The following is a 115,343-nucleotide window of genomic DNA, read 5'->3' on the forward strand; positions in this document are numbered from 1 at the left end:
CACTCAGCAACGCACCGAACGCCACCGCGGACTTGATCGTCCCCTGGAACGCCGGCCCCGCCTCCGTCACCCCCAGATGCAACGGGTAATCACACTGAGCCGCCAGCTGACGGTACGCATTCACCATCACCACCGGATCGTTGTGCTTCACCGAGATCTTGATGTCCCGGAACCCGTGCTCCTCGAACAGCGACGCCTCCCACAACGCCGACTCCACCAGAGCCTCAGGCGTCGCCTTCCCGTACTTCCTCAACAACCGCGCATCCAGCGAACCCGCATTCACACCGATCCGGATCGGCGTCCCCGCATCGTTCGCCGCCCGCGCGATCTCCTTCACCTTGTCATCGAACTGCTTGATGTTCCCCGGATTCACCCGCACCGCAGCACAGCCCGCATCAATCGCCGCGAACACATACTTCGGCTGAAAATGAATATCCGCGATCACCGGAATCTGCGACTTACGCGCAATCGTCGCAAGCGCGTCCGCATCATCCTGCGTCGGACACGCAACCCGCACGATCTGACAGCCCGACGCCGTCAGCTCCGCGATCTGCTGCAACGTCGCACCGACATCCGACGTCCGCGTCGTGGTCATCGACTGCACCGACACCGGCGCATCCCCACCGACCGCCACCGGCCCGACCTGGATGCGCCGCGAGGGACGGCGCATCGCGAGCGGCCGGGCCGGCAGCTCGGGGAGACCCAGCGCGACTGGTTCTCCAGTGGTCATGACGTCACCGGCTCCCGGAGACGGTCTCGCGCGCGGCACGCAGGGACTCCTTGAGCGAGCCCATCGTGGCGAGGACCGCAGTGGGCTCGTAGCCGCAGTGCGCCATGCAGTTGGCGCAGCGCGGATCCTTGCCGCGGCCGTACTTGTCCCAGTCGGTCTCCTCGATGAGTTCCCGGTACGTGGGGACGTACCCGTCGCTCATCAGATAGCAGGGCCGCTGCCAGCCGAAGAGCGAGTAGTTGGGGATCGCCCACGCCGTGCACGGGAAGTCCGCCTTGCCCTCGAGGAAGTCCAGGAAGAGCGGTGAGTGGTTCAGCCGCCAGCGGGCCCGGTTACCGCCCGCGAAGGACTTCTTGAAGAGCTCGCGGGTCTGCTCGACGCCGAGGAAGTGCTCCTGGTCGGGAGCCTTCTCGTACGCGTAGGCGGGCGAGATCATCATCTCGTCGACCTTCAGGTCGTCATTGAGGTAGTTCAGGACCTCGATGACGGTCTGCGGGGTGTCGGTGTTGAAGAAGGTGGAGTTCGTGGTGACCCGGAAGCCGCGCCGCTTGGCCTCCTTGATCGCCGCCACCGCCTCGTCGAACACGCCTTCCTTGGCGACCGATTCGTCGTGCCGTTCGCGCAGACCGTCGATGTGCACGGCGAAGGCGAAAAACGGGGACGGGGCGAATTTCTCCATCTTCTTGCGGAGCAGCATCGCGTTGGTGCAGAGGAAGACGTACTTCTTGCGCGCCACCAGCTGTCGCACGATTTCGTCGATCTGCGGGTGCATCAGGGGCTCACCGCCCGCGATGGACACCATGGGGGCACCCGATTCCAGCACCGCGCCGACGGCCTGGGCCACCGGCATCCGCTGCTTGAGCACTCCGGCCGGATGCTGGATCTTTCCGCAGCCCTCGCACGCCAGATTGCAGGCGAACAAAGGCTCCAGCTCGACAATGAGCGGGAATTTGTCCCGCTTGCGGAGCTTCTGTTCAATGAGGTACGTCGCAACCTTGATGGTCTGACGGAGCGGCATGGCCATCTAGCTCACCTCCTGGGGAGCAGCAAAGATCGGTGCCATTCATAGAAAGCAGGCAGGACAGCACGGAGAACACGGAAAGCCGATATTCCACCGCGTACCGTGCCGATGCGGACGAGCTCGTGCTCCGGAGCGTCCACGACCACCCGTACGGCCGCAACGGGGCGTACCCCGGTGCGCAGGGCGGTGCGGAGGGTGGCGGCGGACTCCATGTCCACAGCGATCGCTCCGGTGGCCCGCAGCTCGGCCCGCTCATGTCCGCGCACGACATGGCCGGAGCCGGTCAGCGGGCCGGTGTGGACGGTGCGTCCCGGCACCGTCCTGGCGAGTGCCTCGGCGAGCAGACCCGCGCCGGCGCAGGTCGTCGAGTCGCCGGCCTCCCGGGTCTCGTCGGCGACCACCAGGTCTCCCGGGTGCATGCCGGGCGCGAGCCCGGCACAGAATCCGGAGGCGATGACCGCGGCGCCGAGCGCCCGGTCCTGGCCGAGCGCGTGCGCCACGGCCGTCTCGGCGGCTTTCGGGCCCATGCCCGTGCGGAGCACGGTCACCTGGCCCGGGGCGTCGCCCGCCTTTCCTCTGCCACTGCGCAGGGCGAGTTGTTCGATACCGAGCGCGCAGGCGATCAGCAGCGGCGCCGCGGGGCCGGACGGCCCCGGTGCATCGCCCATCAGGCCCCCTCCCGGACGGCCGTGCGGGCGGCGAACGGGTCGCCGTACACGTACCGCCCGAGTGCGGTGAGCGGGAAGACCTGCCGGTAGAGGTGGTAGTTGATGGAGAAGTCCCAGGGGAACCCGGTGCCGGTGAAGTACGGTTCGTCCCAGGATCCGTCAGCCTGCTGGGCCTCGGTCAGCCAGGCGACACCCCGGGTCACCGCCGTGCTCTCACGCCGGCCGGCAGCGAGGAGGGCGAGGAGCGCCCAGGCGGTCTGGGACGCGGTCGACGAACCGTTCCCGATCCACTTCTCCTCCTGGTACGAGCGCAGGTCCTCGCCCCAGCCGCCGTCGTCGTTCTGCACGGACTCCAGCCAGCCAACCGCCCGGCGGATCGCCGGATGGGCTGCGGGCAGCCCGGCGGCGACCAGGGCGGGCACCACCGACCCTGTTCCGTATACGTAGTTGACGCCCCAGCGGCCGAACCAGGCACCGCTCGCCTCCTGTTCGGCGAGCAGCCACTCGATGCCGCGCCGGGTGGCCGGGTGATCGGACCGCCCCTCCATGGCCAGCATCTCCACCACGTGTCCGGTGACATCGGCGGACGGCGGATCGATGACCTCTCCGAAGTCGCAGAAGGGCAGCCGGTTGGGGAACGGACTGGTGTTGTCGGCGTCGAATGCGCCCCAGGCCCCGTTGCGGGACTGCATCCCAAGGTTCCAGCGCACCCCGCGTTCGATGGCGGCCTCGACACCGGCCGGATTCGGGTGCCGGACCCGGCGCAGGGCGAGGACCACCTCGGCGGTGTCGTCGATGTCCGGGTAGTTGTCGTTGTGGAACTCGAACGCCCAACCGCCCGGGTCAAGTTGAGGTCGGCGCACGGACCAGTCGCCGGGCCTGACGATCTCCTCGCCGAGCATCCAGTCCGCCGCTTTCACGAGCGCGGGATGGTCGGGCCTGAGTCCGGCATCGGCGAGCGCGATGGTGGCGAGGCAGGTGTCCCAGACCGGTGACTGGCAGGCCTCGATCATGCGGGCGCCGTCCTCGCGCCAGATGGCGAACCGGTTCAGCGAGTCCAGGCCGGCCCGCATCACCGGGTGGTCGAGGTCGTATCCGAGGAGATGCAGGGCGATGACGGAGTACACGGCGGGCGGCTGGATGCCGCCCCAGCACCCGTCGTTCTCCTGGCGTTCGATGATCCAGCGGGCTGCCGCGTTCATGGCGATCCGGCGCAGCCGGCGCGGGGCCACCTTGTGGTAGACGTGCAGGGCCTTGTCGAGTCGCTGGAAGACGCCGTCCCAACTGGCTGCCGGGGCACGGCGCTTGGGCGGGTTGGGGACGAGCGGGTCGGTGTGCAGCTCGTCGAGGGCGAAGGGCGCGGGCCGTACCGGACGCTTCGCCGAGACGACGGTCAGCGGCACAATCGTCTGCCGGGCCCAGCAGCCGAAGTCGTAGATGTTGAGCGGGACCCACTTCGGGAAGAACATCAGCTCAGGTGGGAGCTCGGGCAGGTCGTCCCACTTCCACCAGCCGAACAGGGCCAGCCAGATCCGGGTGAAGACGCGGCTCTCGGCGATACCGCCCTGTTCCCTGATCCACCTCGAGGCGCGGGCCATGTGCGGATCGTCCGGCCGGTCTCCCGCCAGCCGCAGCGCGACGTACGCCTCGATGGTGGTGGAGAGCTCGCCCGGCCCTCCGTGGAAGGTGGCCCAGGTGCCGTCGCCGAGCTGCTCGCCGCGGATGAAGCGGGCGGCCGACTCGACGGTGGCCGGGTCCTGAATGCCGAGGAACTGGCGGAGCAGCAGATCCTCGGCGTCCATGGTGACGTTGGTGGCGAGGTCGCCCTTCCACCAGCCCTGGTCGTCCTGTCTGCCGAGGAGATGCTCCACCGAGCGTTCCGCGGCCCGCCGCGCGGCGGCGAGTACGTCGTCCGCGACGATGGTTGATTCGGTCGGTTCGCTGGCCGAGGCTGCCCGGGGGTCAACAGCCCCGGTGCTTCCGTCGGTCGTCGCTGTCATGGCTTCCCCTTCGTGCAGTTGGTCCTCTGCTGTGCTGGGGTCTCCGTCGGTCGGCGCCCTTCGAGGGCGCCGACCGGCGACTGCGAGTCATATGCGAATGGTGATCATCTCTTTCGTACGACGACGAAGTCCGCGAGCGCCGTGAGCTGCGCACGCACGGTTTCCGGCATGTCGACAACGTGCAGCGCCTCGATGGCGATCGCATGCTGCCGACGGGCCTCCTGGGCGGTCCACTCGCGGCCGCCCGCCTCCTCGATGAGCGCCGCCCGGGCGGCGAACTCCTCCTCGGAGAAGCTGTCGAAGTCGGTGCTCTTGGCGTCCGCGGCAAGCAGCTCACCGAGGCGCTCCGAGGCCGGTCCGCCCGCGGCGAGCGCGGCGACGACCGGCAGGGACTTCTTGCGCTGACGCAGATCGCTCCAGGTCTGCTTGCCGGTGGACTCCGGGTCGCCCCAGATACCGAGCAGATCGTCGACGGCCTGGAAGGCGAGGCCGAGGTGGTAGCCGTACGCCTCCAGGGTGTCGGCGGTACGGTCGTCGGCCCCGCCGAGCACCGCACCGATGGAGACGGCGCAGGCGAGCAGGGCACCCGTCTTGTTGCCCTCCATCTCCAGGCACTCCTCGACGGTGACCCGCTCGCGGTGCTCGTAGGAGATGTCCTGGGCCTGCCCGTCGATGAGCTTGCGGGTGGCGGTGGTCAGCCGACGGGCCGCGCGGCCCGCCTCGACCGTGCCGAGCTCCAGCAGGATCTCGTTGGCCAGCGCGAACAGCGCGTCGCCGACCAGGATCGCCTGCGCCGGGCCGTGCACCTTCCATACGGTGTCCCGGTGGCGGCGCTGCTCGTCACCGTCCATCAGGTCGTCGTGCAACAGCGAGAAATTGTGCACGAGTTCGACGGCTACCGCGCCGGGGATGCCGGCCTCGGCCGCAGCCCCCGCCGCCTCGGCGGACAGCAGGGCGAGCGCCGGGCGGACGGCCTTGCCTCCGTCGCCGTCGGAGGGCCGGCCCTGGGCGTCGATCCAGCCGAAGTGGTAGGCGGCGACGGTGTCCATGGGCGGTGCGAGCCGGTCAACGGCGGCCCGGAGCACCGGAGCGGACAGGGCCCGTCCGCGCTCCAGAAGCACGGTGACGTCCGCGGTGTCTACCACGGTGTCGAAAGCCGGATTCGCCGGGGTCACTGACTCTCCTCTTGTTCCGGTGGTACTGCTCATGCCGCCTCCTGCAGCGGAAGTTCATGGGTGCGGCCGAGCGCACCGAGCGCGGCGTCCGCGGCGCTGCACCCGCTGCGCACCGCGCCCTCCATAGTCGCGGGCCAGCCGGTGGCGGTCCATGCTCCGGCCAGATAGAGGCCGGGGGCACGGGTGCGCGTCCCGGGGCGCAGCCGGCCGACACCGGGGGCGGGGGCAAAGGTCGCTGCGCGTTCCCGGGTGACGAAGAAGTCCCTGATGCCGGCTCCGCGGGCGGCCGGCAGGAGCCGTTCCAGCTCGGGCAGGTAGCGAGTGCGCAGCTCGGCGACGGGCAGGTCGATCTCCTCGTCGGCCGCTGACTGGGAGAGCGCGAGGTACTGTCCGGGGCCGGTCAGGCCCGAGGCGTCCGTACGGTCGAAGACCCACTGGACCGGGGAGCCGAGCGCGGCGAAGAACGGGCGGCGCAGCACCTTGCGGTCGTAGACGACGTGCACGTTGAGAATCGGCGAGGTACCGATGGAGAGCAGCCTGTCCGGCTCGTCGAGTGCGCCTTCGGGCAGCAGGTCGTGCGTCTCGCGGTGCGGGACGGCGAGGACGACGGTGTCCGCCTCGATCCGTTCGGCGCCCGTGTCGACGATCCAGCGTCCGTCGCCGGTGCGGGTGACGGTGTCGGCCTTGGTACGCAGCTCGGTCCGCACGCCGACGGAGTCGAGCGCCTTGCGGGTCAGCGTGTCGTGCACCTCGCCGAGCGGCACGCTCGCCCAGCCGATGTCGGCGGCGCCGGGCTCGGAGAGGAGTCCGGTCTTGAAGACCTTCGCGGCGAGGGCCAGCGAGGAGTTCGGGGCGGTGGCGTTGAGTGTGGCGACGCCGACGAGGTCCCAGAGTGCCTCGATGGTGCGCGGGGACTGCCCGTGGCGGGTCAGCCAGCTGCCGAAGTCGATGGCGTCGAGCGCCGGGTCGTCCGGGTCGAGCCGGCCGAGTGCCAGTGCGGCGCGCCCGACACCTGCCCGCTCGGCGAGCGAGAGATGCGGGTAGCCCGCCAGCCCGGCGGCGAGGTGGAACGGCACCGGCAGGGCGTTGCGGCGCAGCCGTCCGAGCCGGGGCCCCGAGGGACGTCCGACATCGAGAACGGGCACGTCCAAACGGTTTTGCAGGGGTGCCAGACGTGCGCCGCCGACCCGGTCGAGGAACCAGCGGTAGGCGGTGCAGCAGCGAAGGTAGACATGCTGACCGTTGTCCACCGTCAGTTCGCCGCGTTTGAAGGAGAAGGCGAGTCCGCCGAGCCTCGGCCGTCCTTCGAGCAGGGTCACGTCAAGCCCGGCGTCGGCGAGACGGAGGGCCGCGGTGATGCCGGCCAGTCCGCCGCCGATCACGACCGCGCGGGAGGAACGCAGGGCCTCGTCGGTCACGCGTCCCCCTTTCGCCAGGTCGCTCCGGTCGGACTCGTCTTTTCGGTCAGGCGCGCTGCTTCAGTCAGGGACGCGCCGGACCGTCGCAGGGTTGCCCCAGGTCTGGACAGAGTGTCCGTGATGCACATGGTGCGCGAGATATCTGCATTACGCATCAGACACGCCCCCGGGCCGTCCGGCGCGAGATGTACCGCGCGTCCAGACCCGACAGGCCGCGCACCGCGACGTACGCCTTCTCGTGGCCCGGCAGCGAAACCCGGCCGCGCAGCACCGCCTCGGGGTCGCGCTCGATCCGGTCGAGCAGGCGGCGGTAGATACCGGCCATGGCGGCCACACAGGCGCCGCTGCGGCGGTCCAGCATCGGCAGCAGCCGGTAGCCCTCGGCGAAGAGGGCGCGGGCGCGCCGCACCTCGAAGTGGACCAGGCCCGCGAAGTCGGAGCCGGGCGGCGGGGTGGCCCGGTGGAAGCCGGCGGAACAGCCGAACTTGGCGAGGTCGTCGGCGGGCAGATACGTACGCCCGTTGCCCGCGTCCTCGCGGACGTCGCGCAGGATGTTGGTCAGCTGCAGGGCGAGGCCGAGCGTGTCGGCGTACTCCGCGGCGCGGTCGGCTCCGGGTGCACCCGGTTCCGTACCGAAAACGCCCAGGCTGAGCCGGCCGATGGCCCCTGCGACACACCGGCAGTAGACCTTGAGGTCGTCCCACGTCTCGTACGTCGTGCCGCGCACGTCCATGAGCACGCCGTCGATCAGTTCGTCGAGCCCGCCGAGCGGCAGCGGGAAGCGGTTCGCGGCGTCGGCGAGCGCGACGGCCACCGGGTCGGTGTCGTCCTCGTCGATCGCGCCGTCCCGGATCCGGTCCAGCAGCGTGCGGGTGCTTTCCAGCCGGAGCCGCTTGGTCTCCGGCTCCAGCTCGCCGTCGCCGATGTCGTCGACCCGGCGGGAGAACGCGTACAACGCCGACATGGCCTGGCGCTTCTCGGTCGGCAGCAGCCTGATTCCGTACGCGAAGTTACGCGCCTGCTGTCCGGTGACGGCCTCGCAGTAACTGTATGCGGCCTGTACCGGCGCCGACATGTACGTCGTCTGTCCCTCCACGGTCCGGCTCACCCCTCTCTACGCGCTCTTCGCAAGACAACTCCCACCTCGCGCAGCAAGCTGGGCTTGGTGGGCTTGGGCGGTCCGGGCAGTACGTCGAACCCGGCGGCCGCGATCGCGGTGAGGGCGGCACGCCCCCCTCCCACAAATCCGGCGAGAAGCAGCTTGAGCCTGCCGTGGACGCTACCCACCAAGGGGGTGCCTTCATTCAGCAGGTTCCGGGCGCGTTCTGCTTCGTATGCAACCAGTGCACGCACCGATGCGCCCCCGGAGGGGGTTGCCAGGTCGGCCTCGGTGACATGGAACCTGGCCATGTCGTCGGCCGGCAGATAGATCCGGTCGCGCCCGAGGTCCTCGGTGACGTCCTGGAGGTGCTCGACGATCTGCAGGGCGGTACAGACGGCGTCGGAGCGGCGGATCCGCTCGGGGCTCGCGGTGCCGGTGATCTGAAGGACCAGACGGCCGACCGGGTTGGCGGAGAGTTCGCAGTAGGCGAGCAGCTCCTCGTACGTCCCGTAGCGCCGGACCTTCTGGTCCTGCCGGTTGGCCTCGATGAGCCCGAGGAACGGCTCGGGCGTGAGGGCGCAGCGCCGCACGGTGGGGCGCAGCGCGCGCAGCAGCGGGTGGCGCGGACCGTCGCCCGCGGTGTCGAAGACCCGGTGCAGGTCCGCCTCGAACGCGTCGAGCATCGCGAGCCGGTCATCGGTCTGCGCGGGATCCAGTCCGAGGTGGCGGGCGTCGGCGCCGCCGGGTGCGAGATCGCCGTCACCGATGTCGTCGACCAGGCGGGCGTAGCCGTACACCGCCATCAGATCGTTACGCCAGGCGCGTGGCAGGAAGAAAGGGGCCACGGGGAAGTTCTCGTCCGCGGCCTTGTCGAGCGTGGCGGGCACGGCGGCGTCATGGCGCGCCTGCCGGGTACGGGTCACCACTGACCGTCCGGCGCGGGGACGGCATATACACCTCGGAGCTGGAGATTTTCCGTCATTGCCGTCACATCTCCCGTTCTACACTGCTGACCCAAAACATCCCATTCCGGACACGCCGCCCGCTCTCCCGAGTGCGGAGGACCACCTACGGGCGGTACACCCAGGCGGTATCGCCCCACTTGCCACGAATCAGCACCGGTACAGCTTACGTTGTACAACGCCCAGGCATACGCCGGGGTGTAGCGCGCATTACAACAACACTGCGTTCTCCGCCAACCTTCCCCGCGTGCAAGGAAATTGACGTCATCCGGCGGGAGGAGATCTTCCCCGGGCGTGCGTCGGCGCGGCGCACGCCCCCAAGGCGTCCACGATCCGGACACGCAGCGGCCTCTGCCGGAGTGCTCCGGCAGAGGCCGCTGCGGTGTCGGAGAGCGGTTGGGGCGGGGGTGTTACTTCCCGGTCTCCCGCTCGTACGCCTTGAGGACCTCCTCGGTGGGACCGTCCATCAGCAGCTCGCCCTTCTCCAGCCAGAGCACCCGGTCGCAGGTGTCCCTGATGGACTTGTTGCTGTGGCTGACCAGGAAGACCGTGCCCGCTTCCTTGCGCAGCTCACGGATGCGCTTCTCGGAGCGGATCTGGAACTTGCGGTCCCCGGTGGCCAGCGCCTCGTCGATCATGAGGACGTCGTGCTTCTTGGCGGCGGCGATGGAGAAACGCAGCCGGGCGGCCATGCCGGAGGAGTACGTCCGCATCGGCAGGGTGATGAAGTCGCCCTTCTCGTTGATGCCCGAGAAGTCGACGATCCCCTGGTAGCGCTCGCGGATCTCCTCGCGCGTCATGCCCATCGCGAGCCCGCCGAGCACCACGTTCCGCTCGCCGGTCAGGTCGCTCATCAGCGCCGCGTTCACACCGAGCAGCGACGGCTGGCCGTCCGTGTACACCTTGCCGTGCTCGGTCGGCAGCAGACCGGCGATGGCCCGCAGCAGGGTCGACTTGCCGGAGCCGTTGGAGCCGATGAGACCGATGGCCTCGCCCCGGTAGGCGGTGAAGGAGACGCCGCGTACGGCGTGCACCTTACGGACTCCGCGCGCCTCGCCCTTGCCGCGGCGCAGTATCCGGCTCAGCGCCGCGGTGGCACTGCCCTTGCCTCCGCCGCCGGCGTTGACCCGGTACACGATGTGCACATCGTCGGCGATGACGGTGGGGACACGCCCCGAAGTGTTGTCCTCAGCCACGGCCGTACCGTTCCTCTGCCTTCCAGAAGTACAAAAAGCCCGCGACGCCGATGAAAGCCGCCCACGCGAGCCCGACGATCCACACGTGCGGCGGCAGGTTCTCGGAGCCATACCCATCGATCAGCGCGAAGCGGATCAGGTCCATGTAGATGGCCGCCGGGTTGTACTGCAGCACCCTGCCGATCCACTCCGGCTTGTCCTGGAGCATCACCGGGATGGAGAACATGACACCGGACGCGTACATCCAGGTACGCATGACGAACGGCATCAGCTGGGCCAGGTCCGGGGTCTTGCTGCCGAGCCTGGCCATGATCAGGGCGAGACCGGTGTTGAAGACGAACTGCAGGACCAGCGCGGGGACGATCAGCAGCCAGGAGAGCGACGGATAGCTTCCGAAGCCGACCACCACGACCGCCATCACGATCATCGAGTACAACAACTGCTGGAGCTGTTGCAGCGAGAACGAGATGGGCAGCGAGGCGCGCGGGAAGTGCAGCGCGCGGACCAGTCCGAGGTTTCCGGAGATCGCCCGTACGCCCGCCATCACCGAGCTCTGCGTAAAGGTGAAGACAAACACGCCCGTCACGAGGAAGGGGATGAATACCTCCTGGGGCATTCCCTTCCTGGTGCCCAGAATCAGCCCGAAGATCAAGAAATAGACCAGGGCATTGAGCAGCGGCGTGGCCACCTGCCACAGCTGGCCGAGCTTGGCCTGGCTGTACTGGGCAGTCAGCTTCGCCCGGGAGAACGCCATGATGAAGTGGCGGCGCCCCCAGAGCTGCTGCACGTACTCGAACAGCCCGGGCCGGGCTCCGCTCACCGTCAGGCCGTACTTTCCGGCCCGCTCGGCGGCGCTCAGGCCGTCGTCGGCGGATGGCGGGGTGCTCAGCGCGACCGCACCATCATGGGTTGTGTCACTCACCAGATGAAACTCTCGTATTCAAGATGCGCAGCCAGTCGCGGGCGCGGTTCAAGCGGACAGGTCCCGTAAAAAAAATACGCCTCATGCTCTCAGGGGAGAGCTTCTCAGATAACGGGAGGTCGGCCGAGTCTGGTCAGCCGCCATACCGTACGCCACTTCATCGGACGGCGCGGTCCGCAGGGTTTCGCCCAGCCTTCCCGGAATCCGCCGAACCACGCCTTCAGGGCGGGGCCCGAGGGCTTGCGGAGCAGGGTCAGCAGCAACCAGACGCCGAGGTAGACCGGCACCAACGGCGCCGGCAGATTACGACGGGCCAACCAGACCCGGTTACGGGCCACCATGCGATGGTAAACCGCGTGCCGCGACGGGGCAGTGGTCGGATGGTTGAGCACCATGTCGGCGCGATAGTCGATCATCCAGCCGGCGTCCAGCGCTCGCCAGGCGAGATCGGTCTCCTCGTGCGCGTAGAAGAAATCGCCAGGCAGCCCGCCGACCTCGGCGAGGACCTGGGTCCGGACGGCATTGGCGCCGCCGAGGAAGGTCGTCACCCGCGACGAGCGCATCGGGTCGGCGGCGCGCAGCCGCGGCACGTGACGGCGCTGGGTGACACCGGTGTCCGGGTCGGCGATCCGGAAGCTGATTATCCCCAGCTTCGGGTCCTCCTCGAACGCCTGCCGGCACAGCTCGGCGGTGTCGGTCAGCGGCAGCAGTCCGTCGTCGTCGAGGAAGAGCAGGGCGTCGACGTCGGCGCCGGACGGGCCGAAGGCCTCGATACCGACGTTGCGGCCGCCGGGGATGCCCAGGTTCTCGGGGAGCTCGACCGTCCGGACGCCCGGGGGGACGTCCGGGACGGGGGCGCCGTTGCCGACGACCACCGTCTCGATCCGGTCGCCGTCCTGCTTGGCGACCGAATCGAGGAGGGCACGCAGCTCGTCAGGACGGTTTCCCATCGTGATGATGACCGCGCCGAGCTTCATCGGCGTGCTCACTTCAGCCTGCTCGAGGCCAGGACCGACACGAGGTGCAGAAGGGTCTGCAGAAGGGCGACACCGGCCAGGACCGCGACCGCGAGTCGGCTGAAGAAGAGATCGTCCCGGACCGAGTCCAGGACGGCGGCGACCAGAATCACCAGTGACGCCTCGACGCACAGGATCAGCCGGTGGAACTTGAGCGCACCGGCGGCCCGGCGGGCGAGCGCCATGCCGGACGAGCGCGGCTCGGACGCGGCCTCCTTGACCGGCGGCAGCCCGCCCTGGTGACGTGCGACCCCGACGAGGTCGGTCTCCGCCTTGATCAGGATGGCGCCCAGGGCCGCCAGGGTACCCAGGAAGGCCCAGAGCCAGTCGATCCGTCCGCTGCCCCACAGGTCGGCGGCGCGCAGACCGAAGCCGACCAGCACGGCCGCGTCGCAGAGATACGCGCCGACACGGTCCAGGTAGACGCCGCCCAGGGAGAACTGCTGCTTCCAGCGCGCCAGCTCGCCGTCGACGCAGTCGAGCAGCAGGTAGAGCTGGACCATGAGAACCCCGAGCAGCGCGCCGGGGATACCCGGGACGAGCAGGGACGGAGCGGCGAGCACGCCGGCGACGGTCATCAGGTAGGTCAGCTGGTTGGGCGTCACCCTGGTGTTCACCAGATACCGGTCCACACGCAGGGAGAGCTCACGCATGTAGAGCCGGCCCGCCCAGTGCTCACCGCTGCGCCGGTCCTTGACGCCCGGAGGGTGAACGACCGGACGGAGTTCAGCTACGGATGGTCTTGGCATAGTCGGCGTACGCGTCCCTGATCTGGTCGGTGGACAGGTTGAGGTGTTCCAGGATCGTGAAGCGTCCCGGGCGCGTCTGCGGGGCGTAGTCGACGGCCTGGACGAACTCGTCGGCGGTGAAGCCGATCTCGTCGGGCAGGACCGGCAGCCCGTGGCGACGCAGCGCGGCCGCCATGAGCAGCGACTCCTCCCGCGCGCCCCGCAGGTGCATGGCGAAGCAGGCGCCGAGGCCGACCTGTTCGCCGTGGCTGGCGGCGCGCTTGGGATACAGCAGATCGAAGGCGTGGTTGATCTCGTGGCAGGCACCGGAGGCCGGCCGGGAGTCCCCGGCGACCGACATGGAGATACCGGTCAGCACCAGGCCCTCGGCCAGCACCTTCAGGAAGGAGTCGTCGCCGACCCCGCCCGGGTGGCGCAGCACGGCCTCGCCGGCCTGCCGGGCCATGGCCGCGGCGAGTCCGTCGATCTCCTCGCCGTTGACCTGGTGGGCGAGTTCCCAGTCGGCCACGCACGAGATGTTGGAGACCGCGTCGCCGATGCCGGAGCGCACGTAGCGGGTGGGCGCCTCACGGATGATGTCCAGGTCGATGACGACGGCGATCGGGGTGGGGACGCCGTACGAGCCGCGTCCGTTGTCGTTGTCCAGGGTCGCGACCGGCGAGCAGAGACCGTCGTGCGAGAGGTTCGTCGCGACCGCCACCATCGGCATGCCGACGCGCGCCGCGGCGTACTTCGCCACGTCGATGATCTTGCCACCGCCGAGCCCGACCACCGCGTCGTACCGGTCGCCCTTGATGTCGTCGGCGAGCTTGACGGCCGAGTCGATCGTGCCGTCGGCGACCTGGTACCAGTGGGCGCCGGGCAGCGCCGGGGCGAGCCGCTCGCGCAGGGCCAGGCCGGAGCCGCCGCTGATCGCGACGGCGAGCTTGCCGGAGGCGGAGATCCGCTGGTCGGCGAGGAGGGACGCCAGATCGTCCAGGGCGCGGCGCCGGATGTCGACGACGACCGGCGACGGAATGAGCCGGCTCAGTACTGGCATGCGATCTCCCGACCCTTGGCGAGGTCGTCGTGGTTGTCGATCTCGACCCACGTCACTTCGCCGATGGAGGCCACGTCGACGGTGAAGCCCCGGTCGACGAGCTCCTGGTAGCCGTCCTCGTAGTACAGGTCGGGGTCGCGCTCGAACGTCGCCTTCAGGGCGTCGGCCAGCTCCGCGGCGGCCTCGGGCTCGATGAGGGTGACGCCGATGTACTCGCCGGTCGCGGTGGCCGGGTCCATCAGCTTGGTGATGCGCCGCACGCCCTTGTCACCGTCGGTGATGACCTTCATCTCCTCGTCGGCGAGGTTCTTCACCGTGTCGAGGGCGAGGATGATCTTCTGGCCGTTGCCGCGGGCGGCGAGGAGCGTCTTCTCGACGGAGACCGGGTGCACGGTGTCGCCGTTGGCGAGGATCACACCTCGCGCGAGCACGTCACGGGCGCACCACAGCGAGTAGGCGTTGTTCCACTCCTCGGCCTTGTCGTTGTCGACGAGGGTGAGCGTCAGGCCGTACTTCGCCTCGAGCGCGGCCTTGCGCTCGTAGACGGCCTCCTTGCGGTAGCCGACGACGATCGCGACCTCGGTGAGGCCGATCTCCGCGAAGTTGGCCAGCGTGAGGTCGAGCACGGTCTTCTCACCGTCGACCGGCACGAGGGCCTTCGGAAGCGTGTCGGTGTAGGGACGCAGACGCCGTCCGGCACCGGCTGCGAGTACGAGGCCGATCATGCGGGTTCTCCTTCGTCGTGAACGGCAGGTGCTCCGGAGGAGACCCAGAAACGGATGGACTCGACGAGCACCACCAGTGCCACGGCCACTGCGAAAGTGGTGAGGGCCACGGTGAAGCCCGAATGCTGAGTGAATACGGCGGCGAGTACGGCCACCACCAAGGTCCGGCCCTCGTGCCCACCGATCGTCCGCACCAGCCACCGGGGCGGCGCGCCGGTGCCCCCGCGAATGCGGTACACCGTGTCGTAGTGATGGTAGGCGACGGCCGAAACCAGCCCGAAAGCCGCTGGAAGGGCTTGATCGACATCGCTGCGGGCGGCCAGAGCGAGGATCGTGCAGTACTCCGCCGCCCTGAATATCGGCGGTACGAGCCAGTCGAGTGCGCCCTTGAGCGGGCGGGCCACGGCGACGCCCGAGCAGACCGCGTAGAAGACCGCGGCGACGATCATCTGCCGGCCGCCGAACGGCTGCGTCAGCGCGGCGGCGACCAGGGCGAGCGCGCCGACGAGGGCTGCCGACGGCGCGGCCCAGCCGCTCCCGATACGGGGTCCCCGCGCCGCCACCAACTGGGCCAGTGGCCCGGAGTCGGCGAGGTCGGCGAGTGCCAGGGCGGCCCGGTCGGTGCGCTGCGCCTTGCGGGTCAGCGAACGCAGCAGGCGGCCGGCGGTGGTGTAGCAGGCAGCGACCGCGCAGCCGATCAGCAGGGCGTAGAAGACGATCCGCGGCGTGGTCACCGCGGTCAGTACGGCGATCATCGCCCACCGCTCACCGATCGGCAGCACTATCATCCGGCGCAGCCAGACCGTCCACCCGACGCTGTCGAGCTTGTCGGAGAGCGCCGCCGTCGGGCTGGAGTTGGCGACCGCGTCGTGGTTGGCCTCGTTGAACGAGAAGTCGACGACATGGCGGCAGGTCTGCAGCACCATCGCGCCGAGCGCGAGCGCCCATACGTCGTCGCCGTTTCGGGCGGCGCCGAGGGCGAGTCCCGCGTAGTACGCGTACTCCTTGGCCCGGTCGAACGTGGCGTCCAGCCAGGCACCCATCGTCGAGTACTGCAGCGAGTAGCGGGCGAGCTGCCCGTCGGTGCAGTCCAGGACGAACGAGAAGAGCAGCAGCAGCCCTGCGGCGATGTAGCCGCCGCGGCTGCCGGTGGCCGCGCAGCCCGCCGCAATCAATGCGGTGAGCAGGGAGGCGGTGGTGACCTGGTTCGGGGTGAGGCCGCGGCGCGCGCACCAGCGCGCGATGTAGCGCGAGTACGGGCTGATGAAGAACGTGGTGAAGAAGCCGTCGCGGGCCTTCACGGCGCTGCGCAGCCGCACCGCCTCGTCGTCGACCGCGGCCACGGCGGACTGCGCGGTGGCGCGGGCGGCCTGGTCGGCGGGCACGGCGGCGACGAGCGAGCCGAGCTCGGGGCGCTGCACGGTGGTGCCCTCGGCCTCCAGCGCGACGGCGATGCGTCCGGGCACGGTGCGGTCGGTGACGGGCACGGTGTCCGCGCCGCCGGCCCGTCCCACAGGGACGCCCGCGCCGACTGCCGCGGTGGTGCTGCGCAGGGCCTGGACGAGCGCGGCACGCGCTTCCGGCTGCGCGGTGAGCGCACCGGGCACGGTGACGGCGGGGAAGCGGGGGTCGGTCAGCCCGAGCCGGAGGGCGTGGACATGCCCGACGAAGCGGGGGTCGACCAGGGCGACGCGGACGTCGGCGGGAGCCGCGGCGAGCAGCTCCGCGGCTTCGATGACATCAGCGGCGGCCTGTACGTCGAAGCCCAGCGACCTCAGATCGTCCTCGAGCGACGACCCGGGTACCGGCGCACCGGTGAGGATGGCGGTCGACAGACGAACTCACTCCTTGGTGCTGACAGGGTCGGCGCGCGACAGTGCGGCCCGGATGCGGGCCGAAGGCACGTCGGCAGAGGCTATCTGATGAACGGAAGCGGGAGTTCACCGCCCGTTTATGTTCCGTTCGGGGTGGGTCGCCATCATGCGGCGCCGCCCGCGATCATCATCGTCGATCCCTGCCTCGCCCGACAAACCGCGGTGGCCACGGCCCCGGCCTGGGCCGATGGACCACGGTGGCATGGACCTACGCTGACAGACATGACGTGGCTGATCACAGGTGGAGCGGGATATATCGGGGCACATGTGGTGCGTGCCATGACGGGCGCCGGAGAGCGGGTGGTCGTCCTGGACGACCTCTCCACCGGCATTCCCGACCGGCTCCCGGCCGGTGTACCGCTGGTCCGCGGCTCGGCCGCCGACCGCGCACTGCTCGACCGGGTGCTCGCCGAGCACGCCGTGACCGGTGTGGTGCATCTCGCAGCGAAGAAACAGGTCGGAGAGTCCGTCGAGAAGCCCCTGCACTACTACCGGGAAAACGTCTCGGGGCTCGCGGTTCTGCTCGAGGCCGTCGTCGCGGCCGGTGTGCAGCGCTTCGTCTTCTCCTCCTCGGCCGCGGTGTACGGCGTACCGGACGCGGAACTCATCACCGAGGAGACGCCCTGCTCCCCGATCAACCCGTACGGCGAGACGAAGCTCGCCGGGGAGTGGCTGGTCCGAGCGGCCGGGAAGGCGCACTCCCTGTCCACCGGCTGTCTGCGCTACTTCAATGTGGCGGGAGCGGCCGAACCGGAACTTTCGGACATCGGCGTCTTCAATGTCATCCCGATGTTCTTCGACCGGCTGACCCGCGGCGAGGCCCCACGGATCTTCGGCGACGACTATCCGACGCCGGACGGGACCTGCATCCGCGACTACATCCATGTCGCCGACCTCGCCGACGCGCATCTCGCGGTGGCCCGCAGGCTGAGCGAGCAGGGCGCCCCCGCGGACCTGACGGTGAACATCGGCCGCGGCGAGGGCGTCTCGGTGCGTGAGCTCGCCGATCTGGTGGGCGAGATCACCGGCCGCCACATCGAGCCGGAGACCGAGCCGTGCCGGCCCGGCGACGCGGCCAGGGCGGTCGCCTCCGCCGCGCGGATGTCCGAGGAGCTGGGCTGGACGGCCCGGCGCGGGGTGCGGGAGATGGTCCGGTCGGCCTGGGAGGGCTGGTGCCAGCGCCACCCCCAGGCGCTCGGCGCATGACCCGCACGCAATCACCCAGCCGCTCTGACCTGCGACCATTTCCGCAGGTCAGAGCAGTTGACAACGGTGTTCAGTGCCGTGTTGCCCGATACCCCCCACCCGTAGTTCACTGGCCTTCTCGGGCCGATACGGGCCCGGGTCCGCGAGACGACCGGAGGCGTCCCCATGGGGGCTGGGCACGATCACGGACACTCACACGGCGGGCCGCCGCCGACCGGTACCGCGGCCGCCGCGTACAAGGGACGGCTGCGGGTCGCGCTCTGCATCACGCTCACCGTGATGGTCCTGCAGATCGTCGGCGGTCTGCTCTCGGATTCGCTGGCTCTGATCGCCGACGCCGCGCACATGGCGACCGACGCGCTGGGGCTCGGCATGGCGCTGATGGCGATCCACTTCGCCAACAGGCCGGCCGGACTCCACCTCACCTTCGGCTACGCCCGGGCGGAGATCCTCGCCGCTCTGGCCAACTGTCTGCTGCTGCTCGGGGTCGGCGGCTATCTGCTGTTCGAGGCGGTCGAGCGCTTCATCACACCGACCGAGACCCGGGGTGGCCTGACGATCGTCTTCGCACTGGTCGGTCTCGTCGCCAACATGATCTCCCTGTCACTGCTGATGCGTGGGCAGAAGGAGAGCCTCAATGTGCGCGGCGCCTACCTGGAGGTGCTGGCGGACACACTCGGCTCGGTCACCGTGCTCATCTCGGCGAGCATCATCCTGGCGACCGGCTGGCAGGCCGCCGACCCGGTCGCCTCGCTGCTGATCGGCCTGATGATCGTCCCCCGCACGGTGAAGCTGCTCCGGGAGACGCTCAGTGTGCTGCTGGAGTCGGCCCCGAAGGGGGTCGACATGGGAGAGGTGCGGGCCCACATCACCGCCCTGCCCGGCGTGCTGGACGTCCACGACCTGCACGCCTGGACCATCACCTCGGGCATGCCGGTGCTCTCCGCCCACGTCGTGGTGCAGCGGGAACTGCTCGACTCGGTGGGGCACGAGAAACTGCTGCACGAACTGCAGGGCTGCCTCGGTGTCCACTTCGATGTCGAGCACTGCACATTCCAGCTCGAGCCCATCGGTCATGCGGAGCACGAAGCGAAGCTCTGTCACTGAACGGCCCCTCGGGGTACGGGTGTAGGGTCCCCGCAGAGGCATGTGAGCCTCGCCCGTGTCTGAGAGAGGAGCTGAGGTTGATGACCGTCACGACGGCGCCTGCCCGGCGCAGCATTCGGTCCTTCTTCAGCCTCCGGGTTTCCGGCTAGCACCTCGACTCCCGCCGAGTCGCGACGTTGGCCGAAGCCCTCTCACTCAAGGGTTTCCCACGTTGACCGACAACGACCACGCCGTTCGTGACGATCACGCCGTTCGTCACGAGGCGTTCTTCTCACTGCACCACGACCTGCCGCGGCAGAGCCCCGGCTCCGACGCCACCACCCGGCAACTGCTCGCCCTCACCGGCCCGCTGCCGCACCGTCCGCGCGTCCTCGATCTGGGCTGCGGCCCGGGCAGGGCCGCACTGCTGCTCGCCGCCGAGGCGGGTGCCGAAGTGACAGCCGTCGACACCCACCAGCCGTTCCTCGACGAGCTGCGCGTGGCTGCCGAGGCACGCGGACTCGGCGACCGGATCCGTACCGTCCGGGCCGATATGGGCAAGCTCTCCGGCCCGGGCACACCGGACCTCCCGGACGGGTCGTTCGATCTCGTCTGGGCCGAGGGGTCCGCGTACATCATCGGCTTCGACACCGCGCTGCGGGACTGGAAGCGGCTGCTCGCGCCGGGCGGCTCCCTGGTCGTCAGCCACTGCGTCTGGACGACTGACGAGCCGTCGGACGAGGCGCGCGCCTTCTGGGACCAGGACGGCCCGATGCTCCCGGTGGCCGCCCAGACCGCGGCGGCCACCGCGGCCGGCTACCACGTCCTCGGAGTGCGGGTGCAGCCCGAAAGCGACTGGGACGAGTACTACGTCCCGCTCGCCCGGCATGTCGAGGCCGCGGATCCTTCGGTTCCCGGCATGGCGTGGGCGCTCGCGTCCACCCGTGCGGAACTGGCCATGCGCCGCGACCACGGCGGCGAGTACGGCTACGCCGCGTACGCCCTTCGTCCCGCCGACCCCCGCTGGACCACCCGGCCGGAGACGGCGGCGGACATCGAGGCGGTGCACGCGGTCAACGCGGCCGCCTTCCCGACACCGGACGAGGCCGGTCTGGTCGACGCGCTGCGGGCCGATCCGTCGGCCTGGCTGCCCGGCCTGGCGTACGTGGCACAGGACGGGCCGGACGGTGACATCGTCGCGTACGCGCTGCTGACCCGGTGCCGGGTCGGTGACACACCGGCGCTGGCACTGGCGCCTGTGGCGACCGTCCCCGACCGGCAGCGCGAGGGGGCCGGTCAGGCGGTGGTACGGGCCGTGCTGGATGCGGCCCGGCTGCGGGGCGAACGGCTCGTGCTGGTGCTCGGGCATCCCGGGTACTACCCGAGGTTCGGCTTCGCACCGGCTTCCCGGTACGGGATCCGTCCGGGCTTCGACGTACCGGACGACGCGATGATGGCTCTACCGCTCGACGATTCCACGCCGGTGCCGCAGGGCATGATCCAGTATCCGGCGGCATTCGGGGTCTGAGTCGTGGTCCGGTCCCACCGCATCCGTACAGTGCGGTGGGACCGGACATGCCAGGACCCGAAGTACGGACAAGCCGCTTTTGTACGGCAGACTTGAGCAGACTCGAGGGGACCGGCGCACGGTGCCGGGGACCATAGCGAAGGATGGGTATGCCGACCACACCAGCCACCGCGGCGAACAGCTCGTCGAACGGCACAGCAGAAGCGATCATGCTCGAACTGGTCGACGAGAACGGCACCACCATCGGCACCGCGGAGAAGCTCGCCGCCCACCAGGCGCCCGGTCAACTGCACCGCGCGTTCTCCGTGTTCCTCTTCGACGAGCAGGGCCGGCTGCTGCTGCAGCGCCGTGCGCTCGGCAAGTACCACTCCCCCGGTGTCTGGTCGAACACCTGCTGCGGTCACCCGTATCCGGGCGAGGCGCCCTTCGCCGCTGCCGCCCGACGCACGTACGAGGAGCTCGGGATCTCGCCCTCGTTGCTCGCCGAGGCCGGGACCGTCCGCTACAACCACCCCGACCCGGCATCCGGACTGGTGGAGCAGGAGTTCAACCACCTCTTCGTCGGGCTGGCGCAGGCACAACTGCGGCCGGACCCCGAAGAGATCGGCGAGACGGCGTTCGTGGCCTCGGACGAGCTGGCGAAGCGGCATGCCGAGGCGCCCTTCTCGGCCTGGTTCATGACGGTACTGGATGCGGCACGCCCGGCGATCCGGGAGCTGACCGGCCCGTCCGCGGGCTGGTGACAGCGGACCGGCGGATCGGGGCCGGCGGCAAGGACCGACGGATCGGCGACGGCGCGGGCCGGCGGGGACGGGCCGTCAGAGCTTCACGGTCAGTGGCAGCGCCGCCCAGATGATCTTGCCGCCGGCGGCGGTGTGCTCGACGTCGCAGGTGCCGCCCGCTTCCAGGGTGATCTCCCGGACCAGCAGCAGGCCGCGCCCACCGGTCTGCGCGTAGTCCGTCTCCAGGGCCGTCGGCCGGTACGGATGGTTGTCCTCCACGGACACTCTGACCCATTCGGCGCCGACGGCCACCTCCACGGCAAGCTCCGGGGAGAGCAGCGCCGCGTGCTTCACCGCGTTGGTGACCAGCTCGGAGACGATGAGCAGCAGACCCTGGGCGATGTCCTCGTCCATCGGCACGCCCTGGCGGTTCAACAGATCGCGTACGGCGTGCCGGGCCTGCGGTACGGAGACGTCTACGGCAGGCGCGGTGAAGCGCCAGACCCCTTCGTACGAAACGGGCCGGGCCGGGACACTCCCGCGGCTCTCCATAGTTCCGGCACCCGCTCTCGACTCGTTGGTCACTGCACGTCGAGTACAGAGTGCGGGGAGTGGTTGGTCCGGACCGTACTACTGAACAAAAGTCGACCCTTATCGACAGAATTTGATCGATCGAGTAGGACGGCGTCACTTCTCGGACTGTTTCTGATCTTCTTCTACGGCTTGTCCGGTAGCTCCTCGGTCACCGTCTGCTGATCCGAGACCAACGAGACGATGCGGCGGCCGCCCACCCCGATCGCGATCAGGCCGAGACCGTCGAAGAGCAGCGCGAGCGAGAAGAACAGACCGAGCACATAGAGGCTGCTGTGCGGCCAGTCGAAGAGCACGAGCAGGCCGAGCAGCAGACCGAAGGCGCCCTGCAGCAGCGTCCAGCCGAACTGCGGCCCGCGCGCCACGACGCTCCCCACCAGCCGGAACACCCCACCGGTGAGGAAGAGCAGTGCCGCGAACATGGTGAGCGCCTCGGCCGTGCCGTGCGGATGGTGGATGACGACCACTCCGGCGGCGATGTTCAGCGCGGCGACCACGACACCCAGCCAGAAGTAGTTGGTACCGCGGGACTGGATCGCGTGGAGCAGGCCGACCAGGCCGCCGATCAGCAGCAGCCAGCCGAAGAGGATCATCGAGGCGATGGTCGCGACTCCGGTGTAGACGAGGCCGACCAGGCCCGCGACGACGAGAAGCGTGCCGAGCAGGGCGAGCAGGCCGAAACTGCGACTCAGCTTCCTGCCCCGGACTGCGGGATCGGTCATCCGACAGCTCCTCACGGTGCGTGCCTGCTTCGCGACCCCCTCTTGATCATAGGTTCGAACAGCACGGATAGCATCCGGCCCATGGAACGTGAGGAAGCGCAGCTGAGGCACGCCGTCGCGGACGGCGTCGCCACCGTCGTGATCAGCCACCCGGCCAAGCGCAACGCGATGACGGCCGCGATGTGGCAGGCGCTGCCCGCGCTGCTGGAGCGGCTGGCCGCCGACCCCGCCGTGCGCGCCCTGGTACTGACCGGCTCCGGGGACACTTTCTGTGCGGGTGCGGACATCTCCTCGCTCCGGGACCGGGTGGGCGATCCGGACTACGATCCGCAGGCTCTCGCCGTGGCGGCCGAGGAGGCTCTGGCCGCCTTCCCCAGGCCGACGCTCGCCGCGGTGCGCGGCTTCTGCGTGGGCGGCGGCAGCCAGCTGGCGGCCGCCTGCGATCTGCGGTTCGCCGAGGAGGGCGCGTCCTTCGGCATCACTCCGGCCAAGCTGGGGATCGTCTATGCCGCGTCGTCGACCCGGCGGCTGGTCGCGCTCATCGGCCCGGCAGCGGCGAAGCATCTGCTGTTCTCCGGCGAGCTGATCGGGACGGAGCGCGCGCTGCGGACCGGTCTGGTGGACGAGGTGTTGCCGGCCGGTGAGCTGGACAAGCGCGTGGAGTCGTACGTGCGGATCCTGGCCTCGCGCTCGCAGCTGACGCAGGCGGCGGCGAAGGAGTTCGCCGCGGGACGTGAGGACCGGGACGCGTACTGGGCGGAGCAGGCGCGCCGCAGCGGCGACACCGCGGAGGGTGTCGCCGCCTTTCTGGAGCGGCGGGCGCCGCACTTCACCTGGACGACCTGAGCGTCGGCCGGGACAGCCCTCAGCGGAGGATGAAGCGGCTCTTGGCGCGGAACTCCTCGACGAGCGCGGCGGGCGCCTTCTCCGGTGACCCCGCGTCGTACGGCGGCTGGGGGTCGTACTCCGTCAGCAGCTGTACGGCCTGGGCGTGCTCGTCGCCGGCGATCCGGCCGAGCAGGGTGAGCCCCATGTCGATGCCGGACGATACGCCGGCGGCCGTGACGTACTTGCCGTCGATGACGACGCGCTCGCCGGTCGGCTCGGCGCCGTACGTCTTCAGGACGTCCAGGGCCAGCCAGTGCGAGGTGGCGCGCCGCCCCTCCAGCAGACCGGCCGCGGCGAGCAGCAGCGAACCGGTGCAGACGGATGTCGTCCAGGTGCTCGTGGCATCGGCGGCGCGCAGCCAGCCGAGCAGCGTCTCGTTCTCCATCTGGGCGCTCTGGCCGGGGCCGCCGGGGACGATCACCAGATCCGGGGCGGGCACGTCGGCGAGGGTCCGCTCGGCGACCAGCTCGAGGCTGCCGCTGTCGTTGCGCACGGGGCCGGTCCGCTCGGCGACGAAGACGGTCTCGGCGCCGGGGGTGCGGCAGAGGATTTCGTAGGGGCCGACGGCGTCGAGTGCCGTGAAGCGGTCGAAGAGGACGATGGCGATCTGCATGGCATGCCTTTCAGCTGCTGCTGGTCATGGGCTGGGGGCGGAACCGCCGCCGGTACTCGGCGGGCGCGGTGCCGAGGGTCTTGATGAAGGCGCGGCGCATCGACTCCGGAGTGCCGTACCCGCAGGCGTGCGCGATGTGGGCGACCCCGTGGGTGGTGTCTTCCAGAAGCCGCCGGGCGTGTTCGAGCCGGACACGGTCGACGTACCGGCCCGGCGTCTGGCCCGTCTCGGCCTGGAAGGCGCGGGCGAAGTGGCGGGGCGAGAGGCGGGCGCGGGCGGCGAGAGCCTCGACGGAGAGGTCGTCACCGGGGTGCGCGGTGATCCAGTGCTGGACCTCTCGCAGTGGTTCGCGGCGGGCGATCTGCGAGGTGAGCTGCGCGCTGAACTGGGCCTGGTTGCCCGGCCGTCGCAGAAAGACGACGAGGTGTCGGGCGACGGTGAGCGCGATCTGCCTGCCGAAGTCCTCCTCGACGAGAGCGAGGGAGAGATCGATGCCCGCGGTGACACCGGCGGACGTGGCCAGCCTCCCGTCCCGTACGAAGATCGGGTCCGGGTCCACCTCGACGGCCGGATAGGTGCGGGCGAGGTGCTCCGCGACAGCCCAGTGCGTGGTCGCCCGGAGCCCGTCCAGCAGTCCCGCCTCCGCGAGCAGCAGGGCTCCGGTGCAGACCGAGACCAGCCGTTCGGCGTGCGGGGCGTGTACGCGCAGCCAGTCGACGAGTGCCGGGTCGGGAGTACGGGTGCCCTGGCCACCGGGGACGAGGAGGGTGTGGGGCGTTTCGGCGTCGGCGAGGCTGCCGTCCGGTACGAGAGTGAGTCCGACGCTGGTGCGGACCGGCGCGCCGTCGAGTGAGGCGGTACGGAGTTCGTACGTGACGTCCGGGAAGCGGGCGGCCCCCGCGAAGACCTCCATGGGCCCGGTCACATCCAGGCTCTGGACACCGTCGAAGAGGACGACGAGTACGGATCGCTGCGTCATGTCCTCCATCCTTAGGGGCCGCGTAGATGGCCGCAATGACGAAGAACCCACCTTTCCTGCCATCGGGAAGCCGGTGCGGACCGGACGTGGCCCCGGGGTTCCGTCACGTACCGACCAGTCGGTAACGTGCGCGCATGAGTACTCTGCCGCCGCTCGCCGGACGCCGCTGCCACAACGCCATCAACCCGCTGCACTCGACGGTCTACTTCTCGCCCGACCTCGGCAAGGAGCTCGGGGAGCTCGGCATAGACGACGCGAACGCCGCCTACTTCGCCGCACGCGGGGCGGCACTGGGCACTGTCGGACCGGGCACCGTCACCGCGACGTTCTACAACTTCAATCACGACCTCGTCGCCCGGCACCTGCCCGCGGTGTGGTCCGTCGCCTCGCCGGAGGCGGTCCTGGAGGCCCGGCTGCGCGCCGTCGACACGACGCTGCGCCGGCTGCTCGGCCCGGAGACCATCGACTCCCCCGAGCTGGCCGAGGCGGCGGAGCTGGCGCTGCGCGCCGCCGAGGCGTGCACCCGACACGCCCGGCCGCTGTACGCGGCCCACGCCGATCTGCCCGTGCCCGAGCAGCCGCACCTGGCGTACTGGCACGCCGCGACACTGCTGCGCGAACACCGCGGCGACGGCCATCTCGCCGCGCTCCTCGCCGCCGGTCTCGACCCGGTCGAGGCCCTGGCCAGCCACACCGCAACCGGCAAGGGCATGTCGCCTCGCTGGATTCTCGCCACCCGCGGCTGGCGCCGCAGCGACTGGGAGGACGCGACCGAGCGGCTGCGCGGGCGTGGACTGCTCGACGACGAGGGCGAGTTGACGGAGGCCGGCGTGGCTCTCCGCGCGGAGCTGGAGGACGCCACCGACCGGATGGACGCGGCACCGTACGAGCATCTCGGCGCGGAGGGCGTGGCGCGGCTGACCGAGCTGGCGCGCGGCTTCCTGTTCACGGCAGCTTCGGCGGGTGCCTTCCCGGCCGATCTGATCGGCAAGGGCTGAGTCGCCGACCGGTCGACAAACGGGGTGGCCGGGCGACACGGCGCCCGACCACGCGGCACAATGCTGGCGAAGGAGCCACGGCGTGCCCTGGCCCCCGGTAAGCACAGCCAGTACGAGAAGGCGAGTCGGTAGAAACCGTGACGACGTCCATCGAAGGCAGGATCGCCGAGGAGCTCGGCGTACGCGAGCGGCAGGTGAAGGCGGCCGTCGAGCTGCTCGACGGCGGGTCGACCGTGCCGTTCATCGCGCGCTACCGCAAGGAAGCGACCGAGATGCTCGACGACGCGCAGCTGCGCACGCTCGAGGAGCGGTTGCGGTATCTGCGGGAACTGGAGGACCGGCGTACCGCGATCCTCGACTCCGTCCGCGAGCAGGGCAAGCTGGACGAGGCCCTGGAGGCGCAGATCCGGGCGGCCGACACCAAGGCCCGTCTTGAGGACATTTATCTGCCTTTCAAGCCGAAGCGGCGGACGAAGGCGCAGATCGCCAGGGAGGCGGGACTCGAACCGCTTGCCGACGGGCTGCTGGGCAACCCGTCGGTCGAGCCGTCCGCCGCTGCGGCTCCCTTCGTCGACGCCGACAAGGGCGTCGCGGACGCGGCGGCGGCGCTGGAGGGCGCCCGCGCGATCCTGGCCGAGCGTTTCTCGGAGGACGCGGATCTGATCGGCGAGCTGCGCGAGCGCATGTGGTCGCGCGGGCGACTGGCGGCGAAGGTACGGGACGGCATGGAGGAGGCCGGCGCGAAGTTCGCCGACTACTTCGACTTCGCCGAACCGTTCACCGCGCTGCCCTCGCACCGGGTGCTCGCGATGCTCCGGGGCGAGAAGGAGGACGTTCTCGACCTGGTCCTGGAGCCGGAGGAGCCGTCGGACCAGCCGGGCCCGTCGACGTACGAGAACATGGTCGCCCGCCGCTTCGGCGTGGCCGATCGCGGCCGCCCCGGCGACAAATGGCTGGGCGACACCGTGCGCTGGGCGTGGCGGACCCGGATCCTCGTCCACCTCGGGATCGATCTGCGGCTGCGGCTGCGTACGGCGGCTGAGGACGAGGCGGTACGGGTCTTCGCGTCGAACCTGCGCGATCTGCTGCTCGCCGCGCCGGCCGGGACACGGGCCACGCTGGGGCTCGACCCCGGCTTCCGTACCGGGGTGAAGGTAGCCGTCGTCGACGCGACCGGCAAGGTCGTGGCGACGGACGTCATCTACCCGCACGTCCCGGCGAACAAGTGGGACGAGTCGCTGGCCAAGCTGGAGCGGCTGGCGAAGGACCACTCCGTCGACCTGATCGCGATCGGCAACGGCACCGCGTCCCGCGAAACGGACAAGCTCGCCGGTGAGCTGTGCGACAAGCACCCGGAGCTGAAGCTCACCAAGGTGATGGTGTCCGAGGCGGGCGCCTCGGTCTACTCGGCCTCGGCCTTCGCCTCGCAGGAGCTCCCCGACATGGACGTGTCGTTGCGCGGCGCGGTGTCCATCGCGCGACGGCTGCAGGATCCGCTGGCCGAACTGGTGAAGATCGACCCGAAGTCGATCGGTGTCGGCCAGTACCAGCACGATCTGTCCGAGGTGAAGCTGTCGCGTTCGCTGGACGCGGTGGTCGAGGACTGTGTGAACGGCGTCGGGGTCGACGTCAACACCGCGTCGGCGCCGCTGCTTTCGCGGGTCTCGGGCATCGGCTCCGGCCTCGCGGAGAACATCGTCGCCCACCGGGACGCGAACGGGCCCTTCCGGTCCCGGAAGTCGCTGAAGGATGTGGCGCGGCTCGGCCCGAAGGCGTACGAGCAGTGCGCGGGCTTCCTCCGGATCCGGGGCGACGACCCGCTGGACGCGTCGAGCGTGCACCCGGAGGCGTACCCGGTGGTACGGGCGATGGTGAAGAGGACGGGCAGTGACGTCGCTGCGCTGATCGGTAACACGGGGGTGTTGCGGTCGCTGCGGGCCGACGACTTCGTGGACGAGAAGTTCGGTCTGCCGACGGTCACGGACATCCTGAAGGAGCTGGAGAAGCCGGGGCGCGACCCGCGGCCGGCCTTCAAGACCGCCACCTTCAAGGAAGGCGTCGAGAAGATCGGCGATCTGGTGTCCGGGATGGTGCTGGAAGGGGTCGTCACGAATGTCGCCGCGTTCGGGGCGTTCGTGGACGTCGGCGTCCACCAGGACGGTCTGGTGCACGTGTCGGCGATGTCGAAGACCTTTGTGAAGGACCCCCGGGATGTGGTGAAGCCGGGCGACATCGTGAAGGTGAAGGTGATGGACGTCGACATCCCGCGGAAGCGGATCTCGCTGACGCTGCGGTTGGACGACGAGGCATCGGCGGGGGCGACGCCTCAGGGCGGCGGCGCGAAGCGGGAGCGTGGCGAGCGGGGCGGTCAGGGTGGCCGGCCGCCGCGTCAGCGGCAGGGCCAGGGCCAGGGCGGTCAGGACCGCGAGCGGCGCGGTGGCAGTGCCGGTGGCTCCGCCCGTCCGGCGCCGGCGCCGGTGAACAGTGCGATGGCGGATGCGCTGCGGCGCGCGGGACTGACGGATCCGCAGCAGGGCGGGAAGAAGCGCTGACGGTGGCGCAGGTGGGGCGGCCCGCCGAACGGGCCTCCCCTCCCCCTCCCCCCGAACCGGGGCTCCGGTCCCCGTACGCCGGAATGACCGAAGGTGTCCCGCCCGGCGGGAAGGCCCAGGCGGCCATCCGCGCGTCCGGCGTCCGGCGTCCGGCGTCCGGCGTCCGGCGTCCGAGGACATCTTCCGGATGTCTCCGGCAGCTGAGGAGCGGGGCCGGGGCAGGGCCCCGGAAGGCCGTCAGGCCTCGGTCACCTTGCCCGCCGCCACCTCGACCCGTCTCGTCGTCCGCACAGCCTCCAGCATCCGCCGGTCATGCGTGACCAGCAGCAACGTCCCGGTGTACGAGTCGAGCGCCGATTCCAGCTGCTCGATCGCAGGCAGGTCGAGGTGGTTCGTGGGCTCGTCCAGGACCAGGAGGTTCACGCCCCTGCCCTGGAGGAGGGCCAGTGCCGCGCGGGTGCGTTCGCCCGGGGAGAGTGTCGTCGCGGGGCGCATCACATGGTCCGCGCGCAGCCCGAACTTGGCGAGCAGCGTGCGTACTTCGGCGGGTTCGGTGTCCGGGACGGCCGCGCAGAACGCCTCCAGCAGCGACTCCGAGCCGTGGAACAGCTTCCGTGCCTGGTCCACCTCGCCGACCACCACGCCCGAGCCGAGCGTCGCGTGGCCCGAGTCCAGCGTGAGGCGGCCCAGCAGCGCCGCGAGGAGGGTGGACTTACCGGCTCCGTTGGCGCCGGTGATCGCCACCCGGTCCGCCCAGTCGATCTGCAGCGACGCCGGGCCGAACGCGAAATCGCCGCGTACGACCTGTGCGTCGCGCAGGGTCGCGACGACCGAGCCGGAACGCGGGGCCGTCGCGATCTCCATCCGCAGCTCCCACTCCTTGCGCGGTTCGTCGACGACCTCGAGCCGTTCGATCATGCGTTGGGTCTGCCGGGCCTTCGCGGCCTGCTTCTCGCTCGCCTCGCTGCGGAACTTACGGCCGATCTTGTCGGAGTCGGTGGCCTTGCGGCGGGCGTTCTTGACGCCCTTGTCCATCCAGCCGCGCTGCATCTGCGCCCGCCCCTCGAGGGCGGAGCGCTTGTCGGCGTACTCCTCGAATTCCTCGCGGGCGTGCCGGCGGGCGCGGTCGCGCTCCTCCAGGTAGGCCGCGTAACCGCCGCCGTACAGGTTGATCTGCTGCTGCGCGAGGTCGAGTTCGAGGACCTTGGTGACCGTGCGCATCAGGAACTCGCGGTCGTGGCTGATCACGACGGTGCCCGCGCGCAGCCCGGAGACGTACCGCTCCAGGCGCTCCAGGCCGTCCAGGTCGAGGTCGTTGGTGGGCTCGTCGAGCAGGAAGATGTCGTACCGCGACAGGAGCAGCGAGGCGAGTCCGGCGCGGGCGGCCTGGCCGCCGGAGAGTGCGGTCATCGGCAGGTCGAGGCCGACGGTCAGACCGAGGTCGGCGGCGATCTCCTCGGCACGCTCGTCCAGGTCGGCGCCGCCGAGGGCCAGCCAGCGTTCGAGGGTGTCGGAGTACGCGTCATCGGCGCCCGGCGCCTCGTCGACCAGAGCCTGGGTCGCGGCGTCCATCGCCGCCTGCGCGTCGGCGACGCCGGTCCGGCGGGCGAGGAACTCCCGCACGGTCTCGTCCGGGCGCCGCTCCGGCTCCTGCGGGAGGTGGCCGACGGTGGCGGTGGGCGGGGAGAGCCGCAGTTCGCCCTCCTCCGGCCGGTCGAGCCCGGCGAGCAACCGGAGCAGCGACGATTTTCCGGCTCCGTTGACTCCGACGAGACCGATCACGTCGCCGGGCGCGACGACGAGGTCGAGCCCGGCGAAGAGCGTGCGGTCGCCGTGTCCGGCGGCGAGGTCCTTGGCGACGAGAGTGGCAGTCATCAGGGTCCCGATCCTAATCGGCGCCCGGCCTCGCCCTCGACGCGTGTCAGAGCAGGCCGGCCAGTCGGTAGAGGGCAAGGGATCCCGCCACGGCGACGTTCAGGCTGGCGCCGGTGCCGATCATCGGGATCTCGACGCAGGTGTCGAGGAGATCCAGGGCCTCGGGTGGGATGCCCTGCTGCTCGTGGCCGAGGACCATCACGGTCGGTTCGCGGGCCGGGGGCAGGTCGGCGAGGCGGATCGCCTCGTCGGCCAGTTCGACACCGACGATCCGCAGACCGCGCTCGCGCTGTTTCTGCAGCCAGCCGAGGGGATCGCCGGTCCAGTGGGTGCAGAGGGATTTGCGGAGGGTGTTGCCGCGGGCCAGCGCCTCGGGCACCCACGGGTGGCGGGGCACGGTGAGGCAGGCGCCGACGGCGTCACAGGTGCGGGCCAGGGTGCCGAGATTCGCGCCGTGCAGCGGCCAGAGCGGGGCGGCGTAGAGGTGGTCCCAGCAGGAGTGTGCGCGCGGACGCCGGGTACGGCGGAGTTCCGTGCGGGTACGGGTGCGGATCGCGGGCCCGCTCCGGTCGCCGCTCATCGCGGCTCGGAGGCGGGCCTCCCGGACGAGTGGTGGTGCGTACGAGGCATCGTGTGCGGCGATTGGCGGCTCACCGGGGCCATCGACTTCCAGCTCAGTGGTGCACCATCGGTGCGACCAGCACGCTCCCCATGGTGCGCGCCACGATGAAGGATCGTCCCTTCACCGCCCGTGCGTCCAGTGGAATTCGGTGCTCGCCCGGTTCCAGTACGCCGTCGAAGACCTCCTGGGTGTGGGTCCGGTACAGCCGGTCGAGTCGGTACGCGACCAGTCTCACCCGGCAGGACGAGGTGACGTGGACTCCGGCCGTGCCGTCCGCCGCCGCCAGCCGGACCAGACGGCGCTGGGCGGGTGCGCTGCGGTCAAGGGCATGTTCTATCTGGGCGACCAGCACGGGGATGACCGGAGCGAGGCCGTAGACGTGGGCGACGTCCGCTCCGGCCCGGGTGAAGGCCTGCCGCACGGCGGCGCGTTCGTCTTCGCCGATGGCGCGGCCGAAGGCCACCGCACGGTAGCCGCGGAGTTCGTCGGGCGACACCTGGGCGACGTCGGCGGTGATGTCGGCGCCGATCCCGATGGCGCGCAGTGCGGCGGCAAGCTCGGCGAGTACGGCGACGCGGGCGCCGATCAGCAGGACTCGGCGCCCGGTGGGCACGTCCGGGCCGGCCTCGGCGCCGTCCCCCGACCTGGCTGGAAGCAGTCGTTCCAGTTCCTGCCGGTACTGGAAGCCGTGGAAGCGGAACGGCCCTGTGCCGTGGTAGCCGCTCCGTTCCAGGTCGACCGTCTCGTAGGTCTGCCAGGCGAAGTCGCGCCACACGATGTCGGCGCCGTCGCGTTCGATGACAGCGGTGACCGCCCCGCATTCGAGGGTCTCGCACTCGGGGCAGCCGTAGATCACGTAGCGCCCGTCGGCGAGCGGGGCTTCCACTTCGAGGAGCAGACGCCGTACGTGCCTGGTGAATATCGCGGGCGGTACGTCGGAGGCGAGCGGGGACACGGCGTCGAGGTCGGTGAGCTGGAACAGCAGCGGGCGGCCGTCGACGATGAAGTCCATGAAGTCCCGGTGCACCACCTGGTGGTCGCCATGGCCGAGGACTCCACCGGCTCGCATCGCCGGCGCAAGGCCGAAGGTCGCGTACTCGGCAGACATGACCCGAGTATTCCCGGCTCGGACCTGTTGTGAGCGCGGCATCGGGCATTCCGTTAGCGTCCGCCCATGAGCAGCGTATGGGCCGACGGGACGGGCGGGACAGAAGTGTCGGACGTGATCGTGGTGGGCGGCGGGGTCAGCGGACTGACGACGGCGCTGGTGCTGGCCGAGCGCGGCCACCGGGTGCGGGTCTGGTCCCGGGAGCCGGCCGCGGCGACCGCATCGGCCGTGGCGGGGGCGTTGTGGTGGCCGTACCGGATCGAGCCGGAGGAGCTGGTCGGAGACTGGTCACTGACGTCGCTGCGGAGGTACGAGGAGCTGGCCGGGCGCCCGGAGGAGACCGGCGTACGACTGGTCAGCGGCCTGCACGGGGGCGAGCGGCTCGCCGTGCTCGGGCCGTGGGCGGGGCAGTTGAAGGACCTGGTGGAGGTGGCGGACGGGCTGCGGGCCCGGCTGCCGCTGATCGACATGCCGGTGTACCTGGGCTGGCTGGAGCGGCGGCTCGCGGCGGCGGGGGTTGCGGTCGAGCAGCGCGCGGTCACCGCGTTCGACGAAGCGGCGGCGGAGGCCACGACGGTGGTCGACTGCGCCGGGCTCGGGGCCCGGGAACTGGTCCGGGATGCCGGAGTTCGGCCGGTGCGCGGCCAGTTGGTGCTGGTGGAGAACCCAGGGATCGAGGAGTGGTTCACCGAGGCGGACCCGGCGTCGGAGGCGACCACATACTTCTTCCCGCAGCCCGGGCGGCTGGTCCTCGGCGGCACGGCTCAGGTGGACGACTGGAGCACGGTGCCCGATCCCGGTACGGCCAGGGAGATCGTGGCCCGGTGCGCCCGGATCCGGCCGGAGATCGCGCGGGCGCGGATCATCGGACACTTGGTGGGGCTGCGTCCGGCCCGGGACGCGGGGGTACGGATCGAGGCCGAAACGCTGCCGGGCGGCGGGCGGTTGGTCCACAACTACGGGCACGGTGGCGCGGGGGTGACGGTTGCCTGGGGCTGCGCGGAGACAGCGGCCGAGTTGGTGGGCTGAGCCGCCGCGCCCGGGGACTTCGGCCCCGTGTCGCCCTCAGTCGCCCGGCGGGTTCGAGGGGTCGGACTTGTCGTGGTGCTCGGTGGTGATCTGGCTGCCGCCGGGGCCGATCCGGATCTCGAAGTCGCCGGCGTACTTCGCATGGCCCTCGATCACCGCCGATTCGACCGCCTCGATGCCGAACTCACGGCGCACGATCATCGGGTCCTCGCGCAGGTCCCGCATCAGCGCCACGCACATGCCGATCATGACGAGCGTGAACGGTGCGGCGACCAGGATCGTCAGGTTCTGGAGCCCCGCGAGCGCGTCGCCCTTCCCGTTGCCGATCAGCAGCATCACGGCCGCCACCGCGCCGGTGACGACGCCCCAGAAGATGACGACCCACGTGGCCGGTTCACGGATGCCCTTCTGCGAGAGCGTGCCCATCACGATCGAGGCCGCGTCGGCGCCCGAGACGAAGAAGATGCCGACCAGAATCATCACCAGCAGACTCATCACGGTGGCGATCGGGAACTGCTTCAGGACGCCGAACAGCTGGGCCTCCTGCGTGGTGGCGCCGCCGAGCCTGCCCGCTTCCTGGAGCTTGATCGCCGTACCGCCGAAGATCGCGAACCAGACGAGGCTGACGGTGCTGGGCACCAGGATGACGCCGCCGACGAACTGACGGATCGTCCGGCCGCGGCTGATGCGGGCGATGAACATGCCGACGAAGGGTGTCCAGGAGATCCACCACGCCCAGTAGAAGACGGTCCAGCTGCCGAGCCATTCGGCCACCTCGCCCTTGCCGGTCGCCTCGGTGCGTCCGGCGAGCTGCGCGAGGTTGCCGAAGTACGCGGCGATAGAGGTGGGCAGCAGATCCAGCACGATGATCGTGGGGCCGGCGACGAAGACGAAGACCGCGAGGATCACGGCGAGCACCATATTGGTGTTGGACAGCCACTGGATGCCCTTCTCGACACCGGAGATCGCCGAGACGACGAACGCCACGGTCAGCACCGCAATGATCACGACGAGCAGTCCGGTGCCGGTCTTCTCCCGCCAGTTGAGCTCGTGGAACCCGCTGCTGATCTGGAGTGCGCCGAGGCCGAGCGAAGCGGCGGAGCCGAAGAGGGTCGCGAAGATGGCGAGGATGTCGATGAGCCGGCCGACGGCGCCGTGGGCGTGCCGGGCACCGATGAGCGGCTCGAATACCGCGCTGATCGTCTGCCGCCTGCGGCGCCGGTAGGAGCTGTACGCGATGGCGAGCCCGACGACCGCGTAGATCGCCCAGGGGTGGAGCGTCCAGTGGAAGAGGGTGGTGGCCATCGCCGTCTGCATAGCGTCGGCGGCGTCGAAGGGGTGAGTGCCGGGCGGCGGGTTGGTGAAGTGGGCCAGCGGCTCACTGACGCCATAGAACATGAGTCCGATGCCCATGCCGGCGCTGAACATCATGGCGACCCAGGACACGGTGTGGAATTCGGGCTCCTCGCCCTCCTGACCGAGGGAGATCTTTCCGTAACGACTGATGGCGAGCCAGAGGGCGAAGACCACGAATCCGGACGCGGCGAGCATGAAGGCCCAACCACCGTTGTGGATGAGCCCGTTGAGCATCTTGCTGGAGACGTTCTCCAGCGAGTCCGTGGCGGCGGCTCCCCAGGTCACGAAGGCGAGAGTGAGGACGGCGGTGACCCCGAAGACCACCCGGTCGGTCGTGGGCTGCCGGTCCTGGGTCGGGTCGCCGGGCAGATCCGCCGTTACCGGTAGATCCCCCCGGCCGCCCGTTCCCTGTTCGTCCTGCGACACGAGTGGCACCTTTCACGGAAGCCGAAATTTCGCTCACCGTAGGCAGTACCACACGTGTCGTGTCTTTCGCGGGATCAACAAGCGGTAAGGGCTTGTCCGCTTGTGAGGTGATATGTGGCCCGCTCGTCCAGGAGGAGCGGGACAAGGTTCCGGGCCGACTGGCGCAGCGGTACGTACGCTCCGTCACCGTCGTGCCGGAACGTCACACCGTGCAGGGCGAGTTCGTCCTTGACGTCGGCGAGCTGGGCGGCGGTCAGCCGGTATCCGCAGGGCGGGTCCTGCAGGATCTCGGCGGGCTCGGCCGCCTCGTTGTCGGCGCCGCCGAGGTAGACGGGACCGCGGTCCTTGAACCCTGCCGTGCGGGACGCGGCCGTGGCGGCCTCGATGCGCCCGCGTCGCTCGTCGGTGAAGCTGAACAGCCCGTCGAGTGCGGCCAGCTGCGAGTCGACGCGACGCCTGCTGTTGAGGGCCGGGTCGGCCTTCTCTGCGTCGGTGAGCGCGTCGACCCGGGACTCGATGAGCAGGCCCACCGCATGCTTGATGCCCGCGGTGTTGCGGAGGATGCGCTCCTGCCCGTCGCCCGCGGTCTGCTTGATCGGGTCGCCGGTGACCGGGTCGGTCCAGATCCCGTAGAGACCGCTGCTGTAGCCGGCCTCCTTGACGGTGGGCCGCACATACCCCTCGGACAGGGTCTGCGATTCGCCGTGCACCCGGTCGTCGGTGTTGAGGTTGCGGGGCCAGAGGACGAACAGGTCCTTGTCGTAGTACGGCGGGGTGGCGCCGTACTCGTGCAAGTCGTAGATCACGTCGGGCTTCCGGTCGCGGATCACCGCGGCCATGGCACGGCCCTCGGCGGTCTGCAGGGCGATGTGGTCGCGGTTGATGTCGACGCCGTCGGAGTTGCCGCGGGTGTTCGCCGCCCGCCCGTCGGGGTTGGCGGTGGGGACGACGAGGACGTCGGTCCGGGAGAGGAAGGCGCGGGTCGCCGGGTCCTTGGCGTACGCGAGATCCCGGACGGTGGTCAGACAGGCCTCGCGGCCGGACGGTTCGTTGCCGTGCTGGCTGCAGATCAGCAGCATCGTGTCCGACGTGGGGTGGTGGTTGCCGATACGGACGAGCTGGAGCGGGCGGCCCTGTTTCGTCGTGCCGATCCGGTCGATGGAGACGCGGTCGCTGCCGCGGTCCACGGCGGCGAGGAACGACTGCTCCTCGGGCTGACCGGTCCAGTGGGCCCCGTCGCTGATCTCGAAACCGGTACGGGGCGGGGTGTGCGCGGCCTCGGCCGGCACCGTGACCAGGGGCACGGCCAGAACCGCGGCCGCGGCCGTCAGGGACAGGTACCGGGGTCCCGGCCGGCGGATGCCGAGGCGACGAGGGCGGTGACGGGCGCGGAGCTGACGGACGATCGGGATACGGGGTGTCATGAGCGGCTGCCTCCCGGGATGCGGTGTGCGGGACGCGGCGGTGCCACGCCCTCGGGACGGGATACGCGGGGGGTGGCTGTCGCGGGCGCGGGGCCCGCGGTGGCGCGCACGAACGCTGCGGCGCCGCCGACGAACGGCAGCTTCGCGGACGTACGGGCCAGGTCGAGGGTGAGCGTGGGGGTGGAGTCCGGCGGGTCGATGAGGTCCTTGTCGGTGCCCGCGACGATCAGGGCGAGGCGGTGTCCGGCCGGCACGACGTGGTCGCTCGCGGCGAGGTCGACGGTGATCGTGTAGCGCTTGCCCGGGGTGAGGGGGCGGCCCTTGCCCGCGGAGGCGTACGTCCCGAGGTCGGCCCAGCCGCGGCTGAAGACCGTCCGGTCGACGGTGGTGGTCCTGGCCTCGGTCGCCTTGAAGCAGGAGCTGTCCCCGGCGGTGCTCGCGCCCCAGCAGGTGCGGTCGGTGAGGGTGGTGATGCCTTCGCCGGCTGCGGCGTAGTCCCGGATGGTGTCGGGGCCGACGTCGACGAGGACCGCGGAGAGATGGGCGGTGGCGGTCGTCGGTGTCGCGGTGACCGTCACCTGCGATGAGCCGGCGAGCCGCAGGTCGTGGGCGAGTGGTGCGGTGAGAAAGCCGGCCTTGGCGCCCGTGGTCCTCTCCAGGTCGGCGGCCCAGTCCGTCTCGCTCTGCTTCGGGTCGTCGGTGAACGTCTCGGTGGCGCCGGGGCGGGCGGGCCAGCGCGTGAGGGTGCCGACCCCGGCCGCGGTGCCGGTGCCGGGGCGCACGGTGGTGACCGCGGTGGTCCGGGGCGGCCAGACCTTGTCGGTGGACCACTGGTCGGGGTGACGTTCGATGTCGGCCATCGGCTCGCGGTCGATGCCGTTGTCGTAGCCGAGGAGGTAGTGGTCGAACCAGCGGTGCAGGGTGTCGACCCACTCGGCACGCCGGTAGTCGAACGGGTCGACGTGCCCGGTCTGGGAGAGCCAGATCTTGCGCTCGACACCCTGGTCGGCGAGGGCGTCCCACCACTGGCCGAGGTGCTTGGTGCGGACGTTGAGGTCCTGCATCCCGTGGACGGCGAAGACACTGGCCTTCACCTTGCGGGCGTCCTTCACGTAGTCGCGCTCGTCCCAGAGCTTCGTCCGGTCGCCGGTGCGGGGTGCCTCGTCTACGAGCTTCTGCTGGACGGCGGCGCAGCGCCCCCGTGCCTCGGGGCTCTCGACATAGTCGGAGAGCCATTCGGGACCGCTGTCGTAGAGGGGGGCGCCCTGGGCGAAGTAGTAGTCGTACCAGGAGGAGATGGATCCGATGGGAACGATGGTCCGCAGACCGTCGACTCCGGTCGCCGCCACCCCGTTGGCGATGGTGCCGTCGTAACTCTTGCCGATCATTCCGGTGCGGCCGTCGGACCAGCCGGCTCCGGTGCGTTCGGTGCCGGTGCGGGTGGTGTAGCCGCGGGCCCGGCCGTTCAGCCAGTCGATGACCGCCTTGGCGGACCGGATGTCGGAGCGGCCTCCGACGTCGACACATCCGTCGGAACGATTGGTACCGGCCAGATCGACGGCCACGAAGGCATAGCCGCGCGGGACGAAGTAGTTGTCGTAGTGCAGCGGGAACTGGACCGGATTTCCCTGGCTGTCGTACGTCTTCAGCTGGCTCTCGTTGCCGCGCCCGCAGCAGGAGTAGTACGGGCTGGCATCCATGATCACGGGTATCTTCCGGCCCTGCGCCGCGGGTTCGCGCGGCCGCACGATGTCGACGGCGACCCGGTCGCTCTTTCCGTTTCCGTCGCCGTCAAGTCCGGTGTCCACCCAGACGGACTCACGGACGGCGTTCCCGTACGAGTAGACGGGTCTGCTCTCCCGCGGGCTCGCACCCTGCGCCCCTGCCGGTGAGAGCAGGACGGTCATCAGGGCGGCCGAGGCCGCCACCACCAGCGATCTGTATGTCAAGCGGGTGCTTCGCACACGTATCGGCATCTGCGGAAGGTACCCCGGTCAACTCCTGCGCAACAGGGGGCGATTAGGCGTCCACGTGACATGAGCGCGCTCCAGCTGCCATGACGGCCGAATGGCGATCCGGGTGACAGCAGGGGGCATGGACACGTCTTGCCCGAAGGGTTCGGTCCGCGCTCCGCCCGCCTTCTCCGGTACGGGGGTGGCGCCCGGTCGTGTGCCGGTGGCACCGGTCGGGCGGCACCTCGCGTACACCAGGCCCTGAGGGCTGTCCCGTGATCCCGGCCCGATCGGCGCGCGGCGTCGGATGCGGTGCGTCGCAAGACGGAGGGACGTCCGCAGACCGGATGTGTTCGGGTGTTCCGACGACGCGGCGAAGTGCCGTGGCTGTCGTCGGGCGCCCACCAGGGAGTACGGGACAGCCCTTAGGCTTGTGGGGTTCGTGCTGTTCCGCCAGCCTCGGCCGATTCCGGCCGGTTCCCGCGCGTACGAGGAGCGTCCCTTGCCCGGTCCGACCCCTTCCTCCAGTGATGCCCGCCCCACGCTGGAGGCCGTGGCGGCCCGCGCCGGAGTCTCGCGGGCGACGGCCTCCCGGGTCGTGAACGGCGGGGCGGGGGTGCGGCAACCGTTGGTGGACCAGGTCCGCAAGGCGGTCGAGGAGCTCGGGTACATACCGAACCATGCCGCGCGGACCCTGGTCACCCGGCGCAACGGCGCGGTGGCCGTGATCATCGACGAGCCGGAGTTCCGGATCTTCTCCGACCCGTTCTTCTCCCGGCAGATCCGTGGCATCAGCCGTGAACTGAACGTGTACGACGCCCAGCTGGTGCTCCTCCTGGTGGAGGGCAGCGGGGACTTCGACCGGGTCACCCGCTATCTGGCCGGTGGCCATGTGGACGGCGTACTGGCGTTCTCACTGCACACCGACGACGAACTTCCCGCAGTCATCCGCCGGTTCCGGGTGCCCACGGTCTACGGCGGCCGCCCCGGCACGCCGGGTGACACGTCGGAGCACGCCGTCCCCTACGTCGACTGCGACAACCGCGGCGGCGCCCACGAGGCCGTACGCCATCTGGTCTCTCTCGGCCGGCAACAGATCGGGCACATCGCCGGGCCTCGCGACCAGACGTCGGCGCTCGACCGGATCGACGGCTACCGCGACGTGCTGCCCGACAGCGATCCGTCGCTGATCGTGGAGGGCGACTTCACCGTCGAGGGCGGCGCCCGGGCGATGGCCGAGCTGCTGGAGCGGCACCCCGGCCTCGACGCCGTGTTCGCGTCCAACGACCTGATGGCGTCCGGCGCCCTTCGGGTACTGGGCGAGCACGGCCGCCGGGTACCGGATGACGTGGCGCTGGTCGGCTTCGACGACATGGAGCAGGTCGCCGAAGCGACCGATCCTCCCTTGACGACCGTCCGTCAGGATGTCGAAGGCATGGGTCGGCTGATGGTGCGGCTGTTGATGCAGAGGCTGAACGGCGAGGGGCAGGAGTCCGATTCGGTGATCACACCGACCGAGCTGGTCCGCCGGGTCTCGGCCTGACCCGTCCGGCCGGAAGACGCCGTCGGCACCGGCACCCCCGCCCGCACAGGAGCCCGTGCGGGCGCGCCCGACCGGCGGGCGCGCCCGCAGTCACCGAACGCGCATCGGGCAGCTGAACACCACGGGCCCGGGTGAGCTCAACGGGTGCCCCGCATCCGGTGGGCGGCTCGGGCCCGGCGCGCGTACGGCAGATAACGCAGCCGCTCAGGAAGCACGGGCACCACGGCCCGGACGACACGGCAGAACCGCCGCAGCTTCCGCTCCTGCGTGTCCGTCCATTCCAGACCGATCGCCTCGCGCGCGTCCGGCGGCATCAGCCCGATGGTGATGAACCTGCGGAACCGGGCCAGCGGCGGGAGCAGGACCGGCCACAGGGCCTTGACCAGCAGCCTGAGCGGCCGCGGACCCCGGTCCGGTGGCGGTACCGGCCGGTCGGTGGCGATCAGGTCCTCGACGACGACCGTCGCCTCGATCTCGTCGGCGAGCACCTTGCGGTAGTACGGCCAGAACTCCTCGATCGACTGCGGCATGTCCCGGTCGTTGATGCCGAGGATCCGGCCGACCTGGAGCCACTCCCGGTACAGGGCCCGCTCCTGCGCCTCGGTGAGCGGGCGGACGAGATACCGCGTGCCGTGCCGGTAGATGGGGAAGCCCGTGGCGTGCACCCACGCATAGTTCGCGGGTGACAGCGCATGGTAGCGGCGGCCGCGGGTGTCGGTGCCCTGAATGGTGCGGTGCAGCTTGCGGAGCCTGCGCCCCTCCTCGGCGGCTTCCTCACCCCCGTACACCCAGAGCTGGAGCGAGCGCAGGGACCGCTCGCCGCGCCCCCACGGGTCCGTGCGGAACACCGAGTGATCGTCGACGCCCGCGCCGACCGCCGGGTGGGCGACCTGGAGGGTGAGCGCGGCGGGCAGCATCAGCAGGGCGCGGACGTCTCCGGCAAGGCTCCAGAGCACTCCGCCGGGCGGCGGCGGCTCGGGCTCCCGCTTCGTGCCCCGGGGTGCTTCGCTGCTCATGCGGGGGCTCCCAGCAGTCGACGGGCGTGCGGGCCGGTGCCCGGTTGATGTGTATCCCAGTATGCGATCGATCGCGGGCGGGCCGGCGGGCAGCTGGGGCGGCGGGACCGGTTCGGCGGCCATTGCGTGCGCGGGAGAGCGGTGCCGCTTGTCACCGCCAGCCGGCCGCGTCCAGCGCCGCGGCCGCGGCCTCGTCGACGCGGTGGTGGGTGGCGTCGACCGTGAAGTCCTCCACCCGGGCCCGGTCGAGGATCCCGTCCAGCTCCCCCGATCTGTCCAGGTGCCACCGCAGCGCCTCGGGCTCGTCCGCGTGACGCCGGGACAGCCGCTGCCGGACCACCGGCAGCTCGACCCGGAGCCGGCACACGGACAGGCCGACGCCCACCGACTTCTCGCACTGCTCCCGGTCCTCCGCGTCCTCGACGACGCCCGCGAGAACGAGCCGGGTGACGCCCGCATCGAGGTAGTTGCCGACCACGCACCTCAGGTTGCGCAGCAGCAGGGCGAAGTTGAAGCGGTCGTCCGCGGGCGCGGGCCGGCTCCGGCAGAGCCAGTCCATGTCGATGACGGCGTTGGGCACGCCGGCGCCGGTGAGCAGGTCTCCTGCGGCGTCGGCCACCGACGTCTTGCCGGCGCCGACGGTGCCGGTGATCAGGAGGGCGCGGGCTTCCGGAGCGCTGTCGGTTCGCATGGCAAGGGAGCCTACGGTGGGCGATGGATCATCCACGATCGCGTATCGGACGCAGCTGTACCGGGCGATGTTGCGCGATCTGCTCGGGAGCAACGGTGCCGTACACCCTGACGGGGACGGCTCCCAGGTGCAGCAGGGCGGTCAGAGCGAGTTGCCCGGGTCCGGCGGGAGTCGCAGGATCGTGGTCGGCGCCACCTCCTGGCGCCATCGGCCGGACCGTGCGGGTCCGTACCGACGGGTGGGGGGACCGCTCTTCGGTCGTGATCGCGCCGGAGACTTTCACAACAATGGTGAGACAGCAATACTGTTGAACCAGAGGGGTGCACACGGATGCGGGCGGTGCCGTCGGTACAGGCGTAACCGGGAACAGCAGTGCCCAGCGGTCAGCAGCGAGGAGCAGACATGGCGACCGGGACCGAGGAGCCGACGCTCACTGTCGACGAGCTGGCGGCGCGCGCCGGAGTGACCGTACGCACCGTGCGTTTCTACAGCACCCGGGGGCTGCTGCCGCCCCCGGTGATCGGGCCGCGCCGGGTCGGGCACTACGGGCACGACCACCTGTCCCGGCTGGCACTGATCGAGGAGCTTCAGCACCAGGGCATGACACTCGCCGCCATCGAACGCTATCTGGAGCAGCTGCCGCCCGATCTGAGCGCCCACGACCTGGCCATCCACCGGGCGCTGGTGGCGTCCTGGGCGCCCGACTCGGCGGAGGAGACGACCCGGGCGGAGCTGGAGCGGCGCGCGGGGCGGGCGCTGACCGAGGAGGACGTGGACCGGCTGGCCGCGATGGGCGTGCTGGAGCGCGCGGATGCGGCGGACGGCAGCTTCCGGGTCGATCCGGGGATGCTGCGGCTGGGGGTCGAACTGCTCGACGTACCCATCACCAACGAGACGATCCTCGCGGCGCGCACGGTGCTGCTGGAACACACCCGTTCCGCTGCGCACGAACTGACGCGGCTGTTCCGGGACGAGGTGTGGAACCCGTACCGGGAGCGGGAGTCGGACCCGGAGCATGTGGCGGCGATGAAGTCGCTGTCGGCCCACATGCAGCCGATGGTGCTGCAGGCGCTGGTGACCGCGTTCCAGCGGTCGCTCAAGGAAGAGCTGCGGGCCGCGTTCACGGCGGAGTGAGCCCCCGCCGCAGGCGGCCGCAGCGCCTCCCCGGCGTGTGGTCCATCACGAGACCGCGTCGTCCCACAGCGCGGTGGTGTGGGCGTCGATGAGTACGCCGATCCGGTCGAGGAAGGCGTCGGCCGGCTGCGGGTCGAGGCGGCGTCCGTCGCGCAGCCGTACGGCGACGTGGTCGTCGGCGGCCTCCCTCGCTCCGATCACGGCTTGGTACGGCACCAGGCGGTCCTCCCGGACGCGGGCGCCCAGGGTGCCGCGTTCCGGCCCGGCGATCTCGGCCCGCAGCCCGCGGTCGATGCAACGCTCGGCCAGCGCCTCGGCGTTCGGCAGTTCCGCCTCGGAGACCGGGAGGATCGCCAGCTGGGTCGGGGCGAGCCAGGCGGGGAAGGCGCCGCCGTGCTGTTCGATGAGATGGGCGACGGCCCGCTCCACGCTGCCGATGATGCTGCAGTGGACCATGACCGGCCGGTGCTTCACGCCGTCCGCGCCGATGTAGTGCAGGTCGAACCGCTCGGGCTGATGGAAGTCGACCTGGACGGTGGAAAGGGTGGACTCCCGGCCCGCACCGTCGGTGACCTGGACGTCGATCTTCGGGCCGTAGAAGGCCGCCTCACCCTCCGCCGAGTCGTACGGCAGACCTGAGCGGTCGAGTACCTCGGTGAGCAGGGCGGTGGACCGCTGCCACTTCTCGGGCGCGGCGACGTACTTGCCGCCGGGGCCGGGGAGGGAGAGCCGGTAGCGGGCCGGACGGATGCCCAGTGCCTCGTACGCACCGCGGATCATCTCCAGGGCGGCCCGCGCCTCGTCGGCGACCTGGTCCAGGGTGCAGAAGATGTGCGCGTCGTTCAGCTGGATGGCCCGGACGCGGGTCAGCCCGCCGAGCACGCCGGACAGTTCGGAGCGGTACATGCCGCCCAGTTCGGCCATGCGCAGCGGCAGCTCGCGGTAGCTGTGGGAGCGGGAGCGGTAGATCACCGCGTGGTGGGGACACAGACTCGGCCGCAGGACGACCTGCTCCGATCCCAGCTCCATCGGCGGGAACATGTCGTCGCTGTAGTGCGACCAGTGCCCGGAGATCTCGTAGAGCTCCCGCTTGCCCAGCACCGGCGAGTACACGTGCCGGTAGCCGGCCCGCCGCTCGGCGGTGCGGATGTACTCCTCCAGGGTATGCCGCACGGTCGCGCCGTCGGGCAGCCAGTACGGAAGTCCCGCGCCGATCAGCGGGTCGGTGTCGAACAGGGCCAGTTCGCGGCCGAGCTTGCGGTGGTCGTGCATGGCGGTCTCCTCGCGGTCAACGGGCGAGTGACCTCCCCCACGCTCCCGGCTTCGCCGGAGCAGTGGGGGACCCCGTGCCGAAGCCCCGGGGCACTCGCCCCGGGGCTTCGGACTGAGACATCTGTCAGCGCGCCGGGACACTCTCCGGCGTCGTCGTCATCGCAGCGCGCTTCATGGCGCTGACGCTAGCAGGGCGTCCCGCCGTCCACCCGGTATTTTCCGGCCGGAGGGTGCGGATTCCGCAGCCTCCGGCCGGTACCTGGCTCGCCGAGGACGCCGGTCAGTCGTGGAAGATCTCGCCCTTCTCGGCCTTCTCCACCAGCAGCGCGGGCGGCAGGAACCGGTCGCCGTACTTCTCGGCGAGTTCCCTGGCGCGCGCCACGAAGCCGGGCAGGCCGCCCTCATAACCGTTGATGTACTGGAGCACGCCTCCGGTCCACGGCGGGAAGCCGATGCCCATGATGGATCCGATGTTGGCGTCGGCGACCGAGATGAGGACGTTCTCCTCCAGGCAGCGCACGCTGTCCAGCGCCTCGGAGAAGAGCATCCGCTCCTTCATGTCCTCGAACGGGACGTCGGCGTCCGGCTTGGCGAAGTGTTCGCGCAGTCCTGGCCACAGTCCGGACCGCTTGCCGTCCTCGCCGTACTCGTAGAAGCCCGCGCCGCCGCTGCGTCCGGTACGTCCGAACTCGTCGACCATCCGGTCGATGACCGCGTCCGCAGGGTGTCCGGACCAGGTGCCGCCCGCCTCCTCGACCGCCCGCTTCGTCTCGTTGCGGATCTTGCGCGGCAGGGTCAGCGTCAGCTCGTCCATCAGCGAGAGGACCTTGGCCGGGTAGCCGGACTGCGCAGCGGCCTGCTCGACCGACGCGGGCTCGACGCCCTCGCCGACCATGGCGACACCCTCGTTGATGAACTGGCCGATGACACGCGAGGTGAAGAAGCCGCGCGAGTCGTTGACGACGATCGGCGTCTTCTGGATCCGGCGGACCAGGTCGAAGGCGCGTGCCAGGGCCTCGTCGCCGGTCTGCTCGCCCTTGATGATCTCGACCAGCGGCATCTTGTCGACGGGCGAGAAGAAGTGCAGGCCGATGAAGTCGGCGGGGCGCGTGACCCCCTTGGCGAGGACCGTGATCGGCAGGGTCGAGGTGTTGGAACAGAGCAGTGCGTCGGGCTCGATGATGTCCTGGATCTCCTGGAACACCTTGTGCTTGAGCGCGGTGTCCTCGAAGACCGCCTCGATGACGGCGTCGCAGCCCGCCAGATCGGCCGGGTCGCCGGTCGGGGTGATGCGGGCCAGCAGCTCGTCGCGCTTCGCCTCGGTCGTACGGCCCCGGGAGAGCGCCTTGGCGAGCAGTTTCTCGCTGTATGCCTTGCCCTTGGCGGCCGCCTCGGTGGAGACGTCCTTGAGGACGACCTCGATGCCGGCGCGTGCGCAGGAGTACGCGATGCCGGCGCCCATCATCCCGGCGCCGAGGACTGCGACCTTCCTGACCTGGCGCTCCTCGATGCCCTTGGGGCGGTTGGCGCCGGAGTTGACGGCCTGGAGGTCGAAGAAGAAGGCCTGGATCATGTTCTTCGAGATCTGGCCGGTGACGAGCTCGGTGAAGTACCGGGCCTCGATGGTCAGCGCGGTCTCGAAGTCGACCTGGGAGCCCTCGACGGCGGCGGCCAGAATGTTGCGCGGAGCGGGCATGGGGGCGCCCGCGAGCTGCTTCTTCAGGTTGGCCGGGAAGGCGGGAAGGTTGGCGGCGAACTTCGGGTGGGACGGGGTGCCGCCGGGGATCTTGTAGCCCTTGACGTCCCAGGGCTGCTGGGACTCGGGGTGCGCGTCGATGAAGGCACGGGCCTTGTCGAGCATCTCCTCGGGTGTGGCCGCGACCTCGTGGACGAGGCCGTTCTCCAGCGCACGCTGCGGGGGGTACTGGGTGCCCTGGAGAAGGACCTTCAGCAGCGCGTCGGCGACGCCCATGAGGCGTACGGTGCGGGTGACACCGCCGCCCGCGGGCAGCAGGCCGAGGGTGACCTCGGGCAGGCCGATGCGGGAGCCGGGCGCGTCGAGCGCGATGCGGTGGTGGGAGGCGAGCGCGATCTCGTAACCGCCGCCGAGGGCCGCTCCGTTGATGGCGGCGACGACGGGGATGCCGAGGGTCTCGATGCGACGCAGCGAGTGCTTGATGGCGGTGCCGACGTCGAAGGCGTCCTGGGCGTTCTCCGGACCGACCTTGATCATGTCCTTGAGGTCGCCGCCCGCGAAGAAGGTCTTCTTGGCGGAGGTGAAGATGATGCCGCGGATGGCGTCCTTCTCGGCCTCGGCGCGGTCGGCGACGGCCGCGATGGAGTCCTTGAACGCCTGGTTCATCGTGTTGGCGGACTGGTTGGGGTCGTCGAGTACGAGGGTGACGACGCCGGTCTCGTCCTGTTCCCAGCGGATGGTCGTGCTCTCGGTCATTGCTGTGTTCTCCGTAGGCAAGGGGTGGCCGGGGACGGTCAGAGACGCTCGATGACGGTGGCGATGCCCATGCCGCCGCCGACGCAGAGGGTGGCGAGGCCGTACCGCTTGTCCTGGCGCTCCAGTTCGTCGATGAGCGTGCCGAGGATCATCGCGCCGGTGGCGCCGAGCGGGTGTCCGAGCGCGATGGCGCCGCCGTTGACGTTGATCTTGTCGAGGGAGAGCCCCATGTCCCGGGCGAAGCGGAGGACGACACCCGCGAACGCCTCGTTGATCTCGACGAGGTCGATGTCGTCGATGGTGAGTCCGGCCTTGGCGAGGGCCTTGCGGGTGGCGGGGGCGGGGCCGGTCAGCATGATGGTCGGCTCGGAGCCGGAGACCGCGGCGGAGACGATCCGGGCGCGCGGCGTGAGGCCGTACCGCTCGCCGGTCTCCTTGTTGCCGATGGCGACGAGTGCGGCGCCGTCCACGATGCCGGACGAATTGCCCGCGTGGTGGACGTGGTCGATCTTCTCCACCCAGTGGTACTTCTGCAGCGCCACGGCGTCGAAGCCGCCCAGCTCGCCGATGGTGGCGAACGAGGGCTTGAGGGTGGCCAGCGAGTCGGCGGTGGTGCCGGGGCGCATGTGCTCGTCGTGGTCGAGGACGACGAGGCCGTTACGGTCCTTGACCGGGACGACGGAGCGCGCGAAGCGGCCGTCCTTCCACGCCTCGGCGGCCCGCTCCTGGGAGAGCGCGGCGAACTCGTCGACGTCGCGGCGCGAGAAGCCCTCGATCGTGGCGATGAGGTCGGCGCCGACGCCCTGCGGGGCGAAGCCGGTCTCGTAGTTGGTCATCGGGTCCATCGCCCAGGCGCCGCCGTCGGAGCCCATCGGCACCCGGGACATCGACTCGACACCGCCCGCGAGGATCAGGTCCTCCCAGCCCGAACGGACCTTCGCCGCAGCCAGGTTGACGGCTTCCAGACCGGAGGCACAGAACCGGTTCTCCTGGACGCCCGCCACCGAGTCCGGGAGGCCGGCGGCGATGGCGGCGACCCGGGCGATGTCGGAGCCCTGGTCGCCGAGGGGGCTGACCACGCCGAGGACGATGTCGTCGATGGCGGCCGGGTCCAGCCCGGGGAAGCGGTTGCGGATTTCGTGGATGAGGCCGACGACGAGGTCGATCGGCTTGGTGCCGTGCAGGGCGCCATTGGCCTTGCCGCGGCCGCGCGGGGTGCGGATCGCGTCGTAGACAAATGCTTCGGTACTCAAGACAGCAGCCTTTCGAGGGTGGTCGATCGTCGGGGTCAGGCGAGCAGAGAGCGGCCGATGATCTCCTTCATGATCTCGGTCGTTCCGCCGTAGATGGTCTGGATGCGGCCGTCCGTGAACGCCTTCGCGACCCGGTATTCCGCCATGTAGCCGTAGCCGCCGTGGAGCTGGAGGCAGCGGTCGGCGACGCGCTTCTGCAGTTCGGTGGCCCACCACTTGGCCATCGAAGCGTGTACGGCGTCGAGTTCGCCGTTCGAGTGGTCGACGATGCACCGGTCGATGAAGGTCCGGGTGACGACGCACTCGGTGGCCATCTCGGCGATCTCGAAGCGGATGTGCTGGAGCTTGGAGAGCGGCCGCCCGAAGGCTTCGCGCTCCTTGACGTACTGCGTGGTGATCTCCAGGAGGTACTCGGCGGCGGCGATCCCGGCGACCGCTATGCCCATCCGCTCCTGAGCCAGGTTGGTCATCAGGTGGATGAACGCGCCGTCGCGCTCACCGAGCAGGTTCTCCTTGGGGACGCGGACGTCGTTGAAGAACAGCTCGGCCGTGTCCTGGGACTTCTGGCCGATCTTGTCGAGGTTACGGCCCCGCTCGAAGCCCTCCGTGCCGCGTTCGACGACGATCAGCGAGAGCCCCTTCGCACCGCCCTCCGGGGTGGTCTTCGCCACGACGACCACCAGGTCGGCGAGGATGCCGTTGGAGATGAACGTCTTGGATCCGTTGAGCAGCCAGTGATCGCCCCTGTCCTCGGCGGTGGTGCGGATGCCCTGGAGGTCGGAGCCCGCGCCGGGTTCGGTCATCGCGATGGCGGTGATGATCTCGCCGCTGCAGAAGCCCGGCAGCCAGCGCCGCTTCTGTTCCTCGGTGGCGAGCCCGGTCAGGTAGGGGCCGATGATGTCGTTGTGCAGGCCTAGTGCGAGTCCGGGGGCGCCGGCCCGGGTGAACTCCTCGGCGAGGACGGCGCTGTACCGGAAGTCGGTGGTGCCGCCGCCCCCGTACTCCTCGGGCACGGCGAAACCGAGCAGTCCCTGCCGGCCGGCCGCGAGCCAGGCCTCGCGCGAGACGATGCCGTCCTTCTCCCACTGCTCGTAGTACGGGAGGACTTCCTTGGTCAGGAAGGTCCGGACGGTCTCACGGAACGCGTCGTGCTCCTCGGTGAAGATCTTCCGCTGCACTGCGGGCCCCCTAGAGCCAGTTCTTGACGGTGGAGATCAGCCGGGCCGGATCGGGACCGACCGGGATGACGTTGAGCATGGTGACGCCGGACTCCCGGAACGCCTCGATACGGTCGCGCACGTACCCCTCGGGCCCGCACAGCGACATGAGCTCGCAGAATTCGTCCGGGACGGCGGCCTCGGCCTCCTTCTTCTTCCCGGAGAGGTAGAGCTCCTGGATGAGCGCGGCTTCCCTCTCGTACCCGTAGGCGACGGCGAGGTCGTTGTAGAAGTTCTTGCCCTTGGCGCCCATTCCGCCGACGTACAGCGCGATCTGCGGACGGGCGAGGTCCCTGAGCGCCGCCGCGTCGTCGCCGATGGCAAGGAGTCCGCCGGCGACGGTCTGCAGCGGGCCACGCGCCGGGTCGCGCTCGGCGGCCCCTTCGGCGAGGGCCGTGCCCCACACCTGCTGGGCCTTCTCGGGGAGGTAGAGGGTGGGCAGCCAGCCGTCGGCGATCTCGGCGGTCAGCCGGACGTTGGCGGGGCCGAGCGAGGCGATGTAGAGCGGGATCTCCTCGCGCACCGGACGGGTGAGGATCTTCAAGGGCTTGCCGAGCCGGCCGCCCTTCTCCTTGGGCAGCGGCATGTCCGTGATGCCGTGGTGGTCGATGACCTCGCGGCGCCAGATCCGGCGGCACAGTTCGACGGTTTCGCGGGTCCGGCCGAGCGGCTTGTCGTACGCCTTGCCGTGCCAGCCCTCGACGACCTGCGGCCCGGACGCGCCGAGCCCGAGCAGCGCCCGGCCACCGGAGATCGCGTCGAGCCCGGCGCCGGTCTGGGCGATGAGGGCGGGGGTCCGGGAGTAGACGTTGAGGATCGCCGCACCGATCTTCATGCGTTCGGTGCGGGCGGCCAGGTAGCCCATGAGGGTGGGCGAGTCGAAGCCGTAGGCCTCCGCGACCCAGACGGCGTCGAGTCCGGCGGACTCCAGGGCGGCGACCTGGTCGCAGGCATCGCGCGGGTCGCCCGCGTAGTTCAGCGGCAGGGAGAGTTCCATCAGTCGGTGGTGTCCTTCCGGGGCCGGTGCATGCTCGGTACGTCCCAGTCGCGGGCGACGTCCTCGGTGTCCGCGCCGGGCCGCGCGGGTCCGCTGCGTACGGAGGCGGGGGTGGCGGAGAAGCGGGGTGCGGGGGCGGGCTGGGTGAGGCCGCCGTGTTCGACGAACGTGGAGCGGGCGGCGAGGTGCGGGTGGTGCGGGGCCTCGCGGAGCGAGAGGACGGGGGCCACACAGGCGTCCGTGGCTTCGAAGACCTCGGTCCACTCAGCGCGCGTCCGGGTCCTGAACCGGTCGGCGACGACCGTGCGCAGCTCCTCCCAGCGGGTGACGTCCTTGCGGTCCGGGGCCTGGTCCTCGATGCCGAGGAGCTCGATGAACTGGTCGTAGAACTGCTGCTCCAACGGGCCGACCGCCATGTACTGGCCGTCGGCGGTCTCGTACGAACCGTAGAACGGACAGCCGCCGTCCAGCAGGTTGGAGCCGCGCCGGTCCTGCCAGCCGCCGGCCGCCAGCATCCCGTGGATCATCGTGGCGAGGTGGGCGGCGCCGTCGACGATCGCCGCGTCCACGACCTGGCCCGTGCCGCCGGGGGTGCGGGCGTGCTGGAGGGCGGCAAGGATGCCGACGACGAGGTAGAGCGAGCCGCCCGCGTAGTCGCCGACCAGATTGGCGGGGACGGTGGGCGGCTCGCCGGGCTTGCCGATCAAGGAGAGCGTGCCGGTGAGGGCGATGTACGCGATGTCGTGTCCGGCCCGCTCGGCGAGCGGTCCGTCCTGGCCCCAGCCGGTCATCCGCCCGTACACGAGCCCGGGATTGCGGGCGAGACAGGCGTCGGGGCCGACGCCGAGGCGTTCGGCGACGCCCGGCCGATAGCCCTCGATCAGGATGTCGGCGCGTTCGACCAGGTCCAGGACGCGGTCCGGGCCGTCCTCGGCCTTGAGGTCGACGAGCACGGAGCGCTTGTTGCGATTGGTGAGGTCGTGCACGGGATCGATGCCGAGCCCCGGGCCGGCGGGCCGGTCGACCCTGACGACATCGGCGCCGAGGTCGGCCAGGAGCATCGCGGCGAACGGTCCGGGGCCGATGCCCGCCAGCTCCACCACGCGGACGCCCGCCAGTGGGCCGTGCTCTGTCCTTGCCATCAAGCCCCCAGCGGTGTGACACAACTGATGTAACAGCGATGATGCTAAGAACGCGCCGCGCTCCGCACAACCCCTTGAGCCGAGCAAGCGCTTAGTTCTTTCCCCTGGATCCTCCCTCACGATCGCCGCCCGGCTGTACACCGCCACGACCCCCTCGGCTAACCTCTGCCTGCTACATCGGCGCCGGCCCCTGCGGAGGCACTCGTGAACAGGCAGAACGGGGCACAACGCCCCTATGACATAGTCCTTTTCGGTGCCACCGGCTTCGTGGGTGCCCTCACCGCCGAATATCTCGCCGCCCACGCACCCGACAGCTGCCGCTGGGCACTGGCCGGCCGCAGCCCGGCCAAGCTGGCCGAGCTGCGTGACCGCCTGACCGCGATCGACCCGCGCTGTGCGGACCTTCCGCTGGTGCACGCCGACGCCGACGACCCCGACGCGCTGCGCGAACTCGCCGAATCGGCGCACGTGGTGGCCTCGACCGTGGGTCCGTACGTCTGGTACGGCGAGAAACTGGTCGCCGCCTGCGCGGAGGCCGGGACGGACTACACGGACCTGACCGGCGAAGCGGAGTTCGTCGACCGGATGTATCTGGAGCATGACGCGCGGGCCCGCGAGACCGGGGCCCGGCTCGTGCACGCCTGCGGCTTCGACTCCCTGCCTCACGACCTCGGGGTGTACTTCACCGTCCAGCAGCTGCCGCAGGACGTGCCGCTGACGATCGACGGTTTCGTGCGCAGCAATGCCGTCTTCTCCGGCGGTACGTTCGCATCCGCGCTCACCGCGATGGGCCGCGGCCCGCAGATGCTGCGCGCCGCCCAGGAGCGCCGGCTGCACGAACCACGCCTGGTCGGCCGCCGTGCCCGTGCATCGCTCGGCACCCCGCACTTCAGTGCGGAGACCGGCACCTGGGCACTGCCTCTGCCGACGCTGGACCCACAGGTCGTCGAGCGCTCGGCGCGGCGGCTGGCGCGATACGGGCCGGACTTCCGCTACCGCCACTTCGCTTCGGTGAAGCGCCTGCCGGTGGCGCTCGGGGGCACGGCCGCGATCGGCGCCCTCCTCGGCGCGGCTCAGCTGCCGGCCGCACGGAACTGGCTGATGGGCCGGTACGAGCCGGGGGCGGGCCCGGACGCCGAGCGCCGCAGGCGGAGCTGGTTCACGGTGCGTTTCGTCGGGGAGGGCGGCGGCCGCCGGGTCTTCACGGAGGTGTCCGGCGGTGACCCCGGCTACGACGAGACGGCGAAGATGCTCGCCCAGTCGGCGCTCTGCCTCGCCCTGGACGAGCTTCCGCCGACATCGGGGCAGGTCACCACCGCTGTCGCGATGGGTGACGCGCTGCTCGAGCGGCTGCGCGGGGCCGGGCTGCGCTTCCGGGTCGCGGCGGTCCGCTGAGCGGACCGTGCCGCTCGAACCGCCGCGGGAGGAGTCGGCAGGCGGACGGAACCGCCGGTCAGAGCATCCAGGACGCTAGCGTGCAGATCATCGCGACGGTCCACACGACGCCCGCGAGGACACCCAGGGTCATTCCCACGGCGAGGCGCCGTTGGGCGACATAGACGGTTCCGGTACGTGCGGACGTTCGATGGTCGTTCATGTGTACAAGAGTGCCGGTCATGATCGGCAGGCGGTATCCGTACACATACTCATGTACAGGTGGCCGCGCGCACTCAGGCGGTCGCTTCCCGGAGCGCCTGCCTGCACAGCGCGTCGGCCCTGCGGGTGGTCTCCGGCTGGCGGAAATCCCTGGCCAGCAGGAGCGTGTGCGCGCAGGCGTTGTCCAGGCCGGTCCGGTGCCCGACCGAGACGTACACCGGTTTGGTGCCGTCCTGGGTGCGCAGCGCCCGGCCCACCTCCTCGTCCCCGTCCAGGAGCGGCGAGAAGTCGCCGCGCCGGGGGCCCGGCGGTTCGTACGTGAAGGTGAACGGGTTCTTGGCCACACCGATGACGGGGAGTCCGGTGAGAACGCCCAGGTGACTGGCGAGCCCGAAGCGGCGCGGGTGCGCCCTGCCGTATCCGTCGCAGACGACGAGACCGGGGTCGATTGGCAGGGCCTCCAGTGCGGCCAGCACGGTCGGGATCTCGCGGAAGGCGAGGAGTCCCGGGATGTACGGGAAGGTGACCCGTCCGACGGCGGTGGTCTCCGCGACGACGTCCAGAGTCACCGCGTCCAGCACGACCGCCGCCGCGACCACGACATCGTGCTCGTCGTCGTAGGCGACGTCGACACCGGTCGCCCGTCCCGTCCCTGGCGGCGGCCCCGGCTCGTCGAGCACCACGCGGGCGCGGAGGGTGTCCTGGATGGCGCGCGCCTCGGCAGCGTCGGCGGGTGTGCGGAAGGTCGTCATGGTGCCGACCAGCATAGAAGTCCCGTCCGGGCAGGCTCCGATGGGACGTCGATAAGGTGACATTCATGTTCGTACTCGAGTTGACCTACACCGCCCCCGTCGAGCGTGTCGACGGGCTGATGGAGGCGCATGCCGCCTGGCTGGACACGCAGTACGCGGCCGGGGTCTTCATCGCGTCCGGCCGCAAGAACCCGCGCGACGGCGGTGTGATCCTCGCCGTGGGGGACGACCGCGCGCAGATCGAGAAGATCGCGGCGGCCGACCCCTTCGCGGCCGAGGGCGTGTGCGCGTACCGGATCACGGAGTTCATCGCGACGAAGACGTCGGACGAACTCGCCCCGTACCGGCAGCAGCTGCCCTGACGACCGGGCCTATGCCCGCCGGGCGATCCGCCCCTTCTCGCCGGCCGCCCAGCAGCCGCCGTCCGGTGTGCAGTCCACTGTGTCGTACGAACCGGTGTCGACCGTGCGCCAGGTGCGCCCGCCGTCCGTCGTCAGGTCCGTCCCGGTCGGGCCGACGGCCAGTGCCGTCGAGCGGTTGTGCGGAACCCAGGCGACACCGGAGCGGTAGGCGGGCGGCGGGGTGGTGGACTGCTGCCAGCTGCGGCCTCCGTTGCCCGTGACGGCAGCGGCGTTCGGCGAGGCCTGGTCCGCCCGGTAGTCACCGCCGACCGCGATGCCGTGCGTACGGTCACGGAACGCCAGGCCGAAGACGCCTCGGGCCGGGTCTCCGGCCGGGATCGTCGATTCGGTGGCCGTCCAGGTCAGCCCGCGGTCGGCGGAGTGCAGCACCCGGGCGGTGGCCGCGCCGCCCGTCGCCAGCCAGACGTCCCTCGGCCCCGAGCTGACCAGGCACTGGCCGCCGGCGGCGAACCCCGCCTCGCCTGTCTGGGCGTCCGGCATCCCTGCCGTGGGCAGCAGCTTCCAGCTTCGGCCACCGTCCGCGGTGGACAGGATGCGGAATTTTCCGTCCACCGGATCGCTCATGGCGAGGCCGTGCCGGCTGTCGAAGAAGGTGAGGCAGTCGTAGAAGGCACGGGCGTCGGTGTTGCGGAAGGACTCGGTCCAGGTGGTCCCGCCGTCGGCCGTACGGAACACCCTGGAGGCTTCGCCCTCCCCGATGGCCAGTACCACCGCGCGCCGTGCGTCGAAGGCCTCGATGTCGCGGAACTCCAGGGCCGCCTCCGCCGCACCGGGCGGCGCCACGTCGCGCCAGTGGCGGCCTCCGTCGGTGGTGCGCAGGACTGTGCCCTTCGAGCCCGCTGCCCAGGCGGTGCGGCTGCTGACGGCGGCGAGGCCGCGGAAGCGGGCGTCCGTCCCCGTCTCCGTGAGCGTCCAGGCGGGCCGGTGGCCGGGCCCGTGCCCCTCCCCCGGTGCTGCCTGCGCGGCCGGCGTGGCCAGCGCGGCGATCAGCGCCGCCCCGCACACTCCCCAGGACATCAGTCGTCTCGTCTTCCCCTTGAGCCTCATGGCGCAGGAAGCTAACCGACCGTCAGTGCGCCGTCCAGGGTGCGCCCCCTCGAAGGGGGATCCGATCGCGACGGCATCGCACGGTGACGCAGCTCACGCTGTCGCCAGTGCACGGTTCGGAGACTTCTGTCGTCTCTGTCGGTGCCGGTTACCGTTCATCCGGCCCGAGGGGGAGCAGGTCGTGTCCATCGTCATCGAGCAGTCCGTGCAGGCCCGCATGGTCGCGTCCGCGCCCCGCATGGAGACCCTTCCCGCCATCCTGCAGTACGACCGCAGTGACCCGTTCGCCGTACGCATGGCGTTCCCTGCACCGGCCACGCTGGAAGGCACCGAGGTGGCCTGGGAGTTCTCCCGCGATCTGCTGTCGGCGGGCATGGACGCGCCGGCCGGCGTCGGGGACGTACGGATCAGGCCGTTCGGTTACGACCGTACGGTGCTGGAATTCCATGCCGCCGAGGGCATCGCGATGGTGCACGTCCGCACGGGGGAACTGCGACGCTTCCTCCGGCGGGCGCAGACGCTGGTCCCGCCGGGCGATGAGCACCGGTACCTGGATCTCGACCGCAGTCTGGCGGACCTGCTCGGCGGATCCTGCTGACCCGGACCCCCGCGGCGGCTCCACCGGCCCGGGTTCTGCCGCGCCCGTCGGCGCGGCCGGGATCGGCGTAAATCGCTTGCTGTGCCGCGAGGTCCGCTCGTACCGTTCGTGACGTCCTTGTTGTCGTCGGATCGGAGAAGGACGTTGCTCGTCTGAGGCCCTGAGACACCGCGTTGCGCGCCGTGTCCGGACAGTTCATGCCCGTGCATGTCTGTCATGTCCGCGCGCCCGGGTGTGACCTCAGCTCTTCGAGCCGTCCCCCGCAACCGGGGCTCCTCCTCGGCCGTGCGCCATGCCCGTGGAACGCCCTGGACCGGTGTCTCACCCGTTGCCTCCTGCCCTTCCTCGCAACCGGGAGATCCGTATGTCTGCCCCCATGACTCACATCACCTGTTCGTCGCTCTCCTTCGCCTGGCCGGACGGCAGTGCGGTCTTCGACGACTTCCAGCTGGCCGTGGGCCCCGGTAGGACCGGTTTGATCGGTCTCAACGGCTGTGGAAAATCGACGCTGTTGCGGCTGATCGCCGGTGAACTCGCCCCCACCGACGGCCGTATCCGAACGCTGGGCGAGATCGGCTACCTGCCGCAGAACCTGGTCCTCGACACGGCACTGCGGGTCGATGCCGCCCTCGGTGTCGCGGACACCCGGGCCGCACTGCACGCCATCGAGGCGGGCGACGTCCGGGAGGAGTGGTTCGCGGCCGTGGGTGACGACTGGGACGTGGAGGAGCGCGCCCGCGCCACCCTCGATCAGCTCGGCCTCGGTCACATCGGGCTCGACCGCACCATCGGCGAGCTGTCGGGCGGCGAGTGCGTGCTGCTGCGCCTCGCCGCGCTCCTGCTGGCCCGTCCCGGGGTACTGCTGCTGGACGAGCCGACGAACAATCTGGATCTGTACGCCCGCCGGCGGCTGTACGAAGCGATCGACGCCTGGACGGGGGTACTGGTCGTCGTCAGTCACGACCGTGAACTTCTGGAGCGTGTCGACCAGATCGCGGATCTGCGGGAGGGCCAGATCACGTCGTACGGCGGGAACCTCACGGCGTACGAGGAGGCACTCGCCGTCGAGCAGGAGGCGGCCGAGCGCATGGTGCGGGTCGCCGAGGCCGACGTGCAACGCCAGAAGCGCGAACTGGCCGACGCTCAGGTCAAATTGGCCCGTCGCAAGCGTTACGGGCAGAAGATGTGGGACACCAAGCGCGAACCGAAGGCGGTCATGGGCAACCGCAAGCGGGCCGCCCAGGTCTCCGCCGGTAAGCACCGTGTCCTGCACACCGGGAGGCTCGCCGAGGCGAGGGAGCGCCTCGGCGAGGCTGTCGAGGCTGTGCGGGACGACGACGAGATCCGGGTCGAACTGCCCCGCACGAAGGTCCATCCAGGCCTGGGGGTACTCCTGCTGCGCGACCTCGAACTCGCTCACGGGGCCCGGCTGCGCGGCGGGTTCGAGGTACGCGGCCCCGAACGGATCGCCCTGGTGGGCCGCAACGGCGCGGGCAAGACGACCCTGCTGCGCACGCTGGCCGGTGAGCTGGCACCGGCGGCCGGTGAGGCAACGGCCCATCTGCCGCTGCGCTTTCTTCCGCAACGCCTGGACGTGCTCGACGACGGGCTGAGCGTCGTGGAGAACGTGGCGCGGTTCGCCCCGGATGCGACGGAGAACCGGATCAGGGCGAAGCTGGCGCATTTTCTGTTCAAGGGGGCACGGGCCGACCGGCTCGCGGGAACGCTGTCGGGCGGGGAACGCTTCCGTGCGGCGCTGGCTGCGCTGCTGCTCGCCGAGCCAGCGCCGCAACTGCTGTTGCTGGACGAACCGACGAACAACCTGGACATGGCGAGCGTGCGCCGGCTGACGGAGGCTCTGGAGTCGTACGAGGGGGCGCTGATCGTGGCGAGCCACGACGTGCCGTTCCTGGAGTCGGTCGGGATCACGCGCTGGCTGCTGCTCGACGGCGAACTGCGTGACACGACCGCCGAGGCGGTGCGCGCGGAAATGTGAGGGACGTGGGCGGATCGGCGGACGTGGATGAAGACCGCACGGGGTGGCAGTATTCGCCACCGGGGCGCGGTCCCGTCCGCCGTACCCCCGCATCGGTGAGTTCGCGACACTCGGAAACTGCGTGACGTACCTCTCCGCACACCCAGCGTGACCTGCGCACATAACGGTACGTAAGCGAACTTCGGGTGCGCGGGCTTGGCGAGGGCCTTATTCCCGCCTTAACCTACGGTCTCGTAACCTACGAGGCCGTAAGTAATTCTCCCGTCCCCAGGAGCCCCCGTGACGATCACCTCTCCCCACCTCGGCAGTTCGCAGGCGTGGACAGACGCCCAGCTGCTGTATGCCCTGGAAGAGGTGGTGGAGAAGGAGCTCAACCGCCATCTCAAGGTCGCCAAGGACTGGATGCCCCACGAGTACGTGCCGTTCTCGGACGGCCGGAACTTCCCGGGCATCTTCGAGGACGGCGAGGCCTGGCAGGCCGACCAGTCCAAGGTCTCCGACATCGGCAAGATCGCACTGGTCGTGAACCTGCTGACCGAGGACAACCTCCCCAGCTACCACCACGAGATCGCCTCCCTCTTCGGCCGTGACGGCGCCTGGGGCACCTGGGTGCACCGCTGGACCGCCGAGGAGGGCCGGCACGGCATCGTGATGCGCGACTACCTGCTCACCTCGCGCGCGGTCGACCCGGACAAGCTGGAGCAGTTCCGGATGGCGCACATGGCGGAGGGCTTCGAGTCCGACAACCGCCACTCGATGCTGCACTCCGTGGCGTACGTCGCCTTCCAGGAGCTCGCGACCCGCGTCTCGCACCGCAACACCGGTCACCAGTCGGGCGATCCCGTCTGCGACCGCATGCTGGCGCGCATCGCCACCGACGAGAACCTGCACATGGTCTTCTACCGCAACCTGCTCGGTGCGGCCTTCGAACTCGCCCCGGATCTGACGATGCAGGCCGTGCGCGACGTCGTGGTCAACTTCCGGATGCCCGGCCACGGAATGCCCGGCTTCGAGCGGGCCGCCGCGCAGATGGCGATCGGCGAGATCTACAACATGCGGATCCACCACGACGACGTGATCCAGCCCGTGCTGCGCTACCTGAAGGTCCTGGACATCGACGGGCTCGGCCCGGACGGGCTGAAGGCGCAGGAGGAGCTGGGGCTGTACCTGGGCGGCCTGGACAGCGAGGCGGCCAAGTTCGACGAGAAGCTGGCCGCGCGCAAGGCGCGGATGGCCGCCCGCGCAGGCGCCTGACCCGCGCCCTCACAGCTCACCGACGGCCCACGAGCCCGCTCACTCGTGGGCCGTCACCTCTGCGTAGGCGGCGTCGCGTACGTCGGGGACCGGATGCTGGCGCAGCAGCCTCAGCTGGGTGCGCCAGGGCCCGGTCCACGCGGTGCGGGCGCCGCCTGTCGCGGTGAGCGCGGCGGCGAACAGCCCTTCCGCGGTGTCTCCGGTCGCGCCGAGCCGGGCGGCGACGGTGAGCAGGGTGTCGGTGTCTCCGATGCCGTTCCGGTGTGCGTACGTGATCCGGGTGGCGAGCGTCTGCGCGGTACGGGAGGCGAGCACGGGCCGCCCCTCGTGCAGGCGGGCCAACCGGACCAGCGCCGAGTGCAGCGGGTCCGGACCCGCGTCCAGGTCCAGCGCGTGGGCGAGGAGTACGGCAGCCTGCGGTACGAAACCCCGGTGCGCCGCGAGGATGTCGGCGGCGGCGGTACGTTCCGCCCGGAACGTTTCGGGGTGCGTCACGGCCCGTGCGGTCAACAGGTTCACGACGTGATCGATCCGCTGCCGCGCGGGCCGGTCCCGTTCGGATCCCGCCTCGTCGGCGGTGTCGGTGGTGGCCAGTGTCCGTAGCGCCCGGTTCAGTTCACCGGCCGCCTCCGGCGCCGCGGAGGCCGCGCCGGTCAGCGCGACGGCGGCGGACTGCCAGCCCCGACGGCGGTCCAGGTCGGTGAGGGCGTCGACGAGCACCGCGCATGCCCCGGGCGCCCACGGCACCCAGCGAGCCAGCGCCTGGTGGGCGAGCGCGGCCACGTCCTCGTCGTCGGTGGCGCACACCTGCTGCACTAGGCGCGCGTAACGCGGCCGGTACGACTCGGGCAACTCTGCCGGACCCACCTGCAGTACCGCGGTCCGCAGTACCCGGCCGCCGGTTGCCGCGTCCGCCATCACCTCCCACATCCGCTCGTCACCGAGCAGTTCCGTACCGAAGGCCACGCAGGCCGCACGGACATCCGGGTGCTGGCCGGGCAGTGCGTACGCCTCGGCGAGGACGCCCGCCGCCTCACCGGCCGGCAGCCGGGTCGCGGCTAGCCGCACGACCTCCTTGCGGCTGGTGACCTTGCCCGTGCCCGGCGCCACCCGCTCCCGCAGCAGGGGACCCAGCCGTGACGGTCGGACGTGACGCGAGACGCGGCTCGCCGCGTACACCGCGACCCGGGCCCGCTCGTCTCCGCTGTGCGCGAGCAGTTCGGGCAAGACGTCCGCGGGCCGGTCGGTCCGGGCGAGTGCGGCGAGTGCCGCCTCGGCAAGGAGCACATCGGACGAACCGGTCCAGCGGCTCAGCGCCTCCGCCCCCGACCCCGGAACCTCGGCCAGCTGTCCGATCGCCGCCGCCCGTGCGTACAGCGGCAGTTTCCCGTCCTGCGCCGACTGCTCCAGTGCGCGGGCGGCGGCCCGCATCTGACGTGGCACCCAGCGGCGCACCTCGCGCCCGACCGGCACGGTCCACGGCGTGGCGTAGTTGAGGAACCGTCCGTACGGCGGGGTGTCGCCGAGGAACCGGTCGAGCAGATCGGTGCGCCGCCGGGTGAGGACGGACAGAACGGCGGGGAGCACGGCCGCCGACGGCTCACGGGCGAGGATTCGTTCGACGCGGACGTCCCGGTCCGCCCGCGGCTGCAGCCAGAGTTCGACGGCGGCCCGCGAGGTGGAACCGGTCCCGAAGCGCACGGCCTGCCACAGCAGTTCCTGCAGGTCCTCCATGGCGGCCGCGCGGCGGCCCACCGCCCGGGTGAGGGAAAGAACGAGCTCGTAGTCGGACTTCTCGGCGCCCGCCTCCAGCCAGGGCCTCAGCGCCTCGAAGACCGTGTGCTCCTGGCCGCGCCGCAGGGTGCGGTCGAGCCGGCCGAGGTCGGCGCCGCCGGTGTTCCCGGAGAGCCTGGTCAGCGTGCGCAGCGCCCAGCTGACCAGGGCGCGCTGTCTGGTGGCCGTGTGGGTGCGCAGCACGGCGACGGCGAGGGAGCTCAGTGTTCCGCGGGTGTACGGGGAGGAGTCGCGGGCCTCGACGGCGTCGGCGACCAGCCGGTCCAACTGCGGTTCCACGTCGTCGGTGAGCAGGGCGGGCGGGACGGCGAGGAGCGCGTGCAGCGCGGCGGACCGGACGGGGTCCTGTTCGTTGCGCAGCCTCGCCATGTCGTCCAGGACGACGGCGACGGCGGCCGGGTCGCCGGAGCGTCCGGCGTTGCGTATCAGCAGTGGCCAGGCTTCGGCCCGGTCGTCCGCGGCAGACCGCCGGGTGGCGGCGAGCAGCTTCTCCCGCACCTCACCGACGGGCAGATACGACTCCGCCAGCAGCACGGTGGACCACGGGGCGCCACGGTCCCGCGCGCGCTCCGCCATCCGCCGGGCTTGTTCCACCACGGAGGTACGGGGCAGCCCATCGAGCAGCGTGGCGTCGACGGTGACGCGCGAGCCGTCGCCCTGCCCGTCGACGACCGCGGTGTGGAAGGCTCCACGGCGGCCCGGTGGGAGCGCCTCGATCAGCCGGTTCTGCTCGGAGAACCCGGCCATCGCACGGCCCAGCTCCACAAGGAGTTCCTCCGGCACCGTGTCTGCGAGGCGGCGGAGCACGGTGCGGGTGAGAGCGCCACTGCGACGGATCGCGAAACCCTGGTGGCCGAGCAACAGCCGTGCGAAACGCACGGGGTCGGCGGCGACCAGGATGCCGAGTCGGCGGTGCAGGGGTGCGGGCAGTCGTGACGGTCCGTAGCGTTCGAGCAGGTCGAGGACCCGCTCCGGACAGTGCGTGACGGCGGAGGCGATCCCTCGGTCGTGCCCGTACCACTGCCACCATCCGTCACGCGTTGTCTCCGGCTTGGCGGCCAGTTCGCGTTCTGCGGTGTCGAGGAGCGGGCCCGGGTGGCGGCGGGCCAACGCGGACCAGCGGGACACCGCGTGGAAGAGCTCCGGCAGCAGACGGGTCACGGTCCCGGCGGAGCAGCCCGGCAGCAGACGGGCCGCCTCGGCGTCGCCCCAGGTGGTGCGCAGCCCGTCGACCAGCCGGTCGGCGAGAGCGGTGCGATGCCCGTCCACGACGGCGCGCAGCAGTCTGCGGCGCACGGCTTCGGAGGCATCGACGAGTGCCGCCTCGTAGGCCGTGTCCGGTACGCCGAGGCTGTGCGCGACCCGCAGGGCGTGGCCCTGCACGAAGGTGTCCTCGTCCGCGAGGTGAGCGGCGATCCACTCAGCGTCCCGGCCGACGGCCGCGGCGATGACGGCAAGGCCCCGCTCGTACGGTCCCCGTCGCTCCAGTTCCGCCAGGACCGGGCGGAGCTCGCCGTCGGCGGCCAGCCTGCGTGCCCGCACGGCGAGTTCACGCATGCGCTGCGGGTACGGGAGCGGATCGAGGGCGTCCAGGAGAGCTTTCACCATGCGGCGATTGTGCCTTCCGGTATCGAAGTGCCACGAGCGTCCCGGTGAACACCGCGGATGACGGCGCCGTCGGCGTGCACTCCGGCGTGCGGCAACGGAATCACCTTGCCGCTCGAACGGGCGTCCTTCCGCAGACAGTGCGGAAGCGACTGCCTATGCGCCGCATCCACGCATCGGGGAGATCCTAACCAGCTGTCACCCGTGCGTCCTCACGAATTATTTCGGCTGCCCGCTCGGCGATAGCCACCGTGGGCGCATGCGTGTGTCCGCGGGTGATGCGTGGCATCACCGAGGCGTCGACCACCCGCAGCCCCGACACGCCACGCACCCGCAGCCGGGGGTCGGTCACCGACTCCGGGTCCTCACCCATCCGGCAGGTGCCGACCGGATGGTAGAGCGTCTCGGCTCCGGTACGGATCGCCTCGGCGAGGCGCGCGTCGTCGACCGGACCGGGGTACGGGCCCATCGGACCCGAGGTGTGCGCGGCCAGGGGCGCGGCGGCGAACAGGGACTCGGCGCGGCGGACTCCGGCGATCATGCGCTGCAGGTCCGGCTCGGCGGTCAGATAGCCGGGGTCGATGCGGACGCCCGGGGCGCCGTCGGCGTTCTCACCGGTGTCCGGGTCCAGGGTGATGCGGCCGGCGCTCTCGGGCTGGAGCAGGACCACGCCGATGGTGATGCCGTGTTCGGTCGGGGCGGTCAGACCGTGGTTGATGAACGGAGCCGGGGCGAATATCAGTTCCAGGTCGGGGGCGGCGAGTTCCGGGGTGGAGCGGATGAACGCGACCGCTTCGGCGAGGTTCGAGGTGAGGGGCCCACGACGCGCGAGCAGGAAGCGGCCGACATTGGCGAGACTGTCGGCTCCGGTCATGGTCACCGGCTGCGGGCAATGCACGGTCACGGCGAAGGACAGATGGTCCTGGAGGTGGCAGCCCACGTCCGGGGATGCGGCGCGCACCTCGATGCCGGACGCGCGCAGCTGGTCCGGGTCGCCGATGCCGGAGCGAAGGAGCAGCTGCGGTGATCCGATGGCTCCGGCGCTGAGGATGACCTCGCGGCGTGCGGTGAGCGTGGCCGCGCCGTCGCCGCGTTCGGTGACGACGCCGATGACGCGGGTGGAGTCGTCGGCAGCGAAGGCCAGGCTGCGGATGCGCGTTCCGGTGAGGATGTCGAGGTTGGCCCGGCGTCCGGCCGGTTTGAGGTAGCCGTCGGCGGCACTCCAGCGGCGGCCCCGGTGGACGCTGACCGGGGTGAGGGCACTGCCACTGTGGTCGGGGGCGTTCAGCTCGGGCAGGAAGGGCAGACCTTCCAGCGAGCAGGCGTCGAGGAAGGCGGCCGTCAGTGGACTGGGGGCACGGGGCGGCGAGATGAAGAGGGGACCCTCGGTGCCGTACACGGTGCCGTCGCCGGTCGGGCCGGTCCACCGCTCCGCTCGGCGGAAGTACCGCACGAGCGCGTCGTGGGACCAGTCCGCACCGGCGGACCCGCCCCAGGCGTCGTAGTCGTCGCGGTGCCCGCGCACCCACATCATGGCGTTGATCGACGAGCATCCGCCGAGGGTGTGACCCCGGGGCCAGTACAGCTCCCGGCCGCCGAGGGCCGGTTGCTCCACCGTACTGAAGTCCCAGTCGTACGCGGTCTTGAACAGCTTCGGGAAGGCGGCCGGAATCCGGATCTCCGGCTTGCGGTCACGCCCGCCGGACTCGACGAGCGCGACACGGACCGTGGGGTCCTCGGAGAGTCGGGCGGCCAGCACACAGCCGGCCGATCCTGCCCCGACGACGATGTAGTCGTACTCGCTCAACTCGGCTCCCCCTGGACTGTGGACTCAGGAACACGCAGGGCCGAATTGTGGCATGCACAGGGGAAGTTCAGGCCCGATCGCGCTCAACTCTGCGCAGTCGTTCCCGCTCCTTCTCCGAGAGGCCGCCCCAGACGCCGAACCGCTCGTCGTTGTCGAGGGCGTACTCCAGGCAGGCCTCCCGGCCCTCGCAGGCGTTGCACAACTGCTTGGCCTCACGCGTGGAGCTGCCGGGGGCAGGGAAGAAGAATTCGGGTCCCGCTTGCGCGCACAGCGCTGTCTCCTGCCAGGCGAGCGCAGGGCCGGTCACGGTGTTGATCAGCATGGCGGACACAGTGCCCGGTTGCGATAAACGACTGATCAACGACGCATCAATGCGGGGGCTCGTACGCACTCCGGTCAGCTGCCCGGCGACTCGGCGCTCTTGATCACCGCGAAGTGCGCACCGTACGGATCGGCGACGTTGGCGAGCTTGCCCACGCCGGGCATGTCCAGGGGTTCCAGCGTCAGCCTGCCGCCCAGCCGCTCGACGTCCGCGACCGCGTCATCGCAGTCGTCGACTTCGAAGTACGGCAGCCAGTGCGGCCCCAGAACGGCCTGGGTCGGAACGGCGTTGACGGGTACGAGCCCGCCGAAGCCGGCCTCCTCGCCGCCGCCCTCGGTGCGGATCACCGTGTAGGAACCGCCGCCGCCGGGGTACGGCGTCTGGGCGGTGTCCCACCCGAAGACAGCGCGGTAGAACGCGGCGGCCGCGGGCACGTCCGGCGTGTACAGCTCGGCCCAGCAGAGCGTGCGCGCAACACCCACCGCGCCCAGACCCGGGACCTTCTTCGGCTGCCAGGCCCCGAAGTACGCCCCGCCCCGGTCGGTGAAACCCCCCATCCGGCCGAAGTCGAGGATGTCCATCGGCGGGAAGGGCACCGCGCCACGGGCCTGCTCGACCGACTTCGCGGTGGCATCGACGTCAGGCGTCCGGAAGTAGACCGACCAGGACGACTTCGCCTGCTCCGGCGGAACGCTCATCGCCCCCGCGACCGACTTCCCGTCCAGCATGAACATCCCGTATCCGCCGGTCTCGGGACCGCCGGGCACGAATTCCCAGCCGAAGAGGCCTCGGTAGAAGGCGGTGGCCCCATCGACGTCGGGCGTGCCGAGATCGAGCCAGTTGGGGGATCCGGTGACAAAATCGGTGGTGAGCATCGCGCGGCTCCTTCAGCGAGTCCCGTACCTGTACTGCAGCGGCATCTCCTGACCTTCCGAGTCTTGCACCGGGCACCGACAACTGCGGTCCGCGCAACGCCGGAATCCATTGCACCGGGGCACGGCCCTCATATGCGCGCGGTTCCCTCCCTCGGAACCGGCACGCCGATGACCCAGGCCCCGGCCTGTGCGCGCGCCCTGGAGGTTCTGCTGCTCTCCCCGACCGAACGCCGCCCGCACCCTGACCCTGCGCCGTCCCAGCCCCGCCCGGCCGTCCCTGTCATCGGCCCGTGGCACGATATGTCTCACTCGGGCAGGTGTCGGGCGAGGCGGCAGCGGGGCTGCGCGGACAGAGGAACGTACATGACAGAGGCCGGGGAGACGGATTCCGGGGCTCCGAGGGGGAAGGCCGCCCGGGAGTTGCTCGCGCGCGCCGAGCAGTTGCTCGGCGCGGCGCGTGCGTTGCTGTCCGATCACACCCGCGCCGTCGAGGCCATACACGCCGAACTCACCCCGATCCTCGACTCGCTGATCCGCCGCGAGCTGGCCGCCATCCCGGTCTCCCGGCTCAAGGACGTCACCGAAGGCCGGTTGCGCATCGGCGCGGTCGAGCAGGCCGGTTACACCACCGTCGGCCAGGTCCACGAGGCCAACCGGTACGAGCTCCGTCAGATCCCCGGCGTCGGTGCGCAGACCGCCGACCAGGTGCTGGCCGCCGCCGGGCAGATCGCCCACGCGGTCCGGGACACGGTCGCCGTCCGTATCGATGTGGAAGCGCCGGACAAGTCCACCACCGCCCTGATCACAGCCCTGCACCGACTGGTCGAGGCCGGACCGGACGTCCGGCGGGCGGTGGACGCGGCGCGACGGCTCGTCGGCCGGCTGGAGCCGCTGCTGGCGGAGGCCGGCCCGGCCCGCGGCCGGCTGCGCATGCTGTTCTCCGGTCGGCAGGCCCGCGCGACGGCGCTCGCCGGCGTCGCATCCGTACGGGCCGTCGTCGCGGACGCGGCGGAGCGCGGACTTCCGCTGCTGTTCGGGCAGGTGTCGGTCGATCTGCTGCGTGCCCCGGAGTCCGACGTCGCGGCCTGGGTCGACTTCGAGCTGCGTTCCGCCGAGTACTACAGCCTGCTCGCCGAGGTGTCGGGCACCGGCCCCGACCGGCATGCCGCCGAGGGGTTCCTCCCCTCCGGGATCGCGGACCGGGTGCGCGGGGTGCGGCTCGACGACGCGCACCTGCGGGTCTCGCTGCGCGGCTACCAGTCGTTCGGCGCCCGCTTCGCGCTCGCGCAGAAGCGGGTGATTCTCGGCGACGAGATGGGGCTCGGCAAGACCGTGCAGGCCATCGCCGCACTCGCGCATCTCTCGGCGCGGGGCGAGACGCACTTCCTGGTGGTGTGCCCGGCGAGCGTGCTGATCAACTGGGCACGGGAGGTCCGGGCCCGCTCCACGCTGCGAGTCCTGCCGGTGCACGGCCCCGAGCGGCAGGAGGCGTTCGCCGAGTGGCACGAGCGGGGCGGCGTCGCCCTCACCACGTTCGACGCTCTGCACACCCTGCCGGCCGCCCGGGACGGCGGGAGGCGGCCCGGCATGCTGGTCGTCGACGAGGCCCACTACGTCAAGAACCCGGCCACCCGCCGCTCGCGCGCGGTGTCCGGCTGGGCGGGCCACACCGAACGGGTGCTCTTCCTGACCGGTACGCCGATGGAGAACCGCGTCGAGGAGTTCCGCAGCCTGGTCCGCCATCTCCAGCCCGAACTGGCCCCGTCCATCAGCACCACTCATGGGGTCGCGGGTTCGCACGCCTTTCGCAGAGCCGTCGCACCCGCCTATCTGCGCCGCAACCAGGAGGACGTGCTGACCGAACTCCCGGCGCTGGTGCAGGTCGACGAGTGGGAGGAGTTCAGTGAGGGAGATCTCGCCGTCTACCGCGAGGCGGTCGCCGCCGGGCAGTTCATGCGGATGCGCCGGGCGGCGTATGCGCGCCCCGAGACCTCGGCGAAGCTGAACCGCCTGCGTGAGCTCGTCACGGAGGCCGCAGGCAACGGACTCAAGGTCGTCGTGTTCTCGTACTTCCGCGAGGTGCTCGCAGCGGTCCAAGAGGTCCTGGAGAAGGGCGCGTTCGGACCGGTCTCCGGGAACGTCCCGGCCACCCGGCGGCAGGAGCTGATCGACGAGTTCAGTGCGGTGGACGGCCATGCGGTCCTGCTCAGCCAGATCCAGGCAGGGGGCGTCGGCCTGAACATGCAGGCCGCATCTGTGGTCATCCTCTGCGAGCCGCAGATCAAGCCGACGATGGAGCACCAGGCCGTGGCCCGCGCCCACCGGATGGGACAGATACGCACGGTCCAGGTCCACCGGCTGCTCGCGACGGACAGTGTGGACCAGCGCATGCTGGACATCCTGGCCCGCAAGGAGAGGCTGTTCGACGCGTACGCGCGGCGCAGCGATGTCGCCGAGACGACACCGGACGCCGTGGACGTGTCGGAGAGAAGCCTGGCCCGGCGCATCGTCGAGGAGGAACAGCTGCGCCTCGCGACGGGCGCGACCGGAGGCTGACCCTCAGGACTTGTCGGCCTTCGGCGGGTCGGTCTTCATGCCGTGCATCTCATGCATGTCGTGCGGGTCGTAGCCCGGGACCGTGCCGTCCGCCTTGGCGACCAGCAGCAGCCCGGCCATGCCCATGTCGGAGTGGCTCTGCACATGGCAGTGGTACATCCAGGCTCCCGCGCCCACATGTTCGCCGGCGATGACCTGGAAGCCGAAGGAGTCCGCCGGGCCGACGATCTTCGTGTCGATGACCCGGCTCGGGTCGTCGGGGCCGGTGAGCAGGCCCGTACGGTTGTCAGCCCAGCGGTGTCCGTGGACATGGAACGTGTGGTAGTACTCGCCGTGCGTGATCATGACGACTTCGAGCCGGTCCCCCACGGTGGCCTCGAAGTTGGGGCTCTCGGTCGCCGGCTTGTTGTTGATCGTCATGTCGTTGAAGACGATGGTGATCGTCTTGTCCGGCAGGATGTCGCCCTTGCGCCGGACGATCACCGGACCGTACAGGCCCTTACGGATGCCGCCCGAGCCGTGGTCCGTCCCGACGACATGGTCGTGGTAATGCCAGTAGCCCGCACTGCCCGGCTGCCAGGTGCCGTCCTTCCTGCGGCCCGGCGCATGGGTGCGCCAGGTGTAGGTGCGCGTGCCACCCGGCTCGACGATGCTCTTGTTCATTCGGGTGCCGTCGCTCGCGATGTCGTAGTCGACGCCGTGCGCGTGGAGGCTGGCGGCCACATCCATGGTGTTCTCGAACTCGATGTGCAGGGTGTCGCCCTCGTTGATCTCGATGAGCGGCCCCGGGACCGTTGCCTTGCCCTTCTCGAATCCGTAGCCCATCCGACCGTCCGCCAGTTTCTCCGCGTACAGCTTGAGATGGCGGACCACGCCGCCCGCCGGAGCGGTTCTCGGCGGGGGCTCCGCCGAACTGGCCTCGATCGTTCCGACCGACAACGATGTCACTCCGGTCGCCGCCGCGACCCCGCCGCCCACCAGGAACCGGCGATTGAAGCTCCTTCGATCCATGTCGAACTCCCGACTGTCATAAGGGTATTTGCGGAGGTTTCCAGAGACCGGCGGGGCGTATGTGACCCCCGGGACGGGCCATACGGTAGCCCGGGGATCTTCGTTTATCCACACTAAGGACAAAGTTCGTGCCATTCCCGCTATAGCTATTGGCGAGTCGCAAAAAGAGGTCTAGCTTCATCGGCTGTTGCAGTGACTCCATGCTGTTGCAGTGACCAAAGAGGGGTGGGTGACCACATGCAGCGCACACCACATCACCGGTCCAGATCACGACGAGGACTCGCGGCGGCCGTGGCGGCCGGCGCACTGACCGTCTCATTACTCGGCCAGAACGCAGCCGATGCGAAACCTCAGCCGGTGGACACGCAGTCGATGGCGACAACGTTGTCCCTGCCGTCTCCACCCGGCGGAGTCAACGTGAAGGTGCTCGTCTTCCACGCTTCGGCGACCGACGAGTCCCCGACCGTCGACGCGGGTATCGCGGCCATCGAGAAGATCGGGCTCACCGGCCCGGAGGCCGGGCGGTTCAAGACCGTTGCGACCGACGATCCGGCCGTCTTCACCAACGGCAAGCAGCTCGGCAGGTACAACGCCGTCGTCTTCCTGACCGGCGGCGGCGATGTCCTCGATCCGGAGCAGGAGGCAGGTCTGGAGGCGTACATGGAGGCCGGCGGCGGCTTCCTCGGCATCCATGACGCGGCACGCACCGAACCGTACTCGGACTGGTTCACCGGCCTCGTCGGCGCCCGTCCGGCAGCCGACAGCCCAACCGACGTACAGCGGGCCACCGTTGAGATCGGGGACCGGCAGCACCCGGCGACGAAGAACCTGCCGCTGGAGTGGAAGCGCCCCGACAGGTGGCTGAACTGGACGAAGAACCCGTCCGGCGACGTGCACACCGTCGCCCGCGTCCGCGAGATCACGTACAAGCCGGGGGCCGGCGCCAACGGCTGGGACCACCCGGTGTCCTGGTGCCGCGACTACGACGGCGGCCGGTCCTTCTACACCGCGATGGGCGGTACGGTCGACAGCTTCGCGGAGACGGACTTCCGCGACCATCTGCGCGGCGCACTCGCCTGGACGACCCGGATCTCGCGGGCCGACTGCAAGGCGACGATCACCTCCAACTACAAGGCGGAGCGGGTCACCCAGCCCAATCAGCCCGGCCAGAACGACCAGATCGGTGAGCCGCACGGGCTGGTCGTCGCGCCCGACGGACGGTCGCTGTACATCGGGCGCGGTGGCGCCGACAGCAGCAAGCCGGTGGTCACCGACTGGAACGACCCGAACATCGGCAAGGGCCTGGGCCAGATCCATGTCTACGACCCGAAGACCAAGAAGGTCACCCTCGCCGGAGAGCTGACGGTCTTCGGGAACAAGGGCGGCGGTGACGAGCTGGTCAAGGTCGAGGAGGGCCTGCTCGGGATCGAGCTGGACCCGGACTTCGAGACCAACGGCTGGGTGTATCTGCACTACACGCCCCACTCGAAGATCGACCGCGACAAGCAGATGGCGGTGCGACAGGTATCCCGGTTCACCCTGGACCTGGCCACGAACAAGCTGGATCTCTCGTCCGAGAAGGTGCTGCTGCACTGGCCGGTCCAGATCCACAGCTGCTGCCACGCGGGCGGCGGGATGGCCTGGGACTCCAAGGGCAATCTGTACATCGCGACCGGGGACAACAACTCCTCCGGCTTCAGCGACGGTTACTCCGGCAACAACCCGGCGCCGAACTACAAGGGCGTGTCCTTCGCAGATGCCCGGCGCACCGCGGGCAACACGAACAACCTCAACGGGAAGATCCTGCGGATCCACCCCGAGGACGACGGCACGTACACACTGCCCGAGGGCAATCTCTTCACCGGCAAGGAGCCTGACGAGGGCGGCGGCAAGACCCGCGGCGAGATCTATGTGATGGGCGTGCGCAACCCGGCCCGGATCTCCGTCGACAAGACCACCGACACCCTGTACGCGGGCTGGGTCGGCCCCGACGCGGGCGCGCCGAGCACCACGTGGGGTCCGGCGAAGTACGACACGTTCTCCGCGATCACCAAGGCGGGCAACCACGGCTGGCCGTACTGCATGGGCAACAAGCAGCCGTACCGGGACCGCAATCTGCCGGACCCGAGCAAGCCGCTCGGCTGGTACGACTGCGACCATCCCAGGAACGAGTCGCCGAACAACGACGGTCTGGTGAATCTGCCGCCGATCACGTCCAATACCATCTGGTACTCACCGCAGGGCGGTGGTGTGGACTACCCGCGCGACGCGAACGGCATCCCGAGCTACAAGGTGGAGGAGCAGAAGCAGCTGCTGCCGTGGCTCAAGGGCGGTGGCCAGGCGACGATGAACGGCCCGGTCTACCGGTACGACGCGGCGAGCACCAGCGCCGACAAGTGGCCGTCGTACTGGGACGGCAAGTGGTTCGTCGGTGACTTCTACGACGACACGCAGCCGCGGCATGCCGTGCTCACCGACCCGAAGACGGTCGGCAAGGGCGGTCTGCCCACCCACGCCGAGTCCCTGAAGAAGATCATCCCGGTCGGGGCGGACGGCATCCGCAACCTCATGGACTGGAAGTTCGCCCCGGACGGTTCGCTGTACGTCCTGGACTACGGGCGCGGCTTCTTCACCTCCGACTCCAAGTCCGCGCTCTGGCGTGTGACGTACAAGGGCGGCGAGCCGACCCCGGCCGCCTCGGATCTCGCCAGGAAGGCGGCAGTGCAGTGAGCCACCGTTCGTTCTTCGCGCGACCTCGTTACCGTCCGGCCCGCTTGTGGCTTGCTCTGCTGGGTTCGTTCCTGATGGTTCTGGGGCTGACGTCGACGGCCGCGTACGGTCGTGATGCCGGCCGGCAGGCGGCGGCCGATCAGGTCCTCACCTGGACCGCGGGCGACCCCATCGACCACTATCTGTCGGCTCCCACGACCGCGGTGGCCGGCAAGGCGACCATCGTCTTCGAGAACAGCACGGCGACCGGCAACACGACGAGCATGCCGCACACGCTGACGTTCAGCGTCTCGGACCCGGAGTTCAACAACGACGTACCGCTGAACATCCTGGCCAACCCGGGTGACGACCAGGGCGGCAGGCACACCGTCGAGGTCACCCTCACGCCCGGCCGGTACTTCTACCACTGCACCATGCCGGGGCATCAGGCGATGCAGGGCATTCTCACCGTGACCGACGGCGGTGGCGGCGAGGACACCACCGCACCCGAGACGTCGGCGAAGGTCGACGGCGACAAGAACGCCGATGGCGCGTACATCGGTCAGGCCACGGTCACCGTCTCGGCGGCGGACGACAGTTCGGGCGTCGGCACCGTCGAGTACGCGGTCGGGGCCGACGGCGCCTGGCAGCCGTACACCACGCCCGTGGTGGTGAACGAGGTCGGCTCGCACAGCATCCGGTACCGCGCCACCGACAAGGCGGGCAACACCGCCGCCGAGAAGTCCGTCGACTTCTCGGTCGCCGCGCCGCCGACCGACGACACCACGGCGCCGGAGACCTCCGCGACCGTCTCCGGTGAGAAGGACGCCCAAGGTGCCTACCTGGGTATGGCCACGGTCACCGTGACCGCGTCCGACACCGGGTCCGGAGTCAACACCATCGAGTACGCGGTCGGGGCCGACGGCGCCTGGCAGCCGTACACCGCACCGGTGATGGTCCACGAGGTGGGGACGCACACCGTCCGCTACCGCGCCACCGACAAGGCGGGCAACACGGCCGCCGAGAAGTCCGTCGACTTCACCGTCATCGCTCCGCCGACGCAGGACAGGACACCGCCGGAGACGACGGCGAAGGTCGAGGGCGACAAGAATTCGGACAATGCCTACCTCACCAGCGCCAAGGTGACGGTGACGGCTACCGACGCCGAGTCGGGCGTGGACCGGATCGAGTACTCGCTCGACGGCGGCCCGTACCTCGCGTACACGGCCACGGTCATCGTCGACCGCGTCGGCTACCACACCGTCGCCCACCGGGCGACGGACAAGGCGGGCAACACCTCCGAGGCGAAGCAGGTGTCGTTCACCATCGCGCAGAGCGGGGGCGTGCCCGCGCCGAACTGCCCGGAGTTCGACGAGCGGCTGACCGTCATCGTCGGCACGGTCGACACGGGTGTTCCCAACCGCATCACCGGCAACCGCTGCACGATCAACGAGCTGATCGAGGACGAGAAGGACTGGTCGTCGCACGCGCTGTTCCTCAAGCACGTCGACAAGGTCCTCGACAAGCTTCTCGCCGACGGGGTGATCGACGCCCGCGAGCACAAGAAGATCTACCGGGCGGCCAAGCAGTCGGGCATCGGCAAGCCGGGCCAGGACGAGGGGTACAGGAAGCTCTTCGACGGCACGGCTGACTCGCTCGCCAAGTGGCAGCAGGTCGGCGGTGGCAAGTTCGGGCTCAACGCCGATGGCTCGATCACCAGCTCCACGACCGTGGACGGCATGGGGATGCTCTGGTTCCCAGGACGGCAGTACGGCGACTTCTCGCTCAAGCTCCAGTGGCGCGACGACGCCCCCGGCACCGGCAATGCCAACGGGGGTGTCTTCGTCCGCTTCCCGAACGTCCACGACAACCCGGAGGAGTCCCGCCCGGAGTGGGTCGCCATCAAGTACGGCCATGAGGTGCAGATCCTCGACAAGCCGGACGGCGACATGTACAAGACGGGTTCGATCTACGGATTCGACCGGATCGGTCTGGCCGGCGCCGGGGTCACGCCCAAGGGCACCTGGAACGACTACGAGATCCGGGTGGTGGACCAGCACTACTCGATCTACCGCAACGGTGTCCTGCTGAACGAGTTCGACAACACCGGCGGCCAGGTCTTCGAGCCGCCGCGGGGCGACGACCCGGGCACCGACGGCAGGCGGTACTCGTCCGGCTACATCGGACTCCAGGTCCACAGCACCTCGGACGTGATCTCGTACCGCGACATCCGGATCAAGGAGCTGTAACCGCGCAGGGAGATGTCAGGTGGCCGCGGCCGCATGCTGAGGCATGTGGTCGCGGTCTTCCGGGTACCGGTGGCGCCACACCAGGAACACGGTGCAGGAGACCAGCGACCAGCCGGCGAGCACCAGGTACGGGAAGACCCGCTGGTGACCCTGGTAGTAGACGGCGGCGTGCTGGGCGTTGACCGAGGCGCCCGGCGGGAGCCAGCGGCCGATGAAGCCGAGAACCGACGGCAGCAGCGGCCAGGACACCGCACCACCTGAGGACGGGTTGCCGAGCAGCACCATCAGGCCCCAGGTGGGAATCATGGCCCAGCGCCCCATCAGGGCGTGGAACATGGTGAAGACCATGCCGGTGGTGAACATGGTGAGCGAGAGGATCATCCACGACTGGAGGAACGGCAGCTTGACGGAGCTGAGCAGCCAGTCCACCACGGCGGCGATCGCGAACCCGCCGAGCAGGGCGTAGACGACGGTGAACCCGATCCGCTCCAGGGGGGCCAGCGCCTTGGCGTGCACACTCAGCTGGATGGCGCCGACGAACCCGATGATCACCGCGGCCAGCGAGATGTAGAAGAGGGCGAGGCCACGGGGGTCGCCCCGTTGCAGGGGCTTCACGTCCGTGACCTTGACCGGCACATGGGTCGCTTCCCCCACCTTCAGGGTGGATTCGGCGAGCAGCTGGGCGACCGAGGCCCCGGACGCGCTCGCGACATCCAGGCCGACCCCGCCGTTCTCGGACCGCAGGATGCCGAAGACCTTCTGCCCCTCCAGTGCGGCGCGGGCGTCGGTTTCGTTGGCGTACTCATGGAGCACCAGCGAGGTGTCGAGCGCGCCCTCCAGCCCTTCGAGGAAGACCTTGTCGCGCATGGTGTCGAGGTCGCCGACCACGGCGGCCGGGATGTTGCGCGGGGTCGGATTGGCCATCGCGTACGTGTAGGAGCCGGCGAAGAGACCGGCGGCGGCCGCGATGATGAACAGGAGTACGACGGCGGGCAGATACGGGGACGCCCTGAACGCCGCCCATCGGTCACCGCGGGCCGGGGGCCGGCCATGTCCCCCGTGCGGTGTGACGGGCTCCAGGTCGGGCGCGCTCATGCATCCCCGTCCTCGTCGTGCCGGGCGCGGCTCGGCTGGACCCGTTTGGGTTCGCCGGGCATCTTCGGGTACTCCGGCGGGTACGGCATGTCGCCGAGCCCGCGTTCCTGCTCGTCACGGTCCGCCAGTTCCAGCAGACCGTCGAGCCTGAAGGCGTGGTCGTCCATGTCCGCGTGCACATCGCCCACCTCCGCGTACCGCTTCGGCATCGTCCTGATGTCGAAGTCCCGCGGCTCGGCGTCATCGATCTCGTCCCAGCGCAGGGGTGCGGAGACCTGGGCGTGCGGGTGGGGCCGTACGGAGTACGCGGAGGCGATCGTCCGGTCGCGGGCGGTCTGGTTGAAATCGACGAAGATGCGTTCGCCGCGCTCCTCCTTCCACCAGGCGGTGGTCACCCGGTCCGGCATCCGGCGTTCCAGTTCGCGTCCGGCCGCGATGGCCGCGCGGCGGACCTCGGTGAACGTCCAGCGGGGTTCGATCGGTACGAAGACATGGATGCCGCGGCCGCCGGAAGTCTTGGGCCAGCCGCGAAGCCCGTGGTCGTCGAGGACGGCCCGCAGCTCATGGGCGGCGCCGACCGCGTCGGCGTAGTCCGTGCCGGGCTGCGGGTCCAGGTCGATGCGCAGTTCGTCGGGGTGGTCGGTGTCGGCGCTCCGTACCGGCCAGGGGTGGAAGGTGAGCGTGCCGAGGTTGGCCGCCCACAGGACGGCGGCGAGTTCCGTGGGGCAGATCTCGTCGGCCGGCCGGCCGCTGGGGAACGTGATCCGGGCGGTGGGGATCCAGTCGGGGAGGTTCTTCGGGGCGCGTTTCTGGTAGAAGAAGTCGCCGTCGACGCCGTCCACGAAGCGCTGGAGGGTGGTCGGTCTGTCCCGCAGGGCGCGGGTGATCCCGGCGCCCACGGAGAGGAAGTACTCGGCGACGTCCCTCTTCGTGTAGCCCTTCTCCGGGAAGTACACCTTGTCCGGGCTGGACAGCCGCACCGCCCGCCCGTCCGCATCCAGCTCCACCGCTGTTCCCGCTGCGCCCATGGGGCCACGCTAGGCCGGGCCCACATATGCCGCATATCGGGAGCCTGACCGAGGCATCCGGGTAAGAATCGCTCCATGGACCTGCCGGTGATGCCGCCCGTGAAGCCGATGCTCGCCAAGTCCGTTTCCAGGATCCCGCCCGGGATGCAGTACGAGGCCAAATGGGACGGCTTCCGGGCGATCGTCCACCGCGACGGCGACGAGGTGGTGATCGGCAGCCGCACCGGCAAGCCACTCACCCGCTACTTCCCGGAGCTGGTCACGGCTGTCAGGGAGAATCTTCCACCGCGCTGTGTGATCGACGGGGAGATCGTCGTCGCGTACGACGGCCGGCTGGACTTCGACCGGCTCAGCGAGCGCATCCATCCGGCCGATTCACGAGTGCGGCTGCTGGCCGAACAGACGCCGGCCAGCTTCGTCGCCTTCGACATCCTCGCGGTGGGCGACGACTCCCTGCTGGGGACCCCGCAGGTGGACCGGCGCGCGGGGCTGGAGGCGGCGCTGTCCGGTGCCTCGGCCCCTGTCCATCTCGCCCCCGCGACCACGGACCCGGCCGTCGCCCAGGAGTGGTTCGAGCGGTACGAGGGGGCCGGGCTCGACGGCGTCGTCGCCAAGCCGCTCGATCTGCCGTACCGCTCCGACGTCCGCGTCATGTACAAGATCAAGCACGAGCGGACCGCCGACTGTGTGGTGGCGGGCTACCGCTACCACAAGAGCGGCCCGATCGTCGGCTCGCTGCTGCTCGGCCTCTACGACTCCGGGGGCGTCCTGCAGCACGTCGGGGTGTGCGCCGCCTTCCCCATGAAGCGCCGCGAGGAACTGGTGACGGAGCTGGAGCCGCTGCGGACCGACTCCGCCGACCATCCGTGGGCGGCCTGGGCCGACGCCACCGCGCACGGGAGTGCACGGCTGCCCGGTGCGCAGAGCCGGTGGTCCGCGAAGAAGGACCAGTCGTGGGTGGCCCTTCGTCCGGAGCGGGTGTGCGAGGTGGCGTACGACCACATGGAGGGCGACCGGTTCCGGCACACTGCCCAGTTCCGCCGGTGGCGGCCGGACCGCACACCCGACGGTTGCACCTATGCGCAGCTGGAAGAGGTGGTGGGGTACGACCTGGCCGAGGTGCTGTCAGCCCACTGACGTCGAGCCCGGCGGTGTCACGCAGGGGTCACCTGGTGTGGCGTCCGGGCTGTGGTCCGGCGACGGCGGGTCCGTGGCGCCGGCCGTGTCGGTCGGTCGGTCGGGTCGGGTCGGGTCGGGTCGGGTCGGGTGACGGAGTGCCCGTGGGGCAGCCGGGGTTCGTCCACGTCTTCCAACGCCTGGTTTCCGTCGTGTTGTTGATGTTCGCCTGGATGCCGTAGGGAACGACCGGTGGGGCCACGCTCCTGGCGGAGGTGAACCCGGCGGGGCGTGCCGGCGTATCGCGGGACGGAGCCCTCCTGAGCGGGACAGCCGTCACGGCCGGCCGTCGTCGGTCCGGCGTCCGGGGTCCTCAGGGTCGTCGGACGTCTGCCACTGATCGGTCACCGGGTGATCCGGCATGGCCGCCACCATGTCCGTGAGACGCGCACAGAGCCGCTTGATTTCCCCGTGGGTGCGCTCCCGCTCGGTGATGACGGCAGCGAGCAGCAGCGCCGTCAGCGCCGTGCTGCCGTTGAAGGCCTGGAGCGTCACCATGTTGGTGAAAAGATCCTTGTGGGCGAACGGGCCGGCCCGATGGCCGGCGGCCAGGATCGCCAGCATGGAGACTCCGAACGCACACGACGCGGCACCGGCGCGCTCGAAGCGGAACGCGGCCCAGATCAGGAACGGGAAGACGAGGAAGAGCAACGAGGCGCTGGTGCCTCCCGTCGCCAGGAGAGCCGCTGCAAGAGTACTGAGCAAGAGAGCCGCCGCCTCGGCCCACCGCCGCAATGCCACACCATGTGGCCACCGCGCCTCGCGAAGGACGAGCAGAAGCGGTGCGACGATCAGCACGCCCATCGCATCGCCTGTCCACCACACCGACCAGGTGGGCCAGAAATCACCTGCGGGCAGGGCACCGGAGAGCACCAGCACACTGCTGCCCACGGTCGCGCTGATGAGCATCCCGCCGAGCGCCCCCAGGAAGACCAGTGCCAGGGCGTCGCGCAGCCGGTCCAGGTCGATGTGGAACCCGACACGCCGCAGCAACAGGTAGGAACAGATCGGTGCGAGCGTGTTCCCGGCTGCGATGGCGAAAACGGCGAGAACCGTCGGCCCGATGGCCACATTGGCGGCATAGGCACCGATCGCGATGCCCGGCCAGACCCGCAGTCCGAAGACGAGCAGAGCGGCCACGGCGATACCCGTGGGCGGCCACAGCGGCGTGACCTGGCCCCGCACCAGTTGTTCGAGCAGGCCCAGCCGCGCAGCCCCGTAGTAGGCGGCGGCGACGGCGAGAACCAGCAGAGTCGCGGCGGCGTGGTGCCGGAGCTTCTGATCCGTCACCACGTCAGCCATCGAACACCACCTGTCGGGGTCGCCCGCTCGGCCAGGACACACCGGAAGAGAGAGGGCGATACCTCTCAATCGTCGCAGCGCCCGGCGATACCGGCATAGCGGACGACCAGTACGGCGGCATCGTCCGAGTGGCCGGTCAGCTCGGCCACCTTGATCACGTCACAGGCGAGCTGGTCGGGGTCCCCGTCGTATCCCCTGCGCGCCAGCCTGGCCACCTCCTCCAGGCCCTTCTCCATCGGGCACGACGGCCCTTCCACCACCCCGTCGGTGACCAGCACGAACGATGCCGGCTCCGTCAGCCGTCGGTGCGTCACCGGATAGCACTCCCCGGCCAGGATGCCGAGGGGCGGGCCGCCTCTTGCGAGGACGACGCCGGAGCGAGCGGCGGAGGTCGCCCACACCAACGGGATGTGGCCTGCCCGGGAGACGGCGAGCGCGCCGGTCGCCGGGTCGAAGTTCATGAAACAGCACGTGGCGAAGAGTCCACAGCTCATGGAGATGAGCAGGTCATTGGCGCGGCTCAGCACCTCGCCCGGGTCGGACGTGGAACCGGCGCAGGCCCGCAGGCTGGTGCGGGCCTGCCCCATGAAGGCAATGGCCTCCACATCGTGGCCCTGTACGTCACCGATCGTGATCCCGAACGACCCGTTCGTCATCGGAAAGGCGTCGTACCAGTCGCCCCCGACATCGAGGCCGTCGCGCGAAGGGGCATAGCGGGCCGCGATGGCCATGTACGGCAATTGAGGCAGTTGAGGCGGGAGTAGATGGCGCTGCAGCGCCTCGGCCAGTTCCACTCGGGCCTGCTGGATCCTGATCCGCTCCAGCGCCTGATCGACGAGACGCCCGAGGGTGAGCAGCGCTTCCTGGGCGTTGTCGGCGTGGGTGGTGCGGTGGTGGCGCATGGCCCCTCCGGGGGCTTTCCAGCGTGATCCGTATACCACTTTAGTTCTCTTCGCAACGGAGGGCCGGATTACTCGCCCTCGTCGGACCGCCCCTCCCGAATGACGCCGATCAGTGCAGGACTGCGACTGGGGTCGTTGATCATCACGGCCCCGTTCAGCCTTCCGCTTGCGGATTCGCTCCGGCCGCCCGGGCCCCGACCGACCCGGGGCAGGGGCGGACCGCCCCCGCCGCAGCGATACGTGCCCCTTGCATCTCGTCCTGTCACGCCTGTGTGCATGGGCCCCGGCTTGGACTATCTTCAACAGCCCAAGTCGGTACGCACCTGACCGCACGCGGGAGCGCTCCTCCCATGACCCACCCCCATCGGGCGCAGGAGAGCAAGGGGTACAGGTATGCCGGGCGTCGCACGATCTTCGGACATCGGAGAACCACCGGGACCACTGCCGCAGGAGTTCGCCGCGATCCTGCGGCTCGAACTCCCCAGCCTGATCAAGGAGATCGGGCTGGAGGTCACCCGCGCCGGTCGCCAAGATCAGCGCCAACCGTCGCGAGCGCCTGATCGAGACGCCGCGGATCCGGCTCGACACCCGCGGCACCGCGGCCCGCATGGGCGAACTGCTCGACGTACACCCGCAGACGGTCCGCTCCCGGATGCGTAATCTGGAGACCATCTTCGGCGAACTACTCGTCGACCCCGAGTCACGGTTCTCGAACCGAGGCCGTGCTGCGTGCGATGCAGTTGCGCGCCCGCAGCAGCGACGCACCGCACAGGGCGACGCGGTGCGGATCACGACCCGAGCACGTACCTCACGTGGAGTCAACTTACTTGCGGGTAAGGGGAAAAAGCCGGTCACTCCCGAACGGTTGCCAGACGGAGACGTTCTCAACGAGAAAACTGGAACTGCGTCCCGTTACATAAGGAGAAGCCGACCGCTCATCCGGCGGCCGCACAGCACCACCTCCTGGTCAACCATCCGAGAGGGAAACCCCCCATGACCGCCTCGCACCTCCTCGTCCCCGTACCGATCCCGGACCGGGTCGCCGCACTGATCGGGTCCTGCATCCCGCCGCACATCGTGCAGGCGGAGTTCGACGCCGAGTGCGCCGCCCGCGAGGTCCGCAGGTTCCGCGGCCCCCGGCTCGGCATCGAGGACCAGGCCGACCGCGAGCAGGCGCTGTCCGAGCTGGCCCGGGCCAACAAGGTGCTCGCCGCCCACCACCCCGGGCTGCCGGTGCGTCCCGGCAGCTCCTGGTGACCGCAGCGCCGACGTCATGGGCAGCACATGATCCACGGGACCACGGAGAACATCCGCACCCGCATCGGCCGGGCCGCCGGCCGCCGGTCGGAGCGCGGTCACCGGAGTGAAGCGGACCGGGAGAGAATGTCGGGCAGCCAATGCCACCGATCCGCTGTTCGCACACACCCCTGGGAAACGCCATGCCCGCCGGTCCGCGCCCGTCCGTCCTCTTCGTCACCGATCTTGCCTACGAGGCTCGCGGCCGGCGCTACTGCGACGAGGACATCTTTCTGACCTCGCGGCTCCGCGAGGAGTTCGACGTGGCGCTCTGCCATCCGCGGGACGCGGCCGCACTCCTGGGCGGCCTCGACGCCGTCGTCGTACGCAACAGCGGTCCGGTGCTGCACTACCAGGAGGCGTACGACGCGTTCTGCACCCAGGCACGCGAGCGGAACGTGCCGGTGTACAACCCGCTGACCGGCCGCGGTGACATGGCCGGCAAGCAGTATCTGGTCGACCTGAGCGCCGCGGAGTATCCGGTGATCGCGACCGTGGACCGGGCAGCCGATCTGGGGCTGCTGCCCGAGGCCGCGGAGTATGTGATCAAGCCGAAACTGGGTGCGGACTCGGTCGGGCTGCGGTTCGTCGCACCGGAGGTGCTCGCGGCCGAGGTGGCCGCCGAGCCGGACGGCACCGTACTCGTCCAGCCGAGGATCGACTTCAGCTACGAGGTGTCCTTCTACTTCATCGACCGGGACTTCCAGTACGCGCTGTACGCACCGCACACCGACAGGCGCTGGGTACTGGAGCCGTACGGGCCGACGGAGGCGGATCTGGAGTTCGCCCGGCGGTTCGTGGAGTGGAACGCACTCCCACACGGCATCCAGCGGATCGACGCCTGCCGGACTGCCGACGGCGAGCTGCTGCTCGTCGAGCTGGAGGACCTCAATCCGTACCTCTCGCTCGACCGGGTGACGGAGCCGGTGCGGGAGGCGTTCGTGGCCCGGATGAAGACGTCGGTGCGCGCGCTGATCCGCTGACCCGTCCGGCTGTCCCCCACATGCGGGAGACAGGGGCCGGTGTGAGGGTGCAAGCGTGACCACTGCCAGCGAGACCGCACCCGCCGCGCAGAGTGCCGCCGCGCCGCCCGTGCTCGACCCGCGTCGCCGGAACATCGTCTTCATCACGATCGTGCTGGGGATTCTGCTGGCCGCCCTGGACCAGACGATCGTGGGCACGGCGCTGCCCACGATCGTCGCGGATCTGGGTGGCGCCGCCCATATGTCCTGGGTGGTCACCGCGTATCTGCTCGCCGAGACGGTGGCGACGGTCCTGGTCGGCAAGTTCGGTGACCTCTTCGGCCGGAAGATCGTCTTCCAGGTCTCGGCGATCATCTTCATCACCGGCTCGTTCCTGTGCGGCCTCGCGACCAACATGTCGATGCTGATCATCTGGCGAGGACTGCAGGGCATCGGCGCGGGCGGGCTGATGGTCACGTCGATGGCGCTGATCGCCGATGTGATCCCGCTGCGTGAACGCGGCAAGTACCAGGGCGCGATCGGTGCGGTCTTCGGGGTGGCCACCGTGGTCGGGCCGCTGCTCGGCGGACTGTTCACCGACCATCTCTCGTGGCGCTGGGCGTTCTACGTCAACGTACCGATCGCGATCGTGGTGGTGATAGCCGCCGCCCGGACGATCCCGGCGGTCAAGGCGGCCGGGCGGGCGGTGATCGACTACCTGGGCATCACCATGGTCACGATCGGTGCGAGCGCCCTGATCCTGGCGACGAGCTGGGGCGGCAACCAGTACGCCTGGGGGTCGCCCGTCATCATCGCTCTCTTCGCAGGCGGTGTCGTCGCGCTCGCGATCTTCTGCCTCGTGGAGTTCCGGGCGAAGGAACCGATGCTGCCTATGCGGCTGTTCCGGAATCCGGTCTTCACCGTCTGCTCGGTCCTCAGCTTCATCGTGGGCTTCGCGATGCTCGGCGCGATGATCTTCCTGCCTACATATCTGCAGTTCGTGGACGGGAACTCGGCGACCTTGTCGGGCGTGCGGACGCTGCCGCTCGTCATCGGTCTGCTCGCGGCCTCGATCTTCAGCGGCAATGTGGTCAGCAAGACCGGCAGGTACCGGATGTTCCCCATCATCGGTTCGCTGATCATGGCGGCCGGGCTGTACCTGCTGTCCCGGATGGGTCCGGGCAGCGGGGTCTGGCTGGAGTCGCTGTACATGCTGGTGCTCGGTGTCGGCATCGGACTTTCCATGCAGGTGCTGACGATCGCGGTGCAGAACACGGTCGACTACGCGGACCTGGGCACGGCGACGTCGGGCGTGACGTTCTTCCGTACCCTCGGCAGCTCCTTCGGCACCGCGGTCTTCGGCACGATCTACGCCAACGCGCTGGGGCCGAACCTGGCCCAGGGGGTCGCGGCTGCGGCGAGGGCGGGCGGCGACCCCGCGGTCGTGGCGAAGGCGGCGCAGAGCCCGAAAGGGCTGCACGGCCTGCCGCCCGGGCAGTCCGCGCCGCTCGTCCAGGCGTACGCGGACACACTCCACACCGTGTTCCTGTGGACGGTGCCGGTCGCTCTGCTCGGGTTCGTCGTGGCCCTCTTGCTGAAAGAGGTGAAACTTCGGGACACCGCACGGGTCGCCTCGACCGACATGGGCGAAGGGTTCGCCTCCCCGAACGACGGGGACTCGGCGAAGCTGCTCGAGTACTCGGTGGCGAAGATCCTGCGGGGCATGGGCCCGGACACGGCCCGGCGGATCGTCGCCGCCTCGGACACCCGGCTCGACATGGCGGGCGCCTGGGCGGTGATGCAGGTCGAGCTGTTCACCCGGCTGGTCGGCCATGCGGGCCTCGGTCTGATCGCGACGAGGCACCGGATTCCGCCCGAGGTGCTGGTGCCGGTCTTCGACCGGATGATCGAGGAGGGGTATCTCAGCGGGGACGGTCATCTCTTCACGCACACCGAGGCGGGCAGCCGGGAGGCGGCCACGATCTCCCGTGCCTGGGGCGTCTGGCTCAATGAGCAGGTGGACCAGGACGGCGCCCGCCCCGACGACAAGCAACTGCGGGCCGCGGTCCATGTCATCGCAAAGCGGCTGCTGGCGGAGGACCTGGCGCAGGCGCTGTCCCCGGCGGACTCGGCCGGTGCGTCACGGGTGCCCGCCCCCGCCTGACACCGGCGCCGCTGTCTCCTCCTTCGACCCGGTCCGTCGCGCTCCACCGCCCACAGCGTCGCGGGTGAGCACTTTCGGCGTGACGCCGCTCGGCGGACCTCGGAGTGATCAGTCGGCGAAGACCGCTGTCGAGTAGACCCAGGCGCCGTCGTGCCGGACGAACCGGCTCTGTTCGTGGAGCGAGTCCGGCCGGCCGTCGTCCGTGTAGTGGGCGCGGAAGGTGACCGTGCCCGTGGTGTGGAACGCACTGCCGTCCGTCGTCGCCAGGATCTCCAGGCGCACCCAACGCATCGCGGGATCGAAGTCGATGGCGGGCGGCCGGGTGTCCGGGTGCCAGGTGCGGAGCAGGTACGCCGCGTCCTGGACGACGAACGCGGCGTACCGCGAACGCATCAGCGCCTCACAGGTCGGCGCGGCGGCCCCGGCGTGCAGTCGTCCGCAGCAGTCGGCGTACGTGGCGGAAAGGCCGCAGGGGCACGGCGAGGCCGGAGTGATCGCGGTGGCCGGGGCGATCCGGGCGCTCGCGGAGGTCTGCCGGGGGCGTGAGCTGCGTCGGGTCATGGACCCATTGTGACCTGCGGCGGGACCGGGCAGGTGCGCCAGGGCGGACACTGCTGTACCGGACCGGTGCGTCACCGTGGCCCGGCGAATCGGCGGCGGTACTCGGTGGGGGTGAGCCCCGTGCGGCGGCGCAGCTGGGCCCGCAGGTTCGTCGCCGATCCGAGTCCGCTTACGCGGGCGACCACGTCGAGGCGTTCCTCGCCGCGCTCCATCAGCCGGCAGGCGAAGGTGATCCGCCGCTCGGTCAGCCAGGCGAGCGGGGTGGTGGCGAGCTGGGTGCGGAATCGGCGGTGCAGGGTGGCAGGGCTGACGGCGGCCTGCGCGGCCAGGCCGGTGACCGTGAGATCCGTTCCAAGGCGCTCCTCGGCCCAGGCGAGCAGCGGACCCAGCGAGGTGTCAGGCACGTCGGGCAGCGGGTGCTCGACGAACTGCCGCTGGCCACCGTCGCGGTGGACGGCGAAGACCAGCCGGCGGCTGACGGCCGCGGCGATCTCCGCGCCATGGTCGCCGCGGACGATGTGGAGGCCCGTGTCGAGGGCGGCGGCGCTGCCCGCCGCGGTGATGATCTGCCCGTCGTCGACGAACAGCACGTCGGGGTCGAGTCGGACCTGCGGGAAGCGGGCGGCGAAGGCATCGGCCCAGCGCCAGTGGGTGGTGGCGCGGCGGCCGTCCAGCACACCGGCCGCGGCCAGCGTGAACGTACCCGTACAGAAGCTGACCATGCGGGCACCCCGGCCGGCGGCGCGACGGATCGCGGCGAGGACGGCCGGGTCGGGGTCGGTCTCCGGGTCTGGGCGGTTCGGCACGATGACGGTGTCGGCCCGGTCGACCGCGTCGAGTCCGGCGACCCCGGTGAGCTGGAAGAAGCCGTGATGCATGCGCACGGCCGGGGTCTCGGCGCAGAGCTCGAAGTCGTACCAGGGCACCGGCAGCTCGGGGCGGCGCAGCCCGAAGAGTTCGGTGGCCACGCCCAGCTCGAAAGGGTTGGAGCCGTCGGAGACGATCATCACGACTCGGTGCGAGGATTCTTGCGCCATGTGCGATTCGTAGCACTCACCCGAAGCGGAGTCCACCGCCGAGGATGGGAAGCATGAGCGATCACACGACGACGACCGGTCCGGACCCCACCCTGCTGAGCGATGCCCTGAAGACGTTCGAGGCGCTGTGGAGCCCCCGGATCGTGACCCGCGTCAACGACTACGACGTGCGGGTGGCCAAGGTCCGGGGCGAGCATGTCTGGCACGTCCATGAGGAGACCGACGAGTTCTTCCTCGTCCTCGACGGCACCCTGGACATCGCACTGCGCGAGGCCGGTGAGGAGCGGACGGTCACCCTCGACCGGGGCGCGGTGTTCGTCGTCCCGCGCACCACCTGGCACCGGCCCTACTCGGCGGCCGGTGCGTCGCTCCTGCTGTTCGAGCCGTCCGGGACGTCATCGGTGGGTGACCGGCACGACGAGGTGCCCGACCATGTCGAGGCGACGACCGGACACGTGCTGGGGGCCTGAACACAGCGGGGACGGCAGGGGATGTGGGCTGCTGTCGGTCCACCGGGCCGAAGTGAGTCGTGCGGGCCCGGGGTCAGGGCTTGCGGGCCACACCCGCGTATCCCGGGATCGGCTCGTCGCCCAGCACGTCGATGACCTCGCCGAGCTCCGGGTGCCAGTCGGCGGAGAGGGTGACGCCCGGCTCGACGAGCTCCAGCCCCTCGAAGAACGCGCTGAGTTCGGCATGCGAGCGCGGACGCAGCGTCATCCCACGGGCCTTGTACATGGCGGAGGCCTGGGCGGCACCCTCGGGGTTGAAGTCCCCGGTGGTGTGCGAGAGCACCAGATAGCTGCCCGAGGGGAGCTGCGCCACCAACCGGTCGACGAGCTCGGCCGCACCGTCCTCGTCGTCGAGGAAGTGCAGCAGGGCCAGCAGGGACAACGCGACGGGGCGGCTGAAGTCGAGGACCTTGCCCGCGTTCTCGAGGATGGCCTCCGGTCGGCGGGCGTCGACCTGGATGTACTCGGTGGCGCCCTCGGGGGTGGAGCGCAGCAGGGCCGCGGCGTGCGCGAGGACGATCGGGTCGTTGTCGCAGTAGACGATGCGCGCATCCGGGGCGGTCCGCTGGGCGATCTGGTGAAGGTTGGGCTCGGTCGGGATGCCGGTGCCGATGTCGAGGAACTGGCGTACGCCCCGCTCGGCGAGCCAGCGGGTGGCGCGGTGCATGAACGCGCGGTTGACCCGGGCCATGTCACGGCCCCGTGAGTCGAGGGCCAGGAGCTGCTGGGCCATCTGTTCGTCGACCGGGTAGTTGTCCTTGCCGCCGAGGAACCAGTCGTACATCCGGGCGGGATGCGGCTTGCTGGTGTCGATCTCGATGGGCTGCGGGTCGTGCCCGGTCATAGCGCGCTCCTTGGGTCCGTGGATCGGCGAACAGAGACTGACGTGCGGCGAGGAACAGTCGCCGGCTCTTCGCGGGTCAGGTTCCGGTCAGGAGGAAGTCCGCCTGACCGGCCTTGGCGCCCTGGATGAATGCGGCGATCTCACGGGGGGTGTAGATAAGGGCGGGGCCGTCGGGATCCGCGGACTGGCGTACAGCGACTCTGCCGTCGGCCAGCCTCATGGCCTCCACGCAGTTGCCCCCGTTGCCGCCGCTCCACGGCTTGTACCAGCCTTCGGAGCCGAGTTCGGCGGCCGGCATGCCGTTGTATATGGGGTCGATCATCACAGCTCCTTGCGGAAGTCCCGGAGGATTTCCTTCGTGCGTTGTGCAGTTGCGGCCTGAGCCGCCATGCGGTCCATGACTTCGAGGTAGGAGGCCACCTCGGGGCGCGCGTCGAAGTAGACGGCGCCGGTCAGGTACTCGCTGTACACCATGTCGGGCAGTTCGGGGACGGCGAAGCGGAAGAGGACGAACGGGCCGTAGGTGCCGGGGTGGTGGCCGGTCGAGAACTCCGCGATCTGCAACGTCACATTGGGCATCTCGGTCGCCTGGAGCAGCCGGTCGGTCTGCTCGCGCATGGCTTCGGCGCTGCCGACGGGACGGCGCAGGACCGTCTCGTCCATCACCACCCACAGCTTCGGGGCGTCCGGGCGGGTCAGCAGCGCCTGCCGCTCCATCCGCAGCGCCACATGGCGCTCGATGTCCTCGGGCCGGGTCTGGCCGACGGCGCCGGTGCGCATCACCGAACGTGCGTAGTCCTCGGTCTGCAGGAGTCCGGGGACGAAGTGCGGTTCGTACATGCGCAGGAGGCTTGCGGCACCCTCCAGGCTGACGTACATGCTGAACCAGTCGGGCAGGACGTCGTGGAACCGCTGCCACCAGCCTGGCTTGTTGGCCTCCTCGGCGAGCTCGACGAAGGAGTCGGCCTCACCATCAGTGATCCCGTATGCCTTCAGAAGCAGTTGCACATAGGGAATCTTGAGAGCGACCTCTGCGGTCTCCATCCTGCGAATCGTCGCAGGAGCGACCCGCAGCACCTTGGCAGCCTGGTCACGGCTCAGGCCGACACGCTCCCGCAGGTCCTGCAGGCGCTTGCCGAGAACGACCTGACCCACGGTCGGGGCGGACCGCGGTTCGCTCACTTCAGACCTCCCGATGCGCTGTTTGCGAGCAGTGTGCCATGCGTATGCCACCAAAGACACAGTCACTCTGGAAATTTCAGAGTGCCCCTTGCCAAGTGTTCGCGACAGGGGGAGAGTTGGTGAGTGAACCAGTTCACTAAGTCATGCCCGCTCTCTCCCCCCGAGATGCGAAGCGTGGCGCAGCCCCCCACTGTGAGGAATCGGTCGTGGCACCTGGCAGTGCGCTCATCCCCCGGCACGTCGCCCTCACTCCCGGGACGGAAGCGCTCCGGTACTGCTTCGCATTGCCCGCCCAGCCGGAATCCGTGGCAGGTGCGCGGCGGCTGACGCGGGCCCGGCTGGACGAGTGGCGGCTGGACGCGGACGTGCACGAGGCGGCGGTCCTGGTCGTCTCGGAACTGGTCACCAACGCGGTGGTGCACACCGCGAGCGCTCGCGTCGTGTGCGAGCTGCACTGCCTCGAAAGAGGGCTGCGCATAGCCGTACAGGATCAAGGACACCAGCCCGGTGGCCCGAAGCTGCGCCGCACCGCCGATGACGAACACGGACGCGGCCTGCTGCTCGTCGACGCGATGAGCAGCGCCTGGGGGGCCCGCGACGCCGGGGACGGCTCGGGTCGCATCGTCTGGGCAGAACTGCCGCACAGCACGGAGCAGTCATGTTGAGGAACGCGATGTCCCAGTTGCTCGGAACGCGCCGCTCCCGGGAGCCCCAGTCGCCCGGCGTCGGCGACGGCGGGGTGCAGCTGCCGGTGCCGCCCGCGCTGTCGGCGAGTCTGGGCTGCGACGCGGTGGGGGTTCCGGCCGCGTACGGCTTCCGGCTGTTGTCCCATCTGCCACGCACCGGTTGCGTCTTCGCGGACGCCGACCGCTGGTGGTGGATCGTCCCGGCCGGTTCGGATCTCGAACTGGACTGGCCGGCGCAGGTCGCCTACGCCAGGGGTGCGTACGTACCCGCGGTGCGGCCGCGACTGATCCACGCACCCGACAGCCGTACGCCCTACACCCCGCCCATTCCGCTGTTCCTGATGGTGTGCCAGGTCACCGGGGTGACACCGTCCTGGGCAGTGGCCGATGGCCCTCGCCCGGTCCCCGCCGGCTGACCCCCAGTCCCTTCATTACGCCCCTGACCTGGGGTTTTCTCCGCTCGGTGCACCGTCACGCTGCGTTGTCAGTGGCGGGTTCTAGTGTGGCAGCACTGATCGAGGAGCCCGCCGCGAAGCGGGCTGTCCAGGTGTGGAGGGGGCGAGCCGGTGCGGCGCTGGGAGTTCGTCGAGAGCAGTGCATCGAAGTTCTGGGAGACCGGGGCCGACGGCGCCGTGGTGACGGTGCGGTACGGGCGGTGCGGAAGCGACGGGCGCACACAGAGCAAGGAGTACGCGTCGGCGGACGCCGCTCAGGAACAGGTCCGTAGGACGATCGCTGAGAAGGAGCGCAAGGGCTACCGGGAGGTGGGCGGGAGCGCGATGGCCACCGAGGCGCCCACGCAGGCCGCCGACGCGACCGTGGGTGCGCTGCCCGACGAGAACACCTTCGAGCTGCCGGCCGCCTGGCGGCGCCAACTGCACCCGCGGCGCGGGGGTGTGCGGCGCTCCGCGGGCAAGGCCTCACAGGAAGCGCTGGACACGGTGGAGCGCAGGCTCTCCGAGGAGCAGGGGTGGATCGCCGAGTTTCTGGCGGCTCCGGGCAGCGACGACCGGCTCGTCGACTCCGCCCGGGCGCATCTGGCCGGCAGTCCCGATCCCGTCGGCGCGGCGGTCCTGGCCGCGGTGGTCGGCCTCCACCCGTTGACACAGGCGGCATGGGCGGACAGCTGGACCGAGGAGTACGGGCTGCCCTTCGCCGCCCGGGCGTCCGTCGAGCTCTTCACGGTCGAGGCGCACTGGACCCAGCAAGGAACACGGCGGTACGACCCGTGGCTCGAGGCCCTCACGGGCCACCGTAACGGGTACTGGACGAGGGCGCGCCGGCCGGCCGCCGACCGGATCCGGGCCCTGCTCGCCAACGCCGACGAGGAGACCTACCGGTCGACGGTCGCCGCGCTCGCCGGCTGCCGCGACGATACGGTGCGCCGGATAGTCGTGTCGTACCTGATGCCGAGCGAGACGGAGTGGGTGGCCGAGCTCTGTGCGAACCCGCAGGTGATCGCGGAGAGCGATCAGACCCTGCGCTCCATGGTGTTCTGTACGCTCAACTCATCCGAGCAGGTCGGCCGGCTCGCGGAGCGGCCCGGCGTCGGCTGGTCGGTCGCACTGATCGGGACGGTCGCGGAGGGCGTCGGAACGGCGATCGCGCCACTGCTGGCCGACCGCATGAGCGACCGTCACAACTCCGACTATCTGAAGCTGATCGCGAACGCACTCGTGGAGCTCCCGTCGGACGAGGCCTTCGGCCTTCTCCTCGCCCACTCGGACGCGAAGCACGTCCGGGCGGCGATGCTCAAGGCGGCCCACCGCTATCCGGTACGCGCGCTGAGGCTGTTCGCCGCAGCCGTGCGCGACGGTTCGGGCCCGGGCTCCGCCGAGGCGACGCGGCTGCTGCTCGCCGGACACGTCGGCGCCCACCGCGAGCTGGCGGAGACGGTGCTCCCCACGCTCGACGCCGACCTGACCGCGCTGGTCGATCCGCTGCTCAACCCTGTCGGCCGGGTCTCCGACGCCTCCTCGCAGACGCTGCCGGAACTGCTGGTGTCCCCTCCGTGGTCCCGACCGCGCAAGCCCACCCGCACGACGGTCGTCGACGGGCTGACGGCCGAGGCCGAGCCGGGCATCGTCTGGCTGCCGGGCGAGAAGGAGAAGTGGGCTTCCTGCCGCACCTGGCACAACCGCGAGCGTGAGCACACGTACGCCGACGCGAAGTACTGGGAGGAGCAGGCGGCTTCGTACGCGGCGACGGAGACCCTGACCAGTCTCCAGCCCGCCTGGATGTTCCTGCACGGCCCCGAGGAGACGGTCCGGCCATGGCTCGGCAAATGGGCCCCGGACGATCTGTGGGACGCCGAGGAGACACTCAAGCCGGTCGCCGCCCGCTTCGGGCTCGACGCACTGCCGGTGCTGCTCCGTGCGGCACCCCACCAGCCGGGTTCGCTCGCCTCGCTGTTCCTGCCGTACGTGGATGTTGCGGTGGCACGCCACATGGCGGACTGGTCGGTACGGCTCAAGTCGGTGGCGGCAACGGCCCGTTCCTGGTTCGTCCGGCACGGCGCCACGGCGGCCGCCTACCTGGTGCCGGACGCGGTCGGCAAGGCCGGGGCCGGCCGTCGTGCCGCCGAGCAGGCGCTGCTGCAGATCGCCGCGGTCCACGGGGACGCGGTGGTGCGGGAGGCTGCCGCCGGATACGGCGCCCCTGCGGCAGGGGCGATCGACGAACTGCTGTCGGCCGACCCGCTGGAGCGGGCGCTGCCCGCCAGGATGCCGGTCGTGCCCGCGTGGGCGGAGCCGGCCCTGCTGCCGCAGATCCGGGTCAGGGCCGGCGGCGCGCTGCCGGAGGAGTCCGTCCGGCATGCCCTGATGCTGCTGGCGCTGTCCCGGCCCGGGGAGACCTATCCGGGGGTGGTCGTCCTCACGGATACGGCGGAGCCGGAGTCGCTCGCCGCGTTCGCCTGGGCACTGTTCGAGCAGTGGCGGCTGTCCGGGATGCCCGCCAAGGAGTCCTGGGCGCTGCATGCTCTCGGGCTGCTCGGTGACGACGGGACGGTACGCAGCCTCACACCGGTCATCAGGGCCTGGCCGGGCGAGGGCGCACATCACCGGGCGGTCGAGGGTCTCGATGTGCTGGCGGCCATCGGCACCGATGTGGCGCTGCTGCATCTGCACGGCATCTCGCAGCGCGTGAAGTTCAAGGCGCTGAAGGTACGGGCCCAGGAGAAGATCGCCGAGGTGGCCTCGGGGCTGGGGCTGACCGGCGAACAGCTCTCCGACCGGCTGGTGCCCGACTTCGGGCTGGACGCCGGGGGCTCGACGGTCGTCGACTACGGCACCCGCCGTTTCACCGTCGGCTTCGACGAGCAGCTGCGGCCGTACGTGCTGGACGGCGACGGCAAGCGCCGCAAGGATCTGCCGATGCCGGGTGCGCGGGACGACGCGGAGCTGGCACCCGCGGAGCGCAAGCGGTTCATGGCGCTGAAGAAGGATGTGCGGACGGTCGCCGCCGACCAGGTGCGGCGGCTGGAGGCCGCTATGGTGGCGCAGCGTTCCTGGACGATGGCGGAGTTCCGTGAGCTGTTCCTCCGCCACCCGCTGCTCTGGCACCTGGTGCGCCGGCTGGTGTGGCTGAGCGAGACCGACGGGGTGACCACAGCGTTCCGCGTGGCGGAGGACCGTACGTTCGCGAATGTCGAGGACGACCCCTTCGAACCGTCGGACGGGGCGGCGGTACGGATCGCGCACCCGCTGACGCTGGGCGAGGAGCTCGGCGGCTGGTCCGAGGTGTTCGCGGACTACGAGATCCTGCAGCCGTTCCCGCAGTTGGGGCGTGCTGTGTTCCGGCCGGCGGACGAGGAGTCAGGCGGTCACCGGCTGACCCGGTTCGAGGGGCTCAAGGTGCCGACGGGCAAGGTGCTCGGGCTGGAGCGGCGCGGCTGGGAGCGGGGTGTGCCGCAGGACGCCGGGGTCGAACGGTGGATCTCCAAGCAGCTCGCCGACGACGTCTGGCTGGTGATCGCGTTGGACAGCGGTATCGCGGTCGGGGTCGTCGACATGTTCCCGGACCAGACCCTCGAGACGGTGTGGCTGGACGCGCAACCCGGCGACCACTACCCGCTGCGCACCTATCCGTTGCGGTTCACCGACCTCGAGCCGGTGACCGTCTCCGAGCTGCTGGCCGATCTGACGGAGCTGACCGAGGGCGTCGCGTCATGACCGTGAAGACGCATGGGGAGCCGGTGCCGGACAGCCGGTCCGGCGGGCCGTACGACGGTGTGGAGGCCGGGCCGTCGGTACAACGGCCCCCGGCCGAGGTCCGGTATGCCCAGGAGCTGGCCGCGCTGCGCGCCGACGACCGCGATCCGCGGCCGCCGGGCTGGGAGTTGAGTCTGCGGGCGGCGCGCAGGTTCGTCATCGGTGACACGGACGCGGGTATCACCCGGAAGTTCGTCGGCAATCCGTCGCTCGTCGACCGGGCGCTGGTGACCCTGGCGACGAGCCGTGGGCTGATGCTGGTGGGCGAGCCGGGCACCGCCAAGTCGCTGCTGTCCGAGCTGATCGCGGCGGCGGTCAGCGGGGACTCGACGCTGACGGTGCAAGGTGGCGCGGCCACCACGGAGGACCAGATCAAGTACGGCTGGAACTACGCTCTGCTGGTCGCCGAGGGACCGTCGACACGGTCGCTCGTTCCGGCGCCGATGCTGCGCGGGATGGCGGAGGGCCGGCTCGTACGGTTCGAGGAGATCACCCGCTGCCCGCTGGAGGTGCAGGACTCGCTGCTGTCGCTGCTGTCCGAGCGGGTGGTGGCGATCCCCGAGCTGACCGGTCCTGACGGCATGGTCTTCGCCCGGCAGGGCTTCAATGTGATCGCGACGGCCAACACCCGGGACCGGGGCGTCAACGAGATGAGCGCGGCGCTCAAGCGGCGGTTCAACTTCGAGACGGTGTTCCCGATCCCGGACCTGGACACCGAGCTGGCGCTCGTCGAGGCCGAGGTGAGCACCCTGTTGCGGCGCTCGGGCGTCGAGCCGCCACCGGACCGGGACGTCCTGGAGGTCCTGGTCGGTACGTTCCGCGAGCTGCGCGCGGGCGTCGGGTCGGGCGGGCCGGACGGCTCGGGTGCGGGCCCGGACCGGCCCTCGACCGTGATGAGCACGGCGGAGGCGGTCTCGGTCGCCCATGCCGTCGGCGTACGCGGCTGGTTCCTGCGCGGCGAGCCGGGCAGCGCGGCCGATGTGGTGGCGTGTCTGGCCGGTACGGCTGCCAAGGACAGCCCGGAGGACCTCGCCCGGCTGCGCCGTTACCTGGAGCAGCAGGTGCCACGCCGCCGCGGCCCGCAATGGCAGGCCCTGTACGACGCACGCCATCTGCTGGCCGACTGATGGCTGCCGTGTTCCTGGGGGTGCGCCACCACTCCCCCGCCTGCGCCCGGCTCGTCGAACGGACCATCGAGGAACTGCGCCCCGCCCACGTGCTGGTGGAGGGCCCGGCCGAGATGAACGCCCGACTGGACGAGCTGCTGCTCGGGCACGAGCTGCCGGTCGCGGTGTTCAGCCACTACCGCGACGGGCATCGGGCCGCGACGTCCTGGGCGCCGTTGTGCGACTACTCGCCGGAGTGGGTCGCGCTGCGGGCGGGCCGGGCGGCGGGGGCAGAGGTCCGCTTCATCGACCTGCCGGCCTGGCATCCGGCGTTCGCCGAGCGCGCCAACCGGTACGCCGACGCGGAGGTCCGCTACGCAGAGGCCACCGAGCGGCTCTGCCGGCACTTCGCGGTGGACTCCTCGGACGCACTGTGGGACCGGTTGTTCGAGGTGGAGCCGGACGCCGGTCTCGCCGCACGTCTCGACGCGTACTTCGCGCTGGTGCGCGGCGACGCGGAGGCCGACCCGGGTGACCGGGCACGCGAGGCCTATATGGCGGCATGGGTGCGGGCGGCGGTGTCTGCAGCCGGGGAGCGGCCGGTGCTGGTGGTGACCGGTGGCTTCCACCAGCCGGCGCTGCGCGCGCTCACCGGGATCCGAGGCTCCGACAGGATCGTCGACCCCGCTGTCGGTGCTGTGGAGACTGCCGGTGCTGCCGGTGGTGCGGGCGAACCTCCCTTTGACGGCGGTGGGGACGGTTGGGCACTCGGGGCGGACGGGTGGCCGCAGGTGCCCGCTCCCCCGCAGGAGGCACGGGCGGGGAGTTTCCTCGTGCCTTACTCGTTCCGCCAGTTGGACGCGTTCGCCGGCTACCAGTCGGGCATGCCGTCGCCCGGCTACTACCAGCAGGTATGGGACGCGGGCCCCGAGGCTGCGGCGGACGGGCTGCTGCGGACGGTCGTCGAGCGGCTGCGGGCCCGGAAGTTCCCGGTGTCCACCGCCGATCTGATCGCCGCACGCAGTCTGGCCCAGGGGCTCACCGCGCTGCGCGGCAATCCGCGTCCTGCCAGGATCGACGTGCTGGACGGTCTCGCGGGTGCCCTGATCACGGACGACCTGGACCGGCCACTGCCGTGGACGAGCCGGGGCACGTTGTCGACGGGCAGCCATCCCGCGGTCGTCGAGATGGTGGCGGCATGCAGCGGCGACCGCACCGGGCGGTTGCATCCCGCCACCCCGACGCCACCACTCGTTCACGATGTGGCGGCGCAGCTCGCCCGGCTGGGACTCGACGGCGGTCACGACTCCTCGTACCGTCTCGACCTCACCGACGCCACCGATCTGGAGCGCAGCCGGGTGCTGCACCGGCTGCGGGTCCTGGGGATCCCCGGTCACGGGCGGACAGCCGGTCCCGAGCACGGCATCGACCCGGTGTTCACCGAGCACTGGGAGCGTCGGCCGTCGCCGGGGCGCGAGGCCGCGCTGGTCGAGGCGGGGGCGTACGGGGCGGGACTGGCGGAGGCGGCAGCAGCCGTGCTCTCCGAGCGGACACAGGACGCGGAGGCCGGCGCCGACGCTCTGGCCGTGGTTCTGTTCGACACCGTGCTGTGCGGCGTGGGCGACCTCTCGGAGCGGCTGCTCACCGAACTGGCCGCGCGCGTCGGCGAGCTGAAGGCGCCGGGGCCGCTCGGCGACGTGCTCGCCACGGCTCTGGGCCTGTGGCGGCACGACCGCGTGTACGGGGTGGCGCGCGGCCCCTTGCTCGGCGCCGTGATCGACGGGGCGACGGAACGGCTGCTGTGGCTCCTGGAGGGCGCGCGCGGTGCTTCGGGGGTGGACCTCCCCCGGTTGCGGGCCGTGGTCGCGGTGCGGGATGCGGTGCTGCACGCGCCGGAGTTGCTTGCCGTGTCGCGGCGGACGGTGGCCGCGATCTCGCAGCGGATCAGCCGTGACCCGGACACCCCGATCGATCTTCGGGGAGCCGCATTCGGCCTGCACCGGGCGCTGGGATCGGCTTCGGGGATATCGACGGATCCGGTCGAGGCGGTGCGTGCGGTGGCGGTGGCCGGCCCGGATGCGCTCGGCGACTGGCTGGCCGGGTTGTTCGCGCTCGCCCGTGACGAGGTGACGGGTGCGGTGGAGAGCGCCGGTGGAGCCGGCGGCGTCACGGGGTCGCTGGTCGATGTGCTGGACGGCCTGGTCTGTGCGCTGCCGGACGGCGACTTCCTGTCGGGTCTGCCCGCGCTGCGTCAGGCCTTCGCGTTCTTCCCGCCACGTGAACGCGAGCGGATCGCCGGACAGTTGCTGGAGCGGCGCGGAGTGCGCGGCTCGGCGCGCGGTCTGCTGCGGACCACCGCGGACCCGCTGCTGATCGCCCGCGCCGGCGCCCTGGAGGAGAACGTGTCCCGTGTGCTGTCCCGTTACGGCCTGGGAGCCGCATCATGACCACGACACCCGAACCGACGACGCCCGACGCCGGGCTGGAGCGCTGGCGGCTGATCCTCGGCGCCGCCGCCGAACGGCACACCGGACCGCTGGGGCAGGGCCCCGCCGCGCGGGATGCGGCGCTCGACTGGCTCTACGGCCGTGACCCCGACCTCGCGCGGCGCGGGGTGCGCCGTTCGGGGACGAGCACCCGTCGCACCGGTGGGGACGGGCCTTCGCCGGTGACCGCGATCGACTGGCTCGACGACATCCACCGGCTCTTCCCGAAGGAGACCATCGAGCGACTGGAGCGGGACGCCGTCGAGCGGTACGGCATCCAGGAGATCGTCACCGACCCCGCGGTTCTGGAGCGGGTCGAGCCGAGCCCCACACTGCTGCGGGCCGTGCTGCGCACCAAGCACCTGATGAACCCGCAAGTGCTGCGGCTCGCCAGGCGCATCGTCGCGTCGGTGGTCAGAGAGCTCCTGGCCAAGCTGCAGCCGGAGGTCCGCCGGGCGTTCCACGGCACCCGCTCCCGCAAGCCGAGCCGGGTGCCGCTGGCGAGGGACTTCGACTTCCGGCAGACCGTACGGGCCAACCTCGCCCACTACCAGCCGGCGGAGCGTCGCCTCCTGATCGAGCGGGCGCACTTCCACTCCCGTACCCAACGCCATCTCACCCAGTGGCAGTTGATCCTGCTGGTGGACCAGTCGGGTTCGATGGCCGGCTCGGTGATCCACTCCGCGGTGACGGCCGCCTGCCTGTGGGGGCTGCCGGGCCTCAAGACGCACCTCGTCGCCTTCGACAGCAATGTGGTGGACCTGACCTCCGAGGTGTCGGACCCGGTGGAGCTGCTGATGCGGGTCCAGCTCGGCGGCGGCACGGACATCGCGCGGGCCGTGCAGTACGGCGCGGATCTGGTGGAGAACCCGCGCCGCACGATCGTCGCGCTGATCACCGACTTCTACGAGGGCGGCGACTCCTACCGGCTGCTGCGTACGGTGCGCGGGCTGGTGCAGCAGGGCAGCACGGTGCTCGGCATGGCCGCGCTGGACGAGGACGCGAACCCCGACTACGACCGCGAGCTGGCCGGTCGGCTCGCGGAGGCGGGGGCACACATCGGGGCGATGACACCGGGCCGGCTCGCCGAATTCGTCGCCGAGAGGCTGGGCCGGTGACTGAAACGACCACCGGTCCCGCGCCCCGCGCCGACCTGCTGGCCCTGTCCCTCGACACGCTCGCCGCGCTCGCCAACCGGGGCCTGGTCAAACGGGCCACGAAGGAGCTGGCCGCCGGCACCGCGCCCAGCCTCACGACCGAGCCCGACGCCGCGGTCCGTGCTCGTTTCGACGACGGCATCACCGCGGTCCTGCCGCCCGGCGCCGGCCTGGACAACGGCAGCTGCAGCTGCGCCGCACCGGGCGTGTGCCGCCACCTGGTCGCACTCGTCCTCGCCTATCAGCGTGACGCGGGGGCCGGGGCGGACGGCGCCCCGGCCCCCGCCCCGCTCACCGACTGGTCCCCCGGCGCCACCGACGACCGTGCGCTGACCGATGCTCTCGGCGCCCGCGCACTCGCCGCGGCCCGTCGTACCTTCGAGCGTGGCTACGGCGCCCTGGTGCACCGCCCCACGGCCGAGCTCCCGGAGCCCTGGGTCGAACTGCCCACCTGTACGGTGCGGTTCCCGGTGCCCGGCGAGATCGCGTACGCGCTGACGGACGCGGCCGCCGCGGTACGGGACGAGATGGTGGCGCTGGCGGTCTGGGCGTTCCGGGCGGCCGACGAGACGGGGACCGTGGACAGGTCCAGCACCGTCCAGGTCGGCGGGAGCCCCACCGCCCGGCCCACGGACCGTTCCGAACTGGACGCGGCGGCTGCGCTCGCCGACGAGCTGCTGAGGGAGGGGGTGGCCCACGCCGGCCCGGTGCTCCGAGGTGCCCTGGCCCGTGCCGGTGACGCGCTGACCGCCGGTTCGCTGCACTGGCCGGCCGGGGCGGTCGCCGAACTGACCGGCCAGCTCGCGGCCTATGCCGAACGCACCGCCCACCACCGCCCCGAGCTGGTCGCCGCCCTGCTCACCGAGGTCCATGCCCGGCGCCGGGCCGCCGCGGTACCCGGTGCGCTGGGCACCCGGGAGGCCGGGGACACCCCGCTGCGCCGGGTCCGGCTCACCTCGCTGGGCTGCCGGGTCCGCGGCACCGCCGAAGCCTTGGTCGCCGAGGTGTTTTTCGCGCACCCCGGCGCGGGCACCGTCCTGGTCCTGCGCAGGGAGTGGACGGCCGGCGACGGCCGGGAGCTCACCGGGCACCGGCTGGCCACCCGCCGTGTCCTGTCCACCTCGCTCTCCGCGCTCGCCACCGGCAGTCTGGTCAGTGAGAGCGTCCGGCGCACCGCGAGCCGCGCCCTGACGATCGCCCGCGGCCGGCTCGGAACCACGAGCATCACGCCGGTCGGCGCCGCGTGGACGGATCTGCCCGAGCCCGTCCTCGTACGCGATCTGTCGGCTCTCACGGCCGGTTGGCGGGGGCGGCCGCCACGGCTGATCCGCCCGAGGGTCGAGGCCGAATCGGTGCGGGTAGTCGCCCTGTCCGAGGTGGGGAGCATCGGTTACGACCCCGCCGAGCAGCGCCTCGAGGCGCGTGTCCGGGACGCTGCGGGAACCTCCGCCGTGCTGACGTCCGCCTATCGTCCGGAGTGCCCGGGAGCGCTGGACGCCCTGGCCGACGCGCTGGAGAGTGGCGCCACGCATGTCAGCGGTTCGGTACACCGCTCCGGCGGCGGCATCGTCATCGACCCGATCGCGGTGCTCACCCCGGCCGGGGTGACCGTGCCCGATCTGGCCGCCGGTGACGGCTCCACGACCCTGGCGGCGGCCGGAAGCCGCTCACCGGATCCGCTGGCCGCAGCGCTGGACGAGGCGATATCCGCGCTCGCCGCCGCGGCCCACAGCGGGCTGTCACGGCCGACCGCCCCGACCCGGTCCCGTATCGACGAGGCGGCGACCGCCCTGTCCCGGACCGGGCTGGCCCGCGCGGCGGCATTGCTGCGCGCGTTCCTGAACGCGCTGGACGGGCAGGCCGAGACCCGGCGGACCGCCGCCTGGCTGGAGGCCCAGCTCCACCTCCTGGTCAGCAGCGAGCTGCGGGCCGACGAAAGCTGACGACGTTCCGGGGCGGGCAACCGCGACCCGGTCAGGCCCGGTTCAGATAGGCGAGTCCTGGATGAGCCTTCGTGTACCCGTCGACGAGTCGGCGGGCGACCGAGACCGAGTCGACGAGGGGGTGCAGTGCGAAGGCCTGTACGGCGGTGGCGCGTGAGCCGGTTGCCGCCGCATCGAGGACCGCGCGCTCGACGGCTTTGACCGCCGTGACCAGGCCTACGGCGTGATACGGGAGGGGGTCGACGGCTACCGGGTGGGCGCCGCCGGCGTCGACGAGGCAGGGGACCTCGATGACGGCGTCCGCGTCGAGCACGGACAGCGTGGTGCGGTTGCGGACGTTGAGGATGAGGGACGTCCGCTCGTTTCGGGCGACGGCCCGCATGAGGGCGAGGGCGACCTGCTCGTACCCGCCGGACTCCAGATCGCTCTCGTCCCGCTCACCGGCCCCAGCGACCTCCCTGTTCTCCGACATGTAGGTGGCCTCGCGCTCGGCCCGGGTACGGTCCCAAGTCGGCAGGGCGGGGGTGGCCGGGTCCTTCATCCGGGCGTAGAAGCCCTCCTGCTGGTCCCGGAGGAAGGCGCCGCGGGTCTGCTCGGCGTCCTGGTAGGCGCGGACGGCTTCCCGGTTGAAGTAGTAGTAGTGCAGGTACTCGTTGGGGATCGCACCGAGCGAACGCAGCCAGTCGGTGCCGAAGAGCTTGCCCTCCTCGAACGAGCCCAGCAACTCGGGGTCGGCGAGCAGACGCGGCAGTTCGTCGCGGCCGTCGATGTGCAGCCCGCGGACCCAGCCCAGGTGGTTGAGGCCGACGTAGTCGATCCAGGCGCGGTCGGGGTCCGCGCCCAGGGTCCGGGCGATGCGGCGGCCGAGGCCCACCGGCGAGTCGCAGATGCCGATGACCCGGTCGCCGAGGTGGCGTGACATGGCTTCGGTGACCAGGCCTGCCGGGTTGGTGAAGTTGATGACCCAGGCGTGCGGGGCGAGCCGGGCGATGCGGCGGGCCAGTCCGTCCGCCACGGGGACGGTGCGCAGCCCGTAGGCGATGCCGCCCGCGCCGACCGTCTCCTGGCCGAGCACGCCTTCGTCGAGGGCGACCCGTTCATCGGCGGCACGGCCGTCGAGGCCGCCGACACGGATGGCGGAGAAGACGAAGTCGGCGCCCCGCAGAGCCTCGTCGAGCTCGGTGGTGGCGAGAACGGTGGGTGCGTCCGGCACCCCCTCTGCCTGATCGGCGAGGACGCGGGCGACGGCGGTGAGCCGGTCGGCGTCTGTGTCGTAGAGGGTGACGTCGGTGACGCGGCCTTCGGCGTGGTCGGCGAGCAGCGCCCCGTACACCAGGGGGACCCGGAATCCGCCGCCGCCCAGAATTGTCAGCTTCACGCTTCCGCATGGTACGGGCCCGTAGCTCCGTACCGGGCCCGCCGCCGTCAGCGCGGCAGCGGGCGAGCCGGTGGCCCCGGACTCCGAGTTCCGGGACCACCGGCCCGTGACTGCGCTCGTGTCGACCGTGCCGGTCGTGGCGCGGACAGCCGGTCAGTAGCCGCTCCACCAGCGCGTCACCGCACGCCAAAGCCTCGCCGGTGCGGCCGGCCTGCGCTGGCGCGGGATCCGGCCGGCTGCCGACTGCCCCGCGGCCGTGTTTTCCGGCGTCGTCTCGGTCTGCACCCCGCCCCCCTGCGCGGCACCGGCCCCGCCCGGGACGGCCTGCGCCCCCGCACCGGCCGGAACGGACGAGGGCGCCGGAGCGTGCACCGTCGCGGGCGGCGTGTACCGGCCCGGCGACTGGACTTCCCAGCTCTCCCGCACGGGGTTACGCCGGCCCGTCGACGGCGGTTCGTCGTCGTCCTGGGGCGGGCGGGCGGCGAAGTCCGCGGGCAGTTCCACGAGATGCCGGGACATGATGTTCCCGATCCACTGCAGCTCGCCCTCGTCGACCGCCAGTTCGAGGTCCGGCAGGCGCATCAGCAGGGCGTCGACACCGACGTCCGCGATCGCTCGCCCGATGTCCTGGCCGGGGCATTCGTGCGGGCCGCCACTGAACGCCAGATGGGCGCGGTTGCCCTCCATGTTGGCGCTGAGATCGGGACGTACCACCGGGTCCGTGTTGGCCGGGGCGATGCCGACGATCAGCGCGTCGCCCTCCCTGATGCGCTGGCCGCCGAGCTCCGTGTCGCCGACCGCCCAGCGGCCGAACACCGCGGTGAACGGCGGTTCGTCCCACAGCGTCTGCTCGACCGCCTCCGGCACCGTCATGTGTCCGCCGCTGAGCCTGGCACGGAACCGGGGGTCGGTGAGCACCATGCGGAGCACGTTGGCGATCAGGTTGGCGGTCGCCTCGTACGCGGCGATGAGGATCAGCCGCAGATGCTCGGTGACCTCGGTGTCGGTCATTCCCGCGGGATGCTCGACGAGCCAGGTGGCGAAGTCGGAGGCGGGTTCGGTCCGGCGCCGTTGGACCAGCCGGCTCAGCGCGGCGACGACGTACGCGTTGCTCGCGACAGCGGTCGCCGTGCCCCGGGTCATGTCGCGGGCGGCCTGCACCATACGGTCGTTGTACTCCTCGGGCATGCCGAGGATCGCGCACATCACCATCATCGGCAGCTGCTCGGCGAACTGGCTGACCAGGTCGACACGGCCTTCCTGGCAGAAGCCGTTGACGAGGCGGTTGCTGAAGCGGTTGATGTGACGGCGCACGCCGCGGTGGTCGATGCGCGCCATGCTGTCGGTGACGGCGCCGCGCAGCCGTTCATGGGTGTCGCCGTCGGCGAACACGCACACCGGCTGCCAGGTGAAGATGGGGGCCAGCGGGTGGTCCGGGGCGACACTGCCGTCCTGCAGGGCCCGCCAGCGCCGGGAGTCGCGGGAGAACTGCGAGGGGGTACGGGTCATGTGCAGGTTCTCGCTGTGCCCGAGCACCAGCCAGGCGGGTACGTCCCCGTGCAGCAGGATCGGTGCCACCGTGCCGTGTTCGGCGCGCAGCTTGTCGTACAGCCCTGCGGGGTCCTGCTCCGCCTCGGGGCCGTAGAACCGGCGCAGCCCGCCGGGTCCGATTCCGAGGCCGTGGGCAGGGCACTCGGGCGGTGGAACCGGCCCCGTGGCCGCGCCGGGCTCGTAGTGGAAAGGGGTTGTCACGATCGCTCCAGGGGTGAGGCTGCCGAGATCGGATGTGTACGGGCGAGGGATCGAGCGGGTGCCGAGAGGGTGTCCAACGGGGTGCGCGTGGGGGCGTGCACGGTGCGCTGCGGTGCGGTGGGCTCAGCCGAGCGGGACGGCCAGGCTGTGCAGATAGCGCATCAGGGTCATCAGCACATCGCGGCTGGACGCGCGCAGTCTGGCGTCGCAGTCGATCATCGGAACCTCGTCCGGCAGATCCAGGGCGCTGCGCAAGGCCTCGACCGGGTGCTTCGGGGCGTCCGGGAAGGTGTTGACGGCGACGACGAACGGCACGCCGCGCTCCTCAAGACGCCCGATGACGTCGAAGCTGACTTCGAGGCGTCTGGTGTCGATGAGGACGACGGCGCCGAGCGCGCCCTCGAAGAGGCCGTTCCACAGGAACCAGAAGCGTTCCTGGCCCGGGGTGCCGAAGAGGTAGAGGATCAGCTCGTCGCTGATGCTGATCCGGCCGAAGTCCATGGCGACGGTGGTGGCGGTCTTGCTCTCCACCCCGAAGTTGTCGTCCACGCCGACCCCGGCCTGGGTCATGGTCTCTTCGGTGGTCAGGGGCCGGATCTCGCTGACGGAACCGACCATGGTCGTCTTGCCGACCCCGAACCCACCGACTATCACCACCTTCACGGCCGCTGTGGCCGTGGTGGGCAGGATGTCCTCGGTCCTGGGGCCGGTGATCGTGTCAGAGTTTCTGAAGTCCATGCATCACCGCTTCGAGAAGTGACCGGTCCGGGAGTGTGGCGCGGACGATGGGCGCGCGAGATTCGATCAGTTCGGTCGTGAGGAGATCGGTGAGGAGCGAAGTCACCACGCTGAACGGCAAGCTGAGGTAGGCCGAGATCTCGGCGACGGATAACGGCGCCTGGCAGAGCCGCAGGATCACGGCCTGTTCGGGCTGGACCGTCGGCGTCGGTTCCACCTTCGCGACGATCATCGTGACCAGGTCGAGCGCCGCCCGCTCGCTGCCGTCGGGATCGCCGGTGATCACATACAGCCGTTCCGGATCGCTCAATGGCGGATCGGCCTTTCGGCGTTCTCGTCGGGGAGAACTCATCCGGCCTGCCCGTCATGACGCGGCGGGCTCGTGAGGTGGGCGCCGATCCTGACGACCATGTCGCGCATCCGTGCTCCGACGAGTCCCGCATCGACCGTCTCTCCGGCGAGCACCGCGAGGTACGCACCGGTCCCGGCGGCCATCAAGTAGAAGAAACCGCCGGTGACTTCGATGACGACGAGTCGCATCATCCCGTCGCTGTAAGGGATTTCGGAGGCGACGGCGGCGGCCAGGCTCTGCAGTCCGGCGCAGGCGGCCGCCAGCCGGTCGGCGACATCGGGGTCGCCGCCGTGCCGGGCGATGCGCAAGCCGTCCGCGGAGAGCACCACGATCTGATGGATGTCGGGAACGTCGTCGGCCAGTTCCTTGAGCATCCAGTCCATATTGCCCCGCTGCTGGATCACTTCAGATCTCCCTTGTCCCACGCATCGTCAGGGTCTTCGTCGGTCTTCGGCTCCTGCGGCACGCCGTTGACGGCGTTGGTGAATGCCTCCAGCCAGAGTCCGGGCGGCGGCTCCTTGGCGCTCTCGCTACCGTTGCGCTGCCCTGCGGCGGGTGCGGCCGACTGCGCGGGGAGATTGTGTGAGCCGAGCGGTGCGCGGCCGCGACTGCGGCGCTGCGGGAGACCGCCGGCGGTCCACTCGGTCACAACGGGGGCGTCGTCCCCCATGGCGGACGCGGGGGCAGCGGGCCGGGAGTCGGAGGCGACCGGTCCGGTGGCCGGGCGGGATTCCACGGCGAGAGGCTGCCGGCGCTTGCTGCGCGGCGGAACGACGTGCTTCATGTTCGAGAGGTCGATGTCACTGGTGGGTCTCGACGTGGCACCGATGCCGTGGGCGATACCGGGTGCGGGGCCGGTGGTGATCATGGCGCGGGGCACGATGAGGACGGCGCGGACCCCGCCGTACGCGGACTGCCGCAGCGAGACCTGGAGGTCGTACATCCGGGAGAGCCGGCCGACGACGGCCATGCCGAGTCGCGGGGACTCGCCGAGATCGTTCATATTCGATCCGGCCTGGGCCCTGGCGAGCATGTTCTCCGCCCGGTTGCGGGCCTCCTCGCTGAGGCTGACGCCCCCGTCCTCGATCTCGATGGCGATGCCGGACTGCACCTCGACCGCGGTGACGTGCACCCGGGTCTGCGGCGGTGAGTAGCGGGTGGCGTTGTCGAGGAGCTCGGCGCAGGCGTGGATGAGCGGCTCGACCGCGGTGCCGATGATGGCGACCTTGGCGATCGAGTGCAGATCGACGCGCGGGTACTCGAGGATCCGGGACATGGCGCCACGCAGAACGCTGAACAGCGGTACGGGCTTGGGCCATTGACGGCTGGGGCGGGCGCCGCCGAGCACCGCGATGGAGTCGGCGAGGCGGCCGATCAGCGCGGTGCCGTGGTCGATGCGCAGCAGGTCGTCGAAGACGTCGGGGTTGCGACCGTGGTGCTCCTCCATCTCCCGCAGCTCGGAGGCCTGGCGGTGGACGATGGCCTGCACGCGCCGGGCGACGTTGACGAAGGCGCGCTGCGCGGAGTCACGCATCGCTTCTTCGTTGTCGATGATGTCCAGCACCGTGCGGACGAGGGCGCGTTGGGCATCCGGAAGGTCGCGGTACGTCTCGTCGGCGTCGACGACGTCGCGCAGTACCTCGTCGGGCGAGTTGCCCACCCGGAGCCGGTGGATCGCGGCCGGCAGCAGCTCCTTGCTGATCCGGATGGCCTCTTCGTCATGGGTGGCGAGCCGATGTTCAAGGACGGCGAGGCGACGTTCGTAGTCGGCGCGCTGCCTGCGCATCGCGCGGCCGCGGCGGGCGAGTACGACGCCGAGTGAGGTGACCACGACGGTGGCGGCGGCTCCGCACCAGACAACTGCCATCCGCGTGGGCTCGGAGACCAGTGCCGCGGCGGCGGCGGTCGCGCCGGCCATCAGGAGCACGGGGAGCAACGCGGCGCGAGCAACGGGAATTTCTCGGTCGATCGGCGGTGATTCAACTCGAACCATCTAAGACCTCTGACGGTTGATTCGGGAGGTATGCGCGCATCCAGGGCGCGCAGGAACAAGCGCTCGAATTCATATCAACTCGACTTCACTGCGCGTGAGCATAGCCAGATAGAAACAGTGCCTCGGCATATTCACCCAACCCCCTGCGCGAGCGCTCCGCCGGTAATACACTCACGAGTTTTCGCACGCACCGCCTTCAGTCGTGCGCGAGGAGTGACGAAGCGCTGAAACGCGAGCGATATGACGCCTCTCGTGCCACTCTGCGTGACATTGCCAGGACTTACTTTCGAAGAGAGGTGCGGCGGCAGTCGCACTGACGGAACGCTTCCATTCCTGAGTGACCCAGTCCGCCCCTCCCTTCGGGACCCAGGCACATGTGATCGAAACGGATCGAGAGGCACAGATTCATGACCGACGGACGGGTGCACGGCGAAGTCGCGACAGTGACAGGCGGCGTCGGCGCGGACCTCGGCCGCGTCCTCACCCCGCAGGGCGCGACGGTCGTCGCTGCCTGAGCAAATCGATCTCCGTCGAACCGCCGCCGGAGCCCGCTGCCCACGCCCGGCGCGATGGAGCGACCGCCGCCGCTGCTGACCGACGCCGAGCTCGTCCGCCTTGCCGTGGCGCAAGCCCCGCTCCGCAGGTACAGGTCCAGGTACGCCGCTCGCGCAGCGCGACCGCGAGGTCTTCCAGGTACGTGCCCCACGGCGTCCCGCCCACCGGACTGCTCGGCATCACCGCGGCGGTCACCTGTCTCGGGGTTCCGCTCGGCAGGCTCAGGGGTAGAGGCCGGCCCGGAAGGTGAACGAGACGAGTTGTGCTCGATCACGTGCGCCGACCTTCGTCATGGCCCGCACCGCATGCGTCTTCACGGTGAACGGCGACACGAACAACTGGGCCGCGATCTCGTCGTTGCCGAGACCGCTTGCAACGAGAACGACCACGTCGCGCTCCCTGGGTGTCAGCGCGCCGAAGCGTCGCAGCAGTTCCTGGTCGATCACCGGTGGCGGACTTTCGGTCATGTGACCGATGAGCGCGGCCGTCGCGGCGGCCGACAGCGCACCGCCACCGCCAACGACCTCGGTGATTCCGGCGACGAGTTCAGCAGGGCTCACGGTCTTGCTCAGGAAACCGTTGGCGCCCGCGCGCAGGGCGGCGAGAACGATGTCGTCCTGGTCGAAAGTGGTCAGCACGATCACCCGCGTCTTTTCGGGTGGATGCTCTTCGCGGATCCGGCGGGTGGCTTCGACACCGTCGATGCCGGGCATCCGGATGTCCATCAGGACCAGGTCGACGGGGTGGTCCCGGAGGAAGGGGACGACCTGGAGTCCGTCGGAGAGATCACCCGCGACGATGAGACTCGGGTCGAGCCGAAGCATCGCCCGGATCCCGGCCCTCATGTCGTCCTGGTCGTCGACGATCAGAATCCGCGTCATCGGACGACGGCTCCCAGGGGGCTGAACTCCGCATGGACCCGGAATCGCCCGTCGTGACTGTCGATCGTCAGCCGCCCGCTGGAGGACTCGACGCGTTCGCGCATCCCCACGAGTCCGAGTCCGCTGCCCGAGTCGGAGCCGCGGGGTGAGCGACCGACGCGATTCTCCACGGTGACGCAGATCCTGCCGTCGCGCTCGCGCACATCCACCGTTGCCGTCCCCTCTCCATGCCGGTAGGCATTCGTGAGTGCTTCTTGAACGACCCGGTAGACCGTCACGCCGACGCTGGGCTCCACGAAACCGGCAGGGATGTCGATGGAGGGTCGGATGCCGAGGCCGATGCTTTCGAAAGAGGCGATAAGTCCTTCCAGGCCGCTGAGCGCCGGGGTCGGCCGGAGCGCCTCGTCGTCGAAGACGTCGTCCCCGAGGCGGAGGAGCGCGAGGATGCGTTGCGTTTCCACGACGACGGTGCGGGCGCTGGACCTGGCCGAGACGAGGGCCTGCCGGGAAGACTCGGCATCTTCGGGCAGCCCGATCTCCGCTGCACCGAGGTGCATGCTCAGCATCGCGACCTGGTGACCGATGACGTCGTGGAGGTCTCGGGCGATGCGGAGTCGTTCCTCGGTCACTCGTCGGGTGGCTTCGATCTCACGGGTGGCGATGGCGCTTTCGGCCCGTTCCTCCAGGGTCCACCAGTGGTCTCGATGGATGCGCAGCGCAGCCCCTGTCGCACCTCCTGCCATGGCTGAGAAGAGGGCGGCGGCTCCCACGACCGCGCCGCCACGGAATCCTCCGACCGTCATGAACGCCCCCAGGAAGAACGCCGCCACGATGCCGGTTCCGGCCAGCGGCTGCTTTCCCCTGAGGGTGACCGAGAACAGCACGAGCACCGCCATCATCCACACCGACAGGGGGTCGTGGCCCACCGCTGTGACGGCGAAGGACGCCGCGCTCGTCACGACCAGTCCTGCCCACGGCTTCCACCATGAGAGGGCGACACCGCCGCCGGCGAGGAGCACGGAGAGGGCCGTCGACCACTCCGCCCCTCTCAGTATCACTGCCACGATCTGCCCGGTGAACACCAGCGCGGCCACTGAATAGGCGACTCGGTGCAGCACCCCGGGGCGGCGGACCCACAGCGGTGCCGCGGGCCCGTCCTGACTGTTCTGCGCCTTGACCATGAGCTGATTCTCGTTCACGTGTGCGGCGGCCGTGTACTTCGAACGATGTAGACGGCGAAGCTGCTTCGGTCGATGGATGCGGCGGAACTCATTCCGTCGAAGTGGATGGCAGAACTACTTCGTTCGAAGTACACGGCCCCTCCCGAGGCCGCTGAGACTCGTCATCGAGGCGACCGTCTCACACCGTCACGATCACAACGGGACACCTGATGACTCACACCACCGTAACTTCGACAACTTCGACCACGGACACGACGACGCCTTCCGGGCTCCGATCGCTCTACCTGATCCGAGTCGTCTTCTCCCTGATCTGGGTGGCACTCGTCTTCACGACCTCCGCCTCGCTCGTGTCGACGGACCGGCCCACAGTGATCGCGGCCGTGCTACTCATCGTCTACCCCCTGTGGGACGTCATCGCCACGCTCCTCGAGCGTCGCCTGGCCGGCACCGGCTCCACGAACCGCGTCAGTGCCATCAACATGGTTCTCGGCCTCGCCACCACCGCCGGAATGATCACCGCTGTCTTCTCCACCATCGGGACGGCCCTTCTCGTGTTCGGTGTCTGGGCCCTCCTTTCCGGAGCCATCCAGCTCGTCGTAGCGATCCGGCGCCGGCGCACCGTCGGCGCCCAGTGGCCCATGGTCATCAGCGGCGGACAGTCTGTCCTCGCCGGTGCCACCGTCGCTGCCACGTCCGCCTCGGCGACGAGCAGCCTGTCCACCGTCGCCGGATACTCGGCCTTCGGCGCCTTCTGGTTCCTTGTCTCCACCATCGCCCTGAGCATCCGCAGCCGACGCGAACAGCGTTGACCACCGCCGACCACCTGCGGAGAGACATGACCATCGACATTCGGCTGAACAACGGAATCGCGACGCCCGCCAGAGCCCACCCGACATAGCCACCGCCGCGGTCGCGGCCGCGCTCCACACCGGCTACCGGCAGTTCGACGCCGCGGGCGCGTACTTCGACGAGAAGCCGGTCGGCGAAGGGCTACGCCGCTCGGGGCCTGACCGCAGCGAAGTGTTCATCCCGTCTGACGACAGGTACGGCGCGGTGAAGTGACATCTTCAGGCGGATCGCAGGCAGAAGGGGTGTCCGGCCGGGCTGGCGTAGACGCGGCTGCCGGTCCAGGTTTCCGGGTGGACCTCGTCGACGGGACGCAGTCGGGTGGCACCGGCTTCGGTCGCCGTGCGGTCGGCGGTGGCGAGGTCGTCGACGGTGAAGTCGAGGTGCATCTGCTGGGAGGTGCCGTCCGGCCAGTTCGGGGCGACATGCCCCGGGGCCGACTGGATGACGAGCACCGGGAGGCCGGCGGCCCGGATGAAGTGGTGGCTCGGCATGCGGGTGATCGAGTCGCCGAGCAGGCGGTGCCAGAAGGCGCTCTCCGGCTCCACTTCGGCGGCGTCGATGATCACGGAAGTCAGGGTGACGGTCACGGGGGGTCCTTCTTGTTCGAGCCGGTTGGTGCTCAGACGGTCGGGATGATGCCGCCGTCGACGCGGAACTGCGCTCCGGTGAGCCACTTCGCACGCCCCGAGGCGAGGAACGCGATCATCTCGGCGACGTCCTCGGGGTCTCCCGGACGGCCCATCGGGACCTTCAGGTGATCCACGATCTGCTGCTTGACCTCGTCGGCGCTTACGCCTTGCCGGTCGGCCATGTGCTGGAGATGGGCCGTCGCCCCGTCGGTGACGACGAAGCCCGGAAGGACGCACACCACGCGCACCCCGTGCTCGCCCACCTCGGTCGCCAGTTCGCGGCTGTAGGTGTTGAGTGCCGCCTTCGCGGCGGCGTAGGACGCCTCCGCACGCTGCGGGAGTTGGCTGGCGATCGAGGAGACGTGCACGACGACGCCGGAGCCCCGTTCGACCATCCCCGGCACCAGGGCCCGATCCAGGCGCACGGCGCTGAGGAGGTTCATCTCCAGGTCCGCCCGCCAGGACTCGTCCGACCGGCTCAGGGTCGGCGCCGGGGCGCTCGCCGCGCCCGCGTTGTTCACGAGCACGTCCACTCCACCCACGCGGTCGACGACCTGGCGGCCGAGTTCCGCCACGCCCTCCTCCGTCGAGAGGTCCGCCGGAATGAACGTGGCGACGGTGTCCTCCTTCGGCCTGCTCCGGGAGGCCGTCAGCACGGTCGCACCCGCGGCGACGAAGCGGCGGACGGTCGCCTCGCCCAGGCCGCGGCTGCCGCCGGTGACCAGCACCCGAAGCCCGTCCAGTTCCTCATCTGTGATCGGCATGGTGATCCCTCCGTAAGATGAACCTGACTCCGGAAACAATACACAAGCGGAACCGGACTCACTTTATGGAGGTTCTGTTGCCAGCATCACGACCGCTGCGCGCCGACGCGCGCCGCAACCGCGAGGCGCTTCTCTCCGCAGCGCGGGAGGCGTTCCTCGGCGGCGACGCCGACGTCCACGTCGAGGACATCGCCCGCAGCGCCGGCGTCGCCGTCGGAACGCTCTACCGCCACTTCGAGACGCGCGAGGCCCTCATCGAGGAGGTCTACCGCACGGAGGTCGACGACCTGTGCGCCGCACCTTCGGACCTCCTGGACCGATACGCCCCGGACGAGGCCCTGCGGCGCTTCCTGCTGCTGCTCGTGGATCACGCTGCCGTCGGCAAAGGGATGTCCGTCGCCCTGGAGAGCATCATGGCGACGGACTCACCGATCTTCGAGACCGCCCGCACCCGGATGGTGAACGCCCTCACCCAGCTGCTCGACGCGGGCACCGCCGCCGGCACCGTCCGGGACGACGTCACCGGCTCCACCCTGCTGCGCGCCCTGGGCGGCATCTGCGGAATGCGCGCCACCGAAGGCTGGCTGGACGAAGCCCAACAGATCACCGCCCTCCTCTTCGACGGCCTGCGCCACGGTGCCCCGTACGCAACCTGAGCCGGCAGCCGGGTGCTGTGCGGCGCCGGTGAGGCATCACGAGCCCGGTGCCCGGACAGCCGCCGTCGGCGGTGGCCACGGTCGTACCGACGGCGGCCTTCGCGCCGGACTCCGCCCATGCCTTTCAGTCGTTGCGGAGAGCGTGTTCGACAGTGATGCGCTTCGAAGAGTGCCGGTGACGGGCCCTTCGCCCGTTGGTGCTGTGCCGGGAGCCTGCATCCGTATGGACTCGGGCGGCAGCTGCTCACTCTCCGCCCTTCGGCTGGGCGGAAACAACAGGGCACATGACACCGCAGCCTGGGGCCGTCAGTCGGTCACAGCTCGGCCAGAGGCACGTGGCAGCGTGTCCAGTGGACGCTCCAGTCGCCATCGAGCGGGGTGTAGCCGGCTTCCCGCACCCGTTCCGTCGCTTGTTCCAGGTGGCTCCGCAGTTCTTCGAGACTGCCGCTGCCCGGCTCCTTGTTACCGGGATCCAACTCCAGCTGGAGGTACATGACGTGGTCCTCTCCCCGGTGCTCCGCAGTGAACTCGACGGTGTAGCCGTCGCTGCCCTGTCTGTAGATGCACACATAGTGCTGCGTGATCTCGTCCGGATCGAAGCCGTACTGTTCGAACACTTCAATGGTCTCGTACGGCGGGTCCGTGACGACCCACGAGCTGGAGGACCACTGGATCTGCCAAGGGCCGTCCGGGGTCCATCCCTCCATTTCCAGCCTGGCCTGGGCGAGTTCGGAGAGGGTGGTGAGCGTTTCGAACCAATCTCCGTCGGTGTACGAGGTGATGTCGCCGCCCAGGTGATAGGCCGACTCCTTCCCCGTTCCTTCAGTGAAGTCGTCCACGACCGTCAGAACGCAGCCGCCGTCCTCCTGGTACTCCACCTTCGCGTACCGCCGCTTGTTCTCCTCGTCTCCCCAGCGGTTGCCGGGCATGCCAGCACCCGTCCGGGCATCTGTTCCGTCGGCCTCCTCGCCCTCCGCAGATACCGGGCCCGGCTCCCGAGGCCCGACGGGCGCGCGCCGACGAGGATGGAGGCAGACCGACTGCAACCGGGCCTTCCCGATACGGCTGTTGGTCAGCGACTCGGGAACTCGATCGTCCTGGCTGACAGCACGTGCCTGAAGGGGGCGGTCCGCGTTGCGGTAGAAGGCGACGTCGAATCCGCTGTCGAGCCACTGGTCGAAGATCTCGTCAGTTCCTGGCCGGCCGAAGCCGCTCGCCTCGGCCGTGCAGAACAGCGCCCGGGCAGCGTCAAGGCCGATGGTCACCAGACCCGCGCGGCCCGGCTCTGCGAGTGCGGACACGGCGGGTTCGGGTATCGGCTCAGGCTTCTGGGTCTGCCGCCCCATCGGCAATTCGGGGATCGCGTCGGAAATGGGCACGGGCGGTCAACCTTCCGGAGTCGATGGACCCCGGTAGTGCACGTCCGCACCCCGGTGATCTGCGGTTTCCCAACGCACCGCGCGCTGGACTGGTCGCCACCCGGGGCATCCGGCGAGCGGGCTGTCGTCCAGCCTGCCCGGCGTCCCGCCGGGTGCCTTTTTCTTTCTCGTACTGTCGCAGGTCAACGACTCGTAGCGGCTACCAGCAGCCCAGAATCGAGGCCATCGCTACGCTTGCACCCCTGCCCGAGCGCGCGTCATGGCCTTCTCGCGATTGCACAAAAAAACGGTCTTTACTCAGAAGAGGGTAGATCGGAAACGCCCAGCACAAGCGCCGCGGTGAGGATCTGCGGTGGCTTCGTCGACATCAACTGCTGCTGGTCGAGCAGTGCGAGACGCTTTCGAAGGCGTACATCGAGCTCGACAGCCTTGCGGCGGAGGCTCTCGGAGGACTCCTTGGGCTTCTCGCCGCTCCGTTCCTTCTCGGCGGCCGCCGCAGCATCGAGCAGCAACCGCTCGCTCTCCAAGGTCAGACGCTTGGTCACCAGTTCCCGGGTCTTGATCAATTCTGCCAGGCGACGGGGCTGGACCTCGGCCAGGTATTCGGGAAGCTGGTTGGCAATGATCCAGCTGGTTGCCTTGTCCTCAGCATCTGCGAGCCAGGAAAGCCTACATACGATGTCGGTCGCCGCGCCGTTCGGCGCCGCGGCACAGTCCAAGTATGGCGCAGGGCCGGCCGGGTGCACGGTGCCGTGGCTGTCGACGTAGGCGTATGCGAACCGTCGGGCCACCGACTCACCTGTGGCGTCCGTGACCTCCTCGACGACCCCGACGAGGAGGTGCGGTTCTTTCAGGGTGGCCGAGACGAGGACGGTGCCCTGGTTCAGGGCGCCCCCAAAGTTCCGGATGGCTTCGTCGATGACGGCGTCGTGCAGCGGGTGGCCGGGGGCGAGCAGGTCGGTGCGGGCGCGGTCATCAGGCTGAACGTGGTCAAGATCGAAGGTGATGCGGTCGTACCTGGTGGCGATCGGTCCGTTGCCTGCCGATCGGACGTGCTGGGGCACGTTGGCTATCTCGTAACGCCCCTGTTCGCGCTTGACGATTCGGCCACCGAGCCGGGTGAAGGCGTCCTTGAAGTTCGATTCGATGTAGTGCGGCTGAAGACGCCGGGAGCGGGCTTCGTCCATCGTGGCGCGCAGAGCGCGAAGATCGACATCCGAGAGGTGCTCCGAAGCGAGCGCACGCTCGTCCAGAAGGCCCTTGAGGCCGTCTCCGACGGTGGTGTCGATGACTTCGCGCATCCTTTCCTTGACATCGGGCTGCTCACCGTACTGGATGGCATCGAGCAGCAAGTCCCGCAGCGGGGTCTCGGCGAACGCGTCTCCCAGGACATCGAAGACCTTCCCGCCGTACGTCTCGCGCATCTGGTCGAGCTTCTCCAGCAGACGCGTGAAGACCTCGCCCTCGCGAGTGTTGGAGGCGACGAGGTTCCACAGCCGGCATACCTCCTCCTGGCCGATGCGGTGGATGCGGCCGAAGCGCTGCTCGATGCGGTTGGGGTTCCAGGGCAGGTCGTAGTTGACCATCAGGTGTGCGGCCTGCAGGTTGAGTCCCTCGCCGGCGGCGTCGGTGGCCAGCAGAATCTGAACGTCGCGGTTCTTGGTGAACTCCTCGGTGATCTGCCGCCGCTCGACCCGGCGTACGCCGCCGTGAATGGCCTTGACTGCATCGGGCTTGCCCAGAAGCGACCCGACCTTCTGCTGCAGATACTGGAGGGTGTCGCGGTGCTCGGTAAAGATGATGAGCTTCCGAGGCTGGCCATTGGCGTCTGTCACCAGCGCGTGGTCTCGAAGGAGGGCGGACAGCTCGGTCCACTTGCGGTCCGTACCTGCCTCCCGGACCCGCTGCGCCGCCTTCACCAAGGCCCTCAGCTCGGTGAGCTCGACGTTGAGCTCCTCGACCGTCTGCGCCGCCGTCGCGGCATCGAGCAGTTCCTCCTCGGTCTCCTCGATCTCTTTGGCATTGAATTCGTCATTGTCGAAGTCGGCGAGGTCGATGGTGGGCATGCTCTCGCGCCAGGTGCCGTTGAGGATCTCCTGCTTCTTGCGCTCCAGGCGCTCAGTACGCCGCACGAGACTCTTGTAGATCGCCTCGGGGCTGGAGGCCAGGCGTCGCTGCAGAACGGTAAGCGCAAAACCGACAGTGTTTTTGCGCTTACCACCGACGCGATCAGCGCGGTTCATCCCCTCGCGGACATAGTGCGTGACGTCCTCGTAAAGGTCGTACTCAAGTGCCGTGAGCTCGTATGGGACGGTCTCCGCGATGCGCTCGGGAAAGAGCTTCCTGCCCTCGAAGGTGAGCAAGTCTTCCTTGATCATGCGCCGCATGATCCCGCTGACGTCGGCGCTCCTCTCCTGCCTGCCCTCGAACCGGTCACGGTCCAGCAGGGTGAGGAAGAGCTGGAAGTCCTCCTCCTTGCCCGAGTGCGGGGTCGCTGTCATCAGGAGCAGGTGACGAGTGATCTCGCCAAGCATCTCGCCGAGCTGGAACCGCTTGGTCTTCTCCACCTTGCCGCCGAAGTAGTGGGCACCCATGCGGTGCGCCTCGTCAACGACGATCAGGTCCCACTCCGTCTCCTGAAGCTGCGCCTTCAGGTGCTCGTTACGAGAGAGCTGGTCCATGCGGGCGATCAGAAGCGGGTTGGTCTCGAAGACGTTGCGATTGAGCTGAGAGTCGATGAGCTGGTTCGTGAGCAGGTCGAAACGGAGACCGAACTTGAAGAAGAGCTCGTCCTGCCACTGATCGACCAGGCCTCCCGGGGCCACGATTAGGCACCGCTTGACGTCATCGCGCAGCAGGAGCTCCTTGATGTAGAGCCCAGACATGATGGTCTTTCCTGCGCCCGGATCATCGGCGATCAGGAAGCGCAGCGGCATACGGGGCATGAGCTCGCCGTACACGGCGCGGATCTGGTGTGGGAGCGGCTGAACGTCGCTGGTCGCCAC

The 115,343-nt window shown here is 70.2% G+C and carries 94 protein-coding genes and 2 pseudogenes (1 of these 96 running past the window's edge); 33 read left to right on the top strand and 63 right to left on the bottom strand.

What is annotated here, in order from left to right; all coding sequences use genetic code 11:
• The 15 genes from ACFYP5_RS22260 to ACFYP5_RS22330 form a co-directional block, all read right to left on the bottom strand.
• The coding region (locus ACFYP5_RS22260; RefSeq protein ID WP_389038691.1) for a flavodoxin-dependent (E)-4-hydroxy-3-methylbut-2-enyl-diphosphate synthase at nt 1–730 on the bottom strand (730 nt) is incomplete at its 3' end.
• 4 nt (nt 731–734) lie between these two features.
• Nucleotides 735–1,754 (bottom strand): adenosyl-hopene transferase HpnH, encoded by a 1,020-nt coding sequence (gene hpnH / locus ACFYP5_RS22265; protein ID WP_389038694.1) that lies wholly within the window; start codon nt 1,752–1,754, stop codon nt 735–737.
• A 5-nt stretch (nt 1,755–1,759) separates the two neighbouring features.
• Nucleotides 1,760–2,419, bottom strand: coding sequence for a 1-hydroxy-2-methyl-2-butenyl 4-diphosphate reductase (locus ACFYP5_RS22270; protein WP_389038696.1), 660 nt, complete (start codon nt 2,417–2,419; stop codon nt 1,760–1,762).
• Nucleotides 2,419–4,419, bottom strand: coding sequence for a squalene--hopene cyclase (gene shc / locus ACFYP5_RS22275; RefSeq protein WP_389038699.1), 2,001 nt, complete (start codon nt 4,417–4,419; stop codon nt 2,419–2,421). The genes ACFYP5_RS22270 and shc overlap by 1 nt, the downstream gene beginning before the upstream one ends.
• A gap of 104 nt (nt 4,420–4,523) precedes the next feature.
• Entirely contained in the window at nt 4,524–5,627 is a 1,104-nt protein-coding gene (locus ACFYP5_RS22280) for a polyprenyl synthetase family protein (RefSeq protein ID WP_389038701.1), read from the bottom strand.
• Nucleotides 5,624–7,012 carry a hydroxysqualene dehydroxylase HpnE gene (gene hpnE, locus ACFYP5_RS22285; protein WP_389038704.1) on the bottom strand — a complete coding sequence of 463 codons (1,389 nt, stop codon included), beginning with the start codon at nt 7,010–7,012 and terminating at the stop codon, nt 5,624–5,626. Before hpnE ends, ACFYP5_RS22280 begins: the two co-directional genes overlap by 4 nt.
• A 154-nt stretch (nt 7,013–7,166) precedes the next feature.
• The gene (gene hpnD, locus ACFYP5_RS22290) at nt 7,167–8,087 is read right to left on the bottom strand and encodes a presqualene diphosphate synthase HpnD (RefSeq protein WP_389039265.1); all 921 of its coding nucleotides are present in this window, start codon (nt 8,085–8,087) and stop codon (nt 7,167–7,169) included.
• A gap of 29 nt (nt 8,088–8,116) precedes the next feature.
• Nucleotides 8,117–9,037 carry a squalene synthase HpnC gene (gene hpnC / locus ACFYP5_RS22295; protein WP_389039268.1) on the bottom strand — a complete coding sequence of 307 codons (921 nt, stop codon included), beginning with the start codon at nt 9,035–9,037 and terminating at the stop codon, nt 8,117–8,119.
• A 449-nt stretch (nt 9,038–9,486) separates the two neighbouring features.
• On the bottom strand, nt 9,487–10,272 hold the full coding sequence (locus tag ACFYP5_RS22300) for an ABC transporter ATP-binding protein (protein WP_389038707.1): 786 nt from the start codon (nt 10,270–10,272) through the stop codon (nt 9,487–9,489).
• Nucleotides 10,265–11,194, bottom strand: a complete 930-nt coding sequence (locus ACFYP5_RS22305; protein WP_389038710.1) for an ABC transporter permease — start codon at nt 11,192–11,194, stop codon at nt 10,265–10,267. Before ACFYP5_RS22305 ends, ACFYP5_RS22300 begins: the two co-directional genes overlap by 8 nt.
• A 104-nt stretch (nt 11,195–11,298) precedes the next feature.
• Nucleotides 11,299–12,183, bottom strand: coding sequence for a glycosyltransferase family 2 protein (locus tag ACFYP5_RS22310; protein ID WP_389038712.1), 885 nt, complete (start codon nt 12,181–12,183; stop codon nt 11,299–11,301).
• A complete protein-coding gene (locus ACFYP5_RS22315) occupies nt 12,180–12,959 on the bottom strand; it encodes a CDP-alcohol phosphatidyltransferase family protein (RefSeq protein ID WP_389038715.1) in 780 nt (259 codons plus the stop codon). Before ACFYP5_RS22315 ends, ACFYP5_RS22310 begins: the two co-directional genes overlap by 4 nt.
• Nucleotides 12,937–13,998 (bottom strand): iron-containing alcohol dehydrogenase family protein, encoded by a 1,062-nt coding sequence (locus ACFYP5_RS22320; protein ID WP_389038718.1) that lies wholly within the window; start codon nt 13,996–13,998, stop codon nt 12,937–12,939. Before ACFYP5_RS22320 ends, ACFYP5_RS22315 begins: the two co-directional genes overlap by 23 nt.
• Nucleotides 13,986–14,723 carry a phosphocholine cytidylyltransferase family protein gene (locus tag ACFYP5_RS22325; protein ID WP_313940233.1) on the bottom strand — a complete coding sequence of 246 codons (738 nt, stop codon included), beginning with the start codon at nt 14,721–14,723 and terminating at the stop codon, nt 13,986–13,988. The genes ACFYP5_RS22320 and ACFYP5_RS22325 overlap by 13 nt, the downstream gene beginning before the upstream one ends.
• Nucleotides 14,720–16,501: a DUF5941 domain-containing protein gene (locus ACFYP5_RS22330; protein ID WP_389039270.1), complete on the bottom strand. Its 1,782-nt coding sequence runs from the start codon at nt 16,499–16,501 to the stop codon at nt 14,720–14,722. Before ACFYP5_RS22330 ends, ACFYP5_RS22325 begins: the two co-directional genes overlap by 4 nt.
• Nucleotides 16,502–16,819: 318 nt before the next feature.
• Here ACFYP5_RS22330 and galE point away from each other — a divergent pair, with 318 nt between their 5' ends.
• The 4 genes from galE (at nt 16,820) to idi (ending at nt 21,160) form a co-directional block, all read left to right on the top strand.
• Nucleotides 16,820–17,803: a UDP-glucose 4-epimerase GalE gene (gene galE / locus ACFYP5_RS22335; RefSeq protein ID WP_389038720.1), complete on the top strand. Its 984-nt coding sequence runs from the start codon at nt 16,820–16,822 to the stop codon at nt 17,801–17,803.
• A gap of 165 nt (nt 17,804–17,968) precedes the next feature.
• The gene (locus tag ACFYP5_RS22340) at nt 17,969–18,910 is read left to right on the top strand and encodes a cation diffusion facilitator family transporter (RefSeq protein ID WP_389038723.1); all 942 of its coding nucleotides are present in this window, start codon (nt 17,969–17,971) and stop codon (nt 18,908–18,910) included.
• Between the two features lie 211 nt (nt 18,911–19,121).
• Entirely contained in the window at nt 19,122–20,417 is a 1,296-nt protein-coding gene (locus tag ACFYP5_RS22345) for a bifunctional class I SAM-dependent methyltransferase/N-acetyltransferase (RefSeq protein WP_389038726.1), read from the top strand.
• A 149-nt stretch (nt 20,418–20,566) separates the two neighbouring features.
• Nucleotides 20,567–21,160, top strand: coding sequence for an isopentenyl-diphosphate Delta-isomerase (gene idi, locus ACFYP5_RS22350; protein ID WP_389038729.1), 594 nt, complete (start codon nt 20,567–20,569; stop codon nt 21,158–21,160).
• A gap of 75 nt (nt 21,161–21,235) precedes the next feature.
• On the opposite strand, the gene ACFYP5_RS22355 is transcribed toward idi, so the two are convergent.
• Both ACFYP5_RS22355 and ACFYP5_RS22360 read right to left on the bottom strand, forming a co-directional pair.
• On the bottom strand, nt 21,236–21,691 hold the full coding sequence (locus tag ACFYP5_RS22355) for an ATP-binding protein (RefSeq protein ID WP_389038732.1): 456 nt from the start codon (nt 21,689–21,691) through the stop codon (nt 21,236–21,238).
• A 164-nt stretch (nt 21,692–21,855) separates the two neighbouring features.
• A complete protein-coding gene (locus ACFYP5_RS22360) occupies nt 21,856–22,452 on the bottom strand; it encodes an HdeD family acid-resistance protein (protein ID WP_389038734.1) in 597 nt (198 codons plus the stop codon).
• An 81-nt stretch (nt 22,453–22,533) separates the two neighbouring features.
• Between ACFYP5_RS22360 and ACFYP5_RS22365 the strand changes: the two genes are divergently transcribed.
• The gene (locus tag ACFYP5_RS22365) at nt 22,534–23,298 is read left to right on the top strand and encodes an enoyl-CoA hydratase/isomerase family protein (RefSeq protein ID WP_389038737.1); all 765 of its coding nucleotides are present in this window, start codon (nt 22,534–22,536) and stop codon (nt 23,296–23,298) included.
• A gap of 19 nt (nt 23,299–23,317) precedes the next feature.
• Here the strand turns inward: ACFYP5_RS22365 and ACFYP5_RS22370 are convergent, their stop codons facing one another.
• Nucleotides 23,318–23,953 carry a DJ-1/PfpI family protein gene (locus tag ACFYP5_RS22370; RefSeq protein WP_389038740.1) on the bottom strand — a complete coding sequence of 212 codons (636 nt, stop codon included), beginning with the start codon at nt 23,951–23,953 and terminating at the stop codon, nt 23,318–23,320.
• Between the two features lie 10 nt (nt 23,954–23,963).
• Nucleotides 23,964–24,932, bottom strand: a complete 969-nt coding sequence (locus ACFYP5_RS22375; RefSeq protein WP_389038742.1) for a GlxA family transcriptional regulator — start codon at nt 24,930–24,932, stop codon at nt 23,964–23,966.
• Nucleotides 24,933–25,066: 134 nt separating this feature from the next.
• Between ACFYP5_RS22375 and ACFYP5_RS22380 the strand changes: the two genes are divergently transcribed.
• Together ACFYP5_RS22380 and ACFYP5_RS22385 are read left to right on the top strand one after the other, a co-directional pair.
• Nucleotides 25,067–25,930 (top strand): hypothetical protein, encoded by an 864-nt coding sequence (locus tag ACFYP5_RS22380; protein ID WP_389038745.1) that lies wholly within the window; start codon nt 25,067–25,069, stop codon nt 25,928–25,930.
• Nucleotides 25,931–26,067: 137 nt separating this feature from the next.
• Entirely contained in the window at nt 26,068–28,482 is a 2,415-nt protein-coding gene (locus ACFYP5_RS22385; protein WP_389038748.1) for a Tex family protein, read from the top strand.
• 237 nt (nt 28,483–28,719) lie between these two features.
• On the opposite strand, the gene ACFYP5_RS22390 is transcribed toward ACFYP5_RS22385, so the two are convergent.
• From ACFYP5_RS22390 to ACFYP5_RS22400, 3 genes are all read right to left on the bottom strand, one after another.
• Nucleotides 28,720–30,357: an ABC-F family ATP-binding cassette domain-containing protein gene (locus tag ACFYP5_RS22390; protein ID WP_389038750.1), complete on the bottom strand. Its 1,638-nt coding sequence runs from the start codon at nt 30,355–30,357 to the stop codon at nt 28,720–28,722.
• 46 nt (nt 30,358–30,403) lie between these two features.
• Complete coding sequence (locus ACFYP5_RS22395) at nt 30,404–30,937, bottom strand: TrmH family RNA methyltransferase (protein WP_389038753.1); 534 nt, start codon at nt 30,935–30,937, stop codon at nt 30,404–30,406.
• 94 nt (nt 30,938–31,031) lie between these two features.
• On the bottom strand, nt 31,032–32,087 hold the full coding sequence (locus tag ACFYP5_RS22400) for an oxidoreductase (RefSeq protein WP_389038755.1): 1,056 nt from the start codon (nt 32,085–32,087) through the stop codon (nt 31,032–31,034).
• Between the two features lie 66 nt (nt 32,088–32,153).
• Here ACFYP5_RS22400 and ACFYP5_RS22405 point away from each other — a divergent pair, with 66 nt between their 5' ends.
• On the top strand, nt 32,154–33,116 hold the full coding sequence (locus ACFYP5_RS22405; RefSeq protein WP_389038757.1) for an FAD-dependent oxidoreductase: 963 nt from the start codon (nt 32,154–32,156) through the stop codon (nt 33,114–33,116).
• A gap of 36 nt (nt 33,117–33,152) precedes the next feature.
• Here the strand turns inward: ACFYP5_RS22405 and ACFYP5_RS22410 are convergent, their stop codons facing one another.
• From ACFYP5_RS22410 to ACFYP5_RS22420, 3 genes are all read right to left on the bottom strand, one after another.
• A complete protein-coding gene (locus ACFYP5_RS22410; RefSeq protein WP_389038760.1) occupies nt 33,153–34,898 on the bottom strand; it encodes a BCCT family transporter in 1,746 nt (581 codons plus the stop codon).
• A gap of 74 nt (nt 34,899–34,972) precedes the next feature.
• Nucleotides 34,973–36,322, bottom strand: a complete 1,350-nt coding sequence (locus tag ACFYP5_RS22415; protein ID WP_389038762.1) for a M14 family metallocarboxypeptidase — start codon at nt 36,320–36,322, stop codon at nt 34,973–34,975.
• The gene (locus ACFYP5_RS22420) at nt 36,319–38,298 is read right to left on the bottom strand and encodes a Xaa-Pro dipeptidyl-peptidase (RefSeq protein WP_389038765.1); all 1,980 of its coding nucleotides are present in this window, start codon (nt 38,296–38,298) and stop codon (nt 36,319–36,321) included. Before ACFYP5_RS22420 ends, ACFYP5_RS22415 begins: the two co-directional genes overlap by 4 nt.
• Before the next feature lie 478 nt (nt 38,299–38,776).
• Here ACFYP5_RS22420 and ACFYP5_RS22425 point away from each other — a divergent pair, with 478 nt between their 5' ends.
• Nucleotides 38,777–39,817 (top strand): LacI family DNA-binding transcriptional regulator, encoded by a 1,041-nt coding sequence (locus ACFYP5_RS22425; RefSeq protein ID WP_389038768.1) that lies wholly within the window; start codon nt 38,777–38,779, stop codon nt 39,815–39,817.
• A gap of 137 nt (nt 39,818–39,954) precedes the next feature.
• Here ACFYP5_RS22425 and ACFYP5_RS22430 read toward each other — a convergent pair whose 3' ends face one another.
• Entirely contained in the window at nt 39,955–40,833 is an 879-nt protein-coding gene (locus ACFYP5_RS22430) for an oxygenase MpaB family protein (protein WP_389038770.1), read from the bottom strand.
• 151 nt (nt 40,834–40,984) lie between these two features.
• Entirely contained in the window at nt 40,985–41,524 is a 540-nt protein-coding gene (locus ACFYP5_RS22435) for a hypothetical protein (protein ID WP_389038772.1), read from the bottom strand.
• Nucleotides 41,525–41,926: 402 nt separating this feature from the next.
• Between ACFYP5_RS22435 and ACFYP5_RS22440 the strand changes: the two genes are divergently transcribed.
• Complete coding sequence (locus tag ACFYP5_RS22440; RefSeq protein WP_389038775.1) at nt 41,927–42,658, top strand: MerR family transcriptional regulator; 732 nt, start codon at nt 41,927–41,929, stop codon at nt 42,656–42,658.
• A gap of 45 nt (nt 42,659–42,703) precedes the next feature.
• Here the strand turns inward: ACFYP5_RS22440 and thrS are convergent, their stop codons facing one another.
• The 6 genes from thrS to ACFYP5_RS22470 all read right to left on the bottom strand — a co-directional run bounded on the left by thrS (nt 42,704) and on the right by ACFYP5_RS22470 (nt 50,991).
• Entirely contained in the window at nt 42,704–43,993 is a 1,290-nt protein-coding gene (gene thrS / locus ACFYP5_RS22445) for a threonine--tRNA ligase (protein WP_389039273.1), read from the bottom strand.
• 217 nt (nt 43,994–44,210) lie between these two features.
• Entirely contained in the window at nt 44,211–46,382 is a 2,172-nt protein-coding gene (locus tag ACFYP5_RS22450; protein ID WP_389038778.1) for a 3-hydroxyacyl-CoA dehydrogenase NAD-binding domain-containing protein, read from the bottom strand.
• A gap of 38 nt (nt 46,383–46,420) precedes the next feature.
• The gene (locus tag ACFYP5_RS22455; protein ID WP_389038780.1) at nt 46,421–47,635 is read right to left on the bottom strand and encodes an acetyl-CoA C-acetyltransferase; all 1,215 of its coding nucleotides are present in this window, start codon (nt 47,633–47,635) and stop codon (nt 46,421–46,423) included.
• Between the two features lie 35 nt (nt 47,636–47,670).
• Complete coding sequence (locus ACFYP5_RS22460) at nt 47,671–48,813, bottom strand: acyl-CoA dehydrogenase family protein (RefSeq protein ID WP_389038782.1); 1,143 nt, start codon at nt 48,811–48,813, stop codon at nt 47,671–47,673.
• Between the two features lie 10 nt (nt 48,814–48,823).
• Complete coding sequence (locus ACFYP5_RS22465) at nt 48,824–49,849, bottom strand: LLM class F420-dependent oxidoreductase (protein WP_389038784.1); 1,026 nt, start codon at nt 49,847–49,849, stop codon at nt 48,824–48,826.
• Nucleotides 49,849–50,991, bottom strand: a complete 1,143-nt coding sequence (locus ACFYP5_RS22470) for a CaiB/BaiF CoA transferase family protein (RefSeq protein ID WP_389038786.1) — start codon at nt 50,989–50,991, stop codon at nt 49,849–49,851. Before ACFYP5_RS22470 ends, ACFYP5_RS22465 begins: the two co-directional genes overlap by 1 nt.
• A 204-nt stretch (nt 50,992–51,195) precedes the next feature.
• Here ACFYP5_RS22470 and ACFYP5_RS22475 point away from each other — a divergent pair, with 204 nt between their 5' ends.
• Nucleotides 51,196–52,386, top strand: coding sequence for a saccharopine dehydrogenase family protein (locus ACFYP5_RS22475; protein WP_389038789.1), 1,191 nt, complete (start codon nt 51,196–51,198; stop codon nt 52,384–52,386).
• Nucleotides 52,387–52,444: 58 nt separating this feature from the next.
• Here ACFYP5_RS22475 and mmpA read toward each other — a convergent pair whose 3' ends face one another.
• Nucleotides 52,445–52,588, bottom strand: coding sequence for a morphogenic membrane protein MmpA (gene mmpA, locus ACFYP5_RS22480; protein ID WP_330247343.1), 144 nt, complete (start codon nt 52,586–52,588; stop codon nt 52,445–52,447).
• A gap of 73 nt (nt 52,589–52,661) precedes the next feature.
• Nucleotides 52,662–53,339, bottom strand: coding sequence for an endonuclease V (locus ACFYP5_RS22485; RefSeq protein ID WP_389038792.1), 678 nt, complete (start codon nt 53,337–53,339; stop codon nt 52,662–52,664).
• Between the two features lie 65 nt (nt 53,340–53,404).
• Here ACFYP5_RS22485 and ACFYP5_RS22490 point away from each other — a divergent pair, with 65 nt between their 5' ends.
• Nucleotides 53,405–53,701 carry a YciI family protein gene (locus tag ACFYP5_RS22490; protein ID WP_389038795.1) on the top strand — a complete coding sequence of 99 codons (297 nt, stop codon included), beginning with the start codon at nt 53,405–53,407 and terminating at the stop codon, nt 53,699–53,701.
• A 9-nt stretch (nt 53,702–53,710) separates the two neighbouring features.
• Here ACFYP5_RS22490 and ACFYP5_RS22495 read toward each other — a convergent pair whose 3' ends face one another.
• Entirely contained in the window at nt 53,711–54,808 is a 1,098-nt protein-coding gene (locus ACFYP5_RS22495; protein WP_389038798.1) for a WD40/YVTN/BNR-like repeat-containing protein, read from the bottom strand.
• Nucleotides 54,809–54,989: 181 nt separating this feature from the next.
• Here ACFYP5_RS22495 and ACFYP5_RS22500 point away from each other — a divergent pair, with 181 nt between their 5' ends.
• The 3 genes from ACFYP5_RS22500 (at nt 54,990) to ACFYP5_RS22510 (ending at nt 58,656) form a co-directional block, all read left to right on the top strand.
• Complete coding sequence (locus ACFYP5_RS22500; protein ID WP_389038800.1) at nt 54,990–55,406, top strand: SsgA family sporulation/cell division regulator; 417 nt, start codon at nt 54,990–54,992, stop codon at nt 55,404–55,406.
• Nucleotides 55,407–55,770: 364 nt separating this feature from the next.
• Nucleotides 55,771–57,402 carry an ABC-F family ATP-binding cassette domain-containing protein gene (locus tag ACFYP5_RS22505; protein ID WP_389038803.1) on the top strand — a complete coding sequence of 544 codons (1,632 nt, stop codon included), beginning with the start codon at nt 55,771–55,773 and terminating at the stop codon, nt 57,400–57,402.
• Between the two features lie 279 nt (nt 57,403–57,681).
• Nucleotides 57,682–58,656 (top strand): acyl-ACP desaturase, encoded by a 975-nt coding sequence (locus tag ACFYP5_RS22510; protein WP_389038806.1) that lies wholly within the window; start codon nt 57,682–57,684, stop codon nt 58,654–58,656.
• A 39-nt stretch (nt 58,657–58,695) separates the two neighbouring features.
• Here ACFYP5_RS22510 and ACFYP5_RS22515 read toward each other — a convergent pair whose 3' ends face one another.
• The 4 genes from ACFYP5_RS22515 to ACFYP5_RS22530 form a co-directional block, all read right to left on the bottom strand.
• Nucleotides 58,696–62,058 carry a hypothetical protein gene (locus ACFYP5_RS22515; RefSeq protein ID WP_389038808.1) on the bottom strand — a complete coding sequence of 1,121 codons (3,363 nt, stop codon included), beginning with the start codon at nt 62,056–62,058 and terminating at the stop codon, nt 58,696–58,698.
• 184 nt (nt 62,059–62,242) lie between these two features.
• Nucleotides 62,243–63,862, bottom strand: coding sequence for a GMC family oxidoreductase (locus tag ACFYP5_RS22520; protein WP_389038811.1), 1,620 nt, complete (start codon nt 63,860–63,862; stop codon nt 62,243–62,245).
• Nucleotides 63,863–63,929: 67 nt separating this feature from the next.
• Complete coding sequence (locus ACFYP5_RS22525) at nt 63,930–64,184, bottom strand: WhiB family transcriptional regulator (RefSeq protein ID WP_389038814.1); 255 nt, start codon at nt 64,182–64,184, stop codon at nt 63,930–63,932.
• Between the two features lie 74 nt (nt 64,185–64,258).
• Nucleotides 64,259–65,059 (bottom strand): VOC family protein, encoded by an 801-nt coding sequence (locus ACFYP5_RS22530; protein ID WP_389038817.1) that lies wholly within the window; start codon nt 65,057–65,059, stop codon nt 64,259–64,261.
• Nucleotides 65,060–65,422: 363 nt separating this feature from the next.
• Between ACFYP5_RS22530 and ACFYP5_RS22535 the strand changes: the two genes are divergently transcribed.
• A complete protein-coding gene (locus ACFYP5_RS22535) occupies nt 65,423–67,615 on the top strand; it encodes a DEAD/DEAH box helicase (RefSeq protein WP_389038819.1) in 2,193 nt (730 codons plus the stop codon).
• Between the two features lie 3 nt (nt 67,616–67,618).
• Here ACFYP5_RS22535 and ACFYP5_RS22540 read toward each other — a convergent pair whose 3' ends face one another.
• The gene (locus tag ACFYP5_RS22540) at nt 67,619–68,626 is read right to left on the bottom strand and encodes a multicopper oxidase domain-containing protein (RefSeq protein WP_389038822.1); all 1,008 of its coding nucleotides are present in this window, start codon (nt 68,624–68,626) and stop codon (nt 67,619–67,621) included.
• Nucleotides 68,627–68,863: 237 nt separating this feature from the next.
• On the opposite strand from ACFYP5_RS22540, the gene ACFYP5_RS22545 reads away from it, so the two are divergent.
• Together ACFYP5_RS22545 and ACFYP5_RS22550 are read left to right on the top strand one after the other, a co-directional pair.
• Entirely contained in the window at nt 68,864–71,356 is a 2,493-nt protein-coding gene (locus ACFYP5_RS22545) for a ThuA domain-containing protein (protein WP_389038825.1), read from the top strand.
• Between the two features lie 74 nt (nt 71,357–71,430).
• Nucleotides 71,431–73,584: an OmpL47-type beta-barrel domain-containing protein gene (locus tag ACFYP5_RS22550; protein ID WP_389039275.1), complete on the top strand. Its 2,154-nt coding sequence runs from the start codon at nt 71,431–71,433 to the stop codon at nt 73,582–73,584.
• Nucleotides 73,585–73,599: 15 nt separating this feature from the next.
• Here ACFYP5_RS22550 and ACFYP5_RS22555 read toward each other — a convergent pair whose 3' ends face one another.
• On the bottom strand, nt 73,600–74,679 hold the full coding sequence (locus ACFYP5_RS22555) for an ABC transporter permease (protein WP_389038827.1): 1,080 nt from the start codon (nt 74,677–74,679) through the stop codon (nt 73,600–73,602).
• A complete protein-coding gene (gene ligD / locus ACFYP5_RS22560) occupies nt 74,676–75,686 on the bottom strand; it encodes a non-homologous end-joining DNA ligase (protein WP_389039278.1) in 1,011 nt (336 codons plus the stop codon). Before ligD ends, ACFYP5_RS22555 begins: the two co-directional genes overlap by 4 nt.
• A 96-nt stretch (nt 75,687–75,782) precedes the next feature.
• Between ligD and ACFYP5_RS22565 the strand changes: the two genes are divergently transcribed.
• Nucleotides 75,783–76,844 (top strand): ATP-dependent DNA ligase, encoded by a 1,062-nt coding sequence (locus ACFYP5_RS22565; protein WP_389038830.1) that lies wholly within the window; start codon nt 75,783–75,785, stop codon nt 76,842–76,844.
• Between the two features lie 315 nt (nt 76,845–77,159).
• Here ACFYP5_RS22565 and ACFYP5_RS22570 read toward each other — a convergent pair whose 3' ends face one another.
• A complete protein-coding gene (locus ACFYP5_RS22570; RefSeq protein WP_389038833.1) occupies nt 77,160–78,185 on the bottom strand; it encodes an MASE1 domain-containing protein in 1,026 nt (341 codons plus the stop codon).
• A gap of 65 nt (nt 78,186–78,250) precedes the next feature.
• Nucleotides 78,251–79,087: a PP2C family protein-serine/threonine phosphatase gene (locus ACFYP5_RS22575; RefSeq protein WP_389038836.1), complete on the bottom strand. Its 837-nt coding sequence runs from the start codon at nt 79,085–79,087 to the stop codon at nt 78,251–78,253.
• 508 nt (nt 79,088–79,595) lie between these two features.
• On the opposite strand from ACFYP5_RS22575, the pseudogene ACFYP5_RS22580 reads away from it, so the two are divergent.
• From ACFYP5_RS22580 to ACFYP5_RS22595, 4 genes and pseudogenes are all read left to right on the top strand, one after another.
• Nucleotides 79,596–79,845 (top strand): annotated as a pseudogene (locus ACFYP5_RS22580) (helix-turn-helix domain-containing protein); the annotation flags it as partial.
• Nucleotides 79,846–80,080: 235 nt separating this feature from the next.
• Nucleotides 80,081–80,344: a hypothetical protein gene (locus ACFYP5_RS22585; protein WP_030980463.1), complete on the top strand. Its 264-nt coding sequence runs from the start codon at nt 80,081–80,083 to the stop codon at nt 80,342–80,344.
• Nucleotides 80,345–80,526: 182 nt separating this feature from the next.
• Nucleotides 80,527–81,366 (top strand): hypothetical protein, encoded by an 840-nt coding sequence (locus ACFYP5_RS22590; protein WP_389038839.1) that lies wholly within the window; start codon nt 80,527–80,529, stop codon nt 81,364–81,366.
• Between the two features lie 55 nt (nt 81,367–81,421).
• Nucleotides 81,422–83,509, top strand: a complete 2,088-nt coding sequence (locus ACFYP5_RS22595; protein ID WP_389038843.1) for an MDR family MFS transporter — start codon at nt 81,422–81,424, stop codon at nt 83,507–83,509.
• A 108-nt stretch (nt 83,510–83,617) separates the two neighbouring features.
• Here the strand turns inward: ACFYP5_RS22595 and ACFYP5_RS22600 are convergent, their stop codons facing one another.
• Nucleotides 83,618–84,070 (bottom strand): YchJ family protein, encoded by a 453-nt coding sequence (locus ACFYP5_RS22600; RefSeq protein ID WP_389038846.1) that lies wholly within the window; start codon nt 84,068–84,070, stop codon nt 83,618–83,620.
• Between the two features lie 71 nt (nt 84,071–84,141).
• A complete protein-coding gene (locus tag ACFYP5_RS22605; protein ID WP_389038848.1) occupies nt 84,142–85,107 on the bottom strand; it encodes a GlxA family transcriptional regulator in 966 nt (321 codons plus the stop codon).
• Between the two features lie 53 nt (nt 85,108–85,160).
• On the opposite strand from ACFYP5_RS22605, the gene ACFYP5_RS22610 reads away from it, so the two are divergent.
• Nucleotides 85,161–85,577, top strand: a complete 417-nt coding sequence (locus ACFYP5_RS22610; RefSeq protein WP_389038850.1) for a cupin domain-containing protein — start codon at nt 85,161–85,163, stop codon at nt 85,575–85,577.
• Between the two features lie 73 nt (nt 85,578–85,650).
• Here the strand turns inward: ACFYP5_RS22610 and ACFYP5_RS22615 are convergent, their stop codons facing one another.
• The 3 genes from ACFYP5_RS22615 to ACFYP5_RS22625 all read right to left on the bottom strand — a co-directional run bounded on the left by ACFYP5_RS22615 (nt 85,651) and on the right by ACFYP5_RS22625 (nt 87,642).
• Complete coding sequence (locus ACFYP5_RS22615; RefSeq protein ID WP_389038853.1) at nt 85,651–86,460, bottom strand: SAM-dependent methyltransferase; 810 nt, start codon at nt 86,458–86,460, stop codon at nt 85,651–85,653.
• 76 nt (nt 86,461–86,536) lie between these two features.
• Nucleotides 86,537–86,779 carry a DUF397 domain-containing protein gene (locus ACFYP5_RS22620; RefSeq protein ID WP_030930006.1) on the bottom strand — a complete coding sequence of 81 codons (243 nt, stop codon included), beginning with the start codon at nt 86,777–86,779 and terminating at the stop codon, nt 86,537–86,539.
• A gap of 2 nt (nt 86,780–86,781) precedes the next feature.
• Entirely contained in the window at nt 86,782–87,642 is an 861-nt protein-coding gene (locus ACFYP5_RS22625; RefSeq protein WP_389038855.1) for a helix-turn-helix domain-containing protein, read from the bottom strand.
• Between the two features lie 206 nt (nt 87,643–87,848).
• On the opposite strand from ACFYP5_RS22625, the gene ACFYP5_RS22630 reads away from it, so the two are divergent.
• The 7 genes from ACFYP5_RS22630 (at nt 87,849) to ACFYP5_RS22660 (ending at nt 99,231) form a co-directional block, all read left to right on the top strand.
• Nucleotides 87,849–88,307 (top strand): ATP-binding protein, encoded by a 459-nt coding sequence (locus ACFYP5_RS22630; protein ID WP_389038859.1) that lies wholly within the window; start codon nt 87,849–87,851, stop codon nt 88,305–88,307.
• The gene (locus ACFYP5_RS22635; RefSeq protein WP_389038862.1) at nt 88,301–88,744 is read left to right on the top strand and encodes a hypothetical protein; all 444 of its coding nucleotides are present in this window, start codon (nt 88,301–88,303) and stop codon (nt 88,742–88,744) included. The genes ACFYP5_RS22630 and ACFYP5_RS22635 overlap by 7 nt, the downstream gene beginning before the upstream one ends.
• A 150-nt stretch (nt 88,745–88,894) precedes the next feature.
• On the top strand, nt 88,895–92,500 hold the full coding sequence (locus ACFYP5_RS22640) for a DUF4132 domain-containing protein (protein WP_389038864.1): 3,606 nt from the start codon (nt 88,895–88,897) through the stop codon (nt 92,498–92,500).
• Complete coding sequence (locus ACFYP5_RS22645; RefSeq protein WP_389038866.1) at nt 92,497–93,666, top strand: AAA family ATPase; 1,170 nt, start codon at nt 92,497–92,499, stop codon at nt 93,664–93,666. Before ACFYP5_RS22640 ends, ACFYP5_RS22645 begins: the two co-directional genes overlap by 4 nt.
• Nucleotides 93,666–96,092: a DUF5682 family protein gene (locus ACFYP5_RS22650; protein ID WP_389038869.1), complete on the top strand. Its 2,427-nt coding sequence runs from the start codon at nt 93,666–93,668 to the stop codon at nt 96,090–96,092. The genes ACFYP5_RS22645 and ACFYP5_RS22650 overlap by 1 nt, the downstream gene beginning before the upstream one ends.
• Entirely contained in the window at nt 96,089–97,249 is a 1,161-nt protein-coding gene (locus ACFYP5_RS22655) for a VWA domain-containing protein (RefSeq protein WP_389038872.1), read from the top strand. Before ACFYP5_RS22650 ends, ACFYP5_RS22655 begins: the two co-directional genes overlap by 4 nt.
• Complete coding sequence (locus ACFYP5_RS22660) at nt 97,246–99,231, top strand: hypothetical protein (protein ID WP_389038875.1); 1,986 nt, start codon at nt 97,246–97,248, stop codon at nt 99,229–99,231. Before ACFYP5_RS22655 ends, ACFYP5_RS22660 begins: the two co-directional genes overlap by 4 nt.
• Nucleotides 99,232–99,262: 31 nt before the next feature.
• Here the strand turns inward: ACFYP5_RS22660 and ACFYP5_RS22665 are convergent, their stop codons facing one another.
• The 8 genes from ACFYP5_RS22665 to ACFYP5_RS22700 all read right to left on the bottom strand — a co-directional run bounded on the left by ACFYP5_RS22665 (nt 99,263) and on the right by ACFYP5_RS22700 (nt 108,061).
• Complete coding sequence (locus ACFYP5_RS22665) at nt 99,263–100,609, bottom strand: 6-phospho-beta-glucosidase (protein WP_389038878.1); 1,347 nt, start codon at nt 100,607–100,609, stop codon at nt 99,263–99,265.
• Between the two features lie 153 nt (nt 100,610–100,762).
• Complete coding sequence (locus tag ACFYP5_RS22670; RefSeq protein WP_389038881.1) at nt 100,763–102,361, bottom strand: cytochrome P450; 1,599 nt, start codon at nt 102,359–102,361, stop codon at nt 100,763–100,765.
• Nucleotides 102,362–102,484: 123 nt separating this feature from the next.
• The gene (locus tag ACFYP5_RS22675; protein WP_030980449.1) at nt 102,485–103,099 is read right to left on the bottom strand and encodes an ATP/GTP-binding protein; all 615 of its coding nucleotides are present in this window, start codon (nt 103,097–103,099) and stop codon (nt 102,485–102,487) included.
• Complete coding sequence (locus ACFYP5_RS22680; RefSeq protein WP_389038884.1) at nt 103,080–103,451, bottom strand: DUF742 domain-containing protein; 372 nt, start codon at nt 103,449–103,451, stop codon at nt 103,080–103,082. Before ACFYP5_RS22680 ends, ACFYP5_RS22675 begins: the two co-directional genes overlap by 20 nt.
• Nucleotides 103,448–103,855, bottom strand: a complete 408-nt coding sequence (locus ACFYP5_RS22685) for a roadblock/LC7 domain-containing protein (protein ID WP_030929977.1) — start codon at nt 103,853–103,855, stop codon at nt 103,448–103,450. Before ACFYP5_RS22685 ends, ACFYP5_RS22680 begins: the two co-directional genes overlap by 4 nt.
• Nucleotides 103,852–105,444, bottom strand: coding sequence for a sensor histidine kinase (locus tag ACFYP5_RS22690; RefSeq protein ID WP_389038887.1), 1,593 nt, complete (start codon nt 105,442–105,444; stop codon nt 103,852–103,854). The genes ACFYP5_RS22685 and ACFYP5_RS22690 overlap by 4 nt, the downstream gene beginning before the upstream one ends.
• A 776-nt stretch (nt 105,445–106,220) precedes the next feature.
• Nucleotides 106,221–106,880, bottom strand: coding sequence for a response regulator (locus ACFYP5_RS22695; RefSeq protein WP_389038890.1), 660 nt, complete (start codon nt 106,878–106,880; stop codon nt 106,221–106,223).
• Nucleotides 106,877–108,061 carry a sensor histidine kinase gene (locus ACFYP5_RS22700; RefSeq protein ID WP_389038893.1) on the bottom strand — a complete coding sequence of 395 codons (1,185 nt, stop codon included), beginning with the start codon at nt 108,059–108,061 and terminating at the stop codon, nt 106,877–106,879. Before ACFYP5_RS22700 ends, ACFYP5_RS22695 begins: the two co-directional genes overlap by 4 nt.
• A gap of 209 nt (nt 108,062–108,270) precedes the next feature.
• On the opposite strand from ACFYP5_RS22700, the gene ACFYP5_RS22705 reads away from it, so the two are divergent.
• Nucleotides 108,271–108,870, top strand: a complete 600-nt coding sequence (locus tag ACFYP5_RS22705; RefSeq protein WP_389038897.1) for a DUF308 domain-containing protein — start codon at nt 108,271–108,273, stop codon at nt 108,868–108,870.
• 258 nt (nt 108,871–109,128) lie between these two features.
• On the opposite strand, the gene ACFYP5_RS22710 is transcribed toward ACFYP5_RS22705, so the two are convergent.
• Both ACFYP5_RS22710 and ACFYP5_RS22715 read right to left on the bottom strand, forming a co-directional pair.
• Entirely contained in the window at nt 109,129–109,497 is a 369-nt protein-coding gene (locus ACFYP5_RS22710; protein WP_389038900.1) for a VOC family protein, read from the bottom strand.
• 32 nt (nt 109,498–109,529) lie between these two features.
• A complete protein-coding gene (locus ACFYP5_RS22715) occupies nt 109,530–110,303 on the bottom strand; it encodes an oxidoreductase (protein WP_389038903.1) in 774 nt (257 codons plus the stop codon).
• Nucleotides 110,304–110,380: 77 nt separating this feature from the next.
• On the opposite strand from ACFYP5_RS22715, the gene ACFYP5_RS22720 reads away from it, so the two are divergent.
• Nucleotides 110,381–110,959: a TetR/AcrR family transcriptional regulator gene (locus ACFYP5_RS22720; protein WP_389038906.1), complete on the top strand. Its 579-nt coding sequence runs from the start codon at nt 110,381–110,383 to the stop codon at nt 110,957–110,959.
• Nucleotides 110,960–110,981: 22 nt separating this feature from the next.
• Here the strand turns inward: ACFYP5_RS22720 and ACFYP5_RS22725 are convergent.
• From ACFYP5_RS22725 to ACFYP5_RS22735, 3 genes and pseudogenes are all read right to left on the bottom strand, one after another.
• Nucleotides 110,982–111,083: pseudogene (locus ACFYP5_RS22725) on the bottom strand (IS5/IS1182 family transposase); the annotation flags it as partial.
• Nucleotides 111,084–111,273: 190 nt separating this feature from the next.
• Complete coding sequence (locus tag ACFYP5_RS22730) at nt 111,274–112,338, bottom strand: hypothetical protein (protein ID WP_389038908.1); 1,065 nt, start codon at nt 112,336–112,338, stop codon at nt 111,274–111,276.
• Between the two features lie 293 nt (nt 112,339–112,631).
• Nucleotides 112,632–115,343: the 3' portion of a helicase-related protein gene (locus ACFYP5_RS22735; RefSeq protein ID WP_389038911.1), read on the bottom strand. Its footprint extends 285 nt past the window's final position; the window shows 2,712 of its 2,997 coding nt (coding positions 286–2,997); its start codon lies off the right edge, out of view; its stop codon occupies nt 112,632–112,634.

It is taken from the genome of Streptomyces sp. NPDC005262 (assembly GCF_042872425.1).
GTDB lineage: Bacteria > Actinomycetota > Actinomycetes > Streptomycetales > Streptomycetaceae > Streptomyces.

What these genes read in the sequence shown, in the direction of transcription:
- ACFYP5_RS22340 (WP_389038723.1), top strand. Translation starts at nt 17,969, where the DNA reads ATGGGGGCTGGGCACGATCACGGACACTCACACGGCGGGCCGCCGCCG.
- hpnH (WP_389038694.1), bottom strand. Translation starts at nt 1,754, where the DNA reads ATGGCCATGCCGCTCCGTCAGACCATCAAGGTTGCGACGTACCTCATT.
- ACFYP5_RS22485 (WP_389038792.1), bottom strand. Translation starts at nt 53,339, where the DNA reads ATGACGACCTTCCGCACACCCGCCGACGCTGCCGAGGCGCGCGCCATC.
- ACFYP5_RS22530 (WP_389038817.1), bottom strand. Translation starts at nt 65,059, where the DNA reads ATGCTCACCACCGATTTTGTCACCGGATCCCCCAACTGGCTCGATCTC.
- ACFYP5_RS22380 (WP_389038745.1), top strand. Translation starts at nt 25,067, where the DNA reads ATGAGTACTCTGCCGCCGCTCGCCGGACGCCGCTGCCACAACGCCATC.
- ACFYP5_RS22590 (WP_389038839.1), top strand. Translation starts at nt 80,527, where the DNA reads ATGCCCGCCGGTCCGCGCCCGTCCGTCCTCTTCGTCACCGATCTTGCC.
- ACFYP5_RS22315 (WP_389038715.1), bottom strand. Translation starts at nt 12,959, where the DNA reads ATGCCAAGACCATCCGTAGCTGAACTCCGTCCGGTCGTTCACCCTCCG.
- ACFYP5_RS22605 (WP_389038848.1), bottom strand. Translation starts at nt 85,107, where the DNA reads ATGGCGCAAGAATCCTCGCACCGAGTCGTGATGATCGTCTCCGACGGC.
- ACFYP5_RS22440 (WP_389038775.1), top strand. Translation starts at nt 41,927, where the DNA reads ATGGCGACCGGGACCGAGGAGCCGACGCTCACTGTCGACGAGCTGGCG.
- ACFYP5_RS22270 (WP_389038696.1), bottom strand. Translation starts at nt 2,419, where the DNA reads ATGGGCGATGCACCGGGGCCGTCCGGCCCCGCGGCGCCGCTGCTGATC.
- galE (WP_389038720.1), top strand. Translation starts at nt 16,820, where the DNA reads ATGACGTGGCTGATCACAGGTGGAGCGGGATATATCGGGGCACATGTG.
- ACFYP5_RS22355 (WP_389038732.1), bottom strand. Translation starts at nt 21,691, where the DNA reads ATGGAGAGCCGCGGGAGTGTCCCGGCCCGGCCCGTTTCGTACGAAGGG.
- ACFYP5_RS22490 (WP_389038795.1), top strand. Translation starts at nt 53,405, where the DNA reads ATGTTCGTACTCGAGTTGACCTACACCGCCCCCGTCGAGCGTGTCGAC.
- ACFYP5_RS22635 (WP_389038862.1), top strand. Translation starts at nt 88,301, where the DNA reads ATGTTGAGGAACGCGATGTCCCAGTTGCTCGGAACGCGCCGCTCCCGG.
- ACFYP5_RS22680 (WP_389038884.1), bottom strand. Translation starts at nt 103,451, where the DNA reads ATGAGTTCTCCCCGACGAGAACGCCGAAAGGCCGATCCGCCATTGAGC.
- ACFYP5_RS22650 (WP_389038869.1), top strand. Translation starts at nt 93,666, where the DNA reads ATGGCTGCCGTGTTCCTGGGGGTGCGCCACCACTCCCCCGCCTGCGCC.
- ACFYP5_RS22615 (WP_389038853.1), bottom strand. Translation starts at nt 86,460, where the DNA reads ATGACCGGGCACGACCCGCAGCCCATCGAGATCGACACCAGCAAGCCG.
- ACFYP5_RS22575 (WP_389038836.1), bottom strand. Translation starts at nt 79,087, where the DNA reads ATGCGCCACCACCGCACCACCCACGCCGACAACGCCCAGGAAGCGCTG.
- ACFYP5_RS22675 (WP_030980449.1), bottom strand. Translation starts at nt 103,099, where the DNA reads ATGGACTTCAGAAACTCTGACACGATCACCGGCCCCAGGACCGAGGAC.
- mmpA (WP_330247343.1), bottom strand. Translation starts at nt 52,588, where the DNA reads ATGAACGACCATCGAACGTCCGCACGTACCGGAACCGTCTATGTCGCC.
- ACFYP5_RS22540 (WP_389038822.1), bottom strand. Translation starts at nt 68,626, where the DNA reads ATGGATCGAAGGAGCTTCAATCGCCGGTTCCTGGTGGGCGGCGGGGTC.
- ACFYP5_RS22715 (WP_389038903.1), bottom strand. Translation starts at nt 110,303, where the DNA reads ATGCCGATCACAGATGAGGAACTGGACGGGCTTCGGGTGCTGGTCACC.
- ACFYP5_RS22465 (WP_389038784.1), bottom strand. Translation starts at nt 49,849, where the DNA reads ATGGAACTCTCCCTGCCGCTGAACTACGCGGGCGACCCGCGCGATGCC.
- ACFYP5_RS22690 (WP_389038887.1), bottom strand. Translation starts at nt 105,444, where the DNA reads ATGGTTCGAGTTGAATCACCGCCGATCGACCGAGAAATTCCCGTTGCT.
- ACFYP5_RS22700 (WP_389038893.1), bottom strand. Translation starts at nt 108,061, where the DNA reads ATGGTCAAGGCGCAGAACAGTCAGGACGGGCCCGCGGCACCGCTGTGG.
- ACFYP5_RS22375 (WP_389038742.1), bottom strand. Translation starts at nt 24,932, where the DNA reads ATGACGCAGCGATCCGTACTCGTCGTCCTCTTCGACGGTGTCCAGAGC.
- ACFYP5_RS22565 (WP_389038830.1), top strand. Translation starts at nt 75,783, where the DNA reads ATGGACCTGCCGGTGATGCCGCCCGTGAAGCCGATGCTCGCCAAGTCC.
- ACFYP5_RS22430 (WP_389038770.1), bottom strand. Translation starts at nt 40,833, where the DNA reads ATGAGCAGCGAAGCACCCCGGGGCACGAAGCGGGAGCCCGAGCCGCCG.
- ACFYP5_RS22495 (WP_389038798.1), bottom strand. Translation starts at nt 54,808, where the DNA reads ATGAGGCTCAAGGGGAAGACGAGACGACTGATGTCCTGGGGAGTGTGC.
- ACFYP5_RS22365 (WP_389038737.1), top strand. Translation starts at nt 22,534, where the DNA reads ATGGAACGTGAGGAAGCGCAGCTGAGGCACGCCGTCGCGGACGGCGTC.
- ACFYP5_RS22415 (WP_389038762.1), bottom strand. Translation starts at nt 36,322, where the DNA reads ATGACACCCCGTATCCCGATCGTCCGTCAGCTCCGCGCCCGTCACCGC.
- ACFYP5_RS22570 (WP_389038833.1), bottom strand. Translation starts at nt 78,185, where the DNA reads ATGGCTGACGTGGTGACGGATCAGAAGCTCCGGCACCACGCCGCCGCG.
- ACFYP5_RS22695 (WP_389038890.1), bottom strand. Translation starts at nt 106,880, where the DNA reads ATGACGCGGATTCTGATCGTCGACGACCAGGACGACATGAGGGCCGGG.
- ACFYP5_RS22450 (WP_389038778.1), bottom strand. Translation starts at nt 46,382, where the DNA reads ATGACCGAGAGCACGACCATCCGCTGGGAACAGGACGAGACCGGCGTC.
- ACFYP5_RS22470 (WP_389038786.1), bottom strand. Translation starts at nt 50,991, where the DNA reads ATGGCAAGGACAGAGCACGGCCCACTGGCGGGCGTCCGCGTGGTGGAG.
- ACFYP5_RS22435 (WP_389038772.1), bottom strand. Translation starts at nt 41,524, where the DNA reads ATGCGAACCGACAGCGCTCCGGAAGCCCGCGCCCTCCTGATCACCGGC.
- ACFYP5_RS22505 (WP_389038803.1), top strand. Translation starts at nt 55,771, where the DNA reads ATGTCTGCCCCCATGACTCACATCACCTGTTCGTCGCTCTCCTTCGCC.
- ACFYP5_RS22370 (WP_389038740.1), bottom strand. Translation starts at nt 23,953, where the DNA reads ATGCAGATCGCCATCGTCCTCTTCGACCGCTTCACGGCACTCGACGCC.
- shc (WP_389038699.1), bottom strand. Translation starts at nt 4,419, where the DNA reads ATGACAGCGACGACCGACGGAAGCACCGGGGCTGTTGACCCCCGGGCA.
- ACFYP5_RS22325 (WP_313940233.1), bottom strand. Translation starts at nt 14,723, where the DNA reads ATGATCGGCCTCGTACTCGCAGCCGGTGCCGGACGGCGTCTGCGTCCC.
- ACFYP5_RS22395 (WP_389038753.1), bottom strand. Translation starts at nt 30,937, where the DNA reads ATGAGCGGCGACCGGAGCGGGCCCGCGATCCGCACCCGTACCCGCACG.
- ACFYP5_RS22525 (WP_389038814.1), bottom strand. Translation starts at nt 64,184, where the DNA reads ATGCTGATCAACACCGTGACCGGCCCTGCGCTCGCCTGGCAGGAGACA.
- ACFYP5_RS22645 (WP_389038866.1), top strand. Translation starts at nt 92,497, where the DNA reads ATGACCGTGAAGACGCATGGGGAGCCGGTGCCGGACAGCCGGTCCGGC.
- ACFYP5_RS22705 (WP_389038897.1), top strand. Translation starts at nt 108,271, where the DNA reads ATGACTCACACCACCGTAACTTCGACAACTTCGACCACGGACACGACG.
- ACFYP5_RS22280 (WP_389038701.1), bottom strand. Translation starts at nt 5,627, where the DNA reads ATGAGCAGTACCACCGGAACAAGAGGAGAGTCAGTGACCCCGGCGAAT.
- ACFYP5_RS22515 (WP_389038808.1), bottom strand. Translation starts at nt 62,058, where the DNA reads ATGGTGAAAGCTCTCCTGGACGCCCTCGATCCGCTCCCGTACCCGCAG.
- ACFYP5_RS22545 (WP_389038825.1), top strand. Translation starts at nt 68,864, where the DNA reads ATGCAGCGCACACCACATCACCGGTCCAGATCACGACGAGGACTCGCG.
- hpnD (WP_389039265.1), bottom strand. Translation starts at nt 8,087, where the DNA reads ATGTCGGCGCCGGTACAGGCCGCATACAGTTACTGCGAGGCCGTCACC.
- ACFYP5_RS22320 (WP_389038718.1), bottom strand. Translation starts at nt 13,998, where the DNA reads ATGCCAGTACTGAGCCGGCTCATTCCGTCGCCGGTCGTCGTCGACATC.
- ACFYP5_RS22405 (WP_389038757.1), top strand. Translation starts at nt 32,154, where the DNA reads ATGAGCAGCGTATGGGCCGACGGGACGGGCGGGACAGAAGTGTCGGAC.
- ACFYP5_RS22555 (WP_389038827.1), bottom strand. Translation starts at nt 74,679, where the DNA reads ATGAGCGCGCCCGACCTGGAGCCCGTCACACCGCACGGGGGACATGGC.
- ACFYP5_RS22390 (WP_389038750.1), bottom strand. Translation starts at nt 30,357, where the DNA reads ATGACTGCCACTCTCGTCGCCAAGGACCTCGCCGCCGGACACGGCGAC.
- ACFYP5_RS22400 (WP_389038755.1), bottom strand. Translation starts at nt 32,087, where the DNA reads ATGTCTGCCGAGTACGCGACCTTCGGCCTTGCGCCGGCGATGCGAGCC.
- idi (WP_389038729.1), top strand. Translation starts at nt 20,567, where the DNA reads ATGCCGACCACACCAGCCACCGCGGCGAACAGCTCGTCGAACGGCACA.
- ACFYP5_RS22550 (WP_389039275.1), top strand. Translation starts at nt 71,431, where the DNA reads ATGGTTCTGGGGCTGACGTCGACGGCCGCGTACGGTCGTGATGCCGGC.
- ACFYP5_RS22610 (WP_389038850.1), top strand. Translation starts at nt 85,161, where the DNA reads ATGAGCGATCACACGACGACGACCGGTCCGGACCCCACCCTGCTGAGC.
- ACFYP5_RS22655 (WP_389038872.1), top strand. Translation starts at nt 96,089, where the DNA reads ATGACCACGACACCCGAACCGACGACGCCCGACGCCGGGCTGGAGCGC.
- ACFYP5_RS22585 (WP_030980463.1), top strand. Translation starts at nt 80,081, where the DNA reads ATGACCGCCTCGCACCTCCTCGTCCCCGTACCGATCCCGGACCGGGTC.
- ACFYP5_RS22360 (WP_389038734.1), bottom strand. Translation starts at nt 22,452, where the DNA reads ATGACCGATCCCGCAGTCCGGGGCAGGAAGCTGAGTCGCAGTTTCGGC.
- ACFYP5_RS22535 (WP_389038819.1), top strand. Translation starts at nt 65,423, where the DNA reads ATGACAGAGGCCGGGGAGACGGATTCCGGGGCTCCGAGGGGGAAGGCC.
- ACFYP5_RS22600 (WP_389038846.1), bottom strand. Translation starts at nt 84,070, where the DNA reads ATGACCCGACGCAGCTCACGCCCCCGGCAGACCTCCGCGAGCGCCCGG.
- ACFYP5_RS22420 (WP_389038765.1), bottom strand. Translation starts at nt 38,298, where the DNA reads ATGCCGATACGTGTGCGAAGCACCCGCTTGACATACAGATCGCTGGTG.